Source organism: Mycobacterium sp. NGS24 (assembly GCF_059813065.1).
In genome coordinates, this window is the sequence record NZ_JCALDW010000002.1 from 460,766 (window position 1) to 576,108 (window position 115,343).

Annotated in this window: 87 protein-coding genes and 12 pseudogenes (1 of these 99 cut by a window edge); 29 read left to right on the forward strand and 70 right to left on the reverse strand. The window is 68.6% G+C overall.

The features are described 5' to 3' along the window. The 5 genes from uvrC to AC5Y6Y_RS04965 all read right to left on the reverse strand — a co-directional run. A protein-coding gene (gene uvrC / locus AC5Y6Y_RS04945) for an excinuclease ABC subunit UvrC (protein ID WP_473139571.1) crosses the window boundary here: on the reverse strand, nucleotides 1-325 show its beginning. It extends 1,631 nt beyond the left edge of the window; the window shows 325 of its 1,956 coding nt (coding positions 1-325); the start codon lies at nucleotides 323-325; its stop codon lies beyond the left edge, outside the window. Between the two features lie 65 nt (nucleotides 326-390). Continuing rightward, nucleotides 391-861, reverse strand: coding sequence for a PH domain-containing protein (locus AC5Y6Y_RS04950; RefSeq protein WP_473139570.1), 471 nt, complete (start codon nucleotides 859-861; stop codon nucleotides 391-393). Continuing rightward, a complete protein-coding gene (gene ribH / locus AC5Y6Y_RS04955) occupies nucleotides 858-1,340 on the reverse strand; it encodes a 6,7-dimethyl-8-ribityllumazine synthase (protein ID WP_463825040.1) in 483 nt (160 codons plus the stop codon). The genes AC5Y6Y_RS04950 and ribH overlap by 4 nt, the downstream gene beginning before the upstream one ends. 10 nt (nucleotides 1,341-1,350) lie before the next feature. Beyond that, nucleotides 1,351-2,628 carry a bifunctional 3,4-dihydroxy-2-butanone-4-phosphate synthase/GTP cyclohydrolase II gene (locus AC5Y6Y_RS04960; RefSeq protein ID WP_463825039.1) on the reverse strand — a complete coding sequence of 426 codons (1,278 nt, stop codon included), beginning with the start codon at nucleotides 2,626-2,628 and terminating at the stop codon, nucleotides 1,351-1,353. A gap of 112 nt (nucleotides 2,629-2,740) precedes the next feature. Further along, nucleotides 2,741-3,349 carry a riboflavin synthase gene (locus tag AC5Y6Y_RS04965; protein ID WP_463825038.1) on the reverse strand — a complete coding sequence of 203 codons (609 nt, stop codon included), beginning with the start codon at nucleotides 3,347-3,349 and terminating at the stop codon, nucleotides 2,741-2,743. Between the two features lie 76 nt (nucleotides 3,350-3,425). On the opposite strand from AC5Y6Y_RS04965, the gene AC5Y6Y_RS04970 reads away from it, so the two are divergent. Together AC5Y6Y_RS04970 and AC5Y6Y_RS04975 are read left to right on the forward strand one after the other, a co-directional pair. Further along, the gene (locus AC5Y6Y_RS04970; RefSeq protein ID WP_463825037.1) at nucleotides 3,426-4,142 is read left to right on the forward strand and encodes an LppX_LprAFG lipoprotein; all 717 of its coding nucleotides are present in this window, start codon (nucleotides 3,426-3,428) and stop codon (nucleotides 4,140-4,142) included. Nucleotides 4,143-4,152: 10 nt separating this feature from the next. Then, the gene (locus AC5Y6Y_RS04975; RefSeq protein WP_473139667.1) at nucleotides 4,153-5,778 is read left to right on the forward strand and encodes an MFS transporter; all 1,626 of its coding nucleotides are present in this window, start codon (nucleotides 4,153-4,155) and stop codon (nucleotides 5,776-5,778) included. Here AC5Y6Y_RS04975 and ribD read toward each other — a convergent pair. From ribD to AC5Y6Y_RS05010, 7 genes are all read right to left on the reverse strand, one after another. After that, nucleotides 5,759-6,790, reverse strand: a complete 1,032-nt coding sequence (ribD, locus tag AC5Y6Y_RS04980; protein ID WP_473139569.1) for a bifunctional diaminohydroxyphosphoribosylaminopyrimidine deaminase/5-amino-6-(5-phosphoribosylamino)uracil reductase RibD — start codon at nucleotides 6,788-6,790, stop codon at nucleotides 5,759-5,761. The two genes, AC5Y6Y_RS04975 and ribD, sit on opposite strands and share 20 nt — an antisense overlap. Next, nucleotides 6,787-7,479 (reverse strand): ribulose-phosphate 3-epimerase, encoded by a 693-nt coding sequence (gene rpe, locus AC5Y6Y_RS04985; RefSeq protein WP_473139568.1) that lies wholly within the window; start codon nucleotides 7,477-7,479, stop codon nucleotides 6,787-6,789. Before rpe ends, ribD begins: the two co-directional genes overlap by 4 nt. 10 nt (nucleotides 7,480-7,489) lie before the next feature. Further along, nucleotides 7,490-8,929 carry an RsmB/NOP family class I SAM-dependent RNA methyltransferase gene (locus AC5Y6Y_RS04990; protein WP_473139567.1) on the reverse strand — a complete coding sequence of 480 codons (1,440 nt, stop codon included), beginning with the start codon at nucleotides 8,927-8,929 and terminating at the stop codon, nucleotides 7,490-7,492. Further along, nucleotides 8,926-9,858, reverse strand: coding sequence for a methionyl-tRNA formyltransferase (gene fmt, locus AC5Y6Y_RS04995; RefSeq protein WP_463825034.1), 933 nt, complete (start codon nucleotides 9,856-9,858; stop codon nucleotides 8,926-8,928). The genes AC5Y6Y_RS04990 and fmt overlap by 4 nt, the downstream gene beginning before the upstream one ends. A 66-nt stretch (nucleotides 9,859-9,924) precedes the next feature. Then, nucleotides 9,925-10,407, reverse strand: coding sequence for a MarR family winged helix-turn-helix transcriptional regulator (locus AC5Y6Y_RS05000; RefSeq protein WP_463825033.1), 483 nt, complete (start codon nucleotides 10,405-10,407; stop codon nucleotides 9,925-9,927). A 122-nt stretch (nucleotides 10,408-10,529) separates the two neighbouring features. Further along, nucleotides 10,530-12,473: a primosomal protein N' gene (locus AC5Y6Y_RS05005; RefSeq protein WP_473139666.1), complete on the reverse strand. Its 1,944-nt coding sequence runs from the start codon at nucleotides 12,471-12,473 to the stop codon at nucleotides 10,530-10,532. Between the two features lie 84 nt (nucleotides 12,474-12,557). After that, entirely contained in the window at nucleotides 12,558-13,301 is a 744-nt protein-coding gene (locus tag AC5Y6Y_RS05010; RefSeq protein WP_463825032.1) for a lysoplasmalogenase, read from the reverse strand. Here AC5Y6Y_RS05010 and lipI point away from each other — a divergent pair. The 4 genes from lipI to AC5Y6Y_RS05030 all read left to right on the forward strand — a co-directional run bounded on the left by lipI (nucleotide 13,300) and on the right by AC5Y6Y_RS05030 (nucleotide 17,442). After that, complete coding sequence (gene lipI / locus AC5Y6Y_RS05015; RefSeq protein ID WP_463825031.1) at nucleotides 13,300-14,268, forward strand: esterase LipI; 969 nt, start codon at nucleotides 13,300-13,302, stop codon at nucleotides 14,266-14,268. The genes AC5Y6Y_RS05010 and lipI overlap by 2 nt on opposite strands. Before the next feature lie 25 nt (nucleotides 14,269-14,293). Next, nucleotides 14,294-15,256 carry an alpha/beta hydrolase gene (locus AC5Y6Y_RS05020; RefSeq protein ID WP_473139566.1) on the forward strand — a complete coding sequence of 321 codons (963 nt, stop codon included), beginning with the start codon at nucleotides 14,294-14,296 and terminating at the stop codon, nucleotides 15,254-15,256. A 60-nt stretch (nucleotides 15,257-15,316) separates the two neighbouring features. After that, nucleotides 15,317-16,801 (forward strand): flavin-containing monooxygenase, encoded by a 1,485-nt coding sequence (locus tag AC5Y6Y_RS05025; protein WP_473139565.1) that lies wholly within the window; start codon nucleotides 15,317-15,319, stop codon nucleotides 16,799-16,801. Nucleotides 16,802-16,875: 74 nt separating this feature from the next. Beyond that, nucleotides 16,876-17,442 carry a pyridoxamine 5'-phosphate oxidase family protein gene (locus AC5Y6Y_RS05030; protein ID WP_473139564.1) on the forward strand — a complete coding sequence of 189 codons (567 nt, stop codon included), beginning with the start codon at nucleotides 16,876-16,878 and terminating at the stop codon, nucleotides 17,440-17,442. A gap of 66 nt (nucleotides 17,443-17,508) precedes the next feature. Here AC5Y6Y_RS05030 and metK read toward each other — a convergent pair whose 3' ends face one another. The 5 genes and pseudogenes from metK to mihF all read right to left on the reverse strand — a co-directional run bounded on the left by metK (nucleotide 17,509) and on the right by mihF (nucleotide 21,483). After that, nucleotides 17,509-18,720 carry a methionine adenosyltransferase gene (gene metK / locus AC5Y6Y_RS05035; protein ID WP_463825027.1) on the reverse strand — a complete coding sequence of 404 codons (1,212 nt, stop codon included), beginning with the start codon at nucleotides 18,718-18,720 and terminating at the stop codon, nucleotides 17,509-17,511. A gap of 132 nt (nucleotides 18,721-18,852) precedes the next feature. Continuing rightward, nucleotides 18,853-20,187: pseudogene (coaBC, locus tag AC5Y6Y_RS05040) on the reverse strand (bifunctional phosphopantothenoylcysteine decarboxylase/phosphopantothenate--cysteine ligase CoaBC); the annotation flags it as partial. Beyond that, on the reverse strand, nucleotides 20,153-20,476 hold the full coding sequence (rpoZ, locus tag AC5Y6Y_RS05045) for a DNA-directed RNA polymerase subunit omega (protein WP_463825025.1): 324 nt from the start codon (nucleotides 20,474-20,476) through the stop codon (nucleotides 20,153-20,155). The pseudogene coaBC and the gene rpoZ, both read right to left, overlap by 35 nt. Before the next feature lie 59 nt (nucleotides 20,477-20,535). After that, nucleotides 20,536-21,126: a guanylate kinase gene (gmk, locus tag AC5Y6Y_RS05050; protein WP_463825024.1), complete on the reverse strand. Its 591-nt coding sequence runs from the start codon at nucleotides 21,124-21,126 to the stop codon at nucleotides 20,536-20,538. A gap of 42 nt (nucleotides 21,127-21,168) precedes the next feature. After that, nucleotides 21,169-21,483, reverse strand: a complete 315-nt coding sequence (mihF, locus tag AC5Y6Y_RS05055; RefSeq protein ID WP_036355303.1) for an integration host factor, actinobacterial type — start codon at nucleotides 21,481-21,483, stop codon at nucleotides 21,169-21,171. A gap of 432 nt (nucleotides 21,484-21,915) precedes the next feature. Between mihF and AC5Y6Y_RS05060 the strand changes: the two genes are divergently transcribed. Next, on the forward strand, nucleotides 21,916-22,635 hold the full coding sequence (locus tag AC5Y6Y_RS05060) for a PP2C family protein-serine/threonine phosphatase (RefSeq protein WP_473139563.1): 720 nt from the start codon (nucleotides 21,916-21,918) through the stop codon (nucleotides 22,633-22,635). On the opposite strand, the gene pyrF is transcribed toward AC5Y6Y_RS05060, so the two are convergent. The 9 genes and pseudogenes from pyrF to AC5Y6Y_RS05105 all read right to left on the reverse strand — a co-directional run bounded on the left by pyrF (nucleotide 22,621) and on the right by AC5Y6Y_RS05105 (nucleotide 33,858). Next, nucleotides 22,621-23,439, reverse strand: coding sequence for an orotidine-5'-phosphate decarboxylase (gene pyrF / locus AC5Y6Y_RS05065; RefSeq protein ID WP_473139562.1), 819 nt, complete (start codon nucleotides 23,437-23,439; stop codon nucleotides 22,621-22,623). The genes AC5Y6Y_RS05060 and pyrF overlap by 15 nt on opposite strands. Then, nucleotides 23,432-26,800 carry a carbamoyl-phosphate synthase large subunit gene (gene carB / locus AC5Y6Y_RS05070; protein WP_473139561.1) on the reverse strand — a complete coding sequence of 1,123 codons (3,369 nt, stop codon included), beginning with the start codon at nucleotides 26,798-26,800 and terminating at the stop codon, nucleotides 23,432-23,434. The genes pyrF and carB overlap by 8 nt, the downstream gene beginning before the upstream one ends. Then, nucleotides 26,800-27,918, reverse strand: coding sequence for a glutamine-hydrolyzing carbamoyl-phosphate synthase small subunit (gene carA, locus AC5Y6Y_RS05075; RefSeq protein WP_463825020.1), 1,119 nt, complete (start codon nucleotides 27,916-27,918; stop codon nucleotides 26,800-26,802). Before carA ends, carB begins: the two co-directional genes overlap by 1 nt. A gap of 89 nt (nucleotides 27,919-28,007) precedes the next feature. After that, a pseudogene (locus AC5Y6Y_RS05080) lies at nucleotides 28,008-28,496 on the reverse strand (PH-like domain-containing protein); the annotation flags it as partial. Further along, the gene (locus AC5Y6Y_RS05085) at nucleotides 28,493-29,785 is read right to left on the reverse strand and encodes a dihydroorotase (protein WP_463825019.1); all 1,293 of its coding nucleotides are present in this window, start codon (nucleotides 29,783-29,785) and stop codon (nucleotides 28,493-28,495) included. The gene AC5Y6Y_RS05085 and the pseudogene AC5Y6Y_RS05080, both read right to left, overlap by 4 nt. Next, on the reverse strand, nucleotides 29,782-30,726 hold the full coding sequence (locus AC5Y6Y_RS05090) for an aspartate carbamoyltransferase catalytic subunit (protein ID WP_463825018.1): 945 nt from the start codon (nucleotides 30,724-30,726) through the stop codon (nucleotides 29,782-29,784). Before AC5Y6Y_RS05090 ends, AC5Y6Y_RS05085 begins: the two co-directional genes overlap by 4 nt. Further along, entirely contained in the window at nucleotides 30,723-31,277 is a 555-nt protein-coding gene (pyrR, locus tag AC5Y6Y_RS05095) for a bifunctional pyr operon transcriptional regulator/uracil phosphoribosyltransferase PyrR (RefSeq protein ID WP_463825017.1), read from the reverse strand. The genes AC5Y6Y_RS05090 and pyrR overlap by 4 nt, the downstream gene beginning before the upstream one ends. A 272-nt stretch (nucleotides 31,278-31,549) precedes the next feature. Continuing rightward, complete coding sequence (locus AC5Y6Y_RS05100) at nucleotides 31,550-31,975, reverse strand: cellulose-binding domain-containing protein (protein ID WP_473139560.1); 426 nt, start codon at nucleotides 31,973-31,975, stop codon at nucleotides 31,550-31,552. Between the two features lie 110 nt (nucleotides 31,976-32,085). After that, nucleotides 32,086-33,858 carry a PPE family protein gene (locus AC5Y6Y_RS05105; protein WP_473139559.1) on the reverse strand — a complete coding sequence of 591 codons (1,773 nt, stop codon included), beginning with the start codon at nucleotides 33,856-33,858 and terminating at the stop codon, nucleotides 32,086-32,088. A gap of 284 nt (nucleotides 33,859-34,142) precedes the next feature. Here AC5Y6Y_RS05105 and AC5Y6Y_RS05110 point away from each other — a divergent pair, with 284 nt between their 5' ends. Continuing rightward, nucleotides 34,143-36,656 (forward strand): PE family protein, encoded by a 2,514-nt coding sequence (locus AC5Y6Y_RS05110; RefSeq protein ID WP_473139558.1) that lies wholly within the window; start codon nucleotides 34,143-34,145, stop codon nucleotides 36,654-36,656. Here the strand turns inward: AC5Y6Y_RS05110 and AC5Y6Y_RS05115 are convergent. The 4 genes from AC5Y6Y_RS05115 to AC5Y6Y_RS05130 all read right to left on the reverse strand — a co-directional run bounded on the left by AC5Y6Y_RS05115 (nucleotide 36,648) and on the right by AC5Y6Y_RS05130 (nucleotide 41,367). After that, complete coding sequence (locus AC5Y6Y_RS05115; RefSeq protein ID WP_473139557.1) at nucleotides 36,648-37,640, reverse strand: sulfotransferase domain-containing protein; 993 nt, start codon at nucleotides 37,638-37,640, stop codon at nucleotides 36,648-36,650. The two genes, AC5Y6Y_RS05110 and AC5Y6Y_RS05115, sit on opposite strands and share 9 nt — an antisense overlap. 1 nt (nucleotide 37,641) lies before the next feature. Beyond that, nucleotides 37,642-38,799, reverse strand: coding sequence for a type III polyketide synthase (locus AC5Y6Y_RS05120; RefSeq protein WP_463825441.1), 1,158 nt, complete (start codon nucleotides 38,797-38,799; stop codon nucleotides 37,642-37,644). 23 nt (nucleotides 38,800-38,822) lie between these two features. Beyond that, nucleotides 38,823-40,346, reverse strand: a complete 1,524-nt coding sequence (locus tag AC5Y6Y_RS05125; RefSeq protein ID WP_473139556.1) for a fatty acid desaturase — start codon at nucleotides 40,344-40,346, stop codon at nucleotides 38,823-38,825. A gap of 223 nt (nucleotides 40,347-40,569) precedes the next feature. Then, on the reverse strand, nucleotides 40,570-41,367 hold the full coding sequence (locus AC5Y6Y_RS05130; RefSeq protein WP_473139555.1) for an LppX_LprAFG lipoprotein: 798 nt from the start codon (nucleotides 41,365-41,367) through the stop codon (nucleotides 40,570-40,572). Between the two features lie 421 nt (nucleotides 41,368-41,788). Here AC5Y6Y_RS05130 and AC5Y6Y_RS05135 point away from each other — a divergent pair, with 421 nt between their 5' ends. Then, nucleotides 41,789-42,994, forward strand: coding sequence for a serine hydrolase domain-containing protein (locus tag AC5Y6Y_RS05135; RefSeq protein ID WP_473139554.1), 1,206 nt, complete (start codon nucleotides 41,789-41,791; stop codon nucleotides 42,992-42,994). A 454-nt stretch (nucleotides 42,995-43,448) separates the two neighbouring features. On the opposite strand, the pseudogene AC5Y6Y_RS05140 reads toward AC5Y6Y_RS05135, so the two are convergent. From AC5Y6Y_RS05140 to AC5Y6Y_RS05160, 5 genes and pseudogenes are all read right to left on the reverse strand, one after another. Beyond that, a pseudogene (locus AC5Y6Y_RS05140) lies at nucleotides 43,449-46,196 on the reverse strand (aminotransferase class I/II-fold pyridoxal phosphate-dependent enzyme); the annotation flags it as partial. 126 nt (nucleotides 46,197-46,322) lie between these two features. Continuing rightward, nucleotides 46,323-46,736, reverse strand: a complete 414-nt coding sequence (locus AC5Y6Y_RS05145; protein WP_463825008.1) for an antitermination protein NusB — start codon at nucleotides 46,734-46,736, stop codon at nucleotides 46,323-46,325. After that, nucleotides 46,733-47,227 carry a transcription antitermination factor NusB gene (gene nusB, locus AC5Y6Y_RS05150; RefSeq protein ID WP_463825007.1) on the reverse strand — a complete coding sequence of 165 codons (495 nt, stop codon included), beginning with the start codon at nucleotides 47,225-47,227 and terminating at the stop codon, nucleotides 46,733-46,735. Before nusB ends, AC5Y6Y_RS05145 begins: the two co-directional genes overlap by 4 nt. A gap of 2 nt (nucleotides 47,228-47,229) precedes the next feature. Then, nucleotides 47,230-47,793, reverse strand: coding sequence for an elongation factor P (gene efp / locus AC5Y6Y_RS05155; protein WP_463825006.1), 564 nt, complete (start codon nucleotides 47,791-47,793; stop codon nucleotides 47,230-47,232). A gap of 15 nt (nucleotides 47,794-47,808) precedes the next feature. After that, nucleotides 47,809-48,927, reverse strand: coding sequence for a M24 family metallopeptidase (locus AC5Y6Y_RS05160; protein ID WP_473139552.1), 1,119 nt, complete (start codon nucleotides 48,925-48,927; stop codon nucleotides 47,809-47,811). A gap of 33 nt (nucleotides 48,928-48,960) precedes the next feature. On the opposite strand from AC5Y6Y_RS05160, the gene AC5Y6Y_RS05165 reads away from it, so the two are divergent. Continuing rightward, nucleotides 48,961-49,737: a B-4DMT family transporter gene (locus AC5Y6Y_RS05165; protein ID WP_473139551.1), complete on the forward strand. Its 777-nt coding sequence runs from the start codon at nucleotides 48,961-48,963 to the stop codon at nucleotides 49,735-49,737. Here AC5Y6Y_RS05165 and aroQ read toward each other — a convergent pair. The 4 genes from aroQ to aroC are packed head-to-tail and all read right to left on the reverse strand — an operon-like array spanning nucleotide 49,734 to nucleotide 53,001. Then, nucleotides 49,734-50,162, reverse strand: a complete 429-nt coding sequence (gene aroQ, locus AC5Y6Y_RS05170) for a type II 3-dehydroquinate dehydratase (protein WP_473139550.1) — start codon at nucleotides 50,160-50,162, stop codon at nucleotides 49,734-49,736. The genes AC5Y6Y_RS05165 and aroQ overlap by 4 nt on opposite strands. After that, complete coding sequence (aroB, locus tag AC5Y6Y_RS05175; RefSeq protein WP_463825439.1) at nucleotides 50,159-51,247, reverse strand: 3-dehydroquinate synthase; 1,089 nt, start codon at nucleotides 51,245-51,247, stop codon at nucleotides 50,159-50,161. The genes aroQ and aroB overlap by 4 nt, the downstream gene beginning before the upstream one ends. Before the next feature lie 14 nt (nucleotides 51,248-51,261). Further along, complete coding sequence (locus AC5Y6Y_RS05180; RefSeq protein ID WP_463825002.1) at nucleotides 51,262-51,786, reverse strand: shikimate kinase; 525 nt, start codon at nucleotides 51,784-51,786, stop codon at nucleotides 51,262-51,264. A gap of 6 nt (nucleotides 51,787-51,792) precedes the next feature. Then, nucleotides 51,793-53,001 (reverse strand): chorismate synthase, encoded by a 1,209-nt coding sequence (aroC, locus tag AC5Y6Y_RS05185; RefSeq protein WP_473139549.1) that lies wholly within the window; start codon nucleotides 52,999-53,001, stop codon nucleotides 51,793-51,795. A gap of 130 nt (nucleotides 53,002-53,131) precedes the next feature. Here aroC and AC5Y6Y_RS05190 point away from each other — a divergent pair, with 130 nt between their 5' ends. Further along, the gene (locus tag AC5Y6Y_RS05190; RefSeq protein ID WP_463825000.1) at nucleotides 53,132-53,692 is read left to right on the forward strand and encodes a TerD family protein; all 561 of its coding nucleotides are present in this window, start codon (nucleotides 53,132-53,134) and stop codon (nucleotides 53,690-53,692) included. Nucleotides 53,693-53,697: 5 nt separating this feature from the next. Here the strand turns inward: AC5Y6Y_RS05190 and AC5Y6Y_RS05195 are convergent, their stop codons facing one another. The 6 genes from AC5Y6Y_RS05195 to AC5Y6Y_RS05220 form a co-directional block, all read right to left on the reverse strand. Then, a complete protein-coding gene (locus tag AC5Y6Y_RS05195; protein WP_473139548.1) occupies nucleotides 53,698-54,108 on the reverse strand; it encodes a prepilin peptidase in 411 nt (136 codons plus the stop codon). Nucleotides 54,109-54,235: 127 nt separating this feature from the next. Further along, nucleotides 54,236-55,054: a shikimate dehydrogenase gene (locus AC5Y6Y_RS05200; protein ID WP_473139665.1), complete on the reverse strand. Its 819-nt coding sequence runs from the start codon at nucleotides 55,052-55,054 to the stop codon at nucleotides 54,236-54,238. Continuing rightward, entirely contained in the window at nucleotides 55,041-56,288 is a 1,248-nt protein-coding gene (mltG, locus tag AC5Y6Y_RS05205) for an endolytic transglycosylase MltG (protein WP_473139547.1), read from the reverse strand. The genes AC5Y6Y_RS05200 and mltG overlap by 14 nt, the downstream gene beginning before the upstream one ends. Continuing rightward, nucleotides 56,281-56,769 (reverse strand): Holliday junction resolvase RuvX, encoded by a 489-nt coding sequence (ruvX, locus tag AC5Y6Y_RS05210; RefSeq protein WP_473139546.1) that lies wholly within the window; start codon nucleotides 56,767-56,769, stop codon nucleotides 56,281-56,283. The genes mltG and ruvX overlap by 8 nt, the downstream gene beginning before the upstream one ends. Before the next feature lie 6 nt (nucleotides 56,770-56,775). Further along, a complete protein-coding gene (gene alaS / locus AC5Y6Y_RS05215) occupies nucleotides 56,776-59,472 on the reverse strand; it encodes an alanine--tRNA ligase (protein WP_473139545.1) in 2,697 nt (898 codons plus the stop codon). 94 nt (nucleotides 59,473-59,566) lie between these two features. Further along, nucleotides 59,567-59,956 carry a secondary thiamine-phosphate synthase enzyme YjbQ gene (locus AC5Y6Y_RS05220; RefSeq protein ID WP_473139664.1) on the reverse strand — a complete coding sequence of 130 codons (390 nt, stop codon included), beginning with the start codon at nucleotides 59,954-59,956 and terminating at the stop codon, nucleotides 59,567-59,569. 130 nt (nucleotides 59,957-60,086) lie between these two features. On the opposite strand from AC5Y6Y_RS05220, the gene AC5Y6Y_RS05225 reads away from it, so the two are divergent. Beyond that, entirely contained in the window at nucleotides 60,087-60,707 is a 621-nt protein-coding gene (locus tag AC5Y6Y_RS05225) for a hypothetical protein (RefSeq protein ID WP_473139544.1), read from the forward strand. 26 nt (nucleotides 60,708-60,733) lie between these two features. Here AC5Y6Y_RS05225 and AC5Y6Y_RS05230 read toward each other — a convergent pair. Together AC5Y6Y_RS05230 and AC5Y6Y_RS05235 are read right to left on the reverse strand one after the other, a co-directional pair. After that, a pseudogene (locus AC5Y6Y_RS05230) lies at nucleotides 60,734-61,060 on the reverse strand (hypothetical protein); the annotation flags it as partial. Then, on the reverse strand, nucleotides 61,057-62,415 hold the full coding sequence (locus AC5Y6Y_RS05235) for a replication-associated recombination protein A (RefSeq protein ID WP_463824993.1): 1,359 nt from the start codon (nucleotides 62,413-62,415) through the stop codon (nucleotides 61,057-61,059). The gene AC5Y6Y_RS05235 and the pseudogene AC5Y6Y_RS05230, both read right to left, overlap by 4 nt. Before the next feature lie 126 nt (nucleotides 62,416-62,541). On the opposite strand from AC5Y6Y_RS05235, the gene AC5Y6Y_RS05240 reads away from it, so the two are divergent. The 3 genes from AC5Y6Y_RS05240 to AC5Y6Y_RS05250 all read left to right on the forward strand — a co-directional run bounded on the left by AC5Y6Y_RS05240 (nucleotide 62,542) and on the right by AC5Y6Y_RS05250 (nucleotide 69,829). Continuing rightward, a complete protein-coding gene (locus tag AC5Y6Y_RS05240; RefSeq protein ID WP_463824992.1) occupies nucleotides 62,542-63,675 on the forward strand; it encodes a DUF2189 domain-containing protein in 1,134 nt (377 codons plus the stop codon). 134 nt (nucleotides 63,676-63,809) lie between these two features. Further along, nucleotides 63,810-67,142 carry a transglutaminase family protein gene (locus tag AC5Y6Y_RS05245; protein WP_473139543.1) on the forward strand — a complete coding sequence of 1,111 codons (3,333 nt, stop codon included), beginning with the start codon at nucleotides 63,810-63,812 and terminating at the stop codon, nucleotides 67,140-67,142. A gap of 14 nt (nucleotides 67,143-67,156) precedes the next feature. Further along, on the forward strand, nucleotides 67,157-69,829 hold the full coding sequence (locus AC5Y6Y_RS05250; RefSeq protein ID WP_473139663.1) for a circularly permuted type 2 ATP-grasp protein: 2,673 nt from the start codon (nucleotides 67,157-67,159) through the stop codon (nucleotides 69,827-69,829). An 11-nt stretch (nucleotides 69,830-69,840) separates the two neighbouring features. On the opposite strand, the gene AC5Y6Y_RS05255 is transcribed toward AC5Y6Y_RS05250, so the two are convergent. After that, complete coding sequence (locus AC5Y6Y_RS05255; protein WP_463824990.1) at nucleotides 69,841-70,872, reverse strand: zinc-binding metallopeptidase family protein; 1,032 nt, start codon at nucleotides 70,870-70,872, stop codon at nucleotides 69,841-69,843. Continuing rightward, nucleotides 70,865-71,788: a transglutaminase family protein gene (locus tag AC5Y6Y_RS05260; protein ID WP_473139542.1), complete on the reverse strand. Its 924-nt coding sequence runs from the start codon at nucleotides 71,786-71,788 to the stop codon at nucleotides 70,865-70,867. Before AC5Y6Y_RS05260 ends, AC5Y6Y_RS05255 begins: the two co-directional genes overlap by 8 nt. 124 nt (nucleotides 71,789-71,912) lie before the next feature. Between AC5Y6Y_RS05260 and AC5Y6Y_RS05265 the strand changes: the two genes are divergently transcribed. Both AC5Y6Y_RS05265 and AC5Y6Y_RS05270 read left to right on the forward strand, forming a co-directional pair. Then, nucleotides 71,913-73,160 (forward strand): esterase/lipase family protein, encoded by a 1,248-nt coding sequence (locus AC5Y6Y_RS05265; RefSeq protein WP_473139541.1) that lies wholly within the window; start codon nucleotides 71,913-71,915, stop codon nucleotides 73,158-73,160. 51 nt (nucleotides 73,161-73,211) lie between these two features. Further along, nucleotides 73,212-73,601 (forward strand): MmcQ/YjbR family DNA-binding protein, encoded by a 390-nt coding sequence (locus AC5Y6Y_RS05270; protein ID WP_463824987.1) that lies wholly within the window; start codon nucleotides 73,212-73,214, stop codon nucleotides 73,599-73,601. Here AC5Y6Y_RS05270 and AC5Y6Y_RS05275 read toward each other — a convergent pair. Both AC5Y6Y_RS05275 and aspS read right to left on the reverse strand, forming a co-directional pair. After that, entirely contained in the window at nucleotides 73,588-74,055 is a 468-nt protein-coding gene (locus AC5Y6Y_RS05275; protein ID WP_473139540.1) for a nitroreductase family deazaflavin-dependent oxidoreductase, read from the reverse strand. The two genes, AC5Y6Y_RS05270 and AC5Y6Y_RS05275, sit on opposite strands and share 14 nt — an antisense overlap. After that, a complete protein-coding gene (aspS, locus tag AC5Y6Y_RS05280) occupies nucleotides 74,052-75,854 on the reverse strand; it encodes an aspartate--tRNA ligase (RefSeq protein ID WP_473139662.1) in 1,803 nt (600 codons plus the stop codon). Before aspS ends, AC5Y6Y_RS05275 begins: the two co-directional genes overlap by 4 nt. A 46-nt stretch (nucleotides 75,855-75,900) precedes the next feature. On the opposite strand from aspS, the gene AC5Y6Y_RS05285 reads away from it, so the two are divergent. Genes AC5Y6Y_RS05285 through ypfJ form a run of 3 tightly spaced genes read left to right on the forward strand, consistent with a single transcriptional unit; the run spans nucleotide 75,901 to nucleotide 78,231 of the window. Beyond that, nucleotides 75,901-76,788, forward strand: a complete 888-nt coding sequence (locus AC5Y6Y_RS05285) for an oxidoreductase (RefSeq protein ID WP_473139661.1) — start codon at nucleotides 75,901-75,903, stop codon at nucleotides 76,786-76,788. An 11-nt stretch (nucleotides 76,789-76,799) separates the two neighbouring features. Continuing rightward, nucleotides 76,800-77,300 (forward strand): SRPBCC family protein, encoded by a 501-nt coding sequence (locus AC5Y6Y_RS05290; RefSeq protein ID WP_473139660.1) that lies wholly within the window; start codon nucleotides 76,800-76,802, stop codon nucleotides 77,298-77,300. Nucleotides 77,301-77,346: 46 nt separating this feature from the next. Next, nucleotides 77,347-78,231 carry a KPN_02809 family neutral zinc metallopeptidase gene (gene ypfJ / locus AC5Y6Y_RS05295; protein ID WP_463824985.1) on the forward strand — a complete coding sequence of 295 codons (885 nt, stop codon included), beginning with the start codon at nucleotides 77,347-77,349 and terminating at the stop codon, nucleotides 78,229-78,231. Here ypfJ and AC5Y6Y_RS05300 read toward each other — a convergent pair. Beyond that, a complete protein-coding gene (locus AC5Y6Y_RS05300; protein ID WP_473139539.1) occupies nucleotides 78,228-79,094 on the reverse strand; it encodes a dihydrodipicolinate synthase family protein in 867 nt (288 codons plus the stop codon). The two genes, ypfJ and AC5Y6Y_RS05300, sit on opposite strands and share 4 nt — an antisense overlap. Before the next feature lie 14 nt (nucleotides 79,095-79,108). After that, a complete protein-coding gene (locus AC5Y6Y_RS05305) occupies nucleotides 79,109-79,903 on the reverse strand; it encodes an aldolase (protein WP_473139538.1) in 795 nt (264 codons plus the stop codon). Between the two features lie 50 nt (nucleotides 79,904-79,953). On the opposite strand from AC5Y6Y_RS05305, the gene AC5Y6Y_RS05310 reads away from it, so the two are divergent. Beyond that, a complete protein-coding gene (locus AC5Y6Y_RS05310; RefSeq protein WP_473139537.1) occupies nucleotides 79,954-80,484 on the forward strand; it encodes a helix-turn-helix domain-containing protein in 531 nt (176 codons plus the stop codon). Here the strand turns inward: AC5Y6Y_RS05310 and AC5Y6Y_RS05315 are convergent. Continuing rightward, nucleotides 80,481-83,432, reverse strand: a complete 2,952-nt coding sequence (locus AC5Y6Y_RS05315) for a DUF4132 domain-containing protein (protein WP_473139536.1) — start codon at nucleotides 83,430-83,432, stop codon at nucleotides 80,481-80,483. The two genes, AC5Y6Y_RS05310 and AC5Y6Y_RS05315, sit on opposite strands and share 4 nt — an antisense overlap. 71 nt (nucleotides 83,433-83,503) lie before the next feature. Then, nucleotides 83,504-83,947 carry an Rv2576c family protein gene (locus AC5Y6Y_RS05320; protein ID WP_463824979.1) on the reverse strand — a complete coding sequence of 148 codons (444 nt, stop codon included), beginning with the start codon at nucleotides 83,945-83,947 and terminating at the stop codon, nucleotides 83,504-83,506. A 73-nt stretch (nucleotides 83,948-84,020) separates the two neighbouring features. Between AC5Y6Y_RS05320 and AC5Y6Y_RS05325 the strand changes: the two genes are divergently transcribed. Next, entirely contained in the window at nucleotides 84,021-85,580 is a 1,560-nt protein-coding gene (locus tag AC5Y6Y_RS05325; RefSeq protein WP_473139535.1) for a purple acid phosphatase family protein, read from the forward strand. A 1-nt stretch (nucleotide 85,581) separates the two neighbouring features. On the opposite strand, the gene AC5Y6Y_RS05330 is transcribed toward AC5Y6Y_RS05325, so the two are convergent. The 4 genes from AC5Y6Y_RS05330 to AC5Y6Y_RS05345 form a co-directional block, all read right to left on the reverse strand. Beyond that, nucleotides 85,582-86,610, reverse strand: coding sequence for an Rv2578c family radical SAM protein (locus tag AC5Y6Y_RS05330; protein WP_473139534.1), 1,029 nt, complete (start codon nucleotides 86,608-86,610; stop codon nucleotides 85,582-85,584). Between the two features lie 67 nt (nucleotides 86,611-86,677). Then, nucleotides 86,678-87,928, reverse strand: a complete 1,251-nt coding sequence (locus AC5Y6Y_RS05335) for a PE-PPE domain-containing protein (protein ID WP_473139533.1) — start codon at nucleotides 87,926-87,928, stop codon at nucleotides 86,678-86,680. 168 nt (nucleotides 87,929-88,096) lie between these two features. Beyond that, nucleotides 88,097-89,371 carry a histidine--tRNA ligase gene (gene hisS / locus AC5Y6Y_RS05340; protein WP_473139532.1) on the reverse strand — a complete coding sequence of 425 codons (1,275 nt, stop codon included), beginning with the start codon at nucleotides 89,369-89,371 and terminating at the stop codon, nucleotides 88,097-88,099. Then, nucleotides 89,368-90,030 carry an MBL fold metallo-hydrolase gene (locus tag AC5Y6Y_RS05345; RefSeq protein WP_473139531.1) on the reverse strand — a complete coding sequence of 221 codons (663 nt, stop codon included), beginning with the start codon at nucleotides 90,028-90,030 and terminating at the stop codon, nucleotides 89,368-89,370. The genes hisS and AC5Y6Y_RS05345 overlap by 4 nt, the downstream gene beginning before the upstream one ends. Before the next feature lie 70 nt (nucleotides 90,031-90,100). Between AC5Y6Y_RS05345 and AC5Y6Y_RS05350 the strand changes: the two genes are divergently transcribed. Both AC5Y6Y_RS05350 and AC5Y6Y_RS05355 read left to right on the forward strand, forming a co-directional pair. Continuing rightward, the gene (locus AC5Y6Y_RS05350) at nucleotides 90,101-91,003 is read left to right on the forward strand and encodes a peptidylprolyl isomerase (RefSeq protein ID WP_463824972.1); all 903 of its coding nucleotides are present in this window, start codon (nucleotides 90,101-90,103) and stop codon (nucleotides 91,001-91,003) included. Nucleotides 91,004-91,074: 71 nt separating this feature from the next. Then, nucleotides 91,075-92,115 (forward strand): annotated as a pseudogene (locus AC5Y6Y_RS05355) (serine/threonine-protein kinase); the annotation flags it as partial. A gap of 104 nt (nucleotides 92,116-92,219) precedes the next feature. On the opposite strand, the gene AC5Y6Y_RS05360 reads toward AC5Y6Y_RS05355, so the two are convergent. The 6 genes from AC5Y6Y_RS05360 to yajC all read right to left on the reverse strand — a co-directional run bounded on the left by AC5Y6Y_RS05360 (nucleotide 92,220) and on the right by yajC (nucleotide 100,698). Further along, nucleotides 92,220-94,613 (reverse strand): RelA/SpoT family protein, encoded by a 2,394-nt coding sequence (locus AC5Y6Y_RS05360; protein WP_463825432.1) that lies wholly within the window; start codon nucleotides 94,611-94,613, stop codon nucleotides 92,220-92,222. A gap of 50 nt (nucleotides 94,614-94,663) precedes the next feature. Continuing rightward, entirely contained in the window at nucleotides 94,664-95,272 is a 609-nt protein-coding gene (locus tag AC5Y6Y_RS05365) for an adenine phosphoribosyltransferase (protein WP_473139530.1), read from the reverse strand. Continuing rightward, entirely contained in the window at nucleotides 95,202-96,854 is a 1,653-nt protein-coding gene (locus AC5Y6Y_RS05370; protein WP_473139529.1) for an ABC transporter substrate-binding protein, read from the reverse strand. The genes AC5Y6Y_RS05365 and AC5Y6Y_RS05370 overlap by 71 nt, the downstream gene beginning before the upstream one ends. A 4-nt stretch (nucleotides 96,855-96,858) precedes the next feature. Then, a complete protein-coding gene (gene secF, locus AC5Y6Y_RS05375) occupies nucleotides 96,859-98,385 on the reverse strand; it encodes a protein translocase subunit SecF (RefSeq protein WP_473139528.1) in 1,527 nt (508 codons plus the stop codon). Nucleotides 98,386-98,388: 3 nt separating this feature from the next. Further along, nucleotides 98,389-100,257 (reverse strand): protein translocase subunit SecD, encoded by a 1,869-nt coding sequence (gene secD / locus AC5Y6Y_RS05380; protein ID WP_473139527.1) that lies wholly within the window; start codon nucleotides 100,255-100,257, stop codon nucleotides 98,389-98,391. A gap of 99 nt (nucleotides 100,258-100,356) precedes the next feature. Continuing rightward, complete coding sequence (gene yajC, locus AC5Y6Y_RS05385; protein WP_473139526.1) at nucleotides 100,357-100,698, reverse strand: preprotein translocase subunit YajC; 342 nt, start codon at nucleotides 100,696-100,698, stop codon at nucleotides 100,357-100,359. Nucleotides 100,699-100,927: 229 nt separating this feature from the next. On the opposite strand from yajC, the gene gabT reads away from it, so the two are divergent. From gabT to AC5Y6Y_RS05405, 4 genes and pseudogenes are all read left to right on the forward strand, one after another. Further along, entirely contained in the window at nucleotides 100,928-102,268 is a 1,341-nt protein-coding gene (gabT, locus tag AC5Y6Y_RS05390; RefSeq protein ID WP_473139525.1) for a 4-aminobutyrate--2-oxoglutarate transaminase, read from the forward strand. A gap of 195 nt (nucleotides 102,269-102,463) precedes the next feature. Next, nucleotides 102,464-105,952, forward strand: a complete 3,489-nt coding sequence (car, locus tag AC5Y6Y_RS05395) for a carboxylic acid reductase (protein ID WP_473139524.1) — start codon at nucleotides 102,464-102,466, stop codon at nucleotides 105,950-105,952. 364 nt (nucleotides 105,953-106,316) lie between these two features. Continuing rightward, nucleotides 106,317-106,469: pseudogene (locus tag AC5Y6Y_RS05400) on the forward strand (PE family protein); the annotation flags it as partial. A 120-nt stretch (nucleotides 106,470-106,589) separates the two neighbouring features. Next, a pseudogene (locus tag AC5Y6Y_RS05405) lies at nucleotides 106,590-106,949 on the forward strand (PGRS repeat-containing protein); the annotation flags it as partial. Between the two features lie 3,472 nt (nucleotides 106,950-110,421). Here AC5Y6Y_RS05405 and AC5Y6Y_RS05410 read toward each other — a convergent pair. From AC5Y6Y_RS05410 to AC5Y6Y_RS05425, 4 pseudogenes are all read right to left on the reverse strand, one after another. Continuing rightward, nucleotides 110,422-111,080: pseudogene (locus AC5Y6Y_RS05410) on the reverse strand (hypothetical protein). Nucleotides 111,081-111,383: 303 nt separating this feature from the next. Further along, nucleotides 111,384-111,759 (reverse strand): annotated as a pseudogene (locus AC5Y6Y_RS05415) (DUF1304 domain-containing protein). Nucleotides 111,760-111,770: 11 nt separating this feature from the next. Next, nucleotides 111,771-112,814 (reverse strand): annotated as a pseudogene (gene ruvB, locus AC5Y6Y_RS05420) (Holliday junction branch migration DNA helicase RuvB). After that, nucleotides 112,811-113,152 (reverse strand): annotated as a pseudogene (locus AC5Y6Y_RS05425) (helix-hairpin-helix domain-containing protein); the annotation flags it as partial. The pseudogenes AC5Y6Y_RS05425 and ruvB, both read right to left, overlap by 4 nt. 1 nt (nucleotide 113,153) lies before the next feature. Between AC5Y6Y_RS05425 and AC5Y6Y_RS05430 the strand changes: the two are divergent. Next, nucleotides 113,154-113,282 (forward strand): annotated as a pseudogene (locus AC5Y6Y_RS05430) (F0F1 ATP synthase subunit gamma); the annotation flags it as partial. A 995-nt stretch (nucleotides 113,283-114,277) separates the two neighbouring features. Here the strand turns inward: AC5Y6Y_RS05430 and AC5Y6Y_RS05435 are convergent. Beyond that, complete coding sequence (locus tag AC5Y6Y_RS05435) at nucleotides 114,278-114,934, reverse strand: hypothetical protein (protein ID WP_473139522.1); 657 nt, start codon at nucleotides 114,932-114,934, stop codon at nucleotides 114,278-114,280. Nucleotides 114,935-115,343 lie beyond the last annotated feature (409 nt).

Below are 115,343 nucleotides of genomic sequence, written 5' to 3' on the forward strand. Positions count from 1 at the left end.
TGACGGCCAGCACCGGGTAGGACTTGTCGTCGCGGTAGCGGACGTTGAAGCGCGGATCGAACTCCTTGATCCAGTTGTATTCCAGCTGCAGCGCCTCGACCTCGGTGTTCACCACCGTCCACTCGACCTTGGCGGCGGTGGTCACCATCTGCCGGGTGCGCGGGTGCAGGGCGGAGATGTCCTGGAAATACGACGTCAGCCGGCTGCGCAGGCTCTTGGCCTTGCCGACGTAGATGACGCGCCCGTGCGGATCCCGGAATCGGTACACCCCCGGCTCGACCGGGATAGACCCGGGAGCCGGACGGTAGGTGGCGGGATCTGGCACCAAACCAGGTTAGTGGTCGGGCGGGTTTCGGTGGACACGGCGGCCACGCCACCTCGGTCGCGCCATCAGCGCGCGTGCAGGTCCGGCCGATAGCGGGCCATGAGCGATCGCACCGAATCCATCGCCGCGACCGCGCGTTCCCTGTCCACGGCCTGGATCGCCATCACCGGGATGTATTCGTCGTCGGGCAGGTCGACGTGAGCCCAGCGGCCACCGACCGGAAACGACACGTCGACCACATCGGACCACGGAATCAACTTGTCACCCAACATATTTCGTACCGACAACCCGGCCGCGCCGACGCGCAGCCGGGGCCGTGCGAACAACAGCACGGCACCCGCCAGGACCGCGCCCAACAGTGCCATCGCGATCTGGTCGGCAGTCTGGAAGACCACTCCGCTGGACCCGATCTTGAGCAGCAGTCCACCGGCGATATGCGCCGCCAGCAGGATGAACGCCGCCCCGTAGGCAAACAACGGTGTCAGGCGTGGGCGGCAGACCAGGTCCCAGTCATCCGCGGCGGATTTCGTCGTCACGATCGGGCGCGCAGGTCGCGCAGGGTCAGTGCGGTGCTCAGCGCTGCCGCCGCGGCCTGGCCGCCCTTGTCTTCGGCCGACGACGGCAGCCCGGCCCGGTCGAGGGCCTGCGCCTCGTTGTTGGTGGTCAACACCCCGTTGGCCACCGGCGTGGCCGCGTCCAGCGAGACCCGGGTCAGTCCCTGGGTCACCGCGTCGCAGACGTAGTCGAAATGCGGTGTCTCACCGCGGATCACCACACCGAGCGCGACGACGGCATCGTGGCTGCGGGCCAGTTCCTGTGCCACGACCGGGATCTCGATGGCACCCAGCACCCGTACCACCGTCGGATCGTCGATACCGGACGCGGTGGCGACTTTGCGCGCCCCGGCCAGCAGCGCGTCGCAGATCGTCCCGTGCCAGGTGCTGGCGACAATGCCCAACCGCACGCCTGAAGCGTCGAGCGCCGGGATGTCCGGCACGCCAGCGCCACCGCTCACCGCGTACCCCTCACAAGGCACCGCCGAATTCGCCTGGCAGATGAATGGATTCGTGGAAATCGTCCAGGCCCGCCAGGTCGTGGCCCATCTTGTCGCGTTTGGTCATCAGGTAGCGGATGTTCTCGGCGTTCGCCCGCACCGGCAGCGGCACCCGTTCGATGATGTGCAACCCGTATCCGTCCAGGCCGACCCGCTTGGCCGGGTTGTTGGTCAGCAGCCGCATCGAGCGGACCCCGAGATCGACCAGGATCTGCGCGCCGATCCCGTAATCGCGTGCGTCGGCGGGCAATCCGAGCTTGAGGTTGGCATCCACCGTGTCGTCGCCGGCGTCCTGCAGTTGATAGGCCTGCAGCTTGTGCATCAGGCCGATGCCGCGGCCCTCGTGGCCGCGCATGTACAACACCACGCCGCGGCCCTCCCGGGCGACCATCGCCATGGCGGCATCCAGTTGCGGCCCGCAGTCACACCGGCGCGAGCCGAACACGTCCCCGGTGAGGCACTCCGAGTGCACCCGCACCAGCACGTCGTCGCCGTCGCCGTTGGGTCCGGCGATGTCACCGCGGACCAACGCGACATGCTCGACGTCCTCGTAGATGCTGCTGTAGCCGATGGCGCGGAACTGCCCGTGCCGGGTCGGGATCCGGGCCTCGGCGATGCGCTCGATGTGCTTCTCGTGCTTGCGGCGCCACTCGATCAGGTCGGCGATGGTGATCAGCGCCAGACCGTGCTCGTCGGCGAAGACCCGCAGCTCGTCGGTCTGGGCCATCGCGCCCTCGTCTTTTTGACTGACGATCTCGCAGATGGTGCCGGCCGGCTGCAGGCCCGCCATCCGGGCCAGATCGACCGCGGCTTCGGTGTGACCGGGACGCCGCAGCACACCACCATCCTTGGCGCGCAACGGAACCACGTGACCGGGACGGGTGAAATCCTGCGAGATGCTCGCCGGATCTGCCAGCAGCCGCATCGTGGTGGCCCGGTCCGACGCTGAGATCCCGGTTCCCACACCGAGTCTCGCATCGACAGTCACGGTGTAGGCGGTGCCGTGCTTGTCCTGGTTCACCGCGTACATCGGCAGCAGACCCAGCCGGTCGCAGATCTCCCCGGCCAGCGGCACGCACAGGTATCCCGAGGTGTAGCGGACCATGAACGCCACCAGCTCCGGGGTGGCCTTCTCGGCCGCGAAAATCAGGTCGCCCTCGTTTTCGCGTTCCTCGTCGTCGATGACAACGACGGCCTTGCCCGCCGCTATGTCGGCAACCGCCCTCTCGACGGAGTCCAACCTCGTCATCGTTGCTACCTTGCTGTTCGAACGGCCAGCACGAAAACCGCCGTGTTGCATTCAGTATGAACCACCGCCGGCCCCGGGTTATTGCCGCTGCGTGTTGAGTGGGAGGCCCACATCAGTCGCGCTGGGCTTGCAGCAGGCGCTCGACGTACTTCGCGATCACGTCCACCTCCAGATTCACCTGGGTGCCGACCGGGGCGGAACCCAACGTGGTCAGCTCCCGGGTGGTCGGAATCAGGGAGACCTCGAACCAGTCCCGGGGCTGGGCGCCCAGGGCGGAAACGGTGAGCGAAATCCCGTCCACGGTGATCGACCCCTTCTCCACGACGTAGCGGGCCACGGCCGCGGGCATCTCGACGCGCACCACTTCCCAGTGCTCAGCGGGCGTGCGGGCGACGATCGCACCGGTCCCGTCCACGTGACCCTGCACGATGTGTCCGCCCAGCCGGCTGTTGATCGCCGCCGCGCGTTCCAGGTTCACCGGGCTCCCCGGTTGCAGCCGGCCCAGATTCGAGCGGTTCAGCGTCTCGGCCATCACGTCGGCGCTGAACTGGCCGTCGGGCAGCACGTCGACCACTGTCAGACACACGCCGTTGACGGCGATCGAATCGCCGTGACCGGCGTCGGCGGTCACGGTGGGCCCGCGAATGATCAGCCGCGCGGCATCGACCAGCGCGTCCCGGCCGACCACCTGCCCCAGCTCCTCGACAATTCCGGTGAACATCGCACCAGGTTAGTGACTGTTTGCGGCGGTCTGCACCCGCCCGGCTACCAGGGGTCTGACATGGGCACCCTCTACGATGCAACGTATGCAGACCCCCCGACGACTCTTAGCCGTCTTCGCCATCCTGAGCGTCGCTGTCACGCTCAGCGGCGGGTGCACGATCAGCAAGAAAGCCAAAGGTGGTCCACTTCCCGACGCAAAGACCTTGGTCAGCCAGTCCGCCGCGGTCACCAAAGGCGTCAAGAGCGCGCATCTGAACTTGACGGTGAACGGCAAGATTGCGGGCCTGCCGCTGAAGAACCTCACCGGCGATCTGACCACCACCCCGACCACCGCCGGCAAGGGCAACGCCCGAATCATTGCGTTCGGCAACGAGGTTCAGGCCGACTTCGTGATCTTGGAGGGCGAGCTGTACACCACCGCCCTGTCCCCCGGGCAATGGACCGACGTGGGCAAGATCGAGGAACTGTTGCACTACGACCCGTCGGCAATTCTCAGCCCGGAAACGGGCGTCGCCAACATTCTGGCGAATCTCAACGATCCGAAAGCCGAGGGCCGCGACATGATCAACGGGCAGACTGCCGTGCGCATCAGCGGAAAGGTCAACGGCGACGTGGTGAACAAGCTCGCGCCGCTGAACGCCACAGACCAGGTTCCGACCACCGTCTGGATCCAGGAGACCGGTGAGCACCAGTTGGCGCAGGTGATGATCGACAAGGGGTCGGGCAACTCGATCCAGATGACGCTGTCGAACTGGAACCAGCCCGTCGTCGTCACGAAGCCGGAGAGCTGATCCGATGAGAATGCGAGCAGGACGCCGGATAGCGATCAGCGCAGGCAGCCTCGCGGTGCTGCTGGGCGCCCTCGACACCTATGTCGTGGTCACCATCATGCGCGACATCATGACCAGCGTCGGCATTCCGGTCAACGAGCTGCAGCGCATCACCTGGATCGTCACGATGTATCTGTTGGGCTACATCGCCGCGATGCCGCTGCTGGGCCGGGCATCGGACCGCTTCGGACGTAAGTTCGTGCTGCAGTCCAGCCTGGCCATGTTCATCGTCGGCTCGGTGATCACCGCGATGTCGGTGAAGCTGGGCAACTGGAATCCGGAGTTCGGCGACTACATGGTGGACCCCGATCCCGACCGGGCGTTCCACTACCTGATCGCCGGGCGCACCATTCAGGGCATTGCCAGCGGTGCCCTGTTGCCGGTGACGCTGGCGCTGGGCGCCGACCTGTGGGCCCAGCGCAACCGGGCCGGCGTGCTCGGCGGTATCGGCGCCGCCCAGGAACTCGGCAGCGTGCTGGGTCCGCTGTACGGCATCTTCATCGTGTGGCTGTTCCACGACTGGCGCGACGTGTTCTGGGTCAATGTGCCGCTGACCCTGGCCGCGATGGTGATGATCCACTTCAGCCTGCCGTCCCACGACCGCAGCGCACAGCCGGAGAAGATCGACGTCACCGGCGGTTTACTGTTGGCGCTCGCGCTGGGCCTGGCGGTCATCGGCCTCTACAACCCCAAACCGGACGGCAGACAGGTGCTGCCGAGCTACGGTCTGCCGCTGGTGATCGGCGCGGTGGTGGTTGGCGTGCTGTTCTTCGTCTGGGAACGTTTCGCTCGTACCCGGCTCATCGACCCGGCCGGCGTGCGTTTCCGGCCGTTCCTGTCCGCATTGGGTGCCTCGGTGTGCGCCGGCGCGGCGCTGATGGTGACCCTGGTGAACGTGGAGTTGTTCGGGCAGGGCGTGCTCGGGATGAACCAGAATCAGGCGGCGGGCCTGCTGCTGTGGTTCCTGATCGCACTGCCGGTGGGCGCGCTGCTCGGCGGCTGGATCGCCACCCGCACCGGCGACCGCATCGTCGTCTTCGTCGGATTGCTGATCGCCGGGTGCGGATACTGGCTCATTTCGTATTGGCGTGCCGACCTGATGTCCCGCAAGCACGACGTCCTCGGGATATTGCTGCCCGCCGTGCACACCGACCTGCTGATCGCCGGATTGGGTCTGGGCCTGGTGATCGGACCGCTGTCCTCGGCGGCGCTGCGGGTGGTTCCTGCCGCTCAGCACGGCATCGCGTCGGCGTCGGTGGTGGTGGCCAGGATGACGGGCATGCTGATCGGGGTGGCCGCGCTGAGTGCATGGGGGCTCTACCGGTTCAACCACATTCTGGCCGGGTTGGAACGTACGGCCGGGTCCTACCTGCACGCGTTCGCTTTGATGTACGGGGACATTTTCAAAGTCACCGTGGCGATCTGTGTGGTCGGCGCGCTACTGGGGCTGTTGATCGGCGCCCGCGACGAGCATGCCGAGGAACAGCCGGTCTTCGAACACGCAGCACCGGCACCGCCCTCGGCACCTACGGCCGGAGCACCGCGGCACGCAGCCGAAGCCCAGCCGGCGCCGACGGCTACCGAGCCACCAGGCTGAGCAGTAGGTCCGGTCCGACCTGTTCGACGCTGTCGAACTGCCAACGCAGCGCCTGGGCCATGCTGGACACCCCGACGTCGTCGACCGCGCTCACCGGACCGCCGAGCAGGATTGGCGCCACATAGGCCAGGATCCGGTTGATCGCCCCGGCGCGCAGGAAGGCCCCCGCCAGCGTCGGGCCGCCTTCGAGCAGCACGTCGGTGCGATCGCTGAGCGCGCGGAGCACCTCGACCGGCTCGCGGGTCCGGATCACCATCGTGCGCGAATCGTCGTTGAGCACCTTGGCTTCCGGCGGTATCTCGCGCCTGCCCACCACCACCCGCAGCGGCTGCTGCGGGGCCAGCGAGCCGTCCGGCAGCCGGGCGGTCAGGGCGGGATCGTCGGCGATGACAGTGCCGGTGCCGACCACGATCGCATCCGCGATCGCCCGACGACGGTGCAGGTCCGCGCGCGCGGCCTCACTGGAGATCCACTGGCTGGACCCGTCGGCGGCGGCGCTGCGGCCGTCGATGCTGGTGGCGTACTTCCACGTCACGTGCGGCAGCCCGGTGCGCTGCTTGAACAGCCATTCCCGCAGCGGGCCGGCCACGACCGCGTCGGCCATCACCCCTGATCGCACCTGCAGTCCGGCCGCCGTCAACCGGCCCGCGCCGCCGCCCGCGATGCCGTTGGGGTCGTCGACGGCGTAGATCACCGTTCCCACCCGCGCCTCGATCAGGGCGTTCACGCACGGGGGTGTCTTGCCGTAGTGGTTGCACGGTTCCATGGTGATGACCGCGATGCCGCCGGCGGCCAACCCGCCGGCCCGGCGCAGGGCCATGACCTCGGCGTGATCGCCCCCGGCCGGTTGGGTGGCACCGGCGCCGACGACGCGACCTTCCTGGTCGACGATGACCGCCCCGACCGGCGGGTTGGGGTAGGTGGTCCCCTTCACCTGGTAGGAGTGGTCGATGGCCAGTTTCATGGCCTCTTCGATGCTCTTGACCTGCTCGGGGACGGTCGGTCCGGTCATGAGCCGCTGCCCAGGTGCGGCGACTTCGCGGCGGCCTGCCGCCGCAGCGCCTTGACCGCGGCGGCCGGGTCGTCTGCGCCGTACACCGAGGACCCCGCGACGAAGCAGTCGACGCCGGCTTCGGCGGCCTGCTCGATGGTGTCCTCATTGATGCCGCCGTCGATCTCGACCAGGATGCTCAGTTCGCCGGCGTCCACCAGCTTGCGCACCGCGCGTACCTTGCTGAGCACCTCGGGTATGAAGCTCTGACCACCGAAACCGGGTTCGACGGACATGATCAGCAGGGTGTCGAAGTGCGGCAGTATGTCCAGGTAGGGATCCAGCGCGGTCTTCGGCTTGACGCTGATGCCGGCCTTGGCTCCGGCGGCCCGGATGTCGCGGGCGACCGCGATCGGATTGTCGGTGGCCTCGGCGTGGAACGTGACGTTGTAGGCACCGGCCTCGGCATAGGGCGGCGCCCACTTGTCCGGGTTGTCGATCATCAGATGGCAGTCCATCGGGATGTCGGTCGCGGCCAGCAGGCTCTCGACCACCGGCAGGCCGATCGTGAGATTCGGCACGAAGTGGTTGTCCATCACGTCGACGTGCAACCAGTCGGCGCCGTCGACGGCCGCCGCTTCCTTGGCGAGTCGGGCGAAATCAGCGGCCAGAATTGACGGGGCTATCAGCGGTCCCCCCCGAGAAGACATGTGCGACACCTTACTGGCGGCGCAGGGCCGCGGCGAACATCGCATCGGTGCCGTGTCGGTGTGGCCACAGCTGTACGTAGTGACCGGAGGGACCGGTCGCGATCCCGTCGGCCACCGGGTCGAACAACGGCGGCGTGTCCAGCGCGGTCACCGGGTGGCGGCGCAGCGCGTCGGCGACCACCCCGACCGTCTCGGCCAGGTGCGGTGAGCAGGTGGCGTACAGCACCACCCCGCCCGGCCGGGTCAGGGAGATCGCGGCGGCAAGCAGCTCGCGTTGCAGCTTGGCCAGCGCGGGAACGTCGGACGGCTGCCGCCGCCAGCGGGCCTCCGGCCGGCGGCGCAACGCACCCAGCCCGGTGCACGGCACGTCGACCAGTACCCGGTCGAAACCCGGTTCGAGGCCGGAGTCGCGCCCGTCGACCCGCAGCACCTCGACCGGCAATCCGCGGGTGTTCACCTCCACCAGCTCGGCGCGGTGCCCGGTCGGCTCGACCGCCGTCACCGCCGCTCCCGACTGGGCACCCAACGCCGCCAGCAGCGCGGTCTTGCCACCCGGCCCGGCGCACAGATCCAGCCACCGGCCGCCCTCACGGTCGTCCAGGGGTGCCAGCGTCAGCGCGCGCGCCACCAGCTGGCTGCCTTCGTCCTGGACCAGCGCCTGCCCGTCGCGCACCGGCGCCAACCCGCCCGGATCGCCGCCGGTCAGATACACCGCGTAGGGCGAGAATCGGCCGACCGTGCCCCCGACCGCGTCGGCGAGGTCGGCGGCCGTGAGCACTCCGGGACGAGCCGCCAGATGAACCTGGGGGCGTTCGTCGTCGCTGGCGAGCGCTGCGTCCAGCTCGCCCGCAGCGGCACCCAGAGCGTCGGTAAACGCTTGGGCGATCCACCGCGGATGGGCGTGCACGAACGCGGCACGGCCTACCGGATCATTGCGCGGCGCCAGTTCGTCCAGCCAGGACTGCTCGTCGCGCGCGGCGATGGTGCGCAGCACCCCGTTGACGAAACCTGCTCGCGCCGAATCGAATTCGAGCCCGGCCTGCTCGACGGTGGTCGACACCGCGGCATGCGCATCCACCCGGGTGCGCAGGAGTTGGTAGCTGCCCATGCGCAACAGGTCGAGCAGCACCGGGTCGATCGTGTCCGGCGGGCGGCCGGCGGCCGCGGCGATCACGGCGTCGAGCAGCCCACGGGTCCGGCAGGTGCCGTAGGTCAGTTCGGTCGCGAATGCGGCGTCGCGGCCGGTGATTCCGCGTTCGCGCAGCAGGGCGGGCAAGACCAGGTTGGCGTAGGCGTCGCGCTCGCTGACCGTCCGCAGGGCGTCGAAGGCGGCCTGGCGGGCCGGGTCCAGGTTCTTGCGCCGCGGGCCCCGCTGCTGCGACGGCCGTTGCGGCCGTTGCGGTTTGCGGTCCGGACGTTTCCGGTAGGGCTTGTCCTGCGCGGGACTCATGAGGCCCTGGTCGTCTCGTCCAGCCGCGCACCGCGGGCCCAGTCCGCAGCGTTCATCGGCTTCTTGCCGGGCGGCTGAATCTGGCCCAACCGCACCGCCGCCGAAGCGGTACCTATCCACACCGCGTTGCGTGTGACGTGAATCTCGCCGGGCGACAGCGACTTCGGCGCGTCCTGCGCCAGTTGCACCGGACCGATTTTCACACGCAGGTCACCGAGCAGCGTCCAGGCGCCCGGATTGGGTGTCACCGCGCGGATGCGTCGTTCGACCACGGGCGCCGGCAGGTCCCAGCGCACCCGGGCCTGCTCCACGGTGATCTTGGGGGCCAGGCTGACCCCGTCGGCGGGCTGCGGTTGCGGTGTCAGCGACTGGTCGGCGATCCCGTCCAGGGTGGCGGCGAGCAGTGCCGCACCCGAAACCGCAAGGCGCTCAAGCAGTTCACCGGCGGTATCGGTCGGCCGGATGGTCTCGGTGACGGTCCCGTAGACGGGTCCGGAGTCCAGGCTCTTTTCGATCTGGAATGTGGTGGCCCCGGTGATGGTGTCGCCGGCGGCGATCGCCGCCTGCACCGGCGCCGCGCCGCGCCAGGCCGGCAACAGCGAGAAATGCAGGTTCACCCAACCCGACGGGGGCACGGCCAGCAGCCCGTCGCCGAGCAGCGCTCCGTAAGCCACCACCGCGCAGCATTGCGGCGCCAATTCCGTCAGTTCGGCGACGAACTCCGCCGAGTTCGGCCGCGCCGGCCGCAACACCGGGATGCCGCGCTCGAGTGCCTCGCGGGCGACCGGTGACGGCTCGGGCCGGCCCCGGCGCCCTGAGGCTGCGTCCGGCCTGGTCAGCACGGCGACCACGTCGTGATTCGGCGAGTCGAGCAGCCGGCGCAGCGCGGGCAGCGCGGGTTCGGGGGTTCCAGCGAAGACGAGGCGCACGCGCTCAGTCTAGGAAGTCCGTCCCTGCCGGTGGACGACGCCGCGTGAGAGCAAGCCGCTTGGCACTCAGATGTCTTCGATGTCGATGTGGGCGTCGGGCTCACCGCCGGCGGCGGTGAAGGCGGTCAGGGCACGCACCAGCCCGTGCCGTTCGGCCGGGGGCATCTGTCCGACGATCCGCGCGATTTCCTTGCGGCGGTAGGCGGTGACCTGCCGGACGACGTCGCGGCCCCGCTTGGTCAGCGCCGCCAGCAGTTCGCGGCGCGAAGTGGGGTGCGGCAGCCGGTCGATCATCCCGGAGCTGACCAACCGGTCCACCATCCGTCCGGTCGCCGAGGGTTGCACGCCCAGCAGATTCGCCAGCGTGGCGAGGTTGATGGGGCCACGGTGGGAAAGGATCACCAGGGTGCGGAACTGCGCGATGGTGATGGTCTCGTCGACCTGGGCGATCGACCGCGCCGAGATCGCCACCAGCAGTCGGGAGGCGGTCAGCAGCGAGTCGGTGATGACGTCCAGCGAATCATCGACCGTCGCGTTGTCCCCTGCCACGCTGCACCCTTCGCCTAGGTCGGCTAGCAGCGAAAAGCGTAACAGCTGCACAGTCGTAGCCATCGATTATTTCTCACCACAATAGTAGTTTGCGGGTATGGTCGACGGCCGGGCGCGGCGCGTCACCCGATGTGCAGCGGATCGATCTGCACCCGGACCGGCTCGTGGGTCTGGCGGGCGCTGAGGACGCCGACAGCGCCGCGCAACGCGGCCGCCAGCGCCAGGCCGTGCTCCCGCGGCACCCGCACCAGCATCCTGGTGACCGGCGCACCGGATGCGATGGCCGCCGGGCGACGGGCACCGGCCGGCAGATCCACCGGGCCGAGCAACTCGGCGTAGTCGGGTAACCGCGCCTCGGCGAGCAACGCACTCACCGCATCGGCGCTGCCGTCCAGCGCGGCGATGTGCACACTCGGCGGCAGACCGACCTCGGCGCGGGCCGCGAGCTCGGCGTCGGCGTGACCGACCGGGTCCCACCGGATCAGCGATTGCACTGTCGGAAGCGAGGATTCGGCGACCACGATGACCACCCCGCCCTCGCCGCGGGCCCTGACAAGAGCGGCGGCAGACATCCACCGCCACAGCGCGTGCTCGGCCGCGCGCAGATCCTGCCGGCCCAGCAGCGCCCAGGTGTCCAGCAACAATGCCGCCCCGTACCCGCCGGTCGCCGATGGTTCCGCACCCGGCGTGGCCACCACCAGCGCAGGCCGGGCGGCCACCGCCGACACGATGGCCTCGCCCGCCGACGTGACCACTGCGGTGCCCGGGAAGGCGCGGCCGAGCTCCTCGGCGGTACGCCGGGCGCCGACCACCACCGCCCGCACCGCATCCGAACCGCAGCGCGCACACCGCGGCGCCGCGTCGACCCGCCCGCACCACCGGCATGCGGTCCCCGCACCGCGCTCGACCAGGGCCAACGGACCGGTGCAGTGCCGGCAGCGGGCGATCGCGCGACAACGCCCACAGGCCAGCGACGGAACATACCCGCGCCGCGGCACCTGGACCAGCACCGGAGCCTCAGCTGCCAGCGCGGTGCGGGCAGCGCGCAGGGCGATGGACGGTAACCGTGCGGTGCGCGCCGCCGGGTCGCGTTCGTCGACGTAGCCGCTGTCATCGAGGGCGATCACCCGGGGAGTCCGGCTGCGCACCACCGGTCGGGCGGCGACGATGTCGTGCGCCCAGCCGCTGCGCACCAGCGCCTGGGCCTCCGCGGTACGGGCGTAGTCGCCGATCAGGGCGGCACAACGGGCCTGGTGCGCCCGCAGCATCGCCACCTCCCGGGCATGCGGATAGGGCGCTCGGGGCTCGGCCAGGCTGTCGTCGGAGTCGGCCCACACCATGACCAGACCGAGGTCGGCCAGCGGCGCGAACACCGCGGACCGGGTGCCGATCACCACCCGCGCGCCCCCGCGCAAGGCGGCCAGCCACCGGCGGTAACGCGCGGCGGGGCCCAGTCCCGCCGACAGGGCCGCCACGCTGTCCTCGTTGACAACGCCGAGCACGGCCCGGTGCAGCAGGTCGAGATCGCGCTGGTCAGGCACGACCGCAAGGACCGAGCGACCGGCCGCCAGCGTCTGCGCGGCCGCTTCGGCGAACCGGTCGGCCCACGACTGACCCGGCAGCGCCTGCCACACCGCGCGGGCAGCCCGCGACTCGGCCAGTGCGGCCAGAAACTGTGCACCGCGGTGGAAGGTTGCCCAGCCCGCCGGGTCGACGGGCGCGACCACCGGCCGCTGCGGGACCACGATCGCTTCCTTCTCCACCCGGGCGTGCCGGGCGGGTATCGCCAGGCGCAGCACGTCGGCCCGAGTACCGGCGTACCGGGCGGCGACGGCTTCGACCAGCCGTCGGACTTCGGTGGTGAGCACCGGTTCCGGCGATACGACGCGGTCGAGCCAGCCCAGCTTGCCGGGGTGGTCGGTGTCGTGGCGGCGTTCCAGGATGAACCCGTCGACGAGCCGGCCGTGAAAGCGCACCCGGACCCGCGCCCCGGGTTGCGCATCGTCGGACTGCTCGGGTGCGACCAGATAGTCGAAGTCCCGATCCAGGTGCGGCACCGTCAGCATGGGCAGCACCCGCGCCACCGGCTCTACCTCGGCAGCACCTGAACCGCGAGATATGTTGTCAGCCAAGGTATTTGTTGCCGGCGCTCAGCTCTCCGCGGGCGTGGCGGTGTCCGCGGTGCGGTACAGGTCGTCGCGGCCGAAGAAGAAGCCGGCCGTGATCAGTATCTCGGCGGCGGCATAGGACCACCAGACGGGTACCGCCAGCGCCTCGTTGCCCAGGATGAACCGGCCGATCGCGATCATCGAGTCCGACGCCGCGAAACACACCGCCCCGACGGCGGTCCAGATGGTGGGCAGGCGTGCCAGCAACGCCGTGCACACCATCGCCGAGAGCACGGTGATGTAGACGGTCACCGGGATGGTCAGATTCTGCGTGCCGTCGTTCAGGTGCGGCCAGAACCAGATCAGCATCGCCACCGATGCGACGACCATCACCGCGGCCGCCGCGACCCGACCGCGCGTGGGGGCGACGTGCGGCAGCAGCGCTCCGAGAAAACATATGTGCGCCAACAAGAATGAGCCCAACCCGAACACGAACGAGTGTTTCCACCAGGGAATCGACAGCAGCCAGTCACCGCCGGCCGAGAACACCAGGGCGGGCACCAGCCAGCGCCGCTCGCGGACCACCGGGTGCGCCAGCGCGGCCAGGGCCAGCAGCACCGCCATCGACGCCTTGAACGGCGGCTGGAAAGTCCAGTGCCCGGTCAGCTCGCTGCCGGGCGGCAGGCGCACCGCGATCACCGTCAGGTAGATGCCGTAGGCGATGCCCGCCCACCCCGCGGCCACCCAACCGCCGACCACCAGACGGGCTGCGTACGGTACCCCCATGCCCAACTTGGACAACCTCGGCGTAGGGGCCCCCGACGCGAACCCCGGTGTGGACTCCATCCTGCTGAAGGTACTGGATGCTGTTCCCTTTCGGCTATCAACCGAAGACGGAATCGACGCCGTGCGACAGCGGTTGCGGGATCTGCCGCGCCGCCCGCTGCATCCCGAACTGCGCGTGGAAGATCGTTCGCTGGACGGGCCCGGCGGCCCTATCGGTGTCCGGATCTATTGGCCGGCAACCGATTCGGGGAGCTACCCGGTGGTGTTGTTCTTCCACGGCGGTGGGTTCGTGATGGGCGATCTGGACACCCATGACGGCACAGCGCGCCAGCATGCCGTCGGCGCCGATGCGATCGTGGTGTCGGTCGACTACCGCCTGGCCCCCGAGCACCCCTACCCGGCGGCCGTCGAGGACGCGTGGGCCGCAACGCGATGGGTCGCCGATCACGGCACGGACCTGGGCGCCGACCCCGGCCGTATTGCGCTGGCCGGCGACTCCGCGGGCGGCACGATCGCGGCGGTGATCGCGCAGCGGGCCCGCGACGAGGGCGGACCGCCGATCGCATTCCAGATGTTGTGGTATCCGTCCACGATGTGGGACGCGTCGCTGCCGTCGTTCACCGAGAACGCCGACGCGCTGATCCTCGACGCGAAGGCGATTTCGGACTTCTCCCGGTGGTATGCCGGCGACGCCGACATGGCCGATCCGCCGTCGGGCATGGCCCCGGGCCGGGCCGCGGACCTGTCTGGCCTGCCGGCCGCTTACATTGCGGTCGCCGGCCACGACCCGCTGCGCGACGACGGCATCCGGTACGGCGAACTGCTGTCCGCCGCCGGGGTCCCGGTCGAGGTGCACAACGCCGAGACGATGGTGCACGGATACCTGGGGTACGCGGGCGTGGTGCCCGCCGCCACCGCCGCGATGGACCGCGGGTTAACAGCGTTGCGCGCCGCGCTGCACGGATAATGGCGAACGTGCGTACGGTGAAGCCATGACGGAGCCGACCAGCACCCCACCGGGCATCGATCCGACCCTGAAGATGCTGCTCGATGTCATTCCGATGACCTTCAACGCGGCCGACGGGGTCGAGGTCGCCCGGGCGGCCTTGGCGGCGTTGAAGTTTCCCGCGGAGATGCTCCCGCAGCTGCGCATCGAGGAACGCACGGTCGGCTACGGCGAGCACACCGACATCCCGGTCCGCATCTACTGGCCGCCGACCGCCGCGCAGGACAACCTGCCGGTGGTGGTCTTCTACCACGGTGGCGGGTGGGCGCTGGGCGACCTGGACACCCACGACCACGTCGCGCGCGCCCACGCCGTCGGCGCGGACGCGATCGTGGTGTCCGTCGACTACCGGTTGGCCCCCGAGCATCCGTTCCCGGCCGCGGTCGACGACTCCTGGGCGGCGCTGCGATGGGTCGCCGACAACGCCGCCGAGCTCGGCGGTGACCCCGGTCGGATAGCCGTCGCCGGCGACTCCGCGGGCGGGAACATCTCAGCTGTCATGACCCAACTCGCCCGCGACAACGGCGGCCCGGCGCTGGTCTACCAGCTGCTGTGGTACCCGTCGTGCATCGGTGACCGGACGCTGCCGTCGTTCATCGAGTACGCGGTGGACCCGATCCTGGACGAGGAAGTCATCGACGCCTTCCTGGCGTGGTACGTGCCGCACCTCGACGTCACCGACCACACCACGCTGCCGGCCAGCCTTGCCCCCGGCAACGGGGAGCTGTCCGGGCTGCCGCCGGCTTTCATCGGCACCGCCCAGCACGACCCGTTGCGCGACGACGGTGCCCGCTACGCGCAGCTGCTCAGCGCCGCCGGGGTCGCCGTGGAGGTCAGCAACGAGCCGACCCTGGTGCACGGCTACGTCAGCTTCGCGCCGGTAGTGCCCGCCGCGGCCGAGGCCACCAACCGCGGGCTGGCGGCGTTGAAAAAGGCGCTGTACTCGTGAACGTAGGCTCAGACATATAGCCATGAGCCGGCACCGGCATTGTCATCGGAGGAATTCGCCATGGGTGGGGCACCCGACTATCACACCGTCATCGTCGGCGCCGGGTTCTCCGGCATCGGCGCGGCCATCAAGCTCGACGAGGCGGGCCTGTCCGACTACCTGGTGATCGAGGCCGCCGACGGGGTCGGCGGCACCTGGTATTGGAACACCTATCCCGGCATCGCCGTGGACATTCCGTCGTTCTCCTACCAGTTCTCGTTCGAGCAGAGCCCGGACTGGTCGCGGACCTACGCCCCCGGCGGCGAGCTGAAAGCCTATGCCGATCACTGCGTGGACAAGTACGGCATCCGGTCCCGGATCCGGTTCAACACCAAGGTGATCTCCGCGGAGTTCGACGACGAGCGGGCGTTGTGGCGGCTGCAGACAGATCCGGGTGACGAGATCACCGCCCGATTCCTGATCAGCGCCAGCGGCGTGCTCACGGTGCCGAATCTGCCCGACATCGCCGGCGTGGAATCGTTTGACGGCATCACCATGCACACCGCGCGCTGGGACCACAGCCAGGACCTGACCGGCAAGCGGGTGGCGATCATCGGGACCGGAGCCTCCGCCGTCCAGGTCATCCCGGAGATCGCGCCGGTTGTCAGCCGGCTCACCGTTTTTCAGCGCACCCCGATCTGGTGCTTTCCCAAATTCGACGTGCCGTTGCCGGCCGCGGCGCGCTGGGCGATGCGGATTCCCGGCGGCAACGTCATTCAGCGGCTACTGAGTCAGGCTTTCGTCGAGGTGACGTTCCCGCTCTCGGCGCAGTACTTCACGGTGTTCCCGTTCGCCAAGAGCATGGCCACGGCGGGCCGCGGCTACCTGCGACAGCAGGTCAAAGACCCGGTGGTGCGCGAGAAACTCACCCCGCACTATGCCGTGGGATGCAAGCGTCCCGGTTTCCACAACACCTACCTGGCCACGTACAACCGCGACAACGTCCGGTTGGTCACCGAGCCGATCGACAGGGTCACCCCCGCAGCGGTAGTCACCACCGACGGCGAGGAGCACGAGATCGACGTGCTGATCCTGGCCACCGGCTTCAAGGTCATGGACACCGACAACGTCCCCACCTATGCCGTCACCGGCAGCGGCGGGCGGTCGTTGGCCCGGTTCTGGGACGAACACCGGCTGCAGGCCTATGAAGGCGTCAGCGTTCCCGGATTCCCCAACATGTTCACCATCTTCGGGCCGTACGGCTACGTCGGTTCCTCGTACTTCGCGCTGATCGAGACCCAGACCCACCACATCGTGCGGTGCCTGAAACGGGCCGACCGCGACGGCTCGCACCGCGTCGAGGTGACCGCGGCCGCCAACGACCGGTATTTCGCCGAGATGATGAGCAAGCGGCACCGGCAGATCTTCTGGCAGGACAGCTGCCGGCTGGCCAACAGCTACTACTTCGACAAGAACGGCGACGTGCCGTTGCGGCCCACCACCACGGTCGAAGCCTATTGGCGCAGCAGGCGTTTCGACCTCGACGACTACCGGTTCAGCGCCTGAGTCACCGGCGGTCGCTCGGCCGGCGCGGTGCTGGTCAGGAAGGGATTGCACCCTAGGCACTAGGCTCAGTCGATATGGCGAAGGTGTTTTCGCGTATCGACGACTCGTTGCGGGAGTTCATCGCTGAGCAGGCGATGTTCTTCGTGGCGACCGCACCGTCGCAGGGCGGCCACATCAACCTGTCGCCGAAAGGCTACGCCGACACCTTCGCGGTACTCGATGACCACACAGTGGCGTACCTGGACCTGTTCGGCAGCGGGGTGGAGACCATTGCGCACCTGCGCGACAACGGGCGCATCACGGTCATGTTCTGCTCGTTCAGCCGCAACTCCCGCATCCTGCGGTTGTTCGGCACCGGCCGGATGCTGCGCCCCGACGATGACGAATTCGACCGTGTCAGAAGACATTTCGGGGATCTACACCCCGGGGTGCGGGCGGCCATCGTGATCGACGTGGAGCGGATCGCCGATGCCTGCGGGTTCGCGGTGCCGTATTACGAACTGGTCGACGACCGCCAGGTGCTCGACACGTATCACGCCAAGCAGCCCGCGGAGGCCTATACCCGTTCGATCGGACGCAATCAACACAGCATCGACGGCCTGGCCGGGTTGGACCCCGACCACCCGCTGCCGCCCACCTGACGGCGAGCAGACGCAAAAGCCCCTAATTTCGGCACGAAATAGGGGCTTTTGCGTCTGCTCGGCAGGCTAGATGGCGTGCTTGAGGTCGTCGACCTTGTCCAGCTGCTCCCACGGCAGCTCGATGTCGGTACGCCCGAAGTGCCCGTAGGCGGCGGTCTGAGCGTAGATCGGCCGGAGCAGGTTCAGGTCGCGGATGATCGCGCCGGGCCGCAGGTCGAAGACCTCCGGGATGATCTTCTCGATCTTCACCGGGTCGACGGCCTCGGTGCCGAACGTCTCGATGAACAACCCGACCGGCGCCGCCTTGCCGATGGCGTAGGCCACCTGCACCTCGACGCGCTGCGCCAGGCCGGCGGCCACGACGTTCTTGGCCACCCACCGCATCGCGTACGCGGCCGACCGGTCCACCTTGGACGGGTCCTTGCCGGAGAACGCGCCGCCGCCATGGCGGGCCCAGCCGCCGTAGGTGTCGACGATGATCTTGCGGCCGGTCAGCCCGGCGTCGCCCATCGGACCGCCCAGCACGAACTTGCCGGTCGGGTTGACCAGCACCCGGGTCGACGACGAATCCAGGGTCTCGTGGGCCAGGTCGGCCAGCACCGTGTCCAGCACGTGCCGGCGGATGTCGGGGTCGAGGGTGTTCTCCAGGTCGATGCCGTCGGCGTGCTGGGTGGAGACGACGACGGTGTCCAACCGGACCGGCACGTTGTCCTCGTACTCGATGGTGACCTGGGTCTTGCCGTCGGGCCGCAGGTAGTCCAGGGTCCCGTTCTTGCGGACCTCGGTCAGTCGCCGCGACAGCCGGTGCGCCAGCGCGATGGGCAGCGGCATCAACTCCGGGGTGTCGTTGATCGCGTAGCCGAACATCAGCCCCTGGTCACCGGCGCCTTGCGAGTCCAACGGGTCGGCCGCCCCTTCGACACGTGCTTCGTGCGCGGTATCGACGCCCTGGGCGATGTCTGGCGACTGGGCGCCGATGCCGATGTTCACCCCGCAGGTCTCCCCGTCGAAGCCCTTGTCCGACGAGTCGTAGCCGATCTCGAGGATGCGCTTGCGCACGGTGTTGGTGATGTCGGCGAACGCCTCCTTGGCCGAGGTGGTGACCTCACCCACGACGTGCACCTGGCCGGTGGTCACCAGCGTCTCGACGGCGACACGGGAGCGAGGGTCCTCCGCGAGCAGCGCGTCGAGGACCGAGTCACTGATCGCGTCACAGATCTTGTCTGGATGCCCCTCGGTCACCGATTCGCTGGTGAATAGCCGGCCCTTCTCGCTCACCCTGTGATTCCTTCCCGTCGTGCTCGCCAAAGGTTAGTTAGGCGAATTATTTTTCCTGGCTCTTACTCAACCGGCTGCGCCGGGTGTTTGCAAATTCGATGGGCCGCCCGGAGCACGGGCTGCCCCGCCACGTTACTGCGGTGTCTCCCCGTGCAGAAAGGCGACGATCGCATCCACAATACGGCTCGCCATCAGCGTCTTCGATCCGTGCTGCAGTGCCGACTCGGTGCCGTCGGCCGCCAGCAGCCAGCCGTCGTTGCTGTCCACCTCGAATGCCTTGCCCTCGCCGACAGCGTTGACCACCAGCAGGTCACAGCCTTTGCGTCGCAGCTTCGCCCGGGCGTGGAACAGCACGTCACCGTTGGCGTCGCCGGTCTCGGCGGCAAACCCCACAATGGCGCGCATGTTCGGCAACTGGCCGTGCGAGCGGGCCTGTACGGCGCCGGCCAGCACGTCGTCGTTGCGCAGCAACTCGATGGGAGCGGGTCCGGCCTGGGTGTCGGGGCTCTTCTTGATCTTGGCGGTGGAAACCTGCGCGGGCCGGAAATCGGCCACCGCCGCCGCCATCACCAGCACGTTGGCTTCCGACGCGTGCTTGGACACCGCTTCACCGAGCTGCTCTGCCGAACTGATGTGCACCACGTTGACACCGGCCGGATCGATCAGCCCGGCGGTGTGTCCCGCAATCAGCGTGACCTCGGCCCCGCGCTGCGCGGCGACCCGCGCCACGGCATAGCCTTGCTTGCCCGAACTGCGGTTCCCGATGAAGCGCACCGGATCGATCGCCTCCCGGGTGCCACCGGCGGTCACCAGGACCCGGCACCCGGCCAGGTCGTAGGGCAGCGCGTCGTGGCGGTCCAGCAGCAGGTGGGCCAGCGTGGTGATCTCCTCGGCCTCGGGCAGTCGGCCGGCGCCGCTGTCGGTGCCGGTCAGCCGTCCGGAGGCGGGCTCGAGCACGATCGCCCCCCGGCGGCGCAGGGTGGCGACGTTGTCGACGGTGGCCGGATGCAGCCACATCTCGGTGTGCATCGCCGGCGCGAACAACACCGGACATCGCGCGGTGAGCAGCGTCGCGGTCAGCAGGTCGTCGGCGCGGCCGGCCACCGCGCGGGCCAGCAGATCAGCGGTGGCCGGTGCGACCACCACCAGGTCAGCCTGCTGGCCGAGACGCACATGCGCCACCTCGGGCACGTCCTTGAAGACGCCGGTCTGCACTGTTTCCCCGGACAACGCCTCGAAGGTGGCCGCCCCGACGAACTGCAGCGCGGACTCGGTGGGAATGACCCGCACGCTGTGCCCGGCCTCGCGCAGCTGCCGCACCACAGTGCAGGCCTTGTAGGCCGCGATCCCGCCGGAAACTCCGACTACGACGCGTCTGGAGCCGCGCTTGCTGCCCTCACTGCGCTGACTCTCCATGGCGCGCCGGACCCTGTTACTCGCCCTCGGTGTGTTCGAGCAGGTCGGCGTGGATTTCGCGCATCGCGATCGACAGCGGCTTTTCCTGCAACCCCGGTTCGACCAGCGGGCCGACGTACTCGAGGATGCCCTCGCCGAGCTGGTTGTAGTAGTCGTTGATCTGCCGGGCCCGCTTGGCGGCGTAGATCACCAGCGCGTACTTGCTCGAGACGCGTTCCAGCAATTCGTCAATGGGCGGGTTGGTGATGCCCAACGGGGTGTCATAGGCACCGGCCCCACCGGCCGACGGATCGAACTGATCCACGGCGGTCAACGACACGTCGGACTGCGGAATAGTCACGTAAAAATTCTCCTGGCTGCACGCAGCTGCTCATAGGCGGCTTCAAAAGTACGGTTGGGTCAAGCACTGGATGGGTTGCTAACCAGCAAGGATACCAATTCGGCGCACGCAGACTCCAATCGGCTGTTCACCACGACGACGTCGAAGTCGCCCTGAGCGGCCAATTCGATCCGCGCGGTGTCCAGGCGGCGCTGGATCACCTCGGCCGTTTCGGTGCCCCGCCCGACCAGTCTGGCCTCCAGGTCCGCCCAGCTGGGCGGGGCCAGGAACACCGTGAGCGCCTCCGGCATGGCCGCCTTGACCGCTCGGGCACCGGCGAGATCGACCTCGACGAGCACCGGGAAACCCGCTGCTTTGGCATCGCGCACCGGGGCCGCCAGCGTGCCCGACCGGTGCAGCCCCCCGTGGATCTCCGCCCATTCCAGCAGCTCGCCCTGGTCGATCAGGCGCTGAAAGGCGGTGGGGCTGACGAAGTGGTAGTCGACACCGTCGACTTCACCGGGCCGCGGCGCCCGGGTGGTGGCCGAGACGCTGAAGTGCAGGTCCGGGATGCGCTCCCGCAGGCACCGGACGACCGTCGACTTGCCGACCGCGGAGGGACCGGACAGCACGACCACGCGGCCGGAGTCCGGTCCCCCGCCGGCACTCATTGGCGCTCCCGGGCCGGGGGCTGGGTTGGATCGTCCAGCCGACTAGGAGCCGAACTTTTCCAGCAGCGCCTTGCGCTGACGGTCGCCCAGGCCGCGTAGGCGACGGGTCGGGGCGATTTCGAGCTCGGTCATGATTTCCTGCGCCTTGACCTTGCCCACCTTCGGCAAGGCCTCCAGCAGCGCAGACACCTTCATCTTGCCCAGGACTTCGTCGCTCTCGGCGTCCTTGAGGACCTGGGTGAGGTTGGTGCCGCCACGCTTGAGCCGATCCTTGAGTTCGGCTCGTGCCCGACGTGCGGCAGCAGCCTTCTCCAACGCTGCCGCGCGCTGCTCGTCGGTCAACTGGGGAAGGGCCACGATTCCTCCGTCTCTCGTCGATAACTATCGATCGTCATTTGTCTCGACCACGTACTTCGGCCAGCGCTGACGACCGTACTCACGGTCTCCGACGAAATCTAACCCGACCCCCCGGTTCCGGGGCTAAACGCCCAGCGTGCGAGCGCGACATCGCGCCGTCGACGTGCGGCGCGGCACCGTCGGACGGCGGGCGGAAACCGGTGGCCGCGCCGTTCCACGGGCCGCCAATAGCGACGTTGAACTGCGGTTTTAGGGTGCTGGTGCGGCACCGTACGGCTCGGCAGGGCAGCGGGCCACCCACGGTCGGGGGGTGCGCGCCGGTCCCCGTGCCCAGGATCACGGATCGCCGCGGCGTGTCCGCGCGTGTCGCGCACGTGCGGCGCGGCGCTTCCCGGCGCCGGGAACCGCCCGCAGAGCTGCGATACTGCCCTCATGCTGGACTGGCGGACCGCGGCCGGCAGCCACATCGGACGCCGCTATCAGGCGAACTACGACGTCGTGCACCTCGGCACCGATCCGCTGCTGGCGGTCGTCGCCGACGGCATGGGTGACGGACGCGGCAGCGCGCTGGCCGGGCAGACCGCGGTAGACACCGTGGTGGCAGCCCTGACCGGGGCGCAGATCACGCCGGCGAGCATTCGGGAAGCGGTCGCCGAAGCGCAGGAGCGCGTCCGCGCGATCGGCCGCCAACTCGGCGCGCTGACCGGGTGCACGCTCACCGCCATGGCCGCCGGCCGGGACGGGCTGTGGATCGCCCAGGTCGGCGATTCGCGGGCCTACCGGTTACGCGGCGAGCTGCTGGAGCAGCTGACCGTGGACCACACGATGGCGTGGCTGGGCGCGGTCAACGGCTGGTATGCCTTCGATTCACACGAAGCCGGGGCCGCCCGCTATCAGCTGACCCGCTATATCGGGCACCCGGACCTACCGGAGCCGGACGTCCTGAACGTCAATCCTCGTCCCGGCGACGCCTTCCTGCTGTGTAGCGACGGCGTCGCCGAACAGGTCCCGTACGCATTCCTGGAGGCCTTCCTGCAGGACAGCGACCCACAGCGGGCGGTGACCGGAATCCTGGACGCGGCCGACGCCGCCGGCGGGCACGACAACGCTAGCGCGATCGTGGTCCGGGTGGGCCAGTCAGGCGCCGGCTAGATACGCGACGGTGTCGCGCAGGCGCTCGGCGGCCGCGCGCACCTGCGCGACACCCGGGCCGGCGCGCAGCACCTCACGCGAGACCGCCGGCAACAGCAGGCCCGCCCCGGCCCCGCCGAGCCCCGCCAGCGCCTCGGGACGGCCGCCCTGGGCTCCCACCCCGGGCACCAGGACCGGTCCCCCGACAGCGCTCAGATCGGGCGGGTCGAGGACGGTGGCGCCGACGACCACGCCGACGGAGCCGGGTTGCGCCGCAGCGTTCGCGGCCGCGACGTGGTCCACGATCAACTGCGCCACGGTGCGGCCACCGACGTCGGCGCGCTGCACCGTGGCTCCCTCGGGGTTGGAGGTGGCCGCCAGCACGAACACCCCCCGGTCATGGGCCGCCGCGACGTCCAGCAGCGGGCGCAGCGAGCCGAATCCCAGATAGGGCGACGCCGTCACCGCGTCGGCGGCCAGCGGCGAATCCCCCGCCCAGGCCGCGGCGTAGGCGGCCATCGTGGTCCCGATGTCGCCCCGCTTGGCGTCGGCCAGCACCAGCACGCCGTCGGCGCGCAGCGCGGCGATGGTCTGCTCGAGCACCGCGAAGCCGGCCGCGCCGTACGCCTCGAAGAACGCCACCTGAGGTTTCACCACCGCGAACCCGGCGTAGGCCTGCACACAGACGTCGCAGAACTCGGCCAGCCCGGCCGGGGTGGCCGGCAGATCCCACGCCCGCAGCAGTTCGGGGTGCGGGTCGATGCCCAGGCACAACGGCCCGCGCTGTGCCCTGGCCGCGGCCAGCCGGGCCCCGAAACTAGCCATCGTGGCCGTTACGCGAACCCAGGTTGCGGTGCAGCTCCTGCAGCGACAACACGCCGATGTCACCGCGGATGCCGGCCTCGATGCCCTGCACGGCGGCCGAGGCGCCCTGAACCGTGGTGATGCACGGGATGTTGACCGCCACCGCGGCCGAGCGGATCTCGTAACCGTCGATGCGCGGGCCGGAGTTGCCGAAGGGCGTGTTGATCACCATGTCGACCTCGCCGGCCCGGATCGCGTCGATAGCCGACACCACCGGCCGCCCGTCCTGCGGCGCCTCGAAGTGCTTGCGGACCTCGTCGCACGGAATTCCGTTGCGGCGCAACATCTCCGCTGTACCCTCGGTGGCCAGCACGTGAAAACCCAAGTCGGCCAGCCGCTTGACCGGGAACACCAGCGACCGCTTGTCCCGGTTGGCGACCGACACGAACACCGTGCCCCGCGCGGGCAGTGAACCGTAGGCGGCTGTCTGGCTCTTGGCGAAGGCGGTGCCGAAATCGCGGTCGATGCCCATCACCTCGCCGGTGGACTTCATCTCCGGACCGAGCAGCGAATCGATCGCGGCACCGTCGGCGCGGCGGAACCGGTGGAACGGCAACACGGCTTCCTTGACCGCGATCGGGGCATCCGGCGCCGCGCTGGCGCCGTCCCCGGTCTCGGCCAGCATGCCCTCGCTGCGGAGCTGAGAAATACTGGCGCCCAACATGACTCGCGCGCAGGCTTTGGCCAGCGGGATCGCGGTTGCCTTGGACACGAACGGGACGGTGCGGCTTGCCCGCGGGTTGGCCTCCAATACGTAGAGCACGTCGTCCTTGAGCGCGTACTGCACGTTGAGTAGACCCACCACACCGATCCCGCGGGCAATGGCCTCGGTCGCCTTCCGGACCTTCTCGATATCGCTGCGACCCAACGTCACCGGCGGCAGGGCACACGCGGAGTCACCGGAGTGGATGCCGGCCTCCTCGATGTGTTCCATGATCCCGCCGATGTAGACCTCGGCGCCGTCACACAGCGCGTCGACGTCGATCTCGACCGCGTCCTCGAGGAAGCGGTCGACGAGCACCGGGTGCTCGGGGGACAGTTCGGTGGCGCGGGTGATGTAGCCGCGCAGGGTCGCCTCGTCGTAGACGATCTCCATGCCGCGACCGCCGAGCACGTAGGACGGCCGGACCAGCACCGGATAGCCGATGTCGGCGGCGATACGACGCGCCTGGTCGAACGTGGTCGCGGTGCCCCACTTGGGGGCGGGCAGGCCCGCGGCGTTGAGCACGTCGCCGAACGCGCCGCGGTCCTCGGCCAGGTCGATCGCCTCCGGCGGGGTCCCGACGATCGGCACCCCGGCATCGGCCAGGCGTTGGGCCAACCCCAGCGGGGTCTGGCCGCCCAGTTGCACGATGACCCCGGCGACACCGCCGGCACCCCGGCCGCCGGCCCCGGACTGCTCCTCGGCGCGGAACACCTCCAGCACGTCCTCGAACGTCAGCGGCTCGAAGTACAACCGGTCGGCGGTGTCGTAGTCGGTGGACACCGTCTCTGGGTTGCAGTTCACCATGACCGTCTCAAAACCGGCCTGGCTCAACGTGGTTGCCGCGTGCACGCAGCTGTAGTCGAACTCGATGCCCTGCCCGATGCGGTTGGGGCCGGAACCCAGGATCAGCACCTTGGGGCGCACCGTCTGCGGGGCGACCTCGGTCTCGGCGGCCGGGTCGAGTTCGTAGCTGCTGTAGTGATACGGCGTCTTGGCCTCGAACTCGGCCGCGCAGGTGTCCACCGTTTTGTACACCGGGTGGATGTTCAGCCGTTCGCGCAGCGAGCGCACCCCGTCTTCGCCGGCCAGTTCCGGTCGCAGCGCGGCGATCTGGCGGTCCGACAGCCCGCAGTGCTTGGCGTGACGCAGCAGTTCTGCGTCGAGCACGGGTGCGTCCACGAGTTCGGCGCGCAGGGCCACCAACTCGTCGATCTGGGCCACGAACCACGGGTCGACACCGCTGGCCTTGGCCACCTGCTCCACCGAACCGCCCAGCCGCAGCGCGAGTTCGATGTCGTAGAGCCGGCCTTCGGTGGGCGTGTGCAATCGGGTCAGCACCTCGTCCAGCGTCGAATCGGGCGGATCGGGCTTGGTCCAGAACCCGGCGCGGGTGGTCTCCAGCGAGCGCATCACCTTGCCCAGCGCCTCGACGAAGTTGCGGCCCAACGACATTGCCTCGCCGACGGACTTCATGGTGGTGGTCAGGGTCGGGTCGGCGCCGGGGAACTTCTCGAAGGCGAAACGCGGCGCTTTGACCACCACATAGTCCAGGGTGGGTTCGAAGCAGGCCGGGGTTTCCTTGGTGATGTCGTTGACGATCTCGTCGAGGGTGTAGCCGATGGCCAGCTTCGCGGCGATCTTGGCGATCGGGAAGCCGGTCGCCTTGGACGCCAGCGCACTCGAACGCGACACCCGCGGGTTCATCTCGATGACGATCAGCCGTCCGTCGTCGGGGTTGATCGCGAACTGGATGTTGCAGCCGCCGGTGTCCACGCCGACCTCGCGCAGGATCGCGATGCCCAGGTCGCGCATCCGCTGGTATTCCCGGTCGGTCAGCGTCATCGCCGGCGCCACCGTGACCGAGTCGCCGGTGTGCACACCCATCGGGTCGACGTTCTCGATCGAGCACACCACCACCACGTTGTCGTGGCCGTCGCGCATCAGCTCGAGTTCGAATTCCTTCCAGCCGTAGATGGATTCCTCGATCAGCACGTTGGCGCTGGGGCTGGCGGCCAGCCCGGCGCCGGCGATCCGGTCGACCTCCTCGACCGACCGGGCCATGCCGGAGCCGAGACCGCCCATGGTGAAGCTGGGCCGCACCACCACCGGCAGGCCCAGTTCGGCAACCGTGTCCCGCACCTCGTCCATGGTGAAACACACTCGGCTGCGGGCGGATTCGCCGCCGACCTTGGTGACGATGTCCTTGAACCGCTGCCGGTCCTCACCGCGCTGGATCGCTTCGAAGTCGGCGCCGATGAGCTCCACGCCGTACCGTTCCAGCACGCCGCGCTCGTAGAGCGCCACCGCGGTGTTGAGCGCGGTCTGGCCGCCCAGGGTGGCCAGCAGCGCGTCGATCCGGTTGCCGCGCTCGGCCTGCTGGGCGATCACCTTCTCCACGAACGAGGCGGTGATCGGTTCGACGTAGGTGAAGTCGGCGAACTCCGGGTCGGTCATGATGGTGGCCGGGTTGGAGTTGACCAGGCTGACCTGCAGTCCCTCGGCGCGCAGCACCCGGCAGGCCTGGGTGCCGGAGTAGTCGAATTCGCAGGCCTGGCCGATTACGATCGGCCCGGAGCCGATCACCAGCACGTGGTTGAGGTCTTGGCGTCGCGGCACTAGCGGTTCCCGTCCATCAGGTCGATGAACTGGTCGAACAGGTATTCCGCATCGTGCGGGCCGGCCGCGGACTCCGGATGGTATTGCACCGAAAAAGCCTTTCCGTCAACGAGTCTGACGCCCTCGACAACGCCGTCGTTGGCACAGGTGTGGCTCACCACCGCTGGGCCGAACGGCGTGTCGAACCGCTGGCCCGCCTCCCCTTCCAATGCGAAGCCGTGGTTCTGCGCCGTTACCGCCACCCGTCCGGTGGCGTGGTCGATCACCGGGATGTTGATCCCGCGATGGCCGAACACCATCTTGTAGGTCGACAGCCCCAGCGCCCGGCCCAGGATCTGATTGCCGAAACAGATGCCGAACAACGGGATTCCGGCGCCCAGCACCTCGCGGGTGAGGGCGACAGTGTGGTCGGCGGTGGCCGGGTCGCCGGGCCCGTTGGACAGGAAAACTCCGTCGGGTCTGAGCTCGGCGATCTGCTCGAAACTCGCCCCGGCGGGCAGCACGTGGCTACGTACCCCGCGCTTGGCGAAGTTACGCGGGGTGTTGGTCTTGATACCCAGATCCAGCGCGGCCACGGTAAAGCGTTGCTGCCCTTCGGGTTCGATCGTGTACGTCTCAGGCGTGCTGACTTCGCCGGCCAGGTCGGCGCCCAGCATCGCCTCCTGCGCGCGCACCCGCTCGATCAGCTGTTCGGGATCGGCCAGAGCCGGCCCGGAGAACACGCCCGCCTTCATCGAGCCGCGGCTGCGCAGATGGCGGACCACCGCGCGGGTGTCGATCCCGGCGATCCCGACGATGCGCTGGCGCACCAACTCGTCCTCCAGCGTGCCGGTGGCGCGCCAGTTCGACGCGCGCGGCGACGGGTCGCGCACCGCGTAGCCGGCGACCCAGATCTTATCGCCGCGGCTCTCGCCGTCCTCGGCGTTCCAGCCGGTATTGCCGATCTGCGGGGCGGTGGCCACCACGATCTGACGGTGGTAGCTGGGGTCGGTCAGGGTCTCCTGATAGCCGGACATGCCGGTGCTGAACACCGCCTCACCGAGTGTCTGCCCGACCGCGCCGAACGGGGTGCCGGCGAAAACCTTCCCGTCCTCCAGCACCAGCAGCGCTCGACTCATGTGCGCCACTCCTCGTCGGTTCGTTCCCCGCCGGCGGGCGGTTGCCCCCCTGCATCGTCATCGACGCAACTCACTTGCCCGGGCTCCTCTTCTTCCAACCACTTCGCATAGTCGTCCCGGTTGTTCGCCCGGAACCCCGTGTCGATCTCGGTGCCCGACGGCAACCGCCACCGGATAGCCAGGATCCCGTTGCGCACACCCACCTTGCCGACGATGCCGCGCTCACAACGGATGTCCACCACCGACTCCCGCGGAATCCAGATCGGTTGCGCACGAATGCGTTCCACTAGAATCCCGCCGGTGTAGCGGGTCAGCACCGCCTTGCTGCGGTACCCGAGATCGCCGACGGCGATCCGGTCGTTCCAGGCCGGGGACAGAGTGCAACCGACGTAGAGGCCGGGCGTGGTGATCAGGGCGGCCCCCACCTCGTCGGGCAGGTCGGGCAGCTCGCCGACCAGCTCCACCTGCCGTTCGGCCCGGCGTCGCCAGCCCCGCATCATCAACTGGATGACCACCGCCAGCAACACCACCAGGACCGCCGCAAAGATCAGCGATCCCACCATGGTGCCTGAATTCATACCGGACTCTTCCCGTCTCGGGCGGTGACCCTGCCGCGCAACAGCGTCGCAGTGACCGTCGCAGGCAGTGTCATCGACTCGTATGGCGTGTTGGCCGAACGGCTGGCCAACTCGCCGCCGGTGACCGTCCAGGTGGCGTCCGGATCGACCACGGTCACGTTGGCCGGCTCCCCCACTTCCAACGGCCGGCCCTGATCGGGCAGCCCCACGATGCGCGCCGGATTCTCGCTCATCACCCGGGCGACGTCACGCCAGGTCAGCAGGCCCGGACGCACCATCGTCTGCACCACCACCGACAACGCGGTCTGCAGGCCGAGCATGCCCGGACGCGCCGCGGAGAACTCGACGCACTTCTCGTGCTCGGCATGCGGGGCGTGATCGGTGGCCACACAGTCGATTACCCCGTCGGCCAGGGCCTGACGCAGCGCGATAGCGTCGGCGGCCTCGCGCAGGGGCGGGTTGACCCGATTGCGCCCGTCGTAGCTGGCCAGCCTGCTATCGTCCAGCAGCAAGTGATGCGGGGTGACCTCGGCGGTGATCGAAATACCTTGCTCCTTAGCCCATTTCACCAGCTCGACGGTGCCGGCGGTGGAGGCGTGGCAGATGTGCACCCGGGCTCCGGCGTCGCGGGCCAGCAGGGCGTCGCGGGCGACGATGGATTCCTCGGCGGCCCTCGGCCATCCGGTGAGTCCGAGCCGGGCGGCAGTGGGCCCTTCATGGGCGATCGCCCCGACGGTCAGCCGCGGCTCTTCAGCGTGCTGGGCGATCAGCACCCCCAGCCCGGTGGCGTATTCCAGCGCGCGGCGCATCACCAGCGGGTCGTGCACGCAGATGCCGTCGTCGGAGAACATCCGCACCCCGGCGACACCGGCATGCATCATCCCCATCTCGGTGAGCTCTTTGCCGGCCAGCCCGATGGTGACCGCACCGACCGGGTGGACATCGACCAGGCCGACCTGCTGACCCCGGTGCCACACGTGGTCGGTGACCACCGGGCTGTCGGCCACCGGATCGGTGTTGGCCATCGCGAACACCGCTGTGTAACCGCCGAGAGCGGCTGCCGCCGAACCGGTTTCGATGTCTTCGGCGTACTCCCGGCCGGGCTCGCGCAGATGCGTGTGCAGATCCACGAAGCCGGGCAGCAACACCTGACCGGAGGCGTCGATGACGTCGGCGGTGTCGGGAATCTCGAGTCCGGCACCGATTTCAGCGATCTGGCCGTCCGCCACCAGCACGTCGACGGGATCGCCCGCACCGTAGCGTCGGACGCCCCGAATCAGCACACTCATGCCGCCGCCTCCTCGGCACCCACCAGAACGTGGAACAACACCGCCATGCGCACATGCACACCGTTGGAAACCTGTTGCAGCACAGCCGATTGCGACGAGTCCGCGACCGCAGAGGAGATCTCCATACCGCGCAGCATCGGGCCCGGGTGCAGCACCACGGCGTGTCCGGGCAGCAGCGCCTGGCGCCGCGCGGACAGTCCGTACAGCGCCGAATATTCGCGCACCGAGGGGAAGAAGCCGCCGTTCATCCGCTCGGCCTGCACCCGCAACATCAGCACCGCGTCGGCAGCAGGCAGTTCGGCGTCGAAGTCGTTGGACACGGTGACCGGCCAGCTCTCCACCCCGCGCGGCAACAGGGTCGGCGGCGCGACCAGCACCACCTCCGCACCCAGGGTGTGCAGCAGCATCACGTTGGAGCGGGCCACCCGGCTGTGCAGGATGTCACCCACGATCACCACCCGGCGACCCTCGATGCCGCCGAGTCGTTGCCGCACGGTCAGCGCATCCAGCAGAGCCTGGGTGGGATGCTCGTGGGTGCCGTCACCGGCGTTGATCACCGACGGACCATCTTGGCGACCGGTCCACTCGGCGAGCAGATGCGCCGCACCCGAGGCGGGATGCCGCACGATCAGCGCGTCGGCGCCGGCCGCGCGCAGGGTCAGCGCGGTGTCGCGCAACGACTCGCCCTTGCCGACCGAGGACCCGGTCGCGCTGACGTTGATCACGTCGGCGCTCATCCACTTGCCGGCCACCTCGAACGAGACGCGGGTGCGGGTGGAGTTCTCGTAGAACATCGTGACGACGGTGCGTCCACGCAGCGTCGGGAGTTTCTTGATGTCACGGCCCACCAGGGCTTGGGCGAAGCGGTCGGCGTCGTCGAGTATCGCGGTGGCCTCGTCGCGGGTCAGGTCCCCGGCGCTGAGCAGGTGTCGCCTGGTCATCGGGTGATCACCACGCCGTCGTGCCCGTCGTCCTCGCGCAACCGCACGTGCACGCTCTCGCTGCGCGAGGTGGGCACGTTCTTGCCGACATAGTCCGCGCGCACCGGCAACTCGCGGTGGCCGCGATCGACGAGGACGGCCAGTTGCACTGCCCGGGGACGTCCGACGTCGCGCAGCGCGTCCAGGGCGGAGCGGGTCGAGCGACCGGAATACAGCACGTCGTCGACCAGGATGACCAGTGCGTCGTCGACGCCGCCGGCCGGGATCGACGTCGCGGCCAGTGGTCGCGGCGGTTTGATCATCAGGTCATCGCGGTAGAGGGTGATGTCCAGCGAGCCGTGGCCGACGTCGACGCCGCTGAATTCGGCGATGTTGGCGGCCAGCCGGCCCGCCAGTGTGACGCCGCGGGTGGGGATTCCCAGCAGGACAACACGGGTCGAGTCGGGGTTGTCCAGTGCGGTCTTCTCGATGATCTGATGAGCCATACGAGAGATGGTCCGACCAACGTCGGCCGCTGACATCAATTCTCGCGGTTCCCGGACAGCACCCATACGAGAGCTTGACCTCCTTCTCCGCCTCTCCGGACGGATCGTTAAAGGATGTCGACTGCCGGGCAGCCTAACACGGGCTGGGGTGGGTGATTCGGCGCCGGCAGCGGCTCAGCGGAGGCCGAAAAGGATGTTGGTCACTTCAGTCCCATACGGCTCAGCTGTCCCGGATTCGGACACCCTCGGTGGTTTGCCCACCTCTGCGCGAATTGCCTGCCTATGCGCGACTTTTGCACGAATCACAGAGCTGTTGCGCCACTGGCTGGATGCCGTCGCTAGGAACAGTATTGCCCGTTGATCCGGCAGTTCACGGGCGGCGAATAGGTACCGGACAACACGCCGCGCATGCCGCCGTTGGCGGTACCACCGGGGGCAATCGTGCGATTCCAGTTCGCCGGGGTGATCACGTAGTGCGTGCCCACCTGGGTGACCGTGCTGTTCCAGGTATGCGAAACGGATTCGCCCGCCGGCAGGTCGAATTCCAGCTTCCAGTCGGTCAGCGGCGCCACGCTCATGTTGGTGACGATGAAGCGGGCGATGAAACCGGTCTGCCAGGTGTGTTCCACCGTCAACGTCGCGGTGGCGGCAGCCGCGTCGGCCACGGGGGCGGCGCCGATCCCGAACAGTGCCACCGCGAATGCCGACATGGTTGCGTGAAGCGCTGTGCGCCAGGGCTTCTCGCATCTGTGCCGTCCGCTCATAGGAGCCAACACTATAGCCGGACAGGCGGTACCGGCCCCCTCGCCGCAGGGACGCTGCCGTAACTTTGCCCAACCGCAACCGATGTGAAATGTCAGCGCAGCAACGAAAGTCAACCCGGTGCGCCGTCGGCGGTGCTGCCGAAACCGCCGAAGCCGCCGCGGCCATCGGCGTCGCCGAAGCCGTTACCTCCGGCCCCGCCGTTGCCGCCGAAACCGTCAACGCCGCCAATACCGTTGCCGCCGTTGCCGCCATTGCCGCCCGGGGCGACGATGCCGCCGTTGTCACCGGGGCCGCCGGCGCCGCCGCGCGCGACCAACCCGGCCTCGGCGTCACCGCCGTTGCCGCCCGGTCCGCCGTTGCCGGTCAACCCACCGCTGCCACCGGCGCCGCCCCGGCCGCCGGTCGCGTCGCCGGTGAGTGAGCTCGCATCTCCGCCGAGTCCGCCGAAGCCACCGGTGCCCGATCCTGCCGAGCTACCGCCGTTGCCACCGTTGCCACCCTGGGCGAACCCGTTGGCTGTCTGCGCGGCGCCGCCGTTGCCGCCGGGACCGGCGTTGCCGATGACGGACGCGCCGCCGCTACCGCCGTTGCCGCCGATCGCGCCAACCGTGCCGACCAGGTTGTTGCCACCCGCGCCGCCGGCACCGCCGCTGCCGAAGTCACCCGCGTCGCCGCCGTTGCCGCCGTCACCGGCGTTGCCACCGGGGGCGGCCTGTCCCCCGTTGCCGCCGTTGCCGCCGCTGCCGGCCAGGGACGCCCCGGCGCCCCCGTCGCCACCGTCGCCGCCGAACAACGAACTGCCGCCACTGCCGCCGTTGCCGAACATGACCGCCGCCGCTCCACCGTCGCCGCCGTTGCCCGACCCACTCGACCCGCCGTCGCCCCCGCTGCCCGCGATGGCGCCGCCGCTGCCTCCGGCACCGCCGTTGCCGGACGCGCTGAAGCCCCCGCCACCGCCATTGCCGGCCAGAGCTCCACCGCTTCCGCCATTGCCCCCGGGTTGGCCCGCGCCGGTAGCCGCGCCCCCGGCACCGCCGAACCCGAGCAGACCGGCGTTGCCGCCGGCGCCGCCGGCCCCACCACCGCCACCCTGGCCTCCGGCACCGAACAGCAGCCCGCCTGTTCCGCCGGCGCCGCCGAATCCCGCGGTACCACCGTTGCCGCCGTTCCCCCCGGTGCCGACCAGGCCGGCGGACCCGCCGCTGCCGCCGCTGCCCGTCGGCGCGGAGTTGGAGTAGCCGTCGCCGCCGTCGCCGAAGAGCAGCCCCCCGGCGCCTCCGGCGGGATTGCTCGCCGTGCCGGCGGCCCCGTTGCCGACCAGCGGTCGTCCCAGCAGCACCTGAGTGGGTGCATTGACCAGGTCGAGCGCAGCGGTTTGCCACGACGGCAATTGCGCTGCCGCTGCCGAAACCTCGCCGTGATAACCGGCCATCGCGCTCACATCGCGCGCCCACATCTCCTCGTAGACCGACTCGACGGCGGCGATCGCGGGCGCGTTCTGGCCGAACAGGTTTGAGACGACCAACGCCACCAGGTTGTTCCGGTTGGCTGCGACCACCAACGGACGCACCGTGGCGGCCTGCGCTGCCTCGAACGCGCTCACCACGGTCTGCGCCTGGCGCGCTGCCAATTCCGCTTGCGCCGCAGCCACATTCAAGAAGGACGCATACCGGGCGGCGGTCTCGGTCATGGCAACCGACGAACTGCCTTGCCACGCCTGCCCGGTCAGGTCGGAGATCACCGAGGAGAATCCCGCCGCCGACGCGTTCATCTCCGTCGCGAGCAGCTCCCAGGATGTCGCGGCAGCCGACATCGGCCCCGTCCCCGCCCCTGCGAACATCAGCGCCGAATTGACCTCCGGCGGCAGCATGACAAAGTTCATCCCTCGGCCCCTCCCCGATGCCACAGCACTGTGCTGCTCCCGCCGGTGCGAGCCGCGTCGCCGCCGGGACCAACCCGATATCCCCCGGTCAGATCATCCGCGCACAGCACTGACGGCGGGCCAGAACCAGGCAATCGTTCGTTCTGCGGCCCAAACGGGCACGATGCGCCGGACGGCGACTGCACGTTTAGGGCGATGTTGCCCGGGCACCCCCGGCTCAGCCCGCAGGGCTATTCCGGCGGACCACGCGTGGTTCCCGTCCACGTCGAAGGAAGCCAAACACCATGTCGTTTGTCGGTGTCGTACCAGAAATCCTGCAAGCCACTGCCGGTGATGCGGCCCGCGTCGCCGACCTGATTCGAACGGCCCAGGCGGTGGCCGCGAATTCCACCACACACATCGCGGCGGCCGCGAATGACGAAGTGTCGGCGTCGATCGCGGCGCTCTTTTCCGGACATGGACAGCAGTTCCAGGCGGTCGCGGGCCAGGCCATGACATTTCACACCCGGTTCGTACAGCTGCTGAGCACCGGGGCGGGTGCCTACTCGAGCGCGGAGGCGAGCAACGCCGGTCCGTTGCAGACGTTGCTGGCCTCGGTGAACGACCCGGTGCAGACACTGACCGGGCGCCCGTTGGTGGGCAATGGCGCCAACGCCGCGCCGGGATCGGGTCAGAACGGTGGCGCGGCCGGCTGGCTGATCGGCAGCGGCGGCGCCGGCGGATCGGGCGACCCCGGACAACACGGCGGCAACGGCGGCGCAGCCGGCCTGTTCGGCAACGGAGGTCCCGGCGGCGCTGGTGGCAGCATGACGGCCGGCGTCGGCGGCAACGGCGGTACGGGCGGGGCCGGCGGCCTGCTGCTCGGCAACGGCGGCGCCGGCGGCAGCGGCGGAATGTCCAGCAGCGCGACCGGACTGGGCGGCGCCGGTGGCGCCGGCGGATCCGGGGTGTGGCTCGGCGGGGGCGGGCCCGGCGGAGTCGGTGGGGCAAACCCGACCGGTGTCGGCGGCACCGGCGGCGGGGGCGGCGCCGCCGGGTTCATGGGCCAGATGGTCGCCGAGGGCGGCGGCAACGGCGGCGACGGCGGGGTCGGCCGCACCGGAGGTGCGGGCGGGGCGGGTGGCGCTGCGGGCCTGCCGGCCGGACCGGGTGGGAGCGGCGGCGCCGGCGGGGTGGGCGTCTTCGACAACGGCGGCGCCGGCGGACCGGGCGGAACTGCGGGGTTCCTGGTCGGCGCGGGCGGATCCGGCGGCGGTGGCGGGGCGGCGAGCGGATCCGGGGCGGGCGGGAGCGGCGGCGCAGGCGGTGCGGCGAGCATGTTCCTTTCCGACGGAGGACCCGGTGGTGTTGGCGGACAGAGCATTTCGGGTCTGGGCGGGACCGGCGGCGCGGGCGGTGACGGCGGCTGGGTGTCCAACGGCGGCGCTGGGGCTGCCGGCGGGTTCAGTGAACTGGGGAACGGCGGAGCCGCCGGGGCCGGAGGGCGGGGCGGCTTGCTGATCGGCAATGGCGGCGCCGGCGGGGCCGGCGGTGACAGCTCGGCCGGGACGGGGGGTATCGGCGGCGCGGGCGGTGATGCCCGGCTGATCGGTGTCGCCGGCAACGGCGGCAACGGCGGGTTCTCGCCGGTCACCGTCGGCACCGCCGGATCCGCCGGCATCGCGGGGCCGCTGCAGGGCGCGTTCAACGTTGTCAACGCCCCCACCGAAGCGCTGCTGGGCCGTCCACTGATCGGTAACGGGGCCAACGCGCCGACCGGCTCCGGCCTCGACGGTGCAGCGGGCGGAATCCTGCTCGGCACCGGTGGCGCCGGCGGGTCAGCCGGAGCAGGCGGCACCGGCGGAGGCGGCGGCGGTGCGGGCGGATTGATCGGCGCCGGCGGCACCGGCGGCACCGGTGCATACTGCGCGACCGGCGACGGCGGGATCGGCGGGGCCGGCGGCAGCGGCGGACTGCTGTTCGGCCGCGGTGGATTCGGCGGCGCCGGTGGGTCCACGCTGGCCGACTCCTTCCGGGGTGGCGTAGGCGGCGGCGGCGGTGGCGGTGGCTTGTTCGGATCCGGCGGCAACGGCGGCGTTGGGGGAACCGGCGGAATACTGGGCGGGACGGGCGGGGCCGGCGGATCGGCCGGACCTCTCGGCGGCGTGGTCACCGCGGTCGGGGGCAACGGCGGGTCGGGTGGCAGCGGCAGCCTGCTCGGCGGCACCGGCGGAGCCGGCGGGGTGGGCGCGCTGGTGGGCGGTCCCGGTGGCGCCGGCGGCGCCGCCGGCGTCAGCGCGACCGGCACCGGCGGTCAGGGTGGGACCGGCGGCAATCCCGGCCTCCTGTTCGGCATCGGCGGAACCGGCGGGACCGGTGGCTTCGGACTCACCGGGGGCGCCGGCGGTGACGGGGGCGATGCGCTGGTGCTGTGCCTGAGTGGTGGCCCCGGTGGCACCGGCGGAGTCGGGCTGACCGGCCCGGGAGGCGACGGCGGCAGCGGCGGCAACGGCGCCGTCATCATCGGTTTCGGCGGTGACGGAGGAACCGGTGGCATCACGATCGGTGGTGCGTCGGCCGGAAACGGTGGCCGCGGCGGCGACGTCGCCATTCTGGGTGTCGCCGGTGCCGGCGGGGCCGGTGGCGACAACGTCAGTGGGGGTCTCGGCGGCGCGGGTGGCTCCGGAGGGAACGCGGTGTTGATCGGCAACGGCGGCAACGGCGGTAACCGCGGCGTCGGCGGCCCGGTAGGTAATCCAGGCACCGGCGGGGGCGGCGGGTTCGTATTCGGAGCGGACGGGTTGAGCGGACTAACCTGACGCCGCGACTACTTCCGGGTCGTACCCGCGGCGGCCCTCGTGCGCCCAGGCAAGCAGGTCCGGGGGCGCAAGCTGGTTGATCCGGTGGTTGTAGCGGCGGTACTCGTCGCGGGTGAAGTACTCCTGCCACTCACCGTTGCCGCCGCGACGGAAGAACTGCTCATCGCTGCGCCAGATGCCGTCGGTGGTGTTCGGCGCGACTTCGGCTGCCCGAGAACGCATTTCACCGAGTGAGGCATGCCGGCTCAGCTCCTGCGCACGCTCGCGGCTCAGGTCGTAGCCGAGTACCGCAGCAAGGCGCAGCATCTCCCCCACCAGATCGGCCTGATAGTCGGCGTAGTGGAGGAGCGCCACGTTGGGCAGGTGGCGGCGCTCCCATACCTTGCCGAACTGGTGCATCACGTTGGCCAGAGTGCCGATTCCCTTCGGCGGGGTGAAACCCACCCCGGGTGGCGGCAGCGCGGGCCCTTCCAGCCAGTGCCGGAATTCGTCGATCGGTCCGCGGCCCAGCGGACCGGGTTCGGGTCCCGGCGGACCCAGGCGCTCTTGCGGAGGCACCGCGATCTCGTGCAGCGCCCGCACCCGCGCGCGATCCATGTTGGTCGTCTGATGCAGCATCGACACCGCGGCGTCACGCGGGTCGCGCCCCACGCACAGGTAGGTGACCCGGTCGTCGAGCACCAGGCCGTCCAGCGGCGTGTGGGTCTTGATGAACCGCCGGTGCCGCTGCGCGTCGAGGACGGCGATGACCTCGCCGATGGGCCGGATCGTCTGGTCGAGCCACGGCGACACCGTCGACAGTGGTCCGGGCAGCTCAGGCCCGTCGAAGACGAGCAACGACACCAACCGCTGCGTCCAGGTCATCCCACACTTCGGCGGCGTGGAGATGACGATGTCGCCCTCGCGCAACTGCAACGCATCCCAGCGCAGATTGTCGGTCATCAACTCGCGGTACAGCACCCGCTCGCTCAGCCGATTGCTCATTTCATTCACCCCGGATGATGTCGAACAACATGCCTTCTACGGTGACCCCCGGCGCGAACGAGAACGCCACGCCCGTCGAGATCGGCTTGGCCGAATCCGCCTGTCGCACCATGAGTTCCAGCACGAAGATGAGCGAGACGCTGAGCATGTTGCCGAACCGGGCCAGCACCTCCCAGCTGTGCGACGCCCGCTCCGGGCCGATACCCAACGATCGCACGGACTGCTCGATGATCTTGGGCCCACCGGGATGGATCGCCCACAGATCAATGTCGGATTTCTGTAATCCATTGTCCCGCAATACTTCTGCTACCACCGGTGCGACACTGCGGAAGATGTAGTCGGGTAGGTTCTCCGACAGTTCGCAGGTGATGCCGTTGTGGTTGACGCCCAGCACTATGCCGTCTTCGGCGTCGTCGAGCAGCTGGGTGAACGCGCTGCGGATCACCACGTTGCCCTGCGGCAGCTGCTTGTGCACCTGGCTGGCGCCGATCAGCAACGCCCCGCACCCGTCACCGAACAGGCTGTGGACCACCACGTCGTTGACATCGTCGGCGAAAACGGCGTTCACCGAACACAATTCGATGCACACCACCAACGACTTCATGCTCGGATGGGCCCGAACGTAGGTGGCGGCGGTGCGTATGGCGTTCATCGCCGCCGCACAGCCCATGAAGTTCACCACGACGCGCGACACCGATTTCGGCAATCCCAGTTCCTTGACGATCGCGACATCGACACCCGGTGCGATGAATCCGGTGCTGGTGACGAACACCACCTGCCCGATCTCGTCGGTCCGGTACGGCAGACCGGCCAGAGCACGTCTGCTGACGTCGACCGCCAGCGGAACCGCGTGCTGGAAGAACAGGTTCATCCGGTCCCGGACGGTGCCGGGTTCCTTGCGGAACGCGTCGAACGCGGGATCCAGCGGGTCCACCGCCATCCGGCGGGCCCCGACCCGCGTCTTGCGGTACAGCCGCGGGATCCGTTGCCGCTGTTCGGGATCGTCGAAGAGCTCCGCGACTCGCTCGGCGGCATCGGCCTGGTGCACGACCCGCGGCGGCGAACCGGTCGCGATGCCCTCGATGACCGCCACCGTGGTCGGTGGCGCCGGCGGCAACTGAGCCAGCCGGACTTCGACTTCTGCTGCGGCGGGGAACATCACGCCGCCCTCCGTAGGGGTACTCACACCGACCCGATCCCGACGAAGCCGGCCACCACGTACCTGGCGCTGTCCTTGAACGCCGTCGGCGAAAGATGTTCGCGCACCACGCCCCACTTGCGTTCCCGCGCCGGCCGCGACGGCGACAACAGATAGCTGCGGCACAGCTTGGGCAGCCGGTCGCCGAAGAAGCTCTTCGGCGGCAACCATTCGACACCGAACTTCGTTGCCTCCTCGCGCAGCACGTCCTCGGTGACGATGTTGGCGAATCCGCTGCGCTGGAACGGCAATACGTGATGGACGCGGTGCGAGCTCAAGCCCGCCGACAGGAAGCAGTCGACGTAGCGGTTGCCGAGCACCGACAAGTCGTTGGCGTGCTGGACCTGATCGACGGCCCAGTCCTGTCCTGCGGGCACGGCGGCGCTGTCCTCGTCCTCGAACTCGTGGCTGGCCACCACCAGAAAGGTGCTGATCCACAGCGTGACGGCGAATTGCAAAGCCCAGGCCCAGAAGTCGCCGGCTGCCAGAAAAACCACCATCTCGGCCACCAGCAGCAATCGCACCCCGGACGACCCGAGGAAATGCGGCAGCGCATTGCGCCAACTCCCGTAGCCCTCTTCGACACCGACCTTGCGGGTCATGTTCCACACGTCGGCGATCCGCACGGCCATACCGGTGAGAAGGTGACCGAATTTGTGCAGGGTGTGCACCGGAATGCGATACAGCCGCGGCAGTCGCATCATCATCGTGAAGACGTTCTTCTTGATGTCGACGTCGCTCTGCGTGTACGGATGGTGCAGCAGGGTGTGACCGTCGGCCACGACCAGCGCCAACGCGATGTAATTCAGGTCGAATGTGTTGGCGAACACCCTATTCAGGCCCCGCTGGGCACGGTGCAGGGCGTAGTGGCCGTAGGCGACCAGCGAGCTGCGCAGCAGCACCATCGCAAACACGAACGCCCACAACGGCATCCACCGCGGCTCGATCAAACGCACCGCCTGCACCCCGAAATAGGAGATGGCCAGGAGCACCACCACGATGTTGAAAACGCGGTCCATGCGCTTGATTCGCGCGGCCAGCACCGGCTCGGTGAGCCGCGTCTTGACCCGGTGCATCAGGTCTTCCTGATTGCCGAACCGGTATTTCGGTGTGTCCCGGCGGCTGTCGAAGTCGTCTTTGAACAGAAACGGCGGCGCGTTGTGCTTGGGATGGATGTCGCGCGGAGTTGCGGCGCGGTCCAGCGAATAGCGGCGATCAAGGATGCGCTCGACCACTTTCGGGTCGCGGTGGTATGACTCGATGACCGCGGTGATGTCCCGGTTCTTGGTTCGCCCGATGAAGAAGGCGCCACCGGGATGCTTGTCGATCCAATCGCTCAAATCGTAGGCCCGCCCGTTGTACACCCACACGTCGGGAAGCACCGGCGGGCCGCCCGGCGGAGGCCCGGGACGCGGGCCGGGGCCCCGCTCTTGAGCTTCCCCGTTCCGCCCGGGCTCAGGACCCGGCGCAAGGCCGCGCTCCCGAACCTCGGGGAGGTCGTTGGTCATTCGTGGTCCTCCGGGTCTGGTCGAATGAAATCGGCTGCGCGCCGGGCTTTCCGGCGAGCTGGCCCAAATGGTGGAGGGCCGGCCTTGGAGGAGCCTTGGAGGATTCTCAAAGGATGTCTGTTCGGTGTTAGAAAGTGCACGTCAAACGGGATGCGACCCGGGCGCGTCGGTCGCTCGAGCGATGCCGCCTTGCCCGGGTCGGTCCCGATCGGAGACTGCCCGGCTAACCTTCCGGATTCGGAATGGTCACCGGCGCACCCCATTTGGACAAGTTGATGGTGACGTGACCCTTGTCCTTGTCGAGCACCATGCGCACCAGATATGCGCTCGGCGGCGTGCCGGGCGCCCCCGGCGCTTTGACGTCGGCGATGTAGAGCGTGATCGGCAATGGGCCCTTGGCGTCCTTGCCGATCTGCGGCACCAGCGGGTCCACGACCGCCGGGTCGATGGTCCCGGTCACCTTGATCACGGCGACCCCGTCGATGTTGTCGTTCCCGGCAACCTGCGGGTTCTGGACCTTCGCGATGACCGCGCCGATACCCTTTTCCTTGTCCAGCACCACGCCTGGGTCGTAGAACTTGACCGCCTCGCCGACCGAGTTGTACTTGCCGGCGTCGTCCTTGATGAACATGGTCTTGTTGGTGACGATGAACGTCTTGGGTACCGCGGGAGTCTTGGGTTGCAACCTGATGGTGGCGTCGCCGACGGCCCGTCCACCCAGATTCTCGGGCTCATTGGTCACATCAGCATTGACCGATTCCATCGGCAAGGTGTTGATGTCGGCGGTCGACAGATTGATGTGCACGTTGCGCAGCCCGGTGGTGGCTTTGGAACTGTCCGTCAGCAGCTGTTGCGCGTCGGGTGAGGGGGCCGTGGACGATCCGGACGTTCCAGCGGCTCCGCTCGTCGCCGACGTGGTCGAGGATCCCGAGGACTTGGACGGCTCGGAGGACTTGTTTCCGCCGCAGCCGGTGATGACGGTCGCGACAAGTGCTGCGGCGAACAGGATCGCGACAGACACCGGGGTCGAGGGTTTACGGGAGACGGGTCGATGGGAGATTTGCGCTTGTGAGATCAAGCCATTCATGGCCAGCCTTTGCTGAGTTAACCAACCGGTGGTATTGAGCAGCGGGTCGCTACCCTCGTCGTACGGTGTGGACGGAGCCTGGGCGTCGCGCCCCCACCCTTCATCGCGGACCTCGGTGACTGCACACCCGCACCCTGGTTCACCAGCAACGACACCATTCTCCCGAGTCGCCGCCCTCACAGCGCGTTCACCAGATCACTTTGCCGGAGAGCGCGACAGTAACATGCGGCCCGCGCGGTGCAAACCGTTTCCCGGCAGCAACTAACGGTGGGGTCTGACCGGTGCGGCGGCCTCGGTCGATCTTTGCGGAAACGCCAATTTCCCGCGCGCGCGGCCGGGCCGCTAACCTACCCGAGTGAATCTCGACGGCAATCAGGCGACCATCCGCGAGGTGTGCGAGGCGGGTCTGCTGGCCGGAGCCCTCACGGTGGTCTGGCAGCACGGAGAAGTGTTGCAGGTCAACGAAATCGGGTATCGGGATGTCGAGGCCGGCCTACCCATGCAGCGCGACACGTTGTTCCGCATCGCCTCCATGACCAAACCGGTGACGGTGGCAGCGGTCATGAGCCTGGTCGACGAAGGCAAGCTGACGTTGCGCGATCCGATCACCCGGTGGGCGCCGGAGCTGGCCGACCTGCAGGTGCTCGACGATCCGCGTGGCCCGTTGGACCGCACCCATCCCGCGCGACGGCCCATCCTGATCGAGGACCTGCTCACCCACACCAGCGGCCTGGCATACGGCTTTTCAGTGACCGGTCCGATTGCGCAGGCGTATCTGCGGCTGCCGTTCAACCAGGGCTCCGACGTCTGGCTGAGCGAACTCGCCGAATTGCCGCTGGTGCATCAACCGGGCGAAAAGGTGACCTACAGCCACGCCATCGACCTGCTCGGCGTGATCCTGTCCCGCATCGAGGACAAGCCGCTTTACGAGGTTTTCGACGAGCGGGTGCTCGGACCGGTGGGCATGCCGGACACGGGGTTCTTCGTCACGCCTGAGGCGCGATCCCGGGCCGCCACCATGTACCGGCACGACGAGCACGGCCGGCTGCGGCACGACGTGATGGGTCCGCCGCACGTCAAGCCCCCGACGTTCTGCAACGCCGGCGGTGGGCTGTGGTCGACGGCCGACGACTATCTGCGATTCGTGCGCATGTTGCTGGGCGACGGGTCGGTCGACGGCGTTCGGGTCCTGACCCCGGAGTCGGTGGCGCTGATGCGCACCGACCGGCTGACCGAGGAGCAGAAGCGGCACAACTTCCTCGGGTCGCCGTACTGGGTGGGACGCGGATTCGGCCTGAACCTGTCGGTGGTGACCGACCCGGCCAAGGCCACCCCGCTGTTCGGGCCGGGCGGCGTGGGGACGTTCAGCTGGCCGGGCGCCTACGGGACGTGGTGGCAGGCCGACCCGAGCGCGGACCTGATCCTGATGTACCTAATTCAGTACTGCCCCGACCTGACGGTGAACGCGGCCGCGGCAGTCGCGGGCAATCCGACGCTGGCCCGGCTGCGGACCGCGCAACCGAGGTTCGTCCGGCACACCTATCGCGCGCTCCGGTTGTAGGCCCGACTCGCAAGCCGATGTTTGCGCCCCCGGCGCTGGGGGCGTCACGCTGGCGTGACGCTCGACGGCCACAGCCACGCTGGCGTGACACTCGACGTGCGCAAGCACAAGCATCGACACCCCAACTGCTACCGCCCCACACTGGCGTGACGCTCGACAGCCACAGCCACACTGGCGCGACACTCGCGACAGTCACGCTGGCGTGACGCTCGACAGCCACAGCCACGCTGGCGTGACACTCGCGACAGCCACGCTGGCGTGACGCTCGACAGCCACAGCCACACTGGCGTGACACTCGCCACAGCCACGCTGGCGTGACGCTCGACAGCCACAGCCACGCTGGCGTGACGCTCGGCGACAGGACGCGCGAAGGCGGCCCTCAGTTCACCGGGACGGTGTGCTCGTTGGCCACCAGCGTCTGCTCAGACCCCGTCGGCTCGGACCCGTTGCCGTTGCTGCTGACCGAGGCCACCGCGCTGCGCTTGGTCTCCAACCGCTGCAGCGCGTCCTGGGTGAACACCGACAGCCCCAGTTCGTGGTTATAACCGTGGATTTCCTTGACGTCGAGTTGCGCCAGGAAGTAGACGATCTCCTTGGAAACCACCTGGCCGGGCACCAGCACCGGGAAGCCCGGCGGGTAGGGCACCACGAAGGTGGTGGACACCAGCGTCTTTCCCTCGGCGATCCGGCGCCCTGCGGTGCCGATCAGCACGTACTCCCGGTCGGACTCTTCGTATCCGGCGTAGAACGCCGACCGGGTGTCGCCGAACACGCTGTTCTCGTCCGGCCGGAACGCGACGTCGAACTGGCTGAAGTCGGGCAGGTGCGGGAGGTCCTCGGTGATCTCCTCCACCCGCCGCTCGTGCAGCGCCCAGTCGGCGGCGCTCGCCGCCTTCTGGATACGGTCGAAGTCGGTGGCCGTGCGGCGCAGCACGTCGAGCAGATGGTGCACGCTCGACCAGGTCACCCCGATGGTGAAGATCAGCAGCACGCTGTTGATCGACGTCTTGTTGATCTGGATGCCGAACTTGTCCATCAGGATCTTCTCGCGGAAGTCGTAGCCGTTCATCCCGGTCTTGCCGAGGAACAGCGTGACCCGCGTCGGGTCCAGCACGAACTGGTCGGAACGCCAGGCCTCGTTCCACTCGTCCAGCGCGCCCTGGCGGACTTCGCGGTAGGAGCTGACATGGGAGGCCCGGTACTCCTCGGGCACCAGGTCGGATTCGTCGAGGATGCGGAACCACTTGCTGATCAGCCGGTCTTTACGGACCCGGTGTCGGAAGACCAGCGCCATGTCGTACACCTGCCGAACCAGTTGAAAGCCCTCGATGTCGACCTGTCGGCGGGCCAGATCCAACGACGCCAATAGCTGCTGGTTCGGCGAGGTCGAGGTGTGGGTCAGAAACGCCTCACCGAAGGCGTCGCGCGCGCGGGCGTTGAAATCCTGGTCGCGGATGTGGATCATCGACGCCTGCCGGAACGCCGAGAGCGACTTGTGGGTGGAGTGCGTCGCATAGACCCGCACCCGCGCGCGATCGGGATCCGGCATCAGTTGGCGTTCCACCCATTCCGAGCGGGGTACGCCTTCCATCGACTCGCGCCATTTGCGGTATTCCTCACGGTATTCCGGCGACGCCAGCATCTGCTCGAGACGGTCGGCGGACACCATGGCGGTGCGCTGGCGGGCCCAGGGCACCGCCGTCGCGAAGGCGTACCAGGCCTCGTCCCACAAGAAGACGATGTCGGGCTTGATCGCCAGCACCTCCTCCATCACCCGCCGGGGGTTGTAGACCACACCGTCGAAGATGCAGTTGGTGAGCAACAGCATCCGCACCTTGTCCAGTTGCCCGGCCTCGTCGAGTTCCAGCAACGCCTTCTTGATCGTGCTCAGCGGCACCGCGCCGTAGATGGCGAACTGCGGCAGCGCATAGGACTCCAGGTAGCGCGGGTACGCCCCGGCCAGCACCAACCCGTAGTGGTGCGACTTGTGACAGTTGCGGTCGATCAGCACGATGTCACCCGGGCGGGTCAGCGACTGCACGACGATCTTGTTGGCCGTCGAGGTGCCGTTGGTGACGAAATAGGTGTGGTTGGCGTTCCAGGTGACGGCCGCCTTGTCCATCGCCTTCTTGATGTTGCCGTGCGGGTCCAGCAGCGAGTCCAATCCACCTGAGGTGGTGGATGTTTCGGCCATGAAGATGTTGCGGCCGTAGAACTCCCCCATGTCCTGCAACGACTTCGAGTTGAAGATGCTGGCACCGCGCGCCACCGGAAGGGCGTGAAACTGGCCGACGGGCGCGGCCGCATAGGCGCGCAGCGCGTCGAAAAACGGTGTGGAGAAACGGTTGCGCAGCCCGGCGATCACCGTGCTGTGCAGGTCGGTCACGTCGTTGAGCCGGTAGAACGTCCGGTCGTAGACGTCGGCCTGGTCGTCGGTGCCGGCCGCGATCGACTCGTCGGTGAGCAGATACAGGTCGATGTGCGGTCGCAGTTCCCTGATCCATTCGCCACACTCCACCCAGTCGTGGCTGCGGTCGGAGACCGTGGTGTCGTCATTGGCGCCCAGCAGCGTGTTCATCAGCGGCACCCGGTCACGCGACCGCAGCGGCAGGTCGTGACGGATGATCGCGGCCTGGATCTCGCCGTTGAGCGCCACCGCGGTGATGGCGTCCTCGACGCTGGGGGCCACCAGGATCTCGAACTGGACGTCGTCGGCCGGATTGCGCAGCGCGCGCAGGCACTCCACCAGACTTTCCGGCGCTGTGGGCGGAGAATCGTCGGCGAGCAGCACCGTGTAGAACTGCTGCTGCTTGGCCTGGGCGACCAGCTCCTGGTCGGCTAGCGGCGCACTGGTGTCGAAAAGCGCTGTGCGGTCGCCGTATTCGGAGAGCAGCCGGGTGGCCAGCGACACCTCTTCGGCGAGTCGGACCGTGGACAGGACTTCCAGGTGGGCACGGAATGTCGCCAGGTTCGCCGCGCCGGGATACAGCCAATACCGTTCGTAGGCTTCGATCCGGTCCATCAGCCGCTTGACCACGGCCAGGTCGTGGGTCTTGTCGTGTCCGGCCAGGTCGACTTCCGCCAGATGCCGGCACGCGTCGTCGAGCATGTTCCAGGTGTCGACGCGGGTGTAGGACGGGTTGGCAACCGCCGCCAGCGCCGAGACCCGCAGTCGTCGCGGACGGGCACCTTGTCGAGTCATGTCGTCACCTTCTGTTGGCGCAAATAGCGTGGGTGCAAACAGCGCGTCCGTTCGGTGCGGATGGCCAGCCGCCATTGTGTCCCGCCCGCGGACAAAGCGCGACGATTTCGGTCGAGGATTTTGGACTCAGGCCGGTCCGTCGTCGGACTCGTCGGCATCCACGATCTGTTTACCGCCGCGACTCCCCAGCGGGTTCTCCATCCACTTCAACAGCGGCAACTGGGGCATCTCCCAGCGCTTGCCCGGCAGATCGGTGACATCGCTGAGTGAACGCACCACGCCCTGGGTCAGGCCCATGATTGCGGCCATCACCGGCAGCAACGGCTGCAGCGGCTTGGCGGCCGTGCGTACCGTGCTGATCCGGCGGGCCAGGATCAGGCGTTCGACGGTGTGGTACACCCAGGCGCCCACCCCGAGCCCGAAGATCGCCAGCACCGAGGCCACGATGGTCCACCCGAACGCGGCGCTGACCACCGCGCCCACCACCACCACGACCGCCGCCAGCACCGACAGCACCACCCGCAGCTCCAACCGGGTCACGGCACGTTCTCCTGCGCCGCGCCGCGCAGCGCCCGGGCGGCCGCCCGGATCTGCGGGGTCACCAGCATCACCTGACCCAGCACCCCGTTGACGAAACCGGGGGAATCGTCGGTGGACAGTTCCTTGGCCAGTTCGACGGCCTCGTCGACGGCCACCGGCTCGGGCACGTCGTCGGCATACAGCAACTCCCACACCGCAACCCGCAGGATGGCGCGGTCCACCGCGGGCAACCGGTCCAGCGTCCAGGTTTGCAGGTGCGTGGTGATCAGCTCGTCGATGTGGGCCGAATGCTCGGCGACGCCGCGGGCCACCGCGGCCGAGTACGGCTGCAGCGCAGCCACATCCGGGTTGGCCTGGGCCAGTACGGTGCGGCCGTCGACAACTTCGGCCGGGCTGAGGTTGCGGGCCTCGGCCTCGAACAGCAGATCCACGGCCCGCTTGCGCGCCTGGTGCCGCCCTCGAACAGGACGCGACGGTTTCCGGTCCGGCATGTTCAGGTGTTTACCCGGCCCAGGTAGCTGCCATCACGCGAGTCCACCTTGAGTTTGTCTCCGGTGTTGATGAACAGGGGCACCTGGATCTGGGCGCCGGTCTCCAGGGTGGCCGGCTTGGTGCCGGCGCTGGACCGGTCGCCCTGCAGGCCGGGCTCGGTGTGGGTGACCACCATCTCGACGGTCACCGGCAGCTCGATGTACAGCGGCGCGCCGTTGTGGAACGCCACCTGCACGGGCAGCCCCTCCAGCAGGAAGCGCGCGTCGTCGCCGACCAAGGACTCCGGCAGCGGGTGCTGCTCGTAGTCCTGGCTGTCCATGAACACGAAGTCCGAGCCGTCGCGGTACAGGTAGGTGGTGTCGCGCCGGTCCACGGTGGCGGTGTCGACCTTCACGCCGGCGTTGTAGGTCTTGTCGACGACCTTGCCCGACAGCACGTTCTTGAGCTTGGTGCGCACGAAGGCCGGACCCTTGCCGGGTTTGACGTGCTGGAAGTCGGTGATGGTCCACAACTGGCCGTCGATGACCAGGACAAGTCCGTTCTTGAAGTCAGCAGTGCTCGCCACGGTCGTTCAAATCTCCTACAAAATGGCCAGTTCCTTCGGGAACCGGGTCAACAATTCCGGGGTGTGTCCGGCGGTCTGCGCGGCGGCCAAGGTTTCCGAGGGCACTACCAGCGTGTCCTCGATGCGGACACCGCCGCGGCCGGCTAGATAGACGCCGGGCTCCACGGTGACCACGGAGCCCGCAAGTAGTGTACCGGCGGACGTCGCGCCGATGCCCGGCGCTTCATGGATCTGCAGTCCGACCCCGTGCCCCAGGCCGTGACCGAAGTGCTCGCCGTAGCCGGCGTCGGTGATGATCTGGCGCGCTGCGCCGTCCACATCGCGCAGGTCAACTCCCGGGCGCAGCGCCTCCCGGCCGGCGCGTTGCGCCGTGGCGACCAGGTCGTAGATCTCCAGCTGCCAGTCGGCCGCGCTGCCCAGCACGAAGGTGCGGGTCATGTCCGAGTGGTAGCCGGCGACCAGGGCGCCGAAGTCGATCTTGACGAAGTCGCCCGGGGCCAGTTCCGCGTCGGTGGGCCGGTGGTGCGGGATCGCCGAGTTGGGCCCGGCCGCCACGATCGTCTCGAACGAGATGGTGTCGGCCCCGTGGTCGAGCATCAGGCTCTCCAGTTCGCGTGCCACCTGGCGTTCGGTGCGACCCGGCCGCAGCCCGCCGTGCTCCACCAGGTCGGCCAGCGCGGCGTCGGCCGCCTCGCAGGCCAGCCGTAGCAGCGCGAGTTCACCGGCATCCTTCACCTCGCGCAGCGCCTCCACGGTGCCCGCCGCGCGGACCAGCTCGGTGTGGTGGCCGTCGAGTGCGTTCGACAGCGCGTCGAAGCCGTCGACCGTGACGACGTTGCTTTCGTAGCCCAGTTTCCGCACACCGTCCTGCCCGGCCCGGCCGGACAGATAGCGCCCGAGGGCGCGTTCGATGGCCACCTCCAGATCCGGCGATTGCTGCGCGGCCTGGGTGCGATACCGGCCGTCGGTGGCCAACACGGCCTCGCGATCGTCAGCAAACACCAGCAACGCGCCGTTGGACCCGCTGAAACCGGAAAGATACCGGACGTTTATCAGGTCCGTGACCAGCATCGCGTCTAGTCCGGCGGCACTGATCTTGGCTTTGAGGTGGTGTCGACGCTGGGAATGTGTCACGACCCTTGACGGTACTCGCTACGCTGTTTGCCCATGAACAAGTGGATGGTGCGCGGTTTGGTCTTTGCGGCCGCGATGGTCGTGCTCCGGCTGATCCAGGGAGCGCTGATCAATGCATTTCAGACGCAGTCTGCGCTGATCAGCATCGTGCTATTGACGCTCTACGTGATCGCCTCGGTCGTGTGGGGCGTGCTGGACGGACGCGCCGACGCCAAAGCCAACCCGGACCCGGACCGGCGCGCCGACCTGGCCATGATCTGGTTGCTCGGCGGACTGATCGCCGGCTTGGTCAGCGGCCTGATCGCCTGGATCATCGCCATCTTCTACAAGGGCATCTACACCGGCGGCATCCTCAACGAGCTAACAACGTTCGCAGCGTTCACCGCGCTGCTGGTCTTCGTGTTCGCGATCATCGGCGTGGCCGTCGGCCGGTGGCGCATCGACCGCAACGCTCCCGATCCCGAGAAGCACGACGGTTCCCGGGACGGTTCCCGGGAGCGGGAGGACAACACCGACGTGTTCTCCGCCGTGCGCGACGACGACGACAGCCCGACCGGCGAGATCCCGACCGCCGGTGGCGGCCGTTCGGAGCAGCGGACCTCCGCGGTCGCCACGAAGGAACGTGCCGACGAGCGCACCGAGGTCATCCCCACCCACGACGACGAGGCCAAGACCGAAGTCATCCGCACGCACGACAGCGACGCCAAGACCGAAGTCATCCGCACCGACGACAGCGACGCCAAAACCGAAGTCATCCGCACCGACGACCACACCCGGCCGACCAAGAAGCCGGATCTGCGCAAGGACTAACCGGCCAGATACCGCAGGGCCAGCAGGTACCCCTGGATTCCCAGGCCGACGATCACTCCGGTGGCGACCGGGCTCAGGTAGGAATGGCGCCGGAACTCTTCGCGCGCATGCACGTTGGAGATGTGCACCTCGATCAGCGGCGCGCGCAGTTCGGCGCAGGCGTCGCGCAGCGCCACCGAGGTGTGGGTCAGCCCGCCGGCATTCAGGATTACCGGCTCCCCGGCGTCCGCTGCCCGGTGTATCCAGTCCAGTAGCTCGGCTTCGCTATCGCTTTGCCGCACAACAGCTTTGAGCCCGAGTTCGGCGGCCTCACGGTCGATCAACGCAACCAGCTCGTCGTGGGTGGTGCTGCCGTAGACGGCGGGTTCGCGCTGGCCGAGCCGCCCGAGGTTGGGGCCGTTGATCACGTTCACCGTGGTGCTCATGGCGCGCACACTCCCGCATAGGCCGTCACCAGCAGGCCCGGGTCGGGGCCCACCAGCCGGCCCGGCTTGGCCAGTCCGTCCAGGACCACGAACCGCAGCACCCCGGCGCGGGTTTTCTTGTCGCCGGCCATGAACTCGATCAGCTGCGGCAACGCGTCGGCGTCGTAGCTGACCGGCAGGCCCAGTGACTCCAGGATGGTGCGGTGTCGCGCGGCGGTGGCGTCGTCGAGACGGCCGGTGAGCCGGGCCAGTTCGGCCGCGAACACCAGCCCCACCGAGACCGCGGCGCCGTGCCGCCATTGATAGCGCTCCCGGCGTTCGATCGCGTGGGCCAAAGTGTGTCCGTAGTTGAGGATTTCGCGCAGTTCGGATTCCTTCTCGTCGGCGGCCACCACGTCCGCCTTCACGGCGATGGCGCGCCGCACCAACTCGGGCAGCACCTCGCCCTCAGGGTCCAGCGCCGCCTGCGGGTCGGCTTCGATGAGATCCAGGATCACCGGATCGGCGATGAAACCGGCCTTGACCACTTCCGCCATCCCGGCCACGATCTCGTTGCGCGGCAACGTTTTCAGCGTCGACAGGTCCACCAGCACGGCCAGCGGCTGGTGGAACGCGCCGACCAGGTTCTTGCCCGCGTCGGTGTTGATCCCGGTCTTGCCGCCGACGGCGGCGTCGACCATGCCGAGCAGGGTGGTCGGCACGTGCACGATCGACACCCCGCGCAGCCAGGTTGCCGCAGCGAACCCGGCGACATCGGTAGCGGCGCCACCGCCCAGGCTGACCAGTGCGTCTTTGCGCCCGATCCCGATACGGCCCAACACTTCCCAGATGAAACCGACGACCGGCAGGTCCTTGCCCGCTTCGGCATCCGGGATTTCGATGCGGTGCGCATCAACTCCCTTGTCGGCCAACCGGATTCGAATCTCTTCCGCGAGCTGCGCGAGCACCGGTTGGTGCAGGACGGCTACCTTGTGCCGGCCGGCGAGCAACTCCTCGAGCTCGTCGAGCAGCCCGGTGCCGATCAGCACGGGGTACGGCGGGTCGACGGCCACCGGCACGGTGACCGGCGCAATGTCATGTTTCATGCCGGCGCTGTCAGTCATTGGGCGGCCTCTACCTCGGTCTTGAGCCGCGACACGATGTAGCGGACCACCGCGCCGGGGTTGCGCCGGTTGGTGTCGACCCGGATGGTCGCGACCCGGCGGTACAGCGGAATGCGTTTGGACATCAGTTCCCGGAATTTCTCGGCACGGTCGGGTCCGGCCAGCAGCGGGCGCACGGTGCTGCCGCCGGTGCGCCGCACCCCTTCGGCGGCGCTGATCTCGAGATAGACCACGGTGTGGCCGGCCAGCGCGGCGCGCACCCCGGGGCTGGTGACCGCGCCGCCGCCCAGCGAGAGCACGCCGTCGTGTTCGGCGAGCGCCGCGCGCACCACCTCCTCCTCGATGCGACGGAACTCCTGCTCGCCGTCGGTGGCGAAGATGTCGGCAATGGAACGCCCGGTCTGCGCCTCGATGGCGGCGTCGGTGTCCAGCATGCTCACCCCGAGCGCCTTGGCGAGCCGACGCCCGATGGTCGACTTGCCAGAACCCGGCAAGCCCACGAGTACCGCCTTGGGAGCCATGGCGGGCTAGCTTCCGGACGCCCGGGCCGCCGGCGCTTCCCGGTCGGCAACCGAACGCTGGTAGGCCTCGATGTTGCGCCGGGTCTCGGCCAGGGAATCGCCGCCGAACTTCTCCAGCGCCGCACGCGCGAGCACCAGCGCGACCATGGATTCGACTACGACTCCGGCGGCCGGCACGGCGCACACGTCGGAGCGCTGGTGGATGGCGACGGCCTCGTCACCGGTGGCCAGGTCGACGGTGGCTAGCGCCCGCGGCACGGTGGAGATCGGCTTCATCGCCGCGCGCACCCGCAGCGGCTGGCCGTTGGTCATCCCGCCTTCGAGGCCGCCGGCGCGGTTGGTCGAGCGCACGACCCCGTCGGGACCGGGATACATCTCGTCGTGCGCGCGGCTGCCGCGCCGGCGCGCGGTTTCGAACCCGTCGCCGATTTCGACGCCCTTGATCGCCTGGATGCCCATCACCGCGGCGGCCAGCTGACTGTCCAGCCGGTTCTCGCCGCTGGTGAAGGAACCCAATCCGACCGGTAGGCCCAGCGCTACCGCTTCGACGACACCGCCGAGCGTGTCGCCGTCCTTCTTGGCGGCCTCGATCTCGGTGATCATCGACGCTTCGGCGGTGCCGTCGAACGCGCGGACCGGGCTGGCGTCGATGGCGGTCAGGTCCTCCGCGCGCGGCGGCGGACCGTCATAGGGCGCGGACGCACCGATGGAGATGACGTGCGAGATCACCTCGACGCCGAACGCCTGGCGCAGGAATGCCCGCGCGACCGTGCCGGCCGCCACCCGGGCGGCGGTCTCGCGGGCGCTGGCGCGTTCGAGTACCGGCCGGGCGTCGTCGAAGCCGTACTTGAGCATGCCCGCGTAGTCGGCGTGGCCGGGCCGCGGCCGGGTCAGCGGCTCGTTGCGCGCGCTGTTCTCCAGTTCTTTGGGGTCGACGGGGTCGGCCGACATCACGGTCTCCCACTTGGGCCATTCGGTGTTGCCGATCTCGATCGCGATGGGCCCGCCCAGGGTGACGCCGTGCCGCACCCCGGACAGCATGGTGACCGCGTCGCGCTCGAATTTCATCCGGGCACCGCGGCCGTAACCCAGCCGGCGGCGGGCCAGTTCGTCAGCGATCTCGGCGGAGGTGACTTCCACCCCGGCGACCATGCCTTCCACCAGGGCCACCAACGCCCGGCCATGGGACTCTCCGGCAGTGATCCAGCGCAACACCCGGTTATCTTCCCACGCGCGCGGCCGGCACCGGCCGGGCCTGCCGCCGATGTACTAGCGTGACGATTACTCCTGGTCGGACCGGGGCAACCCCGCACGGCAATCCGCACGCGCTGGAAAGGTGATCGGCATGGGTGTCAGCCTGAACAAGGGCGCCAACGTCTCTCTGTCGAAGCAGGCCCCGAATCTGACCGCGGTGTCGGTGGGATTGGGTTGGGAGAGTACCTACGACCTGGATGCCAGCGCGCTCGCGTGCGGCGAGAACCGCAAGGTGCTGTCCGACAGCCACTTCGTGTTCTACAACAACCTCCGCTCCCCCGATGGATCCATCGAGCACACCGGGGACATCCTCGAAGGGTCCGGCGAGGGCGACGACGAGGTCATCAACGTCGACCTGGTCGCGGTGCCGGCCACCATAGCCGCCATCTATTTCGTGGTCTCCATCCATGACCCGCACGGCCAGGGACAGACATTCGGCCAGGTGCGCAACGCCTACATCCGGGTGTGGGACCAGGTCACCAGCAGCGAGCTGGCCCGTTACGACCTGTTCGAGGACGCCTCTACCGAAACGGCGATGGTCTTCGGTGAGCTCTACCGCCGCAACGGCGAGTGGAAGTTCCGCGCCATCGGCCAGGGCTACGCCTCGGGGCTGCGCGGCATTGCGCTCGACTACGGCGTCAACGTCGAATAGGCCCCTCAGCCCAGCACGGCCAGCGCGGTCGCGCCCGCCGTCGCCAACACCATCGACGGACCGTGCGGCACCGCGCGCGCTCCGAGCACCAGCGCCACCACCGCCGTGAGCAGCGGCGCGGTGATCGCCGCCAGAAACCACACTCCGGCACCGAAGCACCCGGCCAGCCCGCCCAGACCGATCGCCAGCTTGACGTCGCCGGCGCCCATCGCCGTCGGCGACACCAGGTGCACCAGCAGGTACGCCCCGGTCAGGGCTGCCGCGCCGGCCACGGCGGGGACCCCGCGACCGGCCTCGACCGCGCCGGCCAGGATCGCCGCAGCGCCGGGCAGGGTCAGCAGGTTGGGCAGTCGTCGGTCCCGGACGTCGTAGCAACACAGCACCGCCATCCACGCGATGACCAGCCCGACCCGCATGCGGGCGACGGTATTCGGGTTGCGCTGAGGCGCAAGTCAGGGCCGGCCGGCGCGAGCGTCCCCGAAATGCCGCCGCTCACCGGCGTGTCGACGCGCATATGAGGACTGTCGCGGGCGACGGGCACCGCTATCCGGCCACCGCGCGCGCCATCGCCGCACGCGGTGCCGGCAATCCGGTGAACAGCTCCACCTGCGCGAACGCCTGATGCAGCAGCATCTGCAGACCGCTGACCACCCGCCCGCCGGCGGCCTGCACTTCTGCGGCTAACGGCGTCGGCCACGGATGGTAGATCGCGTCCAGCAGCACCGGGACCGCGGCGAACGTCTCGGCGTAGCGGGCCGCGACGTCGGCCGGGATGGTGCTGACCAACGCGTCGGCGGCGGCGACCGCGCCGGCCAGCCCGTCGTCGTGCAGGCCGCAGAACCCCGTCGACACCCCGACCCGAGCGCCCAGCTCCACCAACCGCGCCGCTTTGTCCGGATCGCGCGCGACCACCGTGATCTCCCCGACCCCCAGCTGAGCCAACCCCAGCACCGCGGCCGGTGCGGTGCCACCCGACCCGAGCACCAGGGCGTGCCCACTGACCTGGCCCAGCGCACCGGCGACGCCGTCGATGTCGGTGTTGTCGGCCAGCCAGCCGCGCGGCGTGCGCACCAGTGTGTTGGCCGATCCGACCTGCTCGGCACGCGGGGTGTGTTCGTCGGCGCAGCGCAGCGCGGCGAACTTGCCCGGCATCGTCACCGAGAGCCCCACCCACTCCGGTCCCAAGCCCGCCACCACCCCGGGCAACGCGTCGGCGTCGCACTCGATGCGGTCATAGGTCCAGTCCTGCAGGCCCAGCGCGCGATAGGCGGCCAGGTGCAGCTGCGGCGATCGGGAATGCGCGATCGGCGAGCCCAGCACCGCGGCCTTTCTGCCGCCGCGGCCCCGCTCAGCGAGCGGAATCGAGGACACCGTTGCGCTTGGCCAGTTCGATGTTGGCCAGATGCTGCTGGTAGTCGCGGGTGAACAGGGTGGTCCCCTGACCGTCGATGGTGACGAAGTACAGCCAGTCACCGGGCGCCGGATGCACCGCGGCGTTCAGCGCCTCCACCCCCGGCGAACAGATCGCGGTGCGCGGCAGCCCGTCGACCATGTAGGTGTTCCAGGGCGTGCGCTGCGCGCGGTCGCCGTCGCTGGTGGCTACCTCGCGGCGGTCCAGCGGGTAGTTGACCGTCGAGTCGAACTCCAGCTTGCGATGTTCGTGCAGCCGGTTGTAGATGACCTGCGCCACCTTCGCGAAGTCCTGGGCATTGGCTTCCTGCTGCAGCAACGAGGCCACCACCAGGACGTCGTAGGGCGACAGGCCCAACGACTTGGCGGTGTCGACCAGCCCCGAGGTCAGGTATTGCGTCGCGCCGGCGCCGATCAGGTTGGCGAGGGTGGTTTCGGCGGAGCCGGCCGGATCGATGTTGAACGTCCCCGGCGCGATCAGGCCCTCGATCCGGCGATGGTCGTCGCCGAGTTCCTGCACCCGCTCCACGGCCCAGTCCGGCACCAGCAGCGCCGCCGATGTGCCCTTGCCGGCCGCGGTCCGCAGATCGGCCACCGACACGCAGCGCTGGTTGCCGTCCAGGTCGACGCAGGTGGCCCGCGAAATCAGGGTGAGGATGCCGGGCGTCGTCTTGTTGGTCTTCATGTCGGTGGTGTCGTCGAGCTGACGTCCCTCCGGAATGACGAGCCTGCCCACCCGACTTTTCGGATCGACCAGGCGCGACACCGCATTGGCCGCGGGAATCTCGGTGCGCATCCGGTAGAAGCCGGGCTGTATCGACGTGATGGCCGCGTTGCCGTGGGCGGCGTCGACGAACGCGCGCACCGTGCGCACCACCCCGCGCTTGAGCAGGGTCTCCCCCACCGCGGTGGTCGAGTCCCCGGACAGGATTTGAATCACGATGTCGCGCTTGCCATCGCCGGAGAAGTCGTCGTCTCTCGCGGTGACCAGGTGCCACATCTTGGAGCCGAGCAGCACCGCGGCCACCACGACCACCGTCAGCAGGCTGATCGCGAAGACACCCGCGAAGCGGCGCCGGCGGCGGGTTCGCTGCGCGCGCTTGCGGGCGGCCCGCGTCGTTCGGCTCGGGCCGACGGCTTGGGGCTTGGCCCTGGTCTCGTCCTGGCTTTCGTCGAGTTCAGACATCCGACACCCGTTCAGCGGTCAGGGCACGGCGTTGATCCAGCCAGCCCTGCAGGATCGCGACCGCCGCAGCCTGATCGATCACCGCGCGTTGCTGTTTGGCCCGCATACCCGCGTCGCGCAGCGAACGCTGCGCGGTGACGGTGGTCAACCGTTCGTCGGCCAGCCGAACCGGCACCGGCGCCACCCGCCGCGCCAGCTCGTCGGCGACTTCGATCGCGTCCTGCGCTGACGAGCCGATCCGGTCGGCCAGGGTGCGGGGCAGCCCGACGACCACTTCGACGGCCTCTATCTCGGCGACCAGCGCGGCCAGTCGCCGCAGATGCCGGCCGGACCGGTCGCGACGCACGGTTTCCACCGGGGTGGCCAAGATGCCGTCCGGGTCGCTGGCGGCCACCCCGATCCGCACGGTTCCCACGTCGATCCCCAGCCGACGTCCACGCCCGGGGTCGTCCTCGCCCGGCCGGTCAGATTCCCGCGGCAACCCCACTCAACCGACCCGCGCTATCTGTGCGCGTACCGCGGCAAGGGCCGCGTCGATGCCGGCCGGGTCCTTGCCCGATCCCTGCGCCAGGTCGGCTTTGCCGCCGCCGCGGCCGTCGACGGCCACCGCCAGCTGCTTGACCAGCTCGTTGGCGCTGAGTCCCAGATCCTGCGCGGCGGCGTTGGCCGCCACCGCATACGGCACGCTCGCACCTTCCCCCTCGGAAATGAGCGCCACCACCGCGGGATCGCTGCCCAGCTTGCCGCGGATGTCGCCGGCCAGCGCACGGAGGTCCGCGGCGGTGGTCCCGGCCGACATGCGTTGCGCCACCAGCCGGACATTACCGATGCGCTCGGCCCCGGCGGCGGCATTTGACGCAGCAGCCCGGGCGGTCGCCTGCCGGGCGCGGTCGAGTTCCTTCTCCGCCGCCTTGAGCCGCTCGACCAGGTTGGCCACCCGCGCGGGCACCTCCTCGGAGGGCACTTTCAACGACGACGCCAGTCCAGCCATCAGCGCACGTTCCTTGGCCAGGTGCCGGAACGACTCCAGGCCGACGTAGGCCTCCACCCGGCGCACCCCGGAACCGATGGACGATTCGCCCAGGATGGTCACCGGACCGATCTGCGCCGAGTTGTGCACGTGGGTGCCGCCGCAGAGTTCCAGCGAGAACGGTCCACCGATCTCCACCACCCGCACCTGATCTGGATACGCCTCGCCGAACAGCGCCATCGCGCCCATCGCCTTGGCTCTGTCGAGATTCTCGAGGAAGGTATGCACCTCGAAGTCGGCCTGGACGGCCTCGTTGGTGACTTCCTCAATCTGGGTGCGCTGGTCTTCGGTCAGCGGGCCCTGCCAGTTGAAGTCGAAACGCAGATAACCCGGGCGGTTCAGCGATCCGGCCTGAACGGCGTTGGGGCCCAACACTTGTCGCAGCGCAGCATGCACCATGTGGGTGCCGGAGTGGCCCTGGGTGGCGCCTTTGCGCCAGCCGGGGTCCACCGCGGCGAGCACGGTGTCGCCTTCGACGAACTCGCCGGATTCGACGTTGACCCGGTGCACGTGAACGGTTTTGGCGATTTTCTGCACGTCGGTCACCGCGGCCTTGGCGCTGCCGCCCGACCCGGTGCCGCTGATGGTGCCGGCATCGGCGATCTGCCCGCCGGACTCCGCGTAGAGCGGCGTGCGGTCCAGGATCAGCTCCACCCGGTCGGCGTCGACACCGTCGGCGTGCGACACCACCGGCACCCGCTTGCCGTCCACGAAAATGCCGAGAATCCTTGCCTGAGATGACAATTCGTCGAACCCGGTGAACTCCGTCGGTCCGGCGTCGACCAGTTCGCGGTAGGCGGTCAGATCGGCGTGCGCGTGCTTGCGGGCGGCCGCGTCGGCCTTGGCCCGCCGGCGCTGCTCGGCCATCAGCTCGCGGAAACCGGCCTCGTCGACCGTCAGGCCGGACTCGGCGGCCATCTCCAAGGTGAGCTCGATCGGGAAGCCGTAGGTGTCGTGCAGGGTGAACGCGTCCGAGCCCGAAACCACCGACACCCCGGCGGATTTCGTGGCCCCGGCCACGTCGTCGAAGAGCCGGGAACCCGAAACCAGCGTGCGGTTGAACGCCGTCTCCTCGGCGACGGCGATGCGGTTGATCCGGTCGAAGTCGCTGACCAGTTCCGGGTACGACGGACCCATCGCGTCGCGCACGGTGGCCATCAGATCGCCCACCACCGGGGTGTCGATACCCAGCAGTTTGGCCGAGCGGATCACCCGGCGCAGCAGTCGGCGCAGCACGTAACCGCGGCCGTCGTTGCCGGGGCTGACCCCGTCGCCGATCAGGATCGCGGCGGTGCGGGAATGGTCGGCAATGATGCGGTACCGCACGTCGTCGGGATGATTCCCGACGTCGTAACCGCGCGGTGCGCGGGCAGCCACCAGGTCGATGACTGGCCGCAGCAGGTCGGTCTCGTAGACGTTGGCCACGTTCTGCAGCACCAGCGCGATACGTTCCACACCCATGCCGGTGTCGATGTTCTTGCGCGGCAGCGGCCCGAGGATCTCGTAGTCCTCCTTGGAGGTGCCCTCGCCGCGCTCGTTCTGCATGAACACGAGGTTCCACACCTCGAGATAGCGGTCCTCGTTGGCGATCGGACCACCGTCGACGCCGAATTCGGGCCCGCGGTCGTAGTAGATCTCCGACGACGGCCCACACGGCCCGGGGATGCCCATCGACCAGTAGTTGTCGGCCATCCCGCGCCGCTGGATCCGCTCCGGCGGCAACCCGGCGATCTCCTGCCACAAACCCGCGGCCTCGTCGTCGTCGAGATAGACCGTGGCCCAGAGCTTCTCCGGGTCCATGCCGTAACCACCCTCGATGACGTTGGTGGTCAACAAGTCCCAGGCCAGCGCGATGGCCTCGCGCTTGAAATAGTCGCCGAAGCTGAAATTGCCGGCCATCTGGAAGAACGTGTTGTGCCGGGTGGTGATGCCCACCTCGTCGATGTCGGGTGTGCGGATGCACTTCTGGATGCTGGTGGCGGTGGCGTACGGCGGCGTGCGCTGCCCCAGGAAGAACGGCACGAACTGCACCATGCCGGCGTTGACGAACAGCAGGTTGGGGTCGTCCAGGATCACTGAGGCACTGGGCACCTCGGTGTGACCCGCCTTCACGAAATGATCAAGGAAACGCTTCCTGATCTCGTGTGTCTGCACTCTTCTTCTTCCTCGATCCGGTACCAGGTCAACCGTCAGCCTATGCGCCGCAGCAGGCTACCGAATACCGAATTCGGCCCGCCCAGCCTGCCAGTCAGCCGCCGACGAAGCTCAACCGGACCGACCGCTTGGGGTTGTCCCGGTTCAGGTCGACCAGGACGACGCTCTGCCAGGTGCCCAGCAACGGCTCGCCGCCACTGACCGGCACCGTGATCGACGGTGCGACGATCGCCGGCAGCACGTGATCGGCACCGTGGCCGGGCGAGCCGTGCGCATGCCGGTAACGGTCGTCGCGCGGCAGCAGCCGCTCCAGGGTGTCCACCATGTCCTCGTCGGAGCCCGCACCCGTCTCGATGATCGCGACACCGGCGGTGGCGTGCGGGACGAAGATGTTGCACAGGCCGTCCTCGTGGCTGCCGCAGAACGACCGCACCGCATCGGTGAGATCGACGTAGCGGCGACGCGTGGTGTCCACCTCCAGCACATCGGTATGCACCCGGTCAGCCTACGGTGCACGCCCTACGCGCCGCCAAGTACAGATGTGACGGTTGCCACACCGGCGGGGTCGGAGGAAGGTGGGTGATGAACCCCCCGACGGCAGAAAGGGGCCGATCGTGTACGCACGCTCCACCACCATCCAGGCGCAACCTTCGCTGCTCAACATGGGTATCGCCCACATGCGCGACGTGGTGCTGCCCACGCTTCGCGAGGTCGACGGTTGTCTGGGCATGTCGCTGCTGGTGGACCGGGATTCGGCCCGATGCGTCGCGACGAGTGCCTGGGAGACCGAGGAGGTGATGCGCGCCAGCGCGGAGCGCGTGTGGCCGGTGCGCAGCCGCGCCGTGAAGATCCTCGGCGGCAGCGCCGTCGTCGACCAGTGGGAGATCGCCGCGCTGCACCGCAACCGGCGCTCGGGTCTGGGCGCGTGCGTGCGCGCCACCTGGCTCAAGGCCCGGCCCGAACAGTTCGAACACGCCCTGGACTTCTACAAGTTGGCGGTGCTGCCGGCCATTGAGGAGTTCGACGGGTTCTGCAGCGCCAGCGTGATGATCGACCGCACCTCGGCGCGGGCGGTGGCGTCGGTGACCTACGACAGCCGCGAAGCGATGGAACGCAGCAGCGAGGCGGCCCGCTCGCTGCGCACGGCGATACTGCGGGACCTGGGCGTCGACCAGGACGATGTCGGCGAGTTCGAACTGGCGATCGCGCGGCTGCGGGTGCCGGAACTGGTCTGACCGGCCCGACACTGAGGCGCTACGGCAGCGTCCCCGGGGAACCCCAGGCACGGGTGCACCTCATAGCTGAACACCTCGGCGACGACGCCCGGGTCGCCGGCCATGATCGCGTCCGTGTCCGCGACGGAGGCGGCGAACACCGCGACACCGCACACGTCGGACTCGTCGGTGCTCGGCAGCACCACGGCCAGCACACCGTCGTCGCGCAGGCCGAAGTTGCGCCGGCCGTGCTCCCACACGATCCCGGACGCGCCGTCGTCGCCGTAGTTGGGTCCGCGCGTGAGGATCACGACGCTGTAGGGCTTGGCCGTTGCCAGCAGCGGCGCCATCTCCTCGTCGCTGAAGGTTTTCATGACTGTCCCCGTTTCCCGCGAATGATCGCGCGCAACCGGTCCAGCCGGCCGACGATCTCGCGTTCCGCACCCCGGCCGGTGGGCCGGTAGTAGTCGACGCCCACCAATTCGGTTGGCGGATATTGCTGCGCCACGACGCCGTCCGGGGCGTCGTGGGAATATTTGTAACCCTGCGCGTTGCCCAGCGCTGCGGCACCCGCGTAGTGCCCGTCGCGTAGCTGCGCCGGCACCAGGCCCGCCTTGCCGGCCTTGATGTCGTTGATCGCCGCGCCCAGCGCCGTGGTCACGGCGTTGGACTTGGGCGCGGTGGCCAGGTGAACGGTGGCGTGCGCCAGCGTCAGCTGTGCCTCGGGCATCCCGATCAGCGCCACCGTCTGCGCCGCCGCGACCGCCACCAACAGCGAAGTCGGGTCCGCCATGCCCACGTCCTCGCTGGCCAGGATCATCAGCCGGCGCGCGATGAAGCGCGGATCCTCCCCCGCGACCAGCATCCGTGCCAGATAGTGCAGCGCGGCGTCCACGTCGGAGCCGCGCACCGACTTGATGAACGCGCTGACGACGTCGTAGTGCTGGTCGCCGTCGCGGTCGTACCGCACCGCGGCCCGGTCCAGCGACTGTTCCACGGTTTCGACGGAGACGTGGTCGGTGACCTCGGCGGCCACCTCCAGTGCGGTCAGCGCGCGGCGGGCGTCGCCGGCCGCCAGTTGCACCAACAGTTCGACGGCTTCCGGCGCCACCGACACCGTGCCGTTCAGTCCGCGCGGATCCTCGATGGCGCGCTGCACCACGGTGCGGATGTCATCGGCGCTCAGCGGGCGCAGCTGCAAGATCAGCGACCGCGACAGCAGCGGCGCGACCACCGAGAACGAGGGGTTCTCTGTGGTGGCCGCCACCAGCAGCACCACCCGGTTCTCCACCGCGGCCAGCAGTGCGTCCTGCTGGGTCTTGGAGAACCGGTGCACCTCGTCGATGAACAACACCGTCTGCTCGCCGGAGAGCGCCCCCAACCGCGCCTTCTCGATGACCGCGCGCACCTCTTTGACCCCGGCCGACAACGCCGACAACGCCTCGAACCGGCGGCCGGTGGCCTGCGAGATGAGCCCCGCCAGCGTCGTCTTGCCGCTGCCCGGCGGACCGTAAAGGATGGCCGAGGCCATGCCGGAGCCCTCGACCAGACGGCGTAACGGCGACCCCGCCGCCAGCAGATGCTGCTGCCCGACCACCTCCTGCAGCGACGCCGGGCGCATCCGCACCGCCAGCGGCGATCCGCTCTCGGCGGCGCTTCCGGCACCGAAACCGGCCGGATCCGGTGTACCGGGCAGGTCGAACAGACCGTCGGACACGTTTTCAGGCATACCACGCAGGGCGGACAGGCCACCAATGCGCGCGTGGTGGGCGCACATTTGCTAAGTTCCCGTTTGCTACGCCCGCACGAGTCAGGCCCCGATCGACAAGAGCGAACTACGAGGCAGAGGACAGCAATGAGCCAGCCGCCAGAATATCCAGGCAACCCGGCCGACCCGCAGGGCGGATATCCTCCGGGCTACCCGCCGCAGCCGCGCCAAGGCGGTGGCTATGGGGCGCCTCCGCCGCCACCACCGAGCTTCAGCCCGCCCCCATCCGGGCCCGACTTCTCCAAGCCGCAAAGTCCGTCGCCCGGCAGCTACCAGGCGCCCGGTTACAGCGCGCCGCCACCTCCGCCACCACCCGGCGGCGGGTACGGCGCACCCCCGCCCGGCCCGGGCGCCGGCCCGGCCGCCGGCCCCTTCAGTGTGGGCGACGCCTTCAGTTGGGCGTGGGGCAAGTTCACCAAGAACGTCGGCCCGATGGCCGGATCCGCGGCGATATTCTTCGTCGTCATCGCGGTGCTCGGCGGCATCATGTACGGAGCGTTCATCGCCTCCCTGATGAGCGCGGGCACCACCACTTACGACCCGCAGACGGGTTCCTACTCGACCTACGCCTCCGACAGTGCGCTCGGCATGGGATCGATCATCGGCATGGGCCTGATGGGGCTGGTGCTGGCCGTCGTCGGTTACTACATGCAGGCCGCCATGGCGTCGGGCAGCCTGGACGTCGCCGACGGCCGGCCGGTGTCCTTGGGCTCGTTCCTGAAACCGCGCAACCTGGGTCCGGCCGTGCTGACCGCGCTGCTGGTAGCCCTCGGCGTGGCCGTCGGCACCTTCCTGTGCTACATCCCGGGCCTGATCTTCGCTTTCCTGTCGATGTTCGCGATCCAGTTCGCGATCGACAGGTCGCTGTCGCCGGTGGATTCCATCAAGGCCAGCATCAACACCACCAAGGCGAACGTGGGTCCCGCCCTGCTGTCCTGGCTCGTCCAGGTCGCCGTGCTGATCGTCGGTGAGTTCGCCTGCGGCGTCGGCCTGATCGCGGCCATCCCGGTCGCGATGCTGATCCAGGTCTATACGTACCGCAAGTTGACCGGCGGGCACGTCGCGCCGCTGGAGCAGGCCGGCCAGGCCTCTGGTCTGCCGCCCGGCCAGCAGTACCCCGGCCAGCAGTACCCGGGCCAGCAGCCCTACCCCGGCCAGCAGCAGTACCCCGGCCAGCAGCCCTACCCGGGCCAGCAGCAGTACCCTGGTCAGCAGTACTAGGCGCCATCAGCGGTAACACCCCGAAACAGGCTGTTCACGCCGAACGGCCAAAACCCGAATAACAGCCGCCCGCAACGTAAGCCAGCACTGGCGCACGCTGCGGGCGGCTGTCTCATGTGATGGGATCAGCGGTTATGAGTATCAAAGTTGCACTGGAGCACCGCACCAGTTACACCTTTGACAAGCTGGTCCAGGTGTATCCGCACGTCGTGCGGTTGCGCCCGGCGCCACACTCCCGCACCCCAATCGAGGCCTACTCGCTGCGGATCGATCCCGGCGAGCACTTCATCAACTGGCAACAGGACGCGCTGGGCAACTTTCTGGCCCGGTTGGTCTTCCCCAAGCCCACCCGGGAGCTGACCATCACCGTCGGCCTGATCGCCGACCTCAAGGTCATCAACCCGTTCGACTTCTTCATCGAGGAGTGGGCCGAGACGTGGGACCCGGATAAATCGCTATACCCCAAGGCGCTGGCGCACGACCTCGAACCGTTCCTGCGTCCCGTCGACGAAGGCGCGGAAGGGTCCGGCCCGGGCGACTTGGTGCAGGCCTGGGTCGGCAACTTCAACGTGCCCCCCGGCACCCGCACCATCGACTTCCTGGTCGCGCTGAACCGGGCCATCAACGCCGACGTCAGCTACAGCCTGCGGATGGAACCCGGCGTCCAGACGCCGGATCACACGCTGCGCAGCGGGGTGGGCTCCTGCCGGGACTCGGCATGGCTGCTGGTGTCGATCCTGCGCCAGTTGGGGCTGGCCGCCCGATTCGTGTCGGGCTACCTGGTGCAGCTGGCCTCGGACGTGCCGCCCCTGGACGGGCCCTCGGGACCGGCCGCCGACTTCACCGACCTGCACGCGTGGACCGAGGTGTACGTGCCCGGCGCGGGCTGGATCGGGCTGGACCCGACCTCGGGGCTGTTCGCCGGCGAAGGCCACATCCCGCTGGCCGCCACCCCGCATCCGTCGTCGGCCGCGCCGATCACGGGCAGCACCGATCCGTGTACCTCGACCCTGGAGTTCACCAACACCGTCACCCGGGTGCACGAAGACCCGCGGGTGACGTTGCCGTACACCGACGACGCGTGGGCCTCGATCTGTGCGCTGGGCGACCAGGTCGACCGGCGCCTGGTCGCCGGCGACGTGCGGCTGACGGTGGGTGGCGAGCCGACGTTCGTCTCGGTGGACAATCAGGTCGACCCGGAATGGCGCACCGCCGCCGACGGACCGCACAAGCGGCGGTTGGCCTCCGAGCTGGCCGCCCGGCTCAAGGCGCAGTGGGCGCCGCAGGGTCTGGTGCAGCGCAGCCAGGGCAAGTGGTATCCCGGGGAGCCGCTGCCGCGCTGGCAGATCGGTCTGTATTGGCGCGCCGACGGCCGCGCGCTGTGGAGCGACGACACGCTGCTGGCCGACCCGTGGTCACCCGAACCGGCGGACCCGGTCGCCGACGAGACCGCACGCGACGTGCTGGCGACGGTCGCCGAAGGGCTGGGGCTGCCGCTCACCCAGGTGCGCGCCGCGTACGAGGATCCGCTGGTGCGGTTGGCGAAGTCGGTCCGGCTGCCGGCCGGTGACCCGGTGGCACCCGGCGACGACCTGGACCCCGACGCCGAACAGGACACCGAATCGGGCCGCGCCGCGCTGGTGGCCCGGCTCGACGAAGCGGTCACCACCCCGGCGGCGTTCGTCCTGCCACTGCACCGCCGCGACGACGGCTCCGGTTGGGCCAGCGCGAACTGGCGACTGCGGCGCGGGCGCCTGGTGCTCACCGAGGGCGATTCCCCGGCGGGCTTGCGGTTGCCACTGAGTTCGATCAGCTGGCAACCGCCCCCGGCGTCGTTCGAGGTGGATCCGGGGACCCTCGGGTCGGTGCTGCCGCCGGAACCGGAGGGCGATACAGCCGTCGTCGTGGACCCGGAGAACGCGCCGACGACCGCCCTGGTCGCCGAGGTCCGCGACGGGCTGCTGTATATCTTCCTGCCGCCCACCACCGCCCTGGAACATTTCATCGACCTGGTCGCGCGGGTGGAGACCGCGGTGGTCAAGGCCGGCTGCCCGGTGGTGATCGAGGGTTACGGCCCGCCGACCGACCCGCGGCTGATCTTCACCACGGTCACCCCCGACCCCGGCGTCATCGAGGTCAACGTCGCGCCGACGGCCAGTTTCGACGAGCAGCGCCGACAGCTGGAAACGCTCTACGAGCAGGCCCGGTTGACCCGGCTGTCCACCGAGTCGTTCGACATCGACGGCACCCACGGCGGCACCGGCGGCGGTAACCACATCACGCTCGGCGGCGTCACCCCAGCCGACTCGCCGCTGCTGCGGCGTCCCGACCTGCTGGTCTCGCTCCTCACCTACTGGCAGCGGCACCCGGCGCTGTCCTACCTGTTCGCGGGCCGGTTCGTCGGCACCACCTCCCAGGCGCCACGGGTGGACGAGGGCCGCGACGAGGCGCTCTACGAGCTGGAGATCGCGTTCGCCGAGATCGCGCGACTCTCGGCCGGTGGGGGGGCCAAGCCGTGGGTGACCGATCGCGCGCTGCGCCACCTGCTGACCGACATCACCGGCAACACGCACCGCGCCGAATTCTGCATCGACAAGCTCTACAGTCCCGAAGGCTCCCGCGGCCGGCTGGGCCTGCTCGAGTTGCGCGGGTTCGAGATGCCGCCGCATCTGCGGATGGCGATGGTGCAGTCGCTGCTGGTCCGGTCGCTGGTGGCCTGGTTCTGGGAGCAGCCGCTGCGCGCTCCGCTGATCCGGCACGGCGACAACCTGCACGGTCGGTACCTGCTGCCGCACTTCCTGATCCACGACATCGCCGACGTGGCGGCCGACCTGCGCGCGCAGGGCATCCCCTTCGAGACCAGCTGGCTGGACCCGTTCACCGAGTTCCGCTTCCCGCGGATCGGCACCGCGGTGTTCGACGGTGTGGAGATCGAGTTGCGCGGCGCCATCGAGCCGTGGAACACCCTCGGCGAAGAATCCACCGCCACCGGCACCGCCCGCTATGTGGACTCTTCGGTGGAGCGCATCCAGGTGCGGATCATCGGCGCCGACCGACACCGCTATGCGGTGACCTGCAACGGCTATCCGATACCGCTGCTGGCGACCGACAACCCCGATATTCACGTGGGCGGGGTGCGCTATAAGGCCTGGCAGCCGCCGAGCGCGTTGCACCCGACCATCTCCATCGATGTCCCGCTGCAGTTCGAGCTGATCGACCTGACCGCCGGGACGTCACGCGGCGGCTGCACCTACCACGTCGTTCACCCCGGTGGGCTTGCCTATGACATGCCCCCGGTCAACGCCGTGGCCGCCGAGTCGCGCCGGGCGCGGCGCTTCGAGGCGTCCGGCTTCACACCCGGCAAGCTCGACCTGGCCGGTCTGCGCGAAAAGCAGGCGCGACTGTTCACCGACGTCGGCGCGCCGGGCATCCTGGATCTGCGTCGCGTGCGTACCGTGCAGCGGTAGTGGCGTCCGCAGATATGACACTCGGTCTCAGTGCAGCGTCGGCAGCTTCCTCGGAGTCCTACGACGTCGACCGTCTGCTGGCCGGATACCGCACCGCGCGCACCCAGGAAGCGCTGTTCGATCTGCGCGACGGTCCCGGTGCCGGTTACGACGAGTTCGTCGACGCCGACGGCAACGTCCGGCCGGGCTGGGACGAGCTTGCCGACGCGATCGCCGAACGCGGCCGCAGCGGCCTGAACCGGCTGCGGTCGGTCGTGCACAGCCTGATCGACCACGACGGCATCACCTACACCGGGGTCTCGGACGGACAGGCCGGGCGCGAAGCGGCCTCGGGTCACGGACCCGAACCCGGACCGTGGCGGCTGGACACGCTGCCGCTGGTGGTGTCTGCGGCCGACTGGGATGCGCTGGAAGCCGGGCTGGTCCAGCGCTCGCGGCTGCTGGATGCCGTGCTGGCCGACCTGTACGGCCCGCGCCGGCTGCTCATCGAAGGACTGTTGCCCGCGCAGCTGGTCTTTGCCCATCCCGGCTACATCCGGCCCGCCAACGGCATCACCGTGCCCGGGCACCATCAGCTGTTCATGCACGGCTGCGATGTCAGCCGGCGCTCCGACGGCAACTTCTGGGTCAACGCGGACTGGACTCAGGCGCCGTCGGGCGCCGGCTACGCGCTGGCCGATCGCCGGGTGCTGGCGCACGCGATCCCCGACCTCTACGAGCAGATCGCGCCGCGGGCGAACACCCCGTTCGCGCAGGCGCTGCGGCTGGCGCTGATCGACGCCGCGCCGGACGTGGTGCAGGACCCGGTGGTGGTGGTGCTGAGCCCCGGCATCTACTCCGAGACCGCGTTCGACCAGGCGTATCTGGCCACGCTGCTGGGTTTCCCGCTGGTGGAGAGCGCGGACCTGGTGGTGCGCGACGGCAAGCTGTGGATGCGGTCGCTGGGCACCCTCAAACGCGTCGACGTGGTGCTGCGCCGGGTCGACGCGAGCTACGTGGACCCGCTCGACCTGCGCGCCGACTCCCGCCTGGGCGTGGTCGGGCTGGTGGAGGCGCTGCACCGCGGCACGGTGACGGTGGTCAACACGCTGGGCAGCGGCATCCTGGAAAGCCCCGGGCTGCTGCGCTTCCTGCCGGAGCTGGCCGAGCGGCTGCTCGGCGAGGACCTGCAGCTGCAGACCGCACCCGTCTACTGGGGCGGCATCCCGGCCGAGCTCTCACACCTGCTGGCGAACCTGCCGTCGTTGCTGATCAAACCGGTGGACGGCGGGGAACCCCTGGTCGGCCCGACGCTGTCGGCCGCGCAGCTCGCCGAGTTGACCGCCCGCATCGAAGCGGTGCCGTGGCGGTGGGCCGGTCAGGTGCTGCCCACCTTCTCCTCGGCCCCCACCGACCATGCCGGCGTGCTGTCCTCGGCCGGTGTCGGGATGCGGCTGTTCACCGTCGCCCAGCGCGGCGGGTACGCCCCGATGATCGGCGGCCTGGGCTATGTGACCGCCCCAGGTTCGGCTGCATACACCATGAAAACCGTTGCGGCCAAAGATGTGTGGGTGCGCCCGACGGAACGCGCGACAGCCGAGACGATCACCCTGCCCTCGGCGCCGCAGCCGGCCAAGACCGGCGCCGGCACCTGGGGTGTCAGCTCGCCACGGGTGCTGTCCGATCTGTTCTGGATGGGACGCTACGGCGAGCGCGCCGAGAACATGGCGCGACTGTTGATCGTGGCGCGCGAACGCTACCACGTCTACCGCCACCATCAGGACAGCGAGGAAAGCGAGTGCGTGCCGGTGCTGATGGCCGCGCTGGGCCGCATCACCGGGACCGACACCGGCGCGGGCGGTGCCACCGAGTACGACCACGCCGAGATGATCGCGGTGGCTCCTTCGATGCTGTGGTCGATGACGGTCGAGCTGGACCGGCCGGGTTCGCTGATCCAGTCGGTGGAAGGGCTGGCGCTGTCGGCGCGCGCGGTGCGCGACCAGTTGTCCAACGACACCTGGATGGTGCTGGCCAGTGTCGAACGCGCCGTCGCGCTGCGGTCCGACCCGCCGCAGTCGCTGGCCGAGGCCGATGCGCTGCTGGCCGCCGCGCAGTCGCAGGCGTTGGCCGGGATGCTGACCCTGTCGGGGGTGGCCGGCGAGTCGATGGTGCGCGACGTGGGCTGGACGATGATGGACATCGGCAAGCGGATCGAGCGCGGGCTGTGGTTGACCGCGCTGCTGGCCGACACGCTGACCACGGTGCGCGGCACGGTGGCCGAACAGTCCATCGTGGAAGCCACCCTGGTGGCCTGCGAGTCGTCGGTCATCTACCGTCGTCGCACGCTGGGCAAGGTCAGCGTGGCCGCGGTGACCGAACTGATGCTGTTCGACCCGCAGAACCCGCGCTCGCTGCTGTACCAGGTGGAGCGGTTGCGCGCGCGCCTCAAAGACCTGCCCGGCTCGTCGGGCTCGTCACGCCCGGAACGGATCGTGGACGAGATCGGCACCCGGCTGCGCCGCTCGGATCCCGCCGAGTTGGAAGAGCTGGTCGACGGGCACCGCGAAGAACTGGCCGAGCTGCTCACCTGGGTGCACGCCGCACTGCGCGACCTGGCCGACGCGCTTGCTGCGACGCAGTTGGCGTTGCCCGGCGGCATGCAGCCCCTATGGGGTGGCCCCGACGAGCGCCGGACGATGCCCGCGTAGCGGCGCCGAGCTCAGGCGGCCGCGGTGGTCTCGTCGATCACGGTGTGCACGAACTGCATCTTGTCCAGCACCGCCGGCGGCAGCACGAACGGATACAGGTCGTCGTGGCCCATCGACCGGTTCACCATGTTCAGCGACCACGACAACGGCAGCCACATGTCGATGATGGTGGGAAACGCGCTGGGTCCCAACGGCGGTCGGTCGAACGTGGCCGCCGCCGGCGCCAGGCCGCAGGACGCCGAGGTGTCCAGCGTGTCGCGGATGTGCAGGTAGTGCGCAAACGTCTCCGCCCAGTCCTCGGCGGGGTGCATGGTCGCGTACGAGGAGACGTAGTTCTTCTCCCAGCCGTCCGGTGCGCCCTCGCTGTAGTGCCGGTCCAGCGCCGCCTGATAGTCGGAGTCGGGGTCTCCGAACAACTCGTTGAACCGCGCCAGGTACTCCGGCGACTGGATCAGCCGGTAGAAGTAGTAGTGGCCCACCTCGTGGCGGAAGTGCCCGAGCAGGGTGCGGTACGGTTCGTCCATCTCCACCCGCAACTGCTCGCGGTGCACGTCGTCACCCTCAGCCAGATCCAATGTGATGACGCCGTTTTCGTGACCGGTGATGACATTCTGGTGCGCACTGGACAGCAACCGGAAGGCCAGTCCGTAGTCCGGATCTTCATCACGGCCGATGATCGGCAGTTTCAGTTCGTGCAGTTCGGCGACCAGACGCCGCTTCGCCGCTTCGGCCCGGGCGAACTCGGGCAGACCAACCGTGTCGTCATCGTTGGGCCGCTCGATGGTCAGCGAGCAGGACTCGCACAGGGTGCCCGGCGGATCGACCGGGACCAGCCAATTGCATTCCGCCACATACAGATTGGCGCACAGCTGATATTCGGCCGCCGCGACGGCGCCGGCGTGGTCGCTGTCTTCTTCCTTTTTGGCGATCACCAGCAGCGCCATCTGTTCCAGCGAAAAGCCAAGGGCGCTGCCGCAATTCAGGCAGGCCGAGTTCTCGAATGTCAGGCGTTGGCCACAGTTGGGACAACTGAAATCACGCATAGAGTTCATCACCTTCGAATGGGACGACGTCGACACCGACGTCGATGACACTGCGCTTGGAGTTGGTGTAGATGATGCCGCGCAGCGGTGGCACATCGGCGTAGTCGCGGCCGCGCCCGACCACAATGTAGCGCTGATCGACCAGCGCGTCGTTGGTGGGGTCGAGCCCCATCCACTCGTGCTGACCCGCCTGTTGCGGCGTCCATACCGACGCCCAGGCGTGGGTCGCGTCGATGCCTATCATTCGATCCTTTCCGGGGGGCGGGTTGGTGGCCAGGTATCCCGATACGTAGCAGGCCGCCAAACCGTTGGCGCGCAGACAGGCGATCGCCAGCCTCGCGAAGTCCTGGCATACCCCTTCACGCGCCGTCAGAACCTCGTTGACGCGTGTGGAAACCGTCGTCGAACCGGAACGGTAGGTGAAGTCGGTGTAGATGCGGTTTGCCAGGTCGCGCAACACCTCCACCAGAGGGCGGCCGGGCGCGAAACTGGGTGCGGCGTAGTCGCGTACCTCGTCGGTGATCTCGGGCGGGGTGAGGTCGAGGGTGAAATCGGTAGCCAGCGCGCCCTGCATCCCGGCCGGGCGGGCCGCCTCCCACGGTTGCAGCGCCGGCCCGCTGGTGTAGAGGTCGGCGGTCGGCAGTCCGACGTCGACGATCGAGTCGCTGATGATGGTCAGCGCGCGGTGCGGTGTGGTGACGTGAAAGTACGAGCTGATGTTGCCGTAGGTGTCGCGGCTGGTGGATCTGTCCGCCGGCTCCGGGTCGATGACCAGCCGGTGCGCGACGCAGCGCTGGCGCAGCGAATCACGCGGGGTGAGGAACCCGCGACCGTAGGAGCCGGTCACGAGGTCGGAGTAGCGGTATTCGGTGCGATGCGTGACCCGGTAGCGCTTGGTGTCCCGAAAGTCCGTCACATGCCCAAACCTACTGGGGGCCGGCCGGCGCTGCGGCGGGCAGACCCGGGAATCTGGCCGGCCGGTTTGCAATCGGACGCGAAACGGGAACACTTGTTCACTGAAACGCCGAAAGGAGCTTGTTGTGCAGGCAGACGAAATCCGTTCGCTGGCCGATCTCGCGGGGGAAGGCACCCGGGTGCTGACCACGCTGGTCCGGGACATTCATCGGGGTATCGCCGGCCGGGTCTTCGGCACCATCGGCCCGGCAGCCGCGCCGGTGCGGGTGGTGCACGACACCACCGCGTCCACCATCTACAGCCTGGTGGACCACGCGGTGCGCGGGTCCCTCTACGGCGCCGGGGCGTTGGCTGCCAACACGTGCAGCAATGAGGACGACGAGACGATCGAGGCCCGGCCCCGGATCGCCGGGGTGCTGGCCGCGCTCAACGGCATCTACGGCGACGAGATGACCAACCGCGACAACGGCTTGGCGCTCACCATGCAGATCCGCCGCAAGGGGCTGCCGGTCGGGTTGAGCAGGGACGCCATCGCCACGGCGTTCCCGAAAGCCACCAGCCGGATCGTGGTCTTCACCCACGGCTGGTGCATGACCGAGCGGTCCTGGTGGCGCGCACCGCGCACCGGCGAAGAACTGCGCCCCTACGGCAAACGCCTGCGCAAGGACCTCGGCTACACGCCGGTCTACCTGCGCTACAACAGCGGCCTGCACATCTCCCAGAACGGGCAGGCGCTGGCCGATCTGATCGATCGGCTGTACGCGGTGTGGCCGGTTGCGGTGGAGGAACTGGTGCTGGTGGGCCATTCCATGGGTGGGCTGGTCTCGCGCAGCGCGTGCCACTACGGCCAGCAGCACGAACACGCGTGGACCGACGACGTGTCCCACGTGGTGTGCCTGGGCTCGCCGCATCTGGGAGCCGACCTGGAAAAGGGTGTCAACGCCGCATCCTTCGTGCTGGCGCAGCTTCCCGAGACCCGAGGCGTGTCGAAGTTCCTCAACACCCGCAGCGCCGGCGTGAAGGACCTGCGTTACGGCGCTCTGCTCGACGAAGACTGGCAAGACTGCGACCCGGACGAATTCCTGCGCGACCGGTGCCAGGAGGTGCCGTTCCTGCCCGGCGCGGTCTACCACTTCGTCTCCACCACCGCGGCGCCGCGTGCGGTGGGTCTGCTGATGGGCGACCACCTGGTCCGGCCGAAGAGCGCGGCGGGTCAGGGCAAGTACCGGTCGATCCCGTTCGACGCCGCACACGGGCTCATCCTGGCCGGCCTCAACCACTTCGATCTGCTCAACCACCCGTCGGTCTACGACAAGCTGGTGACCTGGCTGAGCGGGCAGCAGACCGCCGAGCAAACGATGTCGGTGGGCTGATTTCTGCGCTGGATATTCCTCAGCACGGCAAACGCGCGCACAATGAGAGGCGTGGCTACCTGGGACGACGTCGCGCGCATCGCCGCCGAGTTGCCGCTGGTCGTCGAACATTCACAGCACGACTGGCGGGTCGGCAAGAAGCTGCTGGCCTGGGAGCGCCCGTTGCGCAGGTCGGACATCGAAGCGCTGACGCGCCACGGGGTGCAGCCGCCGACAGGCGACATCCTGGGCGTACGGGTGCCTGACGAGGGCGTGAAGTTCGCGCTGATCGCCGACGAGCCGGACATCTACTTCACCACCCCACACTTCGACGGCTACCCGGCCGTGCTGGTCACGCTGGCCGATATCGGGTTCTTCGAGCTCGAGGAGTTGATCACCGAGGCGTGGCTGACCCAGGCGCCGCGGCGGCTGGTGAAGGAGTTCCTGGCTAAGTCGTCGTAGCCGTTGCCGCCGCCCTTGCGCTGCGTCCGCGCTGCAATTCGAACAGCGGGATCACCCGGGTGGTCTTCGACTGATACTCGGCGAAGCCGGGCGCCTTGGCGGTGACCTTGTCGAACAGCGCGTCGCGCTCCTCGGCGGGCAGTTCGCGCGCGGTCACGTCGTAGGCGTCGGTGCCGATTTCGATCCGGGCAGCAGGATTTGCCCGCAGGTTGTGTACCCACGCCGGACTCACCGGCGCCCCAGCGAAGGACCCGATGATGATCAGCTTGCCGTCGATGTCGAAGTAGGCCAGCGGCGAGATCCGTTGCTCGCCGGACTTGGCGCCGGTGGTGTGCAACAGCAACAGGTCGGCGCCTTCGAACTGGCCGCCCACCTTCCCGTCGTTGGCGCGGAACTCCGCGATGATGTCCTGATTGAACGTCTTGGCCAGCTCAGCCAGATCCCTGTCGGTCATGCCCCCTGAACCGGCTTGGGCGTGAAATCTATTCCCGACTCCTTGCGCTGCTGCGCGGTGATCGGCGCGGGCGCATCGGTCAACGGGTCGACGCCACCGCCGGTTTTGGGGAACGCGATCACCTCGCGGATCGAGTCGACGCCGGACAGCAACGCATTGATCCGGTCCCAGCCGAACGCGATCCCGCCGTGCGGCGGCGCGCCAAAGGTGAACGCCTCCAACAGGAATCCGAATTTCTCCTCGGCTTCGGCGGGATCGAGGCCCATCACCGCGAACACCCGCTCCTGAATATCGCGCCGGTGGATACGAATCGAGCCGCCGCCGATCTCGTTGCCGTTGCAGACGATGTCGTAGGCGTCGGCCAGCACCGCGCCGGGGTCGCTGTCGACGATGCCCTGGTGTTCGGCCTTCGGCGAGGTGAATGCGTGGTGCACCGCGGTCCACGCCCCGGAACCGACAGCGACGTCACCGGCCTCCACCGCGTCGTCGGCCGGCTCGAACAACGGCGGGTCCACCACCCAGACGAACGCCCAGCTGCCGGGTTCGATCAGACCCAGCCGGTGAGCGATCTCCGAGCGCGCCGCCCCCAGCAGTGCGCGCGACGGCTTCACCGGGCCGGCCGAGAAGAAGATGCAGTCGCCCGGGCCGGCGCCGACGTGAGCGGCCAGGCCGTCGCGCTCGGCGTCGGTCAGGTTCTTGGCGACCGGTCCGCCCAGCGTGCCGTCGTCACCCACCAGCACGTAGGCCAGGCCCCGATGCCCGCGCTGCTTGGCCCATTCCTGCCAGCCGTCCAGCGTGCGCCGCGGTTGGGACGCCCCGCCGGGCATCACCAACGCACCCACATAGGGTGCCTGGAAAACCCGGAACGTCGTGTCTTTGAAGAACTCTGCGCATTCGACGAGCTCCAGACCGAAGCGCAGGTCGGGCTTGTCGGAGCCGAACCGGCGCATGGCGTCGGCGTAGGTCATCCGCGGGATCGGGGTGGGGATCTGGTATCCGATCAGGGCCCACAGCGCGGCCAGGATCTCCTCGGAGATCGCGATGACGTCGTCGACGTCGACGAAGCTGAGCTCCATGTCGAGCTGGGTGAACTCGGGCTGGCGGTCGGCACGGAAATCTTCGTCGCGGTAGCAGCGGGCGATCTGGTAGTAGCGCTCCATGCCGGCCACCATCAGCAGCTGCTTGAACAGCTGCGGGCTTTGCGGCAGCGCATAGAACGTGCCCGGCCGCAACCGGGCCGGCACCAGGAAGTCACGCGCGCCCTCCGGCGTGGAGCGGGTGATGGTCGGTGTCTCGATCTCGACGAAGTCGTGCCGGCCCAGCACCTCGCGGGCGGCCGCATTCACCTTGGCGCGCAACCGGATTGCCGCAGCCGGTGCGTCGCGGCGCAGATCCAGGTAGCGGTACTTCAGCCGCAGCTCCTCCCCCGCCGGCTCGTCGAGCTGGAACGGCAGCGCCGCGGACTCCCCCAGCACGGTCAGCGCGGTGGCGTTGACCTCGATGTCGCCGGTGGCGATGTCGGGGTTGGCGTTGCCTTCCGGGCGGATCTCGACCACGCCGGTGACGGCGACGCAGAACTCCGAGCGCAGCCGGTGCGCCTGGGCCAACACCTCGGATTCACGGAAGACCACCTGGGCGACGCCGGACGCGTCACGCAGGTCGATGAAGATGACACCGCCGTGATCGCGGCGGCGCGCCACCCAACCGGCCAACGTCACCTGCTGTCCGGCGTCGCTGTCCCGTAGCGAACCCGCGGCGTGGCTGCGCAGCACAAAAACTCCTTCAGACCTGGGTTGGATGACTGCCCAGTCTAAAGGGCGGGTTCCGCCCGGTACTTTTGCCGGTATTCCTACCTCTGTCGCACTCGTGGGCCCCGGCGCCGTCGGCACAACGGTCGCCGCGCTGCTGCACCGCGCCGGTCACCCGGTGTTGCTGTGCGGCCATACCCCACGCGAACGCATCGAACTGCGGCCCGATGGCGGTTCAGCGATTGTGGTGCCCGGGCCGGTGCACACCGACCCCGCCGACGTCGACGGCCCGGTCGAGGTGGTGATCCTGGCCGTCAAAGCGACCCAGAACGACGCCGCGGCAGGCTGGCTGACTCGGTTATGTGATGAGCGCACGGTGGTGACGGTGCTGCAGAACGGCGTCGAGCAGGTCGAGCAGGTGCAACCGCTGTGCCCGTCGTCGACCGTGGTGCCCGGCAGCGTGTGGTACTCCGCAGAAACCCAGCCCGACGGGTGGGTGCGGTTGCGTGGGGAAGCCGCGCTGGTGCTGCCCACCGGACCCGCGGCCGAAGCTGTTGCAGAGTTACTGCGGTCCGGGGGCTGCCGGGTGGACTGCGACCCCGACTTCACCACCGTGACGTGGCGCAAGCTGCTGCTCAACGCGCTGGCCGGACTGATGGTGCTGACCGGGCGGCGATCCGGCATGTTCCGCCGCGACGACGTGGCTGCCCTCTCGCGCCGATATGTGGCCGAATGCGTCGCGGTGGCCCGCGCCGAGGGTGCCCAGTTCGACGACGACGTCGTTGGGCAGATCGTCGATTCGTTCCGGGCGGTGCCCGAGGACATGACGACTTCGATACTGACCGATCGCGAACACCACCGACCGCTGGAATGGGATCTGCGTAACGGGGTGATCGTCCGCCGGGCGCGCAGGCACGGGCTGCCCACCCCGATCAGCGACGTGATCGTGCCGTTGCTGGCCGCGGCCAGCGAAGGCCCCGGCTAATGTCTGAGGCCATGCACCCGTGCGAACACGTCGGTCTGGACTTCATCGACAACGCCCGCTTCCGGTTTCGCAACAGCGTCGACCTGGCCATCACGCCCGAGCAGCTATTCGAGGTCTTCTCCGACGCCGAGTCGTGGCCGCGCTGGGTCGCCGTAATCAAGACGGTGACCTGGACCAGCCCGAAGCCATTCGGCGTCGGCACCACCCGCAACGCCGACCTACGCGGCGGCATCGTCGTCAGCGAGGAATTTTTGGCTTGGGAACCGTTCAGCCGCATCGCATTCCGCTTCAACGGAAGCTCGACGCAAACTTTCGCTGCGCTAGCCGAGGATTACCGGGTTGAGGCCATTCCCGGCGGTTGCCGGCTGAACTGGACCATGGCCGTGCAACCGGCCGGGCCGGCGCGGCTGGCGATGCCGCTGTTCGCGCCGCTGCTGAACCTCACGCTGCGCCGATTCCTGCGCACGCTGCGTACTTACACCGACAACCGATTCGCCACAGCGCAGCGATAGGCTGATTGCGGCGCGGTAACCAAACTCTGATTCCGGGGAGCGTGCGATGACCTTCAACGAGGGTATGCAGATCGATACCAGTTCTGCGTCCTCGTCCGGCGGCGGTGGCGGGATGGGTCCGATCGCCATCGGCGGTGGGATCGGCGGATTGCTGATCGTGGTGGTCGCGATGCTCCTGGGCGTCGACCCCGGCGGGATCGTCAGCCAGCAGCCGGTGGACACCAGCGGCGACGTGGCGCCCGGTTTCGACTTGACCAAGTGCAAGACCGGGGCCGATGCCAACAGGTACGTGCAGTGCCGGGTGGTGGCCACCGGTAACTCGCTGGACGCGGTGTGGAAGCAGCTGGTTCGCGGCTACACCAAGCCCAAGATGCGGCTGTTCAGCGGCTCGGTGAGCACCGGATGCGGACCGGCCAGCACCGAGGTCGGACCGTTCTACTGCCCGGTGGACAAGACGGCGTATTTCGACACCGACTTCTTCTCGGTGCTGGTGGACCGGTTCGGGTCCAGCGGTGGACCCTTCGCGGAGGAATACGTGGTAGCCCACGAGTACGGCCACCACATCCAAAATCTGCAGGGCACCCTGGGCCGGTCCCAGTCCGGCGCGCAGGGCGCGAAAGGTGGTGGCGTGCGCACCGAACTGCAGGCCGACTGCTACGCCGGGGTGTGGGCGCACTACGCCTCCACCGTCACGCAGGAGAGCACCGGCAAACCGTTCCTGAACCCGTTGAGCGACAAGGACATTTCCGATGCCTTATCGGCGGCGGCGTCGGTGGGCGACGACCGTATCCAGGAGCAGGTGAACGGTCGCGTCAACCCCGAATCCTGGACGCACGGCTCGTCGGCGCAGCGCCAGAAGTGGTTCACCATCGGATATCAGAACGGTGACCCGAACAAGTGCGATACCTTCGCCACCAACGACCTGGGTTAAGTCAGGATCTGCTGTAATGCGCTGCGGCCCTGCTGGTCCAGCGGCAATTGCGGTGCCCGGGGATCGCCGACCGGTGTGCCGAGCAGGTCCAGTCCGGCCTTGACGGTGGTGGGCAGCCCGCCCGCCACGATGAACTGCAGCAGCGGTTTGAGGTCGTCGTACAGCCGCTGCGCCCGGTCCAGATCGCCGGCGCGCACCGCGTCGTACAGCTCGATGCACGGCTGGGGACGCAGATTCGGTGCGGCCGTGCACCATCCGGATGCACCGGCCTTCAGCGCATCGAGCACCAACGGGTTGCTGCCGTTGTAGAAGGGCAGCCTTCCGCCGCTGAGTTCTCTGATGCGCTGCATGCGGGACAGGTCGCCGGTGGACTCCTTGACCATGGTGAGGTTGTCGATGCCGTCGAACATCTCGACCAGCAATTCGGGACGCATGTCGACGCCGCTGGTGGCCGGATTGTTGTAGGCCATGATCGGGATTCCGACAGCCTCACCGATGCTGCGGTAGTGCTGGGTGATCTCGGGGTCGGACAGCTTCCAATAGGAGACCGGCAGCACCATCACCGCATCGGCGCCGGCCCGCTGCGCGTACTGGGCACGCCGAATTGTCCTGGCGGTCGTCACATCTGAGACACCGACGATCACCGGCACCCGCCCGTGCACCGCAGCCATGGTGGTGTCGACGACCGCGTCGACCTCCGCCTCGTCGAGGTAGGCCAGCTCCCCGGTGCTGCCGAGCGGGGCGATCGCGTGGACTCCGGACGAGACCAGCCGGTCCACCAGCGCGGCCAGCCGCTCGGTGTCGATGCCGTCGTCGCCGAACGGCGTGACCGGGTAGGCGATGATCCCGTGAACGGTGGGCACGCGATTGCTCCTTTTCAGCCGGCGGTGAGCGCGTCGGGGTGCCGCTGGAGCGCTCGTCTGGCGTAGTAGGCGAAGTTCGCCCGGCTTCGCGACGGGGTCAGGGTCCAGTCGTGTGCTTCGCGGGCCAACTCGTCGGGTAGCGGCTGGATCGCACCCGCCGCCATGGCGGCGAGCTGCAGCTTGGCGGCGCGCTCGATGAGCACCGCCAGCGAGCACGCCTCCGCCACGCTGGCCCCCGCTACCAGTTGTCCGTGGTGGGCCAGCAGCGCCGCTTTTTTGTCTCCCAGTGCGGCGGTGATGATTTCGCCTTCCTCGTTGCCGACGGGCACGCCCGGCCAGTTGGCCAGGAACGCGCAGTCGTCATACAGCGGCGTGGTGTCCATGTGCGAGACGATCAGCGGCACCTCCAGCATCGACAGCGCCGCGACGTGGAAGGGATGGGTGTGCACGATGCACTGCACATCCGGCCGAGCCCGATAGATCCAGCTGTGAAAACGGTTGGCGGGGTTGGCCATTCCCTCGCCTTGTACCACGTTGAGGTCTTCATCGACCAGCAGCAGGTTGCCCGCGGTGATCTCGTCGAAGCCCAGGCCGAGGCGCTGGGTGTAGTAGGTGCCGGGCTGCTCGGCGCGGGCGGTGATCTGTCCGGCCAGCCCGGAGTCGTGGCCGGCGTCGAACAGCACCCGGCAGGTCAACGCGACCTGCTGGCGGGTGGTCAGGTGCCCGTCGACCGATTCGGCGTCCAATTGTTCCTGGGCGCGGCGCATCAGTTCCGCTTTCGAGTCGGAGAACGTGGAGCCGGCGACCATGTGACACAATGTACCGCATAGGAAACTTTGTGTCATGAAAGGTTGGGCCGGTGACCGCACTGCTCCGTGCCGTTCGCCGGCAACGCGGACTCACCCTCGAGCAGCTGGCCGAGCGGGCCGGCCTGACCAAGAGTTACCTGTCGAAGGTCGAACGCGGGCACAGCACGCCGTCGATAGCAGCGGCCCTCAAAGTCGCTCGCGCGCTCGACGTCGACGTCGCCCGGTTGTTCTCCGACAGCCCGGCCGAGGAAACGTTCGTCGTCGACAGGGCCGATTCCGATCCGGGGCGTTACCGCGCGCTGGCCACCTCGCTGTTGGGAAAGTCCATGTCGCCGTTCGTAGTTCGGCCAACCGGTGCCGCCGCCGACGATCCGCATCCCACCCACAGCGGCCAGGAGTTCGTATTCGTGCACGCCGGAGTCGTCGAACTCCGCTATGGCGAGCAGACCGTGACCCTGGGCACCGGCGACAGCGCGTACTTCGACGCCTCCGTCGGGCATACGTTACGGGCGGTCGGCGGGGTCCCGGCTGACGTCGTCGTCGTCGCGCATGCAGAACCCGACCGCCGACGCACAGATTAGCCCTGGTCGAACAGCTGCGGTGCGTCTCCGGCATTGATCACCGCGCGCCAGCCAGCGGCCTGCTCAGCGGTCATGTCGGCGTCCCCCGCCACTCGAACGGTAACTGTCCCAGCGGGCCCGGCCGTAGCTCCGAGCGGTCGGAAAAGCGTTGGACCGCAGTCGGTTTCGGCGACCCAGACCAACCGGCGCGCCAATCGGCTCAGCACCGGATGCCCGAGGACATAGCGTTCGAACTCCGCCACGGACCACCGGCGCTGCCGGTGCATCGCCTCGGCCAGTCGAGCGGTCTGCGCGGTGACCACCGGGGCGAGCAGCTTGCGGGCACGCGCCAGATACGCGCGCGGGACCGTCTTGTACGGACCGGCCAGGTCCCCTTTCGTGCACGGATTTCCGTCGCCGTCGTACACCGTGATACTCAGATCCGCCTGTAGCACAGCGAAATACGGTTCGGGCCCGTAACTCAGTTGCAGCCGGCCCGCGTTGTCGAATCCGACGTAGGGAACTGTGCGGTCAGCGGCCTCGTCCGCCGACCATCCCCACCGAGCGGGCAACTCGGCCAGTTGCGCGGCGGCCTCCTCGATCAGCCGAGCCGACTTCGACCGATACGCCACCGACGTGAGGACCCGGACGGCGTCGACGCTGTCGATATGCCCGAGCATGGTCAACAGGGCGCTGCATTGCGCCATCCGCGCCGTGTCGAAACTACGCAGGAATTCCTCCGCCAGCGTCGGCGCATTGGGGCTGGCGCAAGCGGCCACCACCGCCAGCACGCCCTTGGACTTGATGGCCGAGACCGTCTGCTGGGCAGTCTGGCGGGAATGAAAGGCGTACTCGTCAGCCGTCGTCCAGGCATCGATCAGGAAGTCGCCCAACGCGAATCGATCTTCGGCGGCGAACAACGCAAGGTGGTGTCGCAGCCCTCCGTCCGGCGCAGGGTCGTTGGCCTCACACGCCTTGATGACCAGCCAACGCACGACCGACGCAGGCACCGGTGCCAGGCCCTGCTCCCAACGCATCGTCGGCACCCGCTCCCAGAGCAACCAGGACAAGCCGGCCGGCGCATCTTTGCGCAGCGCCGTTTCGGCTTCGGCAATCAGATGCTCGGGTGTCAGATAGTCGGCCGCAGGCCTTCCCGCTGCGGTCAGCGCACCCAACAGAGCCCCTCGGACGCGGTCGTCGGTCTCGATCCGCAGGCAGGTCTCCAACCGCGGCACGTCCGCATGGTCTGCGGTGTGGGCTATCCATTGAGCTGCGGCCAGTCGGACCTTGACGCGGCCGTCAGCCAACGCGGTGTAGATGCGGGCGCGGCGGTCGGGAGCTTTGGCGAGAACCCGCTGAGCTTGCGCCCGATTGCTGGTCTTAGGCCCCAGAGCGGCGGGAAACAGTGCGTCGGCCGCGTCGGGCGGCAGCACCGGAAGTTCGGCCAGCAGGTCCCAATAGACCTTGGGCGACTCGATGTGGGGGCTGGCGTTCATCGCCCTATCGGCCAGATACTGAGCGTTCGCAGTGAGGAACGGAAGCACATCGGCGGAGGGCCAACCCTGCCCTATGTTGCCCTTCGCGTAGTGGTAAACCAGCCCGGTGTCAGCTTGCTCGGTCAAGTGACCGAGCAAGCCGGCCAGCTCAGCCAGCGACGGGCCGCCGAGTTTGGCGTGCACAGCATCGGCGAACTCGTAGAAATCGAAGGGATGGTCCCTCAGGTAGTGACACACCACCAGTAGCACCACCATGTCGACATGCTCCGCCTCCGCAAATTCGCGGATCGCATCGCGCATTCGATAATTCGCGAACCGCGGCCATGGATTCTTCCGGTCGGGTGCCCGGCCGGCACGGAGCATCGTTTCGACGGTCAGCAAGTCTTCCGCACCCATCAGCGGCGGCGGGCTGCCACCCCAATCGTTGCCCACGACTATCGAATTGAGCTGCGCGAAAAGCCTTTCCAAGGCTGGGCGGACCGGCGTGGGATCAACGACCGGCCACCCCGGCCCCGGATCGGGGATGGGAATAATCGGCGCCGCGGCATCGCGCCATTCGTCGACGATCAGGCGCACGCTGGGCGCGCGGTCGGATTGTGCTGTGGCCGTTGCCCATTGGCGATCGGCGTCGATATCGGCATACCGCCATGCAGCGCGCAAGGCGGCGGCTCGGCGCGCCGGGGGCCCGGAGACCTGACGCTGAAACGCGGCAAAGAGCGCCGCTCTATCACAACGTCCACACAGCCGCTCGGCACGTACAGCAACATTGCCGGTTGCCTCCACCATGAACGTGGCCAAGGTGTCCGCGAAGGCCGCGAGCGCAGTGCCGTCCAGAGGTTCGAGCAAGTCGAGCACTCGCTCGCGGATGTCCTCGCCGGTTTGTGCGGCGGCCAGCGGCGCGAGTTCGGCGGCGTGCCGGACTACGGCAGCGGCATAACCGCGTGTCGACAGCAGGATGTTGCGGGTCGGCCACATCCAACCGCTGGGCCGGTCCGCGGCTCTGCTGAACGCTGCCGCGAGCAACTCGCCGCTCCTGCCGCCCGCCGCCACAACCATCTCATCCAGGGTGTCGTAGCCGACGGGGAGATCCGGGAAATTTCTCTCCAACGAACTCCACTCGCCGACGAGGTCACAGATCAGGTTCTCGATGGCGTCGCCGCCGGCAATCGGCGCCAGCGTCAGGGTGTACCGCTTGAGCAGCAGCACTATCTCCGCCCAGCGCAGTCGAACTCGGGCAGGCATGGTGTGCAGCAACGCATGAGCGTCTTTCAAGCGATCGTCGCGCGGCAACGTTTCCCACGTCTTGATGCCGCCGACGGCGGTCAGCCGCTCGATTAAATCTGGCCCGGCGTCTCCGGAAGCGACGAACTCGGCGACGTCGCGGCCAAGCGTCGGGTCGGCATTCTCGACCCAGGCGTCCAGCGCAGTGCGAACGGCGGCGCGCCAGCGCTCGACCTGAGCATCGGTGACCACGCGAACCACCGTAGTGCGCCGGTAACCGCTAATTCCGCGCCCGTTGGGGCCGACGCTCCCCGCGGCGCCGGTTACCAGGGACGCGTAGCGCAGGTGACCGCGGTGGTGGCGTTCTGCGTCACCACCACCTGGCCGTCAACAGCGATCTGACACTTGATCTCCGCGATGTTGCCGGAGCTGCAGTCGGGCCACCGGCAGGAACCGCTGGCAGCGATGAACGCCCACTGCCCCGGGTTAGTCAGCGTCGCGTTGTAGACCAGGGGTTCTCCGCCGCTGAACGTCGTCGGCACGGTGGTCATGAACTGCGCCGAATTGGCGTCGAAGGCCGCCTGGTTCGGCGGATCGCTGGTGATGTAGCGCAGACTGCCGGTGAGATTGCCGGTGGTGACGATGGTGTAGGTGACCTGATGCCCCGTCGGGTCCGCATGTGATGCCGCAGGCGGGGTCGCGGCCACCACGGCCGCGCCGAGGAAGCCCGCTGCGACCGCGCTCGCCAGTTTTCGCACGTTCGTCATATCGGAAACGCTACCGGATTCGTTACCTGGGCTCGTTCCGTTGGTGTTCACCCGCTTGCGGTATGAAGCAGCCATGACCGACGACCCGCAACGCACCGGCGTCAGCCGGCGCGCGCTGCTGGGAACCGGGGCCGCGGCGGCGGTGCTCGGCGCCGGCGCGGGGGTGGGGGGTACTGCGCTGCTGCGGTCCCGCAGTCCCGGCGTCTGGTACCAGCCCGATCGTGTCGGCGCGCCTCCGGTGGGCGGGCTGCATCTGCAGTTCGGCCGCAACGCCGGGACGGAGGCGGTGGTCTCTTGGCACACCACCGACGCCGTGCGCAACCCCCGGGTGCTGCTGGGTACGCCGACGGGCGGGTTCGGCAGCGTGGTGGCGGCCGAGACACGGACCTACCGAGATGCCAAATCCAACAGAGAAATTCGCGTCAATCACACGCGCCTGTCCAACTTGACGCCCGACACCGACTACGTGTACGCCGCCGTGCACGAGGGCGCCACCCCGGAACTGGGCACCCTGCGAACCGCCCCGTCCGGCCGAAAGGCATTGCGCTTCACCAGTTTCGGTGACCAGTCCACGCCGATGCTGGACACACTGGTCAACGGCACGTACACCAATGACCACATTGGATCACCGGCGGCCGGCGACACCACTGCAGCAATCGAGCGGATGGCGCCGCTGTTCAATCTGGTCAACGGTGACCTGTGCTACGCCAACCTCGCCAGCGATCGGGTGCGCACCTGGTCGGACTGGTTCCAGAACAACACCCGGTCCGCGCGTTACCGACCGTGGATGCCGGCGGCGGGTAACCACGAGAACGAAAAGGGCAACGGCCCAATCGGTTACGGCGCCTTTCAGACGTTCTTCGCGGTGCCGGATTCGGGGGCCGGTGCCGAGTTCGCCGGCCTGTGGTACTCGTTCACCGCCGGCTCGGTGCGGGTCATCGCCCTGCAGAACGACGACGTAGCGCTGCAGGACGCCGGCAACTCCTACGTGCACGGGTACTCCGGCGGCGAGCAACGACGTTGGCTGGAAAAAGAACTCGCGGCGGCTCGGCGCGATCCCGACGTTGACTGGCTGGTCATCTGCATGCATCAGACGGCGATATCCACCGCCGAGGCCAACGGGGCGGATCTGGGGATCCGGCAGGACTGGCTGCCACTGTTCGACCAGTACCAGGTTGATCTGGTGCTGTGCGGCCACGAGCATCACTACGAACGCTCGCATCCACTGCGCGGCGCACTCGGCACCGACACCCGAACGCCCATCCCCGTCGACACCCGCACCGACGTGATCGACCCGACCCGCGGGACGGTGCACCTCGTCATCGGCGGGGGCGGCACCTCGAAGCCGACCAACGGCAAGTTCTTCGCGGACCTGAAATGCCGGGTGATCACCGGCGTCGGCGACACCGACCCGGAAAACGGTCACCGGACGCCGATATACGTGCTGGAGGACGCGCCCTGGTCGGCATTCCGTGACCGCGACAATCCCTACGGCTTCTCGTCTTTCGATGTCGATCCTGGGCGGCCCGGGGGCAACACGTCGATCAAGGCGACGCACTACGCGGTGACCGGGCCGTACGGCGCCGTGACCCCGATCGATCAGTTCACTTTGACCAAGCCGCGTCGCGATTGACTCAGAACAGCGTCGGCTGCAGGGGTTCCGGCGCGACGGCCGCTTCCATTGCCGGTGACGACGGTCGGTGGTCCCCGCCCAACCGGTGCCTGGCGACCAGCGGGCGGGCGCGTTCGCTCAGCATGGCGCGGTAGTCGGCCGGCAGATATGCGCCGCGGCGGTACAGCTCCCGGTACCTGCCGACCAGTTCCGGGTGGGTGCGGGCCAGCCACGACATGAACCAGGCGCGGACCGAGCCGCGCAGGTGCAGGCCGAAGACGGTCACGCTGGTTGCCCCGGCCGCGGCGATCAGACCCAGCAGCTCGTCGAGGTGCTCAGCGGAGTCGGTCAGGTGCGGCAACACCGGTGCCACCATGACGTGGCAGTCCAGGCCCGCGTCGCGAATTGCGGTGACAAGACCCAGCCGTGCCTGCGGCGTGGGCGTGCCCGGCTCGACCTCGCGATGCAACTGCGGGTCTCCCACCGCCAGCGACACCGCCACTGACAGCGGAACCCGTTGCGCCGCTTCGGTGATCAGCGGCAGATCCCGGCGCAACAGGGTGCCTTTGGTCAGGATCGACATCGGCGTGCCGGATTCGGCGAGCGCAGAGATGATGCCGGGCATCAGCGCGTAACGACCCTCGGCGCGCTGATAGGGGTCGGTGTTGGTGCCCAGCGCCACGGTGTGACGCCGCCACGACGGTCTTCGCAGTTCGCGGCGCAGCACCTCGGCCACATTGGTCTTCACCACGACCTGGGTGTCGAAATCGGCGCCGGAGTCGAAGTCCAGGTATTCGTGGGTGGGCCGGGCGAAGCAATAGCGGCAGGCATGCGAGCAGCCGCGGTACCCGTTGACGGTGTAGCTGAACGGCAGTGCTGTCGCGTCCGGCACTTTGTTCAGCGCCGACTTGCACAACACCTCGTGAAACGTCATGCCCTCGAACTGCGGCACCCGCACGCTGCGGACGAAGCCGATCCGCTGCAGCCCCGGCAGCGCGCCATCATCGACGGGTGTGCCGTTGACGGCTACCGTTTGGCCGGTCCAACGCATTGCCCTATTCGAACAATAGTTCGATGACAAGTCAAGGTGGACGACGTCTGCGGCTGTCAGGACAGCATCAGAACAAGCCGACCAGGGATCCGCCGGAGAAATAGGGTCCCGCCGCTGGCGTCAGTGACGAATAACCGGCATTGACGATCGGCTGCAGCAATGAATTGAGGGAGCCGACGATGGGTTGCGGAACACCGAGCTGCGCGAGCGGCAACAGCATCGGAAGGATCGGCGCGGGCACCATGTAGGTGGTGATCGTGCCGCCGGCCGGTGTCGTAACGCTGGACAGCTCCACGGTGTCCGCCAACGACACGAGCGATGTGGTGTTGTGCTGGTAGATCGTCCCGAACAGCGCGTTGACCACCGCTGGAATATTCCAAGGCCGATCGGGCGGGTTGCCGAAGGCGTCGTACTGACCAAAGACCACGCTGACGTCGTATTGGGTGTTCGGCAAGCTCTGCCTCGTGTAGTCGATCAGCGGCACATGCGTCCCGGTCGGTAGGTAGGTGCGAGCCAGGCCCAACTCGGGACTCGAGAACACGGTGAACTGCAGAGCATGAGCCGGTGGTGCGGTCGGGTCGGCCGCCAGATACGCCAGCTCGCTGTTCACGACGAGCGATCCCATCGACAAGCCGGCGATCTGTACCGGTGAACCGCCGGCCGTGGCCACCGCGTCGAGGATCTGACTGTGCAGTGCCAATCGGCCGATGGCAACGGCCACGTTTGCGCCCGGGGCATTCAGGCTGCCGCTGAAGATGCCGATGCTCGCGGGGTAATTGACCACCGAAGCGATGCTGTCCGGGAACCACCTCCCCCCGATCGCCCCGTTGAGCAGGTCGTAACCCTGTAGCAGGGACGCCGAGATCGGGCCCGGCACACCGCCAGCAAGCAGCGGAAGTCCCAAAAACGGCAGCTCGAGAACGAAGCGCGGATTGTAAAGCGGTCCGGCACCGGGGACTGTCAAGCGCACGCCTGCCGCCGCGTTCGGCAGTTCGGCACCGGCACCGATCAGCGGGCTGCCCCACAGCTGTCCGACGTTGGCGATCTCGGTGCTCAGATACATCCGTGCCGACGCCGTCAGATTGTCCACCAGCTGCCCGTGGAATTGAGCTGCCTGGACCGAGACGGCCTGGAATTCCCGGCCATGTCGTTCGAACAACGCAGCGATCCGCGCTGACACCTCGTCGGCTGCCGCAGCTGCCAGCGACGTGGTGGACTGCGCGGCGCCCCTGCTCACCGCACTCAGCGCCGACTCCATCACGCCCAACTCCAGCGCGGCCGTCGCCAACAGCTCAGAGGCCGCGACAACGTACGACACCGGGGGCCTCCTCAACGCGAACGGAAAACAGCTAACGCTGTCGAACCCCCTCGATCAGCGGCTGTGAGTCTACTCACATACCCCGCAGCATCAGGTGGAGCGACCCGAGGAGACACCCGGCCTTTTCGAAGCGTGGCAGTGAATAACCGATGCCTCCACGCACTGTCATCAGTAGAGCTCGGAGTCACGCAATCGCGAAAGCATGTCAGCGACAACCGAATCGATCGGCACGGAAACCTGCTCGCCGGAACCGAGATCCTTCACCCCCACGGTGCCGGCGTCCAGATCACGGTCGCCGGCCACCAACGCGAACCGTGCCCCCGAGCGATCCGCGGCCCGCATAGCACCCTTGAGCCCCCGGGCCCCGTAGGCCAGATCGACGCGCACGCCGGCGGCCCGCAATTGCCCGGCCAGCACCGCCAGGCGCAGCTTGGCCGCGTCGCTCAGCGGCACCCCGAACACCTCGCAGCGCGCCGTCGACCCCACGCTTTTACCTTCGGCACGCAGCGCCAGTAACGTCCGGTCCACGCCGAGCCCGAAACCGATGCCGGACAGGTCCTGGCCGCCGAGTTGGCGCATCAGACCGTCGTATCGCCCACCACCGCCGATGCCGGACTGGGCGCCCAGTCCGTCGTGCACGAACTCGAAAGTGGTCTTGGTGTAGTAGTCCAGCCCGCGCACCATCCGCGGGTTGATGACATACGCCACACCGAGCGCGTCCAGATGCGACAGCACGGTGTCGAAGTGCTGCTTGGCGGCATCGGAGAGGTGGTCGAGCAACACCGGCGCCTGCGCCGTCATCGCCCGCACCTCGGGCCGCTTGTCATCAAGGACCCGCAGCGGATTGATCTCGGCGCGCCGCCGGGTGTCGTCGTCCAACGGCAAGCCCAACAGGAAATCCTGCAACAGTTCCCGATACTGCGGACGGCAACTGTCATCGCCGAGCGAGGTGATCTCCAGGCGGAACCCGGCCAGGCCCAGCGATCGGAATCCGGCGTCGGCCACAGCGATCACCTCGGCGTCCAGCGCGGGATCGTCGACACCGATCGCTTCGACACCGACCTGCTGCAACTGCCGGTACCGGCCGGCCTGCGGACGCTCGTAGCGGAAGAAGGGCCCGGCATAGGACAACTTGACCGGCAACCCGCCACGGTCCAGACCGTGCTCGATCACCGCTCGCACCACCCCGGCGGTGCCTTCGGGGCGCAGCGTCACCGAGCGGTTGCCGCGGTCGGCGAAGGTGTACATCTCCTTGGACACCACGTCGGTGGATTCGCCCACGCCGCGCGCAAACAGCGCGGTGTCCTCGAAGATGGGCAGCTCGATGTGGCCGTACCCGGCCCGCCGGGCCGACGCCAACAACCCGTCGCGCACGGCGACGAACTGCGACGATTCCGGCGGGAAATAGTCGGGAACGCCCTTCGGGGCCACGAAGTCGCTCACGAGCTCAGACCTTCGAGGAACGGGTTGAAACGACGCTCGGCGCCGATGGTGGTGCTGTTGCCATGCCCCGGAAGTACCACGGTTGCGTCGTCGAGCACCAACAGTTTATCGACGATGGAGCGCAGCAGGTCGCGGCCGCTGCCGCCGAACAGGTCGGTGCGCCCGACCGAACGTTCGAACAACGTGTCGCCGGTGAACACCAGATCTTTGTCGGCCAGCACCCGGAAGCACACCGAGCCGCGGGTGTGCCCGGGGGTGTGGTCGACGTTGACCGAGATGCCGCCGAGGTCGATCTTGTCACCGTCGCGGTCCAGTTCGACGACCTGCCTGGGCTCGCGGAAGAATGCGCCGGCGACCAGCTGCGCGGCGCGCGGTCCCAAGCCGTAGATCGGGTCGGAGAGCATGAATCGGTCCTCGGGATGGATGTAGGTGGGGCAGCCGAAGGTGTCCGACACCTTCTGGGCGGACCAGATGTGGTCGATGTGGCCGTGGGTGATCAGCACCGCGGCCGGGGTCAGCCGGTGCTGGTCCAGGATGCGCCGCAGCTGACCCATCGCCCGCTGCCCGGGGTCGACGATGATGGCGTCGGTACCTGGTCGCTCGGCCAGCACATAGCAATTGCACTGCAGCAACCCGGCGGGAAATCCGGTGATCAACACGGTGCCCAGTTTCCCATCCCGGACCACAGGCGACGAAAACGCCGTACCGCGCCATGGAATGATAGCGGCCGTGCCAACGAACAAACAGCGCCGTGAGACCGCCAAGCGCAAACTCGAACGGCAGCTCGAACGCCGCGCCAAGCAGGCTAAAAGACGCCGCATCATGCTGATCTCCGGTGCCGCGGCCACAGTGGTCGCCGTGGTGGCGGCGCTCGTCGTCTTCGTCTTCATGAAGGACGACCACAAAGCCACCCCGTCGGCGTCGTCCACGCCGAGCAGCAGCGCCGCACCGGGACCCCAGGGCAACTTGCCGCCGGTGGACGTCAGCGGCGCCGGGCCCATGCCGGAGTTCAAGCCGCCGGCCAATGTGGGCGCCAATTGTCAGTACCCGGCGTCGCCGGAGCCGGCCGCCAAGCCGGTGAAGCCGCCGCGCACCGGCAAGGTGCCCACCGAGCCGGCCGAGGTCAGCGCGAGCATGAGCACCAATCAGGGCAACATCGGCCTGATGCTGGCCAACAATAAATCGCCGTGCACGGTGAACAGTTTTGTCAGCCTGGCCAATCAGGACTTCTTCAAGGACACCAAGTGCCATCGGATGGTCGCATCTCCGGGGCTGTCGATCCTGCAGTGCGGCGACCCCAAAGCCGAGGGGACGGGCGGCCCGGGTTACGAGTTCGCCAACGAGTTCCCCAGCAACCAGTTCCAGCCCGGCGATCCGAAGCTGCAACAACCCGTCATCTATCCGCGGGGCACGCTGGCCATGGCCCACTCCAAACAGCCCAACAGCAACGGCAGCCAGTTCTTCCTGGTCTTCCGCGACTCCGCGCTGCCGCCCGACTACACCGTGTTCGGCACCATCCAGGCCGACGGCCTGGCCACCCTGGACAAGATCGCCGCCGGCGGTGTGGTGGGCATGGGCGACCAGACACGACCGGCCGTCGACGTGACCATCACCTCGCTACGAACGGATTAGTGATGCTTCAGGCAACGGCGGCCTTTAACGGCTAGGGTCCCCGAAGGCGGGCTCACCGGGGAGGAGCACTTGTGACCGAAAGTGCATTCGGTCGATACCAGTTGCAGGGACTGCTGGGTCGCGGCGGTATGGGGCAGGTCTACCGCGCCTACGACACCGAGACCGACCGGATCGTCGCGATCAAGGTGTTGCCGCCGCATCTGGTCGAGGACAAGGAGTTTCAGCACCGATTCCGCCGCGAGGCCCGCACCGCGGCCAGCCTGAACGATCCGCATGTGGTGCCCATCCACAGTTTCGGTGAGATCGACGGTCGCCTGTATGTGGATATGCGCCTGGTCGAGGGCCGGGATCTGGCCCAGTTCATCGTCGAAAACGGCGGCCGGCTGACCCCCGAACAGACGGTGGCGATCATCGAGCAGACCGCGGCAGCACTGGACAGCGCGCACCGGGCCGGGCTGGTGCATCGTGACGTCAAGCCGTCCAACATCCTGGTCGCCGCGGCCCGTGACTTCGTCTACCTGATCGACTTCGGGCTGGCCCGCGCCACCACCGACACCGCCCTCACCGGGACCGGGACCACGATGGGCACCCTGGCCTATCTTGCGCCGGAAAGATTCAGTGGCACAACCGATTCGCGGGCCGACGTGTACGCGCTCGGCTGTGTGCTCTACGAGTGCCTGACGGGTGCGCGACCGTACCCCGGCGAGTCGTTCGCAGAACAGATCTCGGGCCATCTGCACTCCCCTCCGCCGCGACCGACGGTCCTGGTGCCCGGTATTTCGCCGGCCTTCGACGCGGTGGTCGCGCGCGGGATGGCCAAAGACCCGCAAGACCGGTATCAGACCGTCACCGAGCTCGCCGACGCCGCGCGCGCGGCGTTGGGTGGGGCCGCGCTGCCCCTGCCCCCGCCGCCGCCGGCCGAGGCGCCCACCGGGCTGCGGCCGGTGGATTCCGAGGGCATCGCCGATCCACCCACCCCCGCCAAGGCGGGAAGCGGCCGTACGGTGCTGATCGCGACGGTCGCGGGTTCGGGATTGCTGCTGGTCCTGGTAGCCGCGTTGGTCGCGTTCTTCGCCGCGGACGACGGGCCCCCCACCGCTCCACCGTCCACCACGACGACGACGACGTTCAGCGAAACGAGCAGCAGCACTACGACGCCGGAGCCCGAGCCGAGCGACCCGACCGGTACGCCGTCGTCCGAATCGATTGAACCGACCTAGGACGCGGACGTCACCCGGTACACGTCGTAGACGCCCTCCACGTTGCGGACCACGTTCAACAGATGCCCCAGGTGCTTCGGGGCGCCCATCTCGAAGGTGAAGCGGCTGATCGCCACCCGGTCGCCGGAGGTGGTGACCGACGCCGACAGGATGTTCACCTTCTCGTCGGCCAGCACGCGGGTGACGTCGGAGAGCAGTCGGTGCCGGTCGAGCGCCTCGACCTGGATCGCGACCAGGAACACCGACGACGGCGACGGCGCCCACAGGACCTCGATGATGCGCTCGGCCTGCTGCTGCAGCGATGCGGCGTTGGTGCAGTCGGTGCGGTGCACGCTCACACCACCACCGCGGGTGACGAACCCCATGATCTGGTCGCCAGGCACCGGCGTGCAGCACTTGGCCAGCTTGGTCAGCACACCGGGCGCGCCGGGCACCGAGACCCCGACGTCCTCGGTGCTGCGCGGGCGCCGGGGCATTGTTGCCGGGGTCGACCGTTCGGCAACGTCGTCCTCGGCCTGGTCGATGCCGCCCAACTCGGCCAGCAACCGCTGCACCACATGCCGCGCCGAGACGTGCCCTTCGCCGATCGCAGCGTACATCGCGGACACGTCGGTGTAGTGCAGTTCGCGCGCCACCGACGCCATCGACTCACCATTGACCAAGCGCTGCAACGGAAGTCCGGCCCGACGCACCTCGCGGGCCATCGCCTCCTTGCCCGTCTCCAGCGCCTCCTCCCGGCGCTCCTTGGCGAACCACTGGCGAATCTTGGTCTTGGCGCGGGGCGACACCACGAACTGCTGCCAGTCCCGCGACGGACCGGCGTTGAGCGCCTTCGACGTGAAAACCTCGACGACTTCGCCGTTTTCCAGCTTGCGCTCCAGCGCCACCAGCCGGCCGTTGACCCGGGCGCCTATGCAGCGGTGGCCGACCTCGGTGTGCACGGCGTAGGCGAAGTCCACCGGCGTGGAGCCGGCGGGCAGGGTGAACACGTCGCCCTTGGGTGAGAACACGAAGATCTCTTGCACCGCAAGGTCGTAACGCAACGACTCCAGGAACTCCCCGGGGTCGGCGGCCTCCCGTTGCCAGTCGAGCAGCTGACGCATCCAGGCCATGTCGTCGATCTCGGCGGCGGCGTGCTGATGCGGAACACCGTTGCGGCCCTTGGTTTCCTTATAGCGCCAGTGCGCGGCGATACCGAATTCCGCGGTGCGGTGCATGTCGCTGGTGCGGATCTGCACCTCCAGCGGCTTACCCTCCGGGCCGACGACGGTGGTGTGCAGCGACTGGTACACCCCGTACCGGGGCTGGGCGATGTAGTCCTTGAACCGTCCCGCCATCGGCTGCCACAGCGAATGCACCACGCCCACAGCGGCATAACAGTCCCGGATCTCGTCACACAGGATACGGATGCCGACCAGGTCGTGGATGTCGTCGAAGTCGCGGCCCTTGACGATCATCTTCTGGTAGATCGACCAGTAGTGCTTGGGGCGGCCCTCCACCGTCGCCTTGATCTTGGAGGCACTCAGCGTGGTGGTGATCTCGGTGCGCACCTTGGCCAGGTAGGTGTCCCGGGACGGGGCGCGCCCGGCCACCAACCGGACGATCTCCTCGTACTTCTTGGGATGCAGAATCGCGAACGACAGATCTTCGAGCTCCCACTTGACACTGGCCATCCCCAGCCGATGCGCAAGGGGCGCAATGACTTCCAGCGTCTCGCGGGCTTTCCGGGCCTGCTTCTCCGGCGGCAGGAAACGCATGGTCCGCATGTTGTGCAACCGGTCGGCCACCTTGATCACCAGCACCCGCGGGTCGCGGGCCATCGCGGTGATCATCTTGCGGATCGTCTCGCCCTCAGCGGCGCTGCCCAGCACCACGCGGTCCAGCTTGGTCACGCCGTCGACGAGATGGCCCACCTCCTCACCGAATTCCTCGGACAGCGCCTCGAGGGTGTAACCGGTGTCTTCGACGGTGTCGTGCAGCAGTGCGGCCACCAGGGTGGTGGTGTCCATGCCCAACTCGGCCAGAATGTTTGCCACGGCCAGCGGGTGGGTGATGTAGGGGTCGCCGGAATGCCGCAACTGGCTGGCGTGCCGCTGGTCGGCCACCTCATAGGCGCGCTGCAGCAGCGAGAGGTCCGCCTTGGGATAGACCTCCCGGTGCACCGCGACGAGCGGCTCCAGCACCGGGTTGATGGCGCTGCTGCGCGCGGTCATCCGGCGGGCCAGTCGCGCCCGCACCCGGCGGGACGCGCTGCTGCTGGACTTCAGCGGCTCGGCGGGAGGTGCCGGGACCGGCTCGGCGGGAGGTATCGGGAGCGGCTCGGTGGGCGGGCCGGACGGCGTTTCCGCAGCCGGGGCGACAGCCTGTAGCGTGCTCTGTTCGTCCGCCACGTTGGTCACTGGTCACCTCCGACCTAGAGGATATCGCGGGAAGTGGATTGTCAGGCGCGACTGAGGCTGTGCACCGGCAACGGCGCCACCGCCTCGCGACCACCGAGCCCGGGCAGCTCCACCACCACCGCCGCACCGGTCGGGTGGGCCCCGGCGCGCTGCAGCAGCCGCTGTGCGGCGCCGACGCTGCCACCGGTGGCCAACACGTCGTCGATGATCACAACGCGCAGACCGGCCAACTCGATTCCGTCAGCTGGAATCTCCACGGTGGCGGCGCCGTATTCGCGCTGGTAGTCCTCGCTGAGCACGGGCGGCGGCAATTTGCCGCCCTTGCGGATGGCCAGCACACCGGTGCGCAGCCGGGTGGCGACGGCGGCGGCCAGCAGAAAACCGCGGGAGTCGATGCCGGCCACCAGGTCCGCGCCGACGGAAACTTCGGTCAGCGCCTCGGTGATCGCGGCCATCGCATCGGCGTTCGCGAAGACCGGGGTGAGGTCTTTGAACTGCACCCCGGGCTCGGGGAAGTCGGCGACCCTGCGGGTCAGACCGTCGATCAGAGCGGCGACGTCGGTCACGGCACCCGTAGTTTCACTGCACCAGAGCCCATCGGTCCATGTTCCAGCCCGCCCCCCACCGGGTCGGGTTCTTGCTGACGGCATACATCTTCTTGGACGTCAGCAGGGTCCGCTGCTGCCGGTACAAGGGCAACGTCGGCATGTCCGCCCACAACAGCGGCGCGCCCTCGCCCAGCAACCGGGCCCGTTCGGCCGGGTCGGCGGACACCGCCAGCGCGCCGATGATCCCGTCGACCTGCGGATTGGCGTAACCCGAGAGGTTGTTGCCGTTGCCGCCGTGCAAGGCGTAGGCGTCCATCGGCGAGGAACCCGTGGAGCCGCTGCCTGTGGCGCCGCCCGTGCCGGCCAGCAGCACGTCGATTTTCCCTTCCCGCAACGCCTGCGGGCCCGAAGTGTCCAGGGTCACGTTCGTCACGGTGATCCCGGCCGGCCCGCACGACGCGGCAATGGATCCGACGGTGGCCGCCAGGCGGGCGTTGGGGCCGCGGTAGCCGATCCGCACTGTCAGCGGCGTGCCGCGCAGCGCGTCGCGGGCGGCGTTGGAGTTGGCCTTGTTGAACGGGCCGGCTTCGCCCGCACCGTCCGCGGCGGACAGCGCGTCCTCGGTGGCCGAGGACAGGCGCGAGTTCGCGATCGGCACCGCGGCGTCGCGCGCGATCACGTCGCGGGGTGTACAGAACGCGAATGCCCGACGGAACGGGATCTGGGCCAGCGGACCCTGCGGGGCGAAAATCAGCTGTTGGATCCCCGCCGCGGGCGAGTCGGTGCGCTGATAGTCGTCCGGGGTGGCCAGCGCTCCCGACGACCCGGCCGCCACGTCGACCACGTCCACCCGGCGGTTGTTGACCCGATCCTGGATGTCGCCGCCCTGTGGTCGCACGGTCACGCGCTTGGTGATCGCCTTGGCGCCCCACCAGCGGTCGTTGGCCACCAGCACCACTCCGCCGCCGTCCAGTACCGACTCGATCCGGTACGGACCGGACGACGGAAAACGTTTGAGATCGGCCCCGGGCTTGAGATCCCAGGTCGTATTCCACAGTCGCGCAACCTGTTCCACCACCGACACCTTGTTGGTCAACAGGGCCGTGGTGATGTCGGAACCCAACGTGTCGGACAGGATGTGCGACGGCATCATCGACGTCGCGGTGAACAGCTGCGTGTAGTCGACGACGCCGCGGTCCGGGATGAACGACACGCGGGCCTTCTTCTGGCCCGGCGTGCACTCGATATTGGCGATGTCGACGTAACCGGCCTGGGTGGCCGCGTCGAACCCACCGAACCGCCCGGACTGGGCGGCCCAGGCCAGCACCAGGTCGTCGCAGGTCACCGGTTTGCCGTCGGAATAGACGGCGTTGTCGGCGATTTGGTAGTCGAGCACCAGCGGAGATCCGCCCACCACCGAGATGGTGCCGAAGTCGTGGTCGGCGACCACCTGCCCGTCGGGTCCGTGGTAGCCGAATCCGGTCAGGGTCCGCGCGAACGCCTGGGCCCCGGCCGATGCGGCGCCGACGGTGGTGTTGGTGTTATAGGTCGTCACCATGCCGTCGACCACGTACTCGATTTGGCCCGCTGCGCTGCCCGAGCATCCGGACAGGCCCGCCACCGCCAGCACAGCGGCAACGCCGTTGACCAGCAGAGCTTTTCGCCAGCGACACCGGGTGGCCATGCGCCTACCGCTTGCCGACGTTTCGCTTGCCGGTGGGACGCCGGGTGCCGGTGGGACGCACCGGTCGCGCACCGGGGGCCGGTTTGTTGGCGGCCGGTGGGGTGTCAGTTTCTGCTTTGGCGAGCGAGACCGCCTCGGTCTGCTCTGTCTCGTCGTCGCCGGACACGTCATCGGTCTTATCGACGGGGGGCTTCCCGCGAGATTTCTTGGCGCTGGACGCCTTTGCCGGGACGGCCACCCCGCGCCGCCGCAGCACCCGACGCGTGTGGGTCTGCACCAGTTCGGTGCGTTCGCGCAATGTGACCAGCAGCGGTGTGGCGAAGAAGATCGACGAATAGGTGCCGACGATGATGCCGATCAGCTGCACCAGCGCCAGGTCTTTGAGCGTGCCCACCCCCAGCAGCCACACCGCCACCACCATCAACGCAACAACGGGTAGCACCGAGATGAGGCTGGTGTTGATCGAGCGCATGAACGTCTGGTTGACCGCCAGGTTGGCCTGCTCGGCGAAAGTGCGCCGGGTGGTGTGCTGGAACCCGTGGGTGTTCTCCTCGACCTTGTCGAACACGATGACGGTGTCGTAGATCGAGAAGCCGAGGATGGTCAGCAGCCCGATCACCGTCGCCGGGGTGACCTCGAAACCCACCAGGGCATACACGCCGGCGGTGACCGTGATGTCGAAAACCATTGCCGCTAGTGCGGACAACGTCATGTACCGCTCGTAACGCACGGTGATGTAGACCGCGACCAGCGCCAGGAACACGGCCAGCGCCAGGATCGCCTTCTTGGTGATCTGACCACCCCAGGTCGAGGAGACCGCGGCGTCGCTGATCGCGCTCTTGTTGGGTTTGCCGTCGGCACCCGTGGGCTGCAACCCGTCGAACAGCGCGTTGCGCAGCTTTTCGGTCTGCTCGTTGGTGAGGTGCTCGGACCGGATCTGCACGGTGGCCGACGACCCCTTGCCGACGCTGACCACCGATTCCGGATCTTTGCCGATCGCCTTGGTGTATATGTCTTCGACCTGGGCGACCTGGATGGTGCCGGCGGCCCCGGCCGCGGGCAGTGACACCGTGGTGCCGCCCTTGAAGTCGATGCCGAACGCAAAGCCGCGGATGAGGATCGCCAGGACCGCGATCGCCATGATGGCGCCGCTGATCCCGTACCAGAGCCGGCGGCGTCCCACCACCTCGAAGGCGCCGGTACCGGTGTAGAGCCGGGACAGGAAGCTGTGCTTAGGGCCGCCGGCGGTGTCCGGTTGGGTGTCTGTGACAGCGACCGTGGTGGCCGTCGGTGATTCCGTGCTGTCGTCTTTGGCTGCGACGCTGGACTTTTCCTCGGTTGCGACCTTGGCAGGTGCTGTCGCCGCCGTCGTCGCGTCGGGTTTGGCCGCGGTCGACTTGGCGGCTTTGGCCGCGGTGGTCTTGCGCGCCGTGGGGCGGGCGGGCTTGGCGGCCGGCTTCGTGGCCGGCGTCGTCTTGGCCGCCTTCGCACTGTCGGTGGTGGCCGAGCGGTCCTCGGGGTCTTTGGCCATCGGTTATCCCCGTCCCGTATTGGTGTTGCTCGAGCGGGCACCTGCAGACGCGGTGCGGCGTTCGCGGGCGACCTGCTGCACAGCGCCCAAGCCGTTGTACGCCGGCTTGGCCAGCCGCGAAGACTTGGAGGCCAGGTACACCAGCGGCCAGGTCACCAGGAACACGACGGCGAGGTCGAGGATCGTGGTGAGGCCCAGGGTGAACGCGAAGCCCTTGACCTGGCCGATCGCCAGGGCGTAGAGCACGGCGGCAGCCAGGAAGGTGACCGCGTTGCCGGAAACGATGGTCTTGCGTGCCCGTGCCCAACCACGCGGAACCGCCGACCGGAAGGAACGGCCTTCGCGGATTTCATCTTTGATCCGCTCGAAGAACACCACGAACGAGTCCGCCGTCGTACCGATGCCGATGATCAGACCGGCGATACCGGCCAGGTCCAGGGTGTAGTTCATATATCGGCCGAGCAGCACCAGAATTGCGAAAACCATTGCGCCGGAAGCAATCAGCGACAACGCCGTGAGCAATCCGAGCACCCGGTAGTACAGCAGGGCATACACCAGCACCAGCAGCAGCCCGATCCCGCCGGCGATCAGACCGGCCCGCAGCGACGACAGACCCAGTGTCGCAGAGACAGTTTGGGCCTCTGAGGATTCGAAGGACAGCGGCAGCGAGCCGTACTTCAGCACGTTCGCAAGCTGTTTGGCGGTCGCCGAGCTGAAAGGTGGCTCGCCCCCGCTGATCTGGGTGCGTCCACCGGGGATCGGCTCCCTGATCCGCGGCGCGCTGACGACCTGCGAGTCCAGCGTGAAGGCTGTCTCGGTGCCGGTGTGGGCGGCGGTGAAGTCGGCCCAGACGCTGGTGGCGGGACCTTTGAACTGCAGATCGACCACCCAGCCGAGGCTGCGTTGGTCCTGGTTGAACGACGCGTCCTGGATCTGGTCGCCGCTGATGATCGACGGCGCCAGCAGGTAGGCCATCTTGTGGTCGGTCGAGCAGGTGACCAGTGGCAGGTTCGGGTCGTCGTTACCGGCCAGGATGTCCTCTTTGCCGCATCGGGTGGCCTGGAACTGCAGGGCGATCATCTGGATGTACTGACTGGTGCTCTGCCGCCACTTCTTCTCCTGCGCGATGCGCTCTGCGAGAGCTTGGCGCGGATCGGGGGGCGCAGGTGCTGCGGGCGGCGCCGGCTCCCCACTGGGCGCAGGCGACAGACCGGGCGCAGGCGCCGGGCTGGGGGCAGGCGACGGGCTCGGCGGCGGATCCTGCGGATAGGGCCGTGGTTGTCCACGCGGGGGTGGCGCCGGGGTGCCGGACGCGGGAGCCGGGGCACCGGATGCCGGACCGCCCGGCGCCGGGGCCTGGGCACCCGGGGCAGGAGCCGGGGCACCCGGGGCCGGAGCCGGGGCACCCGGGGCCGGAGCCGTTCCACCGGGCGCCGGAGCACCGGGGGCCGGCTGCTCCTCGGCCGGCCTGGGCTCTTCGGGAATCGCCTGCGCCGGCCGGGTGTCGATCACCGGACGGATGTAGAGCCGGGCGGTCTGCCCTAGGTTGCGCGCCTCGTTGCCGTCGTTGCCGGGCACCGTGATGATCAGGTTGTCGCCGTCGACGACCACCTCACTGCCGGACACACCCAGGCCGTTGACGCGGGAGTTGATGATCTCGCGCGCCTGCGCCAGCGCTTCCGGGCTGGGACGCTTGCCGTCCGGGGTACGCGCCGTCAACGTCACCCGGGTGCCGCCCTGCAGATCGATGCCCAGTTTCGGCGCGGCCTTCTTGTCGCCGGTGAGGAACACCAACAGATAGACGCCGACGAGCATGAGCAGGAACACCGACAGGTAGCGGGCAGGCTGCACCGGCGCAGAAGACGATGCCACGTTCCTTCTCCTTGAAATCGGTACTTGCCCCGTGCGAGCTTCCGGAAAGACTACGTGCCGCGTTCAGACCAGCGTCACGGACGCGGCAGGTAGCCCCGGTCAGGAATCCTTGGCGACGTGCGTCTCGTCGTCGGCGTCCTCCGCGGCGGCGACGGCCGAGTCCTCCTCCGCGTCGTCGTCATCGGGCAGGATCTTGTCCCGGATGGCCAGCTTCATCCAGGTCGTCACCACCCCTGGCGATATCTCGAGTTCCACGTCGTCCTCGGTGATGCCGACGATGGTGCCTTCCAGCCCTGAGGTCGTGTGCACCCGGTCCCCCGGCCGCAGCGATTCGTGCAGGTCGATGGTCGCCTGCACGGCCCGCCGCTGGCGCCGCGAAGCCATGAACATGAAGCCGGCCATGATGATCAGGAACGGCGCGAACAACATCAAACTCTGCATCGAAAAGCCTGTCTCTCGTATCGGTAGTGTTCGAAAATCCCGCGAAAAATCGGGGACGGCGCCAGTCGGACCCGGCGCTCGATCACGTCGTCAACGGTCCAGTCTGCCATTCGGGAACGTCGCAAACCGACCCCACCACGGGTGGCGCAGCCCAACGGCCCGCCGGATGCGGGCCAGCAGTTAGGCTTTCATTCGCGACGTGACCGGCGCGCCGCGGAAGGAGCGGTCCGTGGCCAGCCTCGAGCAAAGCCGTCATCTGGTCACCGAAATCCCGGGTCCCGCGTCGCTGGAACTCAACAAACGCCGCACTGCCGCGGTTTCCCACGGCGTCGCGGTCACCCTGCCGGTATTCGTCGCCCGCGCCGGCGGCGGCATCATCGAGGACGTCGACGGCAACCGCCTGATCGACCTGGGTTCAGGCATCGCGGTGACCACGATCGGCAACTCGGCACCGGCCGTCGTCGAGGCGGTGCGCGGGCAGGTCGCCGAGTTCACCCACACGTGCTTCATGGTGACGCCGTACGAGGGGTATGTCGCCGTCGCCGAGGAACTGAACCGCATCACCCCCGGCGCCGGCGAAAAGCGCTCGGTGCTGTTCAACTCCGGGGCTGAAGCCGTCGAGAACGCGATCAAGGTTGCCCGGTCCCACACCCGCAAGCCTGCGGTGGTCGCGTTCGACCACGCGTACCACGGGCGCACCAATATGGCGATGGCGCTGACCGCCAAGTCCATGCCATACAAGAGCGGGTTCGGCCCGTTCGCGCCGGAGATCTATCGCGCACCGATGTCCTACCCCTACCGGGACGGGCTGCTGGACAAGGAACTGGCCACCGATGGGGAGAAAGCGGCGGCCCGCGCGATCAGCGTGATGGAAAAGCAGGTCGGGGCCAAGAACCTGGCCGCGGTCATCATCGAGCCCATTCAGGGCGAAGGCGGGTTCATCGTGCCCGCCGAGGGTTTTCTGCCGACGCTGTTGCGCTGGTGCCGGGAGAACGACGTCGTGTTCATCGCCGACGAAGTGCAGACCGGCTTCGCGCGTACCGGGGCGATGTTCGCCTGCGAACACGAGGACATCGAGCCCGACGTGATCGTCACTGCCAAAGGCATCGCCGACGGGCTGCCGCTGTCCGCGATCACCGGCCGCGCCGAGATCATGGACGCCTCGCACGGCGGCGGACTGGGCGGCACGTTCGGTGGCAACCCCGTCGCGTGCGCGGCGGCGCTGGCCACCATCGCGACCATCGAGTCCGACGGCCTCATCGAGCGGGCACGGGAGATCGAGCGGCTGGTCACCGAGCCGCTGCTGCGGTTGCAGGCCGGCGACGACCGGATCGGCGACGTGCGGGGCCGCGGCGCGATGATCGCCGTCGAGCTGGTGAAATCGGGCACCGCCGAGCCGGACCCCGAGCTGACCGCCCGGCTGGCCACCGCGGTCCACGCGGCCGGAGTCGTCGTACTGACCTGTGGAATGTACGGCAACATCATCCGGCTGCTGCCCCCATTGACCATCAGCGACGACCTACTGTCCGAAGGCATCGCGATCATCGGTGGCCTGCTGGCCGACATCTAGTTTCCGTCGGCTGCAGACCTCGAACGCGCGACGGCACCGGGGTGGAATACCACGCTGACACCGGTGTTGCAACTCACAGGCACTCCCCAGCCGGGGCCGTTGAGGAATAATGTTAGTTTTGCTAACGTTCTTATAGTCAGCGCAACGCAGCGCACATAGCCTTCAAAGCAAATTTTTCGTTCGAAGAGGATTGCCATGTCGACCATCACTGAAGAAGAGCAGCTCACCCGCCGTACCCAAGACCTCGTCGCCAACGATCCGCAATTCGCCGCCGCCCAGCCCGACCCAGCCGTCGCCGAGGCCTTGCAGCGCCCGGAGTTGCGGCTCCCGCACGTGCTGCAGACCGTCGTGCAGGGCTACGCTGCCCGGCCCGCATTGGGCCAGCGCGCTGTGGAGTTCATCGCCGACCCTGCGACCGGACGCACCACCCTCAAACTTCTCCCCCGCTTCGAGACGATCACCTATGGCGAACTCGGCGACCGCATGGCCGCGATCGGCAACGCCCTGGCCGCCGACGGCGTGCAGGCCGGTGACCGGGTCTGCGTGCTCGGTTTCACCAGCGTGGACTACACCAGCATCGACATGGCCTTGGGCAGCATGGGCGCCGTCTCGGTTCCGCTGCAGACCAGCGCCTCGATCGCGCAGCTGCAGCCGATCGTCACCGAGACCGAGCCCCGATTGCTCGCGGCGAGCATCAACCAGCTCACCGACGCCGTGCAGCTGATCCGCGCCGGGTTCACCCCCACCAAGCTGGTGGTGTTCGACTACCACCCCGAGGTCGACGACCAACGGGAGGCCCTCGATGGTGCCGTCGCAGCCCTGTCCGACTCCGGCGTGCCGGTCGAAACGCTGGCTGACGTGCTCGGACGTGGCGAAGCCCTACCGGGCGCCCCGGTAGCTGACGTGGCTGAGGATGCGCTGGCGCTGTTGATCTACACCTCCGGCAGCACCGGTGCACCCAAGGGTGCGATGTACCCGCAGCACAACGTCGCCAAGATGTTCCGCCGGTCGGCCAAGAACTGGTTCGGCCCCACCGCTGCGTCGATCACCCTCAATTTCATGCCGATGAGCCACGTCATGGGCCGCGGCATCCTCTACGGCACGCTCGGCAACGGCGGTACCGCGTACTTCGCCGCCAAAAGTGACCTGTCCACCCTGCTCGAAGACCTGGCCCTGGTGCGGCCTACGGAGCTCAACTTCGTGCCACGCATCTGGGAGACGCTGTACGGCGAATTCCTGCGCGAGGTCGACAACGGCGCCGACCCGGCCGAGGTGCTGGTCAGGCAGCGCCAGCAGCTGCTCGGCGGCCGGTTCATCTTCGCGATGACCGGCTCGGCGCCCACCTCCCCGGAGCTGAAGGCCTGGGTCGAGTCTCTGCTCGAAATGCACCTGCTGGACGGCTACGGCTCCACCGAGGCCGGCATGGTCCTGTTCGACGGCGAAGTGCAGCGTCCACCGGTGATCGACTACAAGTTGGCCGACGTGCCTGACCTGGGCTACTTCAACACCGACCGGCCTTATCCGCGCGGCGAGCTGCTACTCAAGACCGAGAACATGTTCCCCGGCTATTACAAACGGCCCGAGATCACCGCGAACGTGTTCGACGCAGACGGCTACTACCGCACCGGCGACGTCGTCGCCGAGGTCGGTCCCAACCGGGTGGTCTACGTCGACCGACGCAACAACGTGCTGAAACTGGCGCAGGGCGAGTTCGTCACCGTCGCCAAGTTGGAAGCGGTGTTCGGCAACAGCCCGCTGGTCCGGCAGATCTACGTCTACGGCAACAGCGCACACCCCTACCTGCTGGCGGTCGTGGTGCCCACCGAAGACGCGCTGGCGCGGTATTCCGTCGACGAGCTGAAGCCGCTGATCGCGGACTCATTGCAGACCGTGGCCCGCGACGCCGACCTGCAGTCCTACGAGGTGCCGCGCGACTTCATCGTCGAGACCGCGCCGTTCACCCTGGAGAACGGCCTGTTGACCGGCATCCGCAAGCTGGCCTGGCCAAAGCTCAAGGCGCACTACGGGGAGCGGTTGGAACAGCTGTATGCCGACCTGGCCGCCGGCCAAGCCAACGAGCTGAGCGAACTTCGCCGCACCGGCAAGGACGCCCCCGTGCTGGCCACCGTCACCCGGGCCGCCGTCGCCATGCTCGGGGCAGCCAGTTCCGAGGTGTCTCCCGAGGCGCACTTCACCGATCTCGGCGGCGACTCGTTGTCCGCGTTGACGTTCGGCAACCTGCTGAACGAGATCTTCGACGTCGACGTGCCGGTGGGCGTGATCGTCAGCCCGGCCAACGACCTGGCCGCTGTCGCCGCTTACATCGAAGCCGAGCAGGCCGGGTCCAAGCGGCCCACCTTCGCCTCGGTGCACGGGCGGGGCGCCACCGAGGTGCACGCCGCCGACCTGACCTTGGACAAGTTCATCGACGCCGCAACCCTGGCCGCCGCCCCGCAGCTGCCCGGACCGGCCACTGAGGTGCGCACCGTGCTGCTGACCGGCGCCACCGGCTTCCTGGGCCGCTACCTGGCGCTGGACTGGCTGGAACGGATGGACCTGGTCGACGGCAAAGTCATCGCCCTGGTACGGGCCAAGAGTGACGCGGACGCCCGTGAGCGCCTGGACCGGACGTTCGACAGCGGTGACCCCAAGCTGCTGGCGCACTACCGCAAGCTGGCGGCCGATCACCTCGAGGTGATCGCCGGCGACAAGGGCGAGGCCAACCTGGGTCTGGACGCTGCGACCTGGCAGCGGCTGGCAGACACCGTCGACCTCATCGTCGACCCCGCCGCCCTGGTCAACCACGTGCTCCCGTACAGCGAACTGTTCGGGCCCAACGCACTGGGCACCGCCGAGCTGATCCGGATCGCGTTGACCAGCAAGCAAAAGCCGTACACCTACGTCTCCACCATCGGAGTCGGCGACCAGATCACACCGGGCAAGTTCGTCGAGGACGCCGACGTCCGGGTGATGAGCGCGACACGCAAGATCAACGACAGCTACGCCAACGGCTACGGCAACAGCAAGTGGGCCGGTGAGGTGCTGCTACGCGAGGCGCACGACCTGTGCGGGTTGCCGGTAGCGGTATTCCGCTGCGACATGATCCTGGCTGACACCACCTACGCCGGTCAGCTGAACCTGCCGGACATGTTCACCCGGACCATCCTGAGCGTGGTCGCCTCCGGCATCGCGCCGAAGTCGTTTTACCAGCTGGACGGCCCCGATGGAATAACAGGCAACCGGCAGCGCGCCCACTATGACGGGCTGCCGGTGGAGTTCATCGCCGACGCGATCTCGACACTGGGACCCCAGCGCGGCGACGGGTTCACCACTTACCACGTGATGAACCCGTACGACGACGGGATCGGCCTGGACGAGTACATCGACTGGCTGGTGGACGCCGGGTACGCGATCGATCGGATCGGCAACTACCACGAGTGGCTGCAGCGGTTCGAGACGTCGCTGCGGGCGCTGCCGGAGCGTCAGCGCCAGTACTCATTGCTGCCGTTGCTGCACAACTATCAGCAGCCGCAGCAGCCGATCAACGGATCGATGGCCCCGACGGACCGGTTCCGCGCAGCCGTGCAGGACGCGAAGATCGGCCCGGATAAGGATATTCCGCACGTCTCACCGGCGGTCATCGTCAAGTACATCACCGACCTGCAGCTACTCGGGTTGCTGTAACGCCGACACAAGAAAACCGGTCGCCCGCGGGTGACCGGTTTTCTTGCATTCGATTCGGTCGGTGCGTCGTCTGACTACCGTCCGAGCAGCGGACTTTCCTTGCAAAGAAGCTCGCCCCGTGCTCGCGGAAATTCCCGTGTCGTGTTGCAATTGGTTTGAGTTAGATGTGAATTCAATTCGAGGACTAGTTAGAATCCAATTCGAATCGAGTAAAACGACTGACAAGTCGACGTTCTAGACGTAAGGTTCTGCCGCGATTCATGAGTTTGCAGCGCCCGTGAGGAGGACCGAATTGTCGTCTTACGTTGTTGCATCACCCGACGGATTTGCTGCGGCGGCAGGCGATCTGCGTGGGATCAGTGAGATGTTGCGTATTGCCAACTCTGCTATAGCGCAGGCAACGACTGGAATGGCGCCCTTGGCGGCCGACGAAGTGTCGGCGGCGGTCTCGAAATTGTTCGGCACCTTTGGTCAGGAGTATCAGACGCTCAGCGCGCAATTTACATTGTTTCATGACCAGTTCGTCCGGACATTGGTCTCCGGTGCGGGCGCATATGCGATGGCCGAAGCTGTCAACACCTCACCATTGCAGAGCCTGGAACAGGGCGTCCTCGGTGTGATCAACGCGCCCACCAACACACTGTTGGGGCGCCCCCTGATCGGTAACGGCGTCAACGGGATGGACGGCACCGGACAAGCCGGCGGGGACGGCGGAATCCTGTGGGGCAACGGCGGCAACGGCGGGTCGGGCGCGCCCGGGAAGGCCGGCGGCGCGGGCGGGTCGGCGGGACTGTGGGGTGCCGGCGGCGCCGGCGGGGCCGGTGGGAGCGCGATGGTGGCGGGTGGGTCGGGCGGGGCCGGTGGCGCCGGCGGGGCCAACGGCCTGCTCGGGGGCGGCAACGGCGGGGCTGGCGGGGCAGGCGGGTCCGGGGCGCCCGGCATGGCTCTGACCGGACAAGCCGGCGGGGCCGGTGGCGCCGGTGGCGCCGGCGGAGCTAACAGACAACTGTTCTCGCTATCCGGGACCGGTGGGGCCGGCGGAGCCGGGGGTGCTGGGGCAGCCGGTGGTTCGGGAGCCATCGGAGCGACCGGCATGACCGGGGACCTCGGCGGGTTCGGTGGGGCCGGAGGCACAGGCGGTGCGGGCGGAGCTGTGCAGTCGCTGTTCGGCGGCACCGGCGGAACTGGGGGCCAAGGCGGATCCGGCGGTGCGGGCGGCGCGGGAGGGCTCGGCGGGGACGCACCGTTCTTCAGCAACAATGGCGGTGACGGCGGCACCGGCGGGACCGGCGGGAGTGCCGGAGCCGGCGGTGCCGGCGGTTCCGTGACAACGCTGAATTTCCTCGGTAGTGCTGGCGCCCACGGCGCCAACGGTGTCGGCGGGTCCGGCGGGAACGGAGGCACGGGCGGCGCCGGTGGCGCCGGACTGTCCGGAGTGAGTGGCGCGGCCCCTCAAACAGGCGACATAGGTGGCCTAGGCGGGGCGGGAGGCAAGGGTGGTGACGGCGGCGCCGGCATCGACGGCCACAGCGGTGGCGCCGGCGGAAATGGCGGGGTCGGCGGAGTCGGGGGCACCGGCGGCGCCGGCGGCGACAACACCGCCGCCACAGGCGGGAATGGCGGCACAGGCGCCGATGGTGGCAAAGGAGGCGCCGGCGGTGCCGCGGGAGCGGCGGGCCGCGGCACCGACGGGGGCGTCGACGGCAGCAACGGCACTGGTGGCGTCGGTGGCACCGGTGGCACCGGCGGCAGCGGCGGGACCGGCAGTGCCGGCACCTCCGGCACCACACCCACCGCTGGACACCAGGGCGGCCAGGGCGGTGCCGGCGGCCAAGGCGGCGTCGGCGGCGCCGGCATCAACAACCAGGGCGGCGGTGACGGGGGCAAGGGTGGCGTCGGGGGAAGCGGCGGCACCGGCGGCCAGGGCGGTACCAACACCGACACCGTCGCCGGCGCCGGCGCGGATGGCGGTAAAGGCGGCACCGGCGGCAAGGCCGGGGCGGCCGGCGTCGGCACCGACGGCGGCGGCACCGGCAGCAACGGCACCGGCGGCATCGGCGGCACCGGCGGCACCGGCGGTGGCGGCGGCACCGGCACCAACGGCACCGACGGCCCGACCGACCCGACCGCGGGCCACCAGGGCGGCCAGGGCGGCGCCGGCGGCCAAGGCGGCGTCGGCGGCGCCGGCATCAACGGCCAAGGGGGCGGCCAGGGCGGCAAAGGCGGCGTCGGGGGCCAAGGCGGCACCGGCGGTCTGGGCGGTTCCAACACCGGAACCCTCAGCGGCAACGGCGCGGACGGCGGTAAAGGCGGCACTGGCGGCACTGCTGGGGCGGCCGGTACCGGCACCGATGGTGGCGTCGCCGGCAGCGCCGGCACCGGCGGCACCGGCGGCCACGGCGGCACCGGCGGCCAAGGCGGCACCGGCACTGCCGGCATCTCCGACGACACCACGCCCAGCGCAGGCCATCAGGGCGGCCAGGGCGGCGCCGGCGGCCAAGGCGGCGACGGCGGCGCCGGCATCAACGACCAAGGCGGCGGCAACGGAGGCAAAGGCGGCACCGGCGGAAGCGGCGGCAACGGCGGCGTGGGCGGCGCCAACGTCGGTAGCACGGGCGGGGACGGTGCCGATGGCGGCAAAGGTGGCACCGGTGGCACCGCAGGAGCGGCCGGCAGCGGCATCGACGGCGGCGTGGTCGGCAGCATCGGCGCCGGCGGCCAAGGCGGCACCGGCGGCAACGGCGGAAACGGCGGAAACGGCATCGCTGGTAACGACGCCGTGACCGACCCGTCGGAGGGCACGCAAGGCGGTCGGGGCGGCGCCGGCGGTCAAGGCGGTGACGGCGGCGGCGGCATCAACGGCCAGGGAGGCGGCAACGGTGGCAGGGGCGGCACTGGCGGAATCGGCGGCAATGGCGGCGTCGGCGGTGCCAATACGGGAACCTCCGGCGGCGCCGGCGCAGACGGGGGTACCGGCGGTACCGGCGGCACCGCAGGAGCGGCCGGAATCGGTGCCGACGGCGGCAACGCCGGCAACATCGGCACCGGTGGCAGCGGCGGGCAAGGCGGCACCGGCGGCCAAGGCGGCGACGGCACCGCCGGCACCGACGACCTGAACGACCCGTCGGAGGGCAAGCAAGGCGGCCAGGGCGGTGCCGGGGGCCAGGGCGGTGCCGGCGGGGCCGGTATCGGCGGCTCCGGCGGCGGAAACGGCGGCAAGGGCGGTAATGGCGGCGTCGGCGGTGTCGGCGGCGACGGCGGCAGTAATACCAATAACACCGGAGGTGCCGGGGCCAACGGGGGCAAGGGCGGCACGGGCGGAACCACCGGCGCGGGCGGACACGGCACCGACGGCGGCGCGGACGGCAGCGTCGGCACCGCTGGCACCGGCGGCACCGGTGGCAGAGGCGGCGACGGCGGCGACGGCACCGCCGGCACATCCTCATTTTCACCTACCGCGGGTGGCAACGGCGGCAGCGGTGGAGTCGGCGGCCAGGGCGGTGACGGCGGCGCCGGCCTCAACGGCCAAGGCGGTGGAGTCGGCGGCCAGGGTGGCACCGGCGGAGGCGGCGGCGCCGGCGGCGCCGGCGGCATCAATGCGAGCAGCAACCCCATTGGCGCCACCGCCAGCGCACCCGGCGGCCAGGGCGGCGACGGCGGTGCGGGCGGAGGCGGCGGGGTGGCCGGCGCAGGCAACACCTTGGGCGGCCAGGGCGGCGACGGCGGCGACGGTGGTAACGGCGGCTCCGGCGGCCAGTACAGCACAAGCTCCACCGGCACCTTTGGATACGGCGGCGGAGGCGGCGGAGGCGGCGCCGGCGGTGGTGGCGGTGACGGCGGCGGCGGGGGTGCCGCCGGGGGCCGGGGCGGCGCCGGTGGCACGGGCGGTGGCGGTGGCACGTCCAGCAATAGCAGCTCCGTCGTCTCTGCCGAAGGGGGCGCCGGTGGCACGGGCGGTGGTGGCGGTGCCGCCTCGGGCGGGGACGGCGGCACCGGCGGTGGCGGAGGCGGCGGAGGCGCTGGCGGGACCAGCACCGGTACAGCCTGGGGTGGAAACGCCGCTGGGGGAGGCGGCGGCGGCGGTGGAGCCGCTGGCGGACCCGGCGCCGCCGCCGGAGACGGCGGCGCCGGTGGTGGCGCCGCCAAGTCGAACGCATCTGCCCCGGGTGGCGCCGGCGGCGTGGGTTCGTCCAGTGGCGCCGGCGGACCTGGCATCGGCGGCGGTGGCGGAGGCGGCGCAATAGCGACCACGTTCAACAACAATCCCGAAGCCTTCCCCGGTAATCAGGGTTGGGATGGCAGCCTGGGTGGCGCCGGCGGACTCGGCGCGTTCGGTGGCTCCGATCAGAACAACGGGGGCACCGGCGGGGGCAGCTCGGGTAGTCATGGCCAAGGCGGTCAGGGCGGCAGCGGCGTCCAGGGCCAGGCTAAAGGCGGCAACGGCGAGTCCGGCTAACTCCGGGCTGCCGTTACCGAAAGGCCTGGCCGACTACGGGATGCGCAACCGGTGTGCGGTGGCGACGGAACAACCTGCCGCGTCGCGATTCGTGTTCGTCGGCCGGTACGTATTGCTCCCGAGGCGCGGTCAACGCGTCCGGGGACACCTCGCGGTCGGGCTCGACCAGTCCTGTCATGTACTAGTGGTCGGGCTCGGGCGTCGGCTGCACCGGTTGGACCGGCGTGACGTCGGGGGCCAACCGCACCGCCACCCGGGCACCCCGGCCCCGGCCCCGGCCCCGGCCAGAAACACGATCAACACACCCAAGCCGTAGAAGTGCGCGAGCTCGAGCGCCACGCGCTTGCGCTCGGTGGCGGCAACCGGGTCGCCGACCGAACCAATGCCCAGCAGCGGCACGAACGCTGGGCCGACCACGAACCAGGCTCCACCGAGTGCCGCCAGCCCGCCGCCGAGCATCCCGCCGGCGCGACTCTTGGCGACGATCAGCAGTAGCCCACCCAGCGCGGTGACAGCCCCCGGCAGCACTTCCAACCAACCGCGCGCGGCGGTCCACGCCTGGCCTGGCGTGTAGGCGAAGTCGAAGTTCGGCCCGACAAACGGGATCAGTGCTCCCCAGGCGCCCAGGATGACTAGAAGCAGTCCGGTGACGGCGCCGCGCGAACGCGGGATACGTCCTCGGACGGAGCGTCCTCGATATTTTTCATGAGGCGTGGGTACCCGCGCGCCGACGCGTGAAAGCAGCGCCAACCATCAGCAGCGAAAGCCGTGTCTGTCGCGCGCCGGCTCGTACGCAAAATCGAAGCGGAGACCGATGAACGGTATCAGTGCTCCGTGTGCACCCAGGATGACCAGGAGTAATCCGCTGACCGCGGCACGGCAGGGGGGCATCTGCAATTTCTGGGACGCTCGTACAGTTCGTTTTTCACGGACGCACGGGTACCCGCGTCTGCGCGGGTACCGAAATTCGCGAATTCAACCCACCGCGAGCAATATGATCGCGATCACGGGGAACAGACCCTGAGTGAGCGCGGCGCGCGCCTTGTCCCGCGCCGAGACGAACAGCACGACCGCGACCGCGGCCATCGACCCGCCGCCGGCGAACACCAGCGCGGTACCCACGTCCCGGTGCCCGGTGCATATCGCGCGATGCCGATGCCGGCCACGATCGCCAGGAACAGGTTGTAGAAACCCTGGTTGAACGCCAACAGTTGGCGGTCTCGGCTTCTTCGGCCGTGGTGCCGAACGTCGCGCGGGTGCGCGGAGAGGTCCACGTCAACGATTCCATGGTGAAGATGTAGACATGCAGTAGCGCCGCCAGCGCGGCGAAGACCATAGCGGCGGTGACCATTTCAGTACCTCCTACTCGAACAGTCCGGGCTGGCTGACCCCCGCCGGCGGTGTCATGCCCAGGTGCGTCCAGGCCAGCGCGGTCGCCACCCGGCCGCGCGGCGTGCGCGCGACCATGCCGGCGCGCACCAGAAAAGGCTCATAAACCTCTTCAACCGTGGCGGCTTCCTCCCCGACCGCCACGGCAAGCGTCGACACGCCGACCGGACCGCCGCCGAAGCTACGGGTCAACGCAGACAACACCCCCGGTCCAGCCGGTCCAAACCCAGCTCGTCGACGTCGTAGACCTCCAGCGCGGACTTGGCGACATCGCGGGTGATGCCGTCGGCGCGGACCTCGGCGTAGTCACGCACCCGGCGCAGCAGCCGGTTGGCGATCCGCGGCGTTCCGCGCGAACGTAACGCGATCTCCGCACCGGCCTCGGCGCCCAGCTCTATGCCCAGGATGCCAGCCGAGCGGGTCAGCACCCGCTCCAACTCGGCGGGCTCGTAGAAGTCCATGTACGCGGTGAAACCGAACCGGTCGCGTAGCGGTCCGGTCAGCGCCCCGGACCGGGTGGTCGCGCCGACCAGCGTGAAGGGCGCGACCTCCAGCGGGATGGATGTCGCGCCCGGGCCTTTCCCAACCACCACGTCGACCCGGAAGTCCTCCATCGCCAGATACAACATCTCCTCGGCGGGCCGGGCGATGCGGTGGATCTCGTCGATGAACAGCACATCGTGTTCGACCAGATTCGACAGCATCGCGGCCAGATCGCCGGCACGTGCCAGGGCCGGCCCCGACGTCACCCGCAGCGACGAGCCCAGCTCGGCGGCGATGATCATCGCCAGTGATGTCTTGCCCAGACCCCGGCGGGCCGGACAGCAAAATGTGGTCCGGGGTGCCCCCGCGGTTCTTTGCCCCCTCGATGACAAGTTGCAGCTGTTCACGGACCCGCGGTTGGCCGATGAACTCACGCAGCGAGCGCGGACGCAGGTTGCCGTCGATGTCCCCCTCGCCGACCGCCAGTGAGGGCGAGACGTCCCGATCGAATTCTTCGTCGCCGGCGCCGCTCATTTGGCCTTACCCAGCAGCGACAACGCGGCCCGCAGCGCCGTCGAGGTGGTCGCATCATGGTCGGCTGCCAGCACCTTGTCGGTGGCTTCCTCGGCCTGCTTGGCGGCAAAGCCCAGCCCGACCAACGCCTCGACCACCGGGCCCCGCACCGCGTGGCCGTTCAAGGTGGTCGCCGTTGCCGAGGTGCCCATCGCGCCGATTTTGTCGCGCAGGTCCAGGATCATCCGTTCGGCGCCGCGCTTGCCGATACCGGGCACCCGGGTGAGTGCGGTGACGTCGCCGTCGGCCAGCGCTTGGCGCAGCGCGGCCGCGTCGTGCACGGCCAAGGTGGCCATGGCATCGGAATTCAAGTCGATGATGTCGCAACAGGCTGCGGCACACCGGATTGCGCCGTTGGTGGTGGAATACGTCGAAGATGACAACGACGAACCGCACACGCTGTACACCTTCGAGACGAAAAGAACGACACCAAGTCGGGCGGCTCCGACACCAGGGAAGACCATTGCCTATTGGATCTGTTGTGGCGCAACCGTCGTCAGCGATCTGCAGTTGCTCGGCTTGCTGTAGGTGGGGCGACGGTTGAGGCAGGTGTCCGGCTTGGTCAGCCGGGCACCTGCTTTTTCGGTGCTCTAGTCGGAATGACGATGTTCCATTGAGCCCGTCGAACAGGCACCATTGGCCGCGCTCAGCGAGGACGCAAGGTTGCCCAGTTCCGGAGCGGCTGAGCTGGGTGCTTCGCAGTGATGACCTCCAATGACATCAATGACGTCTCCCACATCCGCGAGGGCACCGGCAGCACTACAGTCACCGGCCCCTCGCCGTGGATCCGCAGCCTGTTAATCGGTTCAAAGATTAATCAATTGTCAGCCTCAATAGAGGCGGTAGCGACGCCGCTCTGAAATTTCACGTAGCGTTAAGAGTTAGCTGCCTAACGCGCGGCACTGACCATCGCTACCCCTGCGAAGCATCGCCGCTGAACTGCACTGCAGCTCAGCGATTTCGCAATGAGGGTTCATTTTTCGTTTTCCGCCGCTGTCACAGTTCCCATGCGGCCTCGAGCCACCTATTCATCCCGTGTCACCGGTCGCATCGCGCTGGACCGGTAGTCGTTTCCACTGAAACACGTTGCACACCTTGCGCACTCATCGCGGCGTCGCCGAGTACGGTGCCGCCGAGTGGTGGAACTTGCGCCCTGGCGCGGACCTCCGCGCACTGAATTCAGTCACGTATCCGGATTCGTCGGCGTATGCGTAGTAACGGGCGCATGTAAATGCCCCGGCGCCGCCCCGACAACGGTATTGATGATCTGGTAAGGGGTAATGGCCACTCCGGCTGACAACGCAGCGTTTGATACCAGCGGACTGGTGGAAACCCCAAGTTCAGCGGCGGCACCCCGGTCCCAGACGCCCAAGATGGCGCCGACCGAGCTGGTCACAGCCCGGTCAGGCCCCTGCCAGTGCTCACTACTGGTGCGCGACCGGTGTGCGGTGCCGTCGGAACAACCCACGCTTGTGCCCTTCGGCGGGCACGTACTGGTCGCGCGGAGTGGTCAGCACATCCGTCTGCTGCGGGTCGCGATCCGGCTCGACCAAGCCGGTGTACTGCTGCTCGGACCGGGCCTCCACCGGCTGGGCCGACGGCACCGACTGAACGTCACGTGCTAACCGAACCATTAAGCGCGACAAGACCGCCCCACTGAGAAAAATGATCAACGCACCTAGCCCGGAGAAGTACGCGATCTGCACAACAGCGCGCTTGGCATTCGACGCGCCGACCGGGTCTCCAACACTGCCGATCCGCAGAATCGGCGCGAAAGCGGTGCCGACCACGAACCAGGTGCCGCCGAGGGCGGCCAGCCATCCGCCCAGCATTGCGGGGCCGCGACTCCGGGCAGCGATCAACAACAGACCGCCAAGCGCGGTGGCCACGCCCGGCAGCACTTCCAGCCATAGACGTGCCGCGGTCCAGGCCTGTCCGGGGGTGTAGGCGAAGTCGAAATTGGGGCCGACGAACGGGATCAGCGCTCCCCAGACGCCCAGAATGACTAGGAGCAACCCAGTGACGGCGCCGCGCGAACGCGGAATGCGGCTTCGGGCGCGACGGTCCTCGACGGTTTTCATGGCATCTCCCTCGGTAGGTACCTGGGTGGGTACCCGGACGCCTAGTCGCTCAAGCGACAGGACCCGCTGCATCTGCGCGGCCCCAGGCTGTTCTCCTCCGTGGCCGCCATCCGACTAACCGCCGGTCGCGCAACAGCACCATCTCTGCTCTCTGCCACATACACAACGGACGCCATCGCGCTACATGTGAGACTGCGACCTTTTGGCAGACTCGAATGAAATTCAAATATTGCGGTCAGGTAGGTAAGGCAGGTCGTGCGGCCTCAATACGGGAAACCGCTGATTGTGCTGACTGTTGCAGCACAGGCTAACGCGTCGCTGGGTGGTTGAACCGTGGACGTTTCTTGGGATCGGCGAGTCGCGTTCACTATTAATTGGGGACTACTCGCCTACGCCCCGCCGCCACCAC

Coding starts and splice junctions, on each gene's coding strand:
- yajC (WP_473139526.1), bottom strand. CDS start 100,698: ATGCAGAGTTTGATGTTGTTCGCGCCGTTCCTGATCATCATGGCCGGC.
- AC5Y6Y_RS05105 (WP_473139559.1), bottom strand. CDS start 33,858: ATGAACTTTGTCATGCTGCCGCCGGAGGTCAATTCGGCGCTGATGTTC.
- AC5Y6Y_RS05165 (WP_473139551.1), top strand. CDS start 48,961: ATGAACAAGTGGATGGTGCGCGGTTTGGTCTTTGCGGCCGCGATGGTC.
- AC5Y6Y_RS05010 (WP_463825032.1), bottom strand. CDS start 13,301: ATGGGGGTACCGTACGCAGCCCGTCTGGTGGTCGGCGGTTGGGTGGCC.
- AC5Y6Y_RS05110 (WP_473139558.1), top strand. CDS start 34,143: ATGTCGTTTGTCGGTGTCGTACCAGAAATCCTGCAAGCCACTGCCGGT.
- AC5Y6Y_RS05195 (WP_473139548.1), bottom strand. CDS start 54,108: ATGCGGGTCGGGCTGGTCATCGCGTGGATGGCGGTGCTGTGTTGCTAC.
- nusB (WP_463825007.1), bottom strand. CDS start 47,227: ATGCCGGACCGGAAACCGTCGCGTCCTGTTCGAGGGCGGCACCAGGCG.
- AC5Y6Y_RS05180 (WP_463825002.1), bottom strand. CDS start 51,786: ATGGCTCCCAAGGCGGTACTCGTGGGCTTGCCGGGTTCTGGCAAGTCG.
- AC5Y6Y_RS05240 (WP_463824992.1), top strand. CDS start 62,542: ATGAGCCAGCCGCCAGAATATCCAGGCAACCCGGCCGACCCGCAGGGC.
- AC5Y6Y_RS04965 (WP_463825038.1), bottom strand. CDS start 3,349: ATGTTCACCGGAATTGTCGAGGAGCTGGGGCAGGTGGTCGGCCGGGAC.
- AC5Y6Y_RS05365 (WP_473139530.1), bottom strand. CDS start 95,272: ATGCCGTCAGCAAGAACCCGACCCGGTGGGGGGCGGGCTGGAACATGG.
- AC5Y6Y_RS05320 (WP_463824979.1), bottom strand. CDS start 83,947: ATGACGAACGTGCGAAAACTGGCGAGCGCGGTCGCAGCGGGCTTCCTC.
- mltG (WP_473139547.1), bottom strand. CDS start 56,288: ATGTCTGAACTCGACGAAAGCCAGGACGAGACCAGGGCCAAGCCCCAA.
- AC5Y6Y_RS05235 (WP_463824993.1), bottom strand. CDS start 62,415: ATGCCTGAAAACGTGTCCGACGGTCTGTTCGACCTGCCCGGTACACCG.
- AC5Y6Y_RS05020 (WP_473139566.1), top strand. CDS start 14,294: ATGACGGAGCCGACCAGCACCCCACCGGGCATCGATCCGACCCTGAAG.
- rpe (WP_473139568.1), bottom strand. CDS start 7,479: ATGTCTTCTCGGGGGGGACCGCTGATAGCCCCGTCAATTCTGGCCGCT.
- AC5Y6Y_RS05255 (WP_463824990.1), bottom strand. CDS start 70,872: ATGCGTGATTTCAGTTGTCCCAACTGTGGCCAACGCCTGACATTCGAG.
- AC5Y6Y_RS04975 (WP_473139667.1), top strand. CDS start 4,153: ATGCGAGCAGGACGCCGGATAGCGATCAGCGCAGGCAGCCTCGCGGTG.
- AC5Y6Y_RS05120 (WP_463825441.1), bottom strand. CDS start 38,799: ATGTTCCCCGCCGCAGCAGAAGTCGAAGTCCGGCTGGCTCAGTTGCCG.
- gmk (WP_463825024.1), bottom strand. CDS start 21,126: ATGAGTGCCGGCGGGGGACCGGACTCCGGCCGCGTGGTCGTGCTGTCC.
- AC5Y6Y_RS04970 (WP_463825037.1), top strand. CDS start 3,426: ATGCAACGTATGCAGACCCCCCGACGACTCTTAGCCGTCTTCGCCATC.
- AC5Y6Y_RS04990 (WP_473139567.1), bottom strand. CDS start 8,929: ATGAGTCCCGCGCAGGACAAGCCCTACCGGAAACGTCCGGACCGCAAA.
- AC5Y6Y_RS05370 (WP_473139529.1), bottom strand. CDS start 96,854: ATGGCCACCCGGTGTCGCTGGCGAAAAGCTCTGCTGGTCAACGGCGTT.
- AC5Y6Y_RS05125 (WP_473139556.1), bottom strand. CDS start 40,346: ATGACCAACGACCTCCCCGAGGTTCGGGAGCGCGGCCTTGCGCCGGGT.
- AC5Y6Y_RS05330 (WP_473139534.1), bottom strand. CDS start 86,610: ATGCGTTGGACCGGCCAAACGGTAGCCGTCAACGGCACACCCGTCGAT.
- AC5Y6Y_RS05085 (WP_463825019.1), bottom strand. CDS start 29,785: ATGAGTGTGCTGATTCGGGGCGTCCGACGCTACGGTGCGGGCGATCCC.
- car (WP_473139524.1), top strand. CDS start 102,464: ATGTCGACCATCACTGAAGAAGAGCAGCTCACCCGCCGTACCCAAGAC.
- pyrR (WP_463825017.1), bottom strand. CDS start 31,277: ATGGGTGCTGTCCGGGAACCGCGAGAATTGATGTCAGCGGCCGACGTT.
- aroB (WP_463825439.1), bottom strand. CDS start 51,247: ATGAAACATGACATTGCGCCGGTCACCGTGCCGGTGGCCGTCGACCCG.
- ypfJ (WP_463824985.1), top strand. CDS start 77,347: ATGACCTTCAACGAGGGTATGCAGATCGATACCAGTTCTGCGTCCTCG.
- AC5Y6Y_RS05275 (WP_473139540.1), bottom strand. CDS start 74,055: ATGACCGACAGGGATCTGGCTGAGCTGGCCAAGACGTTCAATCAGGAC.
- AC5Y6Y_RS04960 (WP_463825039.1), bottom strand. CDS start 2,628: ATGACGAGGTTGGACTCCGTCGAGAGGGCGGTTGCCGACATAGCGGCG.
- AC5Y6Y_RS05060 (WP_473139563.1), top strand. CDS start 21,916: ATGCTGGACTGGCGGACCGCGGCCGGCAGCCACATCGGACGCCGCTAT.
- pyrF (WP_473139562.1), bottom strand. CDS start 23,439: ATGGCTAGTTTCGGGGCCCGGCTGGCCGCGGCCAGGGCACAGCGCGGG.
- carA (WP_463825020.1), bottom strand. CDS start 27,918: ATGAGTCGAGCGCTGCTGGTGCTGGAGGACGGGAAGGTTTTCGCCGGC.
- AC5Y6Y_RS05190 (WP_463825000.1), top strand. CDS start 53,132: ATGGGTGTCAGCCTGAACAAGGGCGCCAACGTCTCTCTGTCGAAGCAG.
- AC5Y6Y_RS05030 (WP_473139564.1), top strand. CDS start 16,876: ATGGCGAAGGTGTTTTCGCGTATCGACGACTCGTTGCGGGAGTTCATC.
- AC5Y6Y_RS05025 (WP_473139565.1), top strand. CDS start 15,317: ATGGGTGGGGCACCCGACTATCACACCGTCATCGTCGGCGCCGGGTTC.
- secF (WP_473139528.1), bottom strand. CDS start 98,385: ATGGCCAAAGACCCCGAGGACCGCTCGGCCACCACCGACAGTGCGAAG.
- AC5Y6Y_RS05005 (WP_473139666.1), bottom strand. CDS start 12,473: ATGCTGACGGTGCCGCACCTGGATCGGGACTTCGACTATCTGGTCGCA.
- lipI (WP_463825031.1), top strand. CDS start 13,300: ATGCCCAACTTGGACAACCTCGGCGTAGGGGCCCCCGACGCGAACCCC.
- AC5Y6Y_RS05245 (WP_473139543.1), top strand. CDS start 63,810: ATGAGTATCAAAGTTGCACTGGAGCACCGCACCAGTTACACCTTTGAC.
- AC5Y6Y_RS05290 (WP_473139660.1), top strand. CDS start 76,800: ATGCACCCGTGCGAACACGTCGGTCTGGACTTCATCGACAACGCCCGC.
- AC5Y6Y_RS05115 (WP_473139557.1), bottom strand. CDS start 37,640: ATGAGCAATCGGCTGAGCGAGCGGGTGCTGTACCGCGAGTTGATGACC.
- AC5Y6Y_RS05250 (WP_473139663.1), top strand. CDS start 67,157: ATGACACTCGGTCTCAGTGCAGCGTCGGCAGCTTCCTCGGAGTCCTAC.
- AC5Y6Y_RS05100 (WP_473139560.1), bottom strand. CDS start 31,975: ATGAGCGGACGGCACAGATGCGAGAAGCCCTGGCGCACAGCGCTTCAC.
- ribD (WP_473139569.1), bottom strand. CDS start 6,790: ATGACCGGACCGACCGTCCCCGAGCAGGTCAAGAGCATCGAAGAGGCC.
- AC5Y6Y_RS05305 (WP_473139538.1), bottom strand. CDS start 79,903: ATGGTCGCCGGCTCCACGTTCTCCGACTCGAAAGCGGAACTGATGCGC.
- AC5Y6Y_RS05090 (WP_463825018.1), bottom strand. CDS start 30,726: ATGACCAGGCGACACCTGCTCAGCGCCGGGGACCTGACCCGCGACGAG.
- aroQ (WP_473139550.1), bottom strand. CDS start 50,162: ATGAGCACCACGGTGAACGTGATCAACGGCCCCAACCTCGGGCGGCTC.
- AC5Y6Y_RS05325 (WP_473139535.1), top strand. CDS start 84,021: ATGACCGACGACCCGCAACGCACCGGCGTCAGCCGGCGCGCGCTGCTG.
- AC5Y6Y_RS05435 (WP_473139522.1), bottom strand. CDS start 114,934: ATGAAAACCGTCGAGGACCGTCGCGCCCGAAGCCGCATTCCGCGTTCG.